Annotated in this window: 102 protein-coding genes and 1 pseudogene (1 of these 103 running past the window's edge); 43 read left to right on the top strand and 60 right to left on the bottom strand. The window is 57.3% G+C overall.

What is annotated here, in order from left to right; all coding sequences use genetic code 11:
* Both FJ145_08590 and FJ145_08585 read right to left on the bottom strand, forming a co-directional pair.
* Window positions 1-58 carry the start of a hypothetical protein gene (locus FJ145_08590; GenBank protein ID MBM4261475.1) on the bottom strand. It extends 1,064 nt beyond the left edge of the window, so 58 of the gene's 1,122 nt are visible here — the first part of the coding sequence; the start codon lies at window positions 56-58; its stop codon lies off the left edge, out of view.
* Window positions 59-70: 12 nt separating this feature from the next.
* The gene (locus FJ145_08585; GenBank protein MBM4261474.1) at window positions 71-250 is read right to left on the bottom strand and encodes a hypothetical protein; all 180 of its coding nucleotides are present in this window, start codon (window positions 248-250) and stop codon (window positions 71-73) included.
* 105 nt (window positions 251-355) lie between these two features.
* Here FJ145_08585 and FJ145_08580 point away from each other — a divergent pair, with 105 nt between their 5' ends.
* From FJ145_08580 to FJ145_08570, 3 genes are all read left to right on the top strand, one after another.
* The gene (locus FJ145_08580; protein ID MBM4261473.1) at window positions 356-1,258 is read left to right on the top strand and encodes a sigma-54 factor interaction domain-containing protein; all 903 of its coding nucleotides are present in this window, start codon (window positions 356-358) and stop codon (window positions 1,256-1,258) included.
* Window positions 1,080-1,574 (top strand): sigma-54-dependent Fis family transcriptional regulator, encoded by a 495-nt coding sequence (locus FJ145_08575; GenBank protein ID MBM4261472.1) that lies wholly within the window; start codon window positions 1,080-1,082, stop codon window positions 1,572-1,574. Before FJ145_08580 ends, FJ145_08575 begins: the two co-directional genes overlap by 179 nt.
* Window positions 1,575-1,676: 102 nt before the next feature.
* A complete protein-coding gene (locus FJ145_08570; protein ID MBM4261471.1) occupies window positions 1,677-2,831 on the top strand; it encodes a response regulator in 1,155 nt (384 codons plus the stop codon).
* Between the two features lie 71 nt (window positions 2,832-2,902).
* On the opposite strand, the gene FJ145_08565 is transcribed toward FJ145_08570, so the two are convergent.
* The 3 genes from FJ145_08565 to FJ145_08555 form a co-directional block, all read right to left on the bottom strand.
* A complete protein-coding gene (locus tag FJ145_08565; protein ID MBM4261470.1) occupies window positions 2,903-3,988 on the bottom strand; it encodes an ABC transporter ATP-binding protein in 1,086 nt (361 codons plus the stop codon).
* 1 nt (window position 3,989) lies between these two features.
* Window positions 3,990-5,627: an iron ABC transporter permease gene (locus FJ145_08560; GenBank protein MBM4261469.1), complete on the bottom strand. Its 1,638-nt coding sequence runs from the start codon at window positions 5,625-5,627 to the stop codon at window positions 3,990-3,992.
* A gap of 115 nt (window positions 5,628-5,742) precedes the next feature.
* Window positions 5,743-7,059, bottom strand: a complete 1,317-nt coding sequence (locus FJ145_08555; protein ID MBM4261468.1) for an extracellular solute-binding protein — start codon at window positions 7,057-7,059, stop codon at window positions 5,743-5,745.
* A 191-nt stretch (window positions 7,060-7,250) separates the two neighbouring features.
* Between FJ145_08555 and FJ145_08550 the strand changes: the two genes are divergently transcribed.
* The 7 genes from FJ145_08550 (at window position 7,251) to FJ145_08520 (ending at window position 14,481) form a co-directional block, all read left to right on the top strand.
* Window positions 7,251-8,195, top strand: coding sequence for an NAD(P)-dependent oxidoreductase (locus FJ145_08550; GenBank protein ID MBM4261467.1), 945 nt, complete (start codon window positions 7,251-7,253; stop codon window positions 8,193-8,195).
* Window positions 8,196-8,365: 170 nt separating this feature from the next.
* Complete coding sequence (locus tag FJ145_08545) at window positions 8,366-9,298, top strand: amidohydrolase (protein MBM4261466.1); 933 nt, start codon at window positions 8,366-8,368, stop codon at window positions 9,296-9,298.
* A 127-nt stretch (window positions 9,299-9,425) separates the two neighbouring features.
* Window positions 9,426-10,655, top strand: coding sequence for an L-2-hydroxyglutarate oxidase (gene lhgO, locus FJ145_08540; protein ID MBM4261465.1), 1,230 nt, complete (start codon window positions 9,426-9,428; stop codon window positions 10,653-10,655).
* A 484-nt stretch (window positions 10,656-11,139) separates the two neighbouring features.
* On the top strand, window positions 11,140-11,667 hold the full coding sequence (locus FJ145_08535) for a gamma carbonic anhydrase family protein (protein MBM4261464.1): 528 nt from the start codon (window positions 11,140-11,142) through the stop codon (window positions 11,665-11,667).
* Between the two features lie 45 nt (window positions 11,668-11,712).
* Window positions 11,713-12,627, top strand: a complete 915-nt coding sequence (locus FJ145_08530; protein MBM4261463.1) for a methionyl-tRNA formyltransferase — start codon at window positions 11,713-11,715, stop codon at window positions 12,625-12,627.
* 45 nt (window positions 12,628-12,672) lie between these two features.
* Window positions 12,673-13,677 (top strand): hypothetical protein, encoded by a 1,005-nt coding sequence (locus tag FJ145_08525; protein MBM4261462.1) that lies wholly within the window; start codon window positions 12,673-12,675, stop codon window positions 13,675-13,677.
* Between the two features lie 45 nt (window positions 13,678-13,722).
* A complete protein-coding gene (locus FJ145_08520; protein ID MBM4261461.1) occupies window positions 13,723-14,481 on the top strand; it encodes a rhomboid family intramembrane serine protease in 759 nt (252 codons plus the stop codon).
* 19 nt (window positions 14,482-14,500) lie between these two features.
* Here FJ145_08520 and cysN read toward each other — a convergent pair whose 3' ends face one another.
* Both cysN and cysD read right to left on the bottom strand, forming a co-directional pair.
* Window positions 14,501-16,324 (bottom strand): sulfate adenylyltransferase subunit CysN, encoded by a 1,824-nt coding sequence (gene cysN / locus FJ145_08515; GenBank protein MBM4261460.1) that lies wholly within the window; start codon window positions 16,322-16,324, stop codon window positions 14,501-14,503.
* Entirely contained in the window at window positions 16,324-17,226 is a 903-nt protein-coding gene (gene cysD / locus FJ145_08510; protein ID MBM4261459.1) for a sulfate adenylyltransferase subunit CysD, read from the bottom strand. Before cysD ends, cysN begins: the two co-directional genes overlap by 1 nt.
* A 272-nt stretch (window positions 17,227-17,498) precedes the next feature.
* Here cysD and FJ145_08505 point away from each other — a divergent pair, with 272 nt between their 5' ends.
* On the top strand, window positions 17,499-17,828 hold the full coding sequence (locus FJ145_08505; GenBank protein MBM4261458.1) for a hypothetical protein: 330 nt from the start codon (window positions 17,499-17,501) through the stop codon (window positions 17,826-17,828).
* Between the two features lie 218 nt (window positions 17,829-18,046).
* Window positions 18,047-20,113, top strand: coding sequence for a hypothetical protein (locus FJ145_08500; GenBank protein ID MBM4261457.1), 2,067 nt, complete (start codon window positions 18,047-18,049; stop codon window positions 20,111-20,113).
* Window positions 20,114-20,171: 58 nt separating this feature from the next.
* Here FJ145_08500 and FJ145_08495 read toward each other — a convergent pair whose 3' ends face one another.
* Window positions 20,172-20,900, bottom strand: a complete 729-nt coding sequence (locus FJ145_08495) for a hypothetical protein (protein MBM4261456.1) — start codon at window positions 20,898-20,900, stop codon at window positions 20,172-20,174.
* A gap of 170 nt (window positions 20,901-21,070) precedes the next feature.
* On the opposite strand from FJ145_08495, the gene FJ145_08490 reads away from it, so the two are divergent.
* A complete protein-coding gene (locus FJ145_08490; GenBank protein ID MBM4261455.1) occupies window positions 21,071-21,877 on the top strand; it encodes a 4Fe-4S dicluster domain-containing protein in 807 nt (268 codons plus the stop codon).
* Window positions 21,878-22,086: 209 nt separating this feature from the next.
* Here the strand turns inward: FJ145_08490 and FJ145_08485 are convergent, their stop codons facing one another.
* The gene (locus tag FJ145_08485) at window positions 22,087-22,419 is read right to left on the bottom strand and encodes a helix-turn-helix domain-containing protein (GenBank protein MBM4261454.1); all 333 of its coding nucleotides are present in this window, start codon (window positions 22,417-22,419) and stop codon (window positions 22,087-22,089) included.
* A 563-nt stretch (window positions 22,420-22,982) separates the two neighbouring features.
* Between FJ145_08485 and FJ145_08480 the strand changes: the two genes are divergently transcribed.
* The 3 genes from FJ145_08480 (at window position 22,983) to FJ145_08470 (ending at window position 26,033) form a co-directional block, all read left to right on the top strand.
* Window positions 22,983-24,173 (top strand): thiolase family protein, encoded by a 1,191-nt coding sequence (locus FJ145_08480; protein MBM4261453.1) that lies wholly within the window; start codon window positions 22,983-22,985, stop codon window positions 24,171-24,173.
* A gap of 57 nt (window positions 24,174-24,230) precedes the next feature.
* On the top strand, window positions 24,231-24,662 hold the full coding sequence (locus FJ145_08475; protein MBM4261452.1) for a Zn-ribbon domain-containing OB-fold protein: 432 nt from the start codon (window positions 24,231-24,233) through the stop codon (window positions 24,660-24,662).
* A 342-nt stretch (window positions 24,663-25,004) separates the two neighbouring features.
* On the top strand, window positions 25,005-26,033 hold the full coding sequence (locus tag FJ145_08470) for a hypothetical protein (protein MBM4261451.1): 1,029 nt from the start codon (window positions 25,005-25,007) through the stop codon (window positions 26,031-26,033).
* A 635-nt stretch (window positions 26,034-26,668) separates the two neighbouring features.
* Here FJ145_08470 and FJ145_08465 read toward each other — a convergent pair.
* The gene (locus FJ145_08465; GenBank protein ID MBM4261450.1) at window positions 26,669-27,769 is read right to left on the bottom strand and encodes an Ldh family oxidoreductase; all 1,101 of its coding nucleotides are present in this window, start codon (window positions 27,767-27,769) and stop codon (window positions 26,669-26,671) included.
* Window positions 27,770-27,787: 18 nt separating this feature from the next.
* Entirely contained in the window at window positions 27,788-28,780 is a 993-nt protein-coding gene (locus FJ145_08460) for a hypothetical protein (GenBank protein ID MBM4261449.1), read from the bottom strand.
* Window positions 28,781-28,954: 174 nt separating this feature from the next.
* On the opposite strand from FJ145_08460, the gene FJ145_08455 reads away from it, so the two are divergent.
* The 20 genes from FJ145_08455 to FJ145_08360 all read left to right on the top strand — a co-directional run bounded on the left by FJ145_08455 (window position 28,955) and on the right by FJ145_08360 (window position 49,041).
* Complete coding sequence (locus FJ145_08455; protein MBM4261448.1) at window positions 28,955-31,201, top strand: xanthine dehydrogenase family protein molybdopterin-binding subunit; 2,247 nt, start codon at window positions 28,955-28,957, stop codon at window positions 31,199-31,201.
* Between the two features lie 76 nt (window positions 31,202-31,277).
* Window positions 31,278-32,291: a hypothetical protein gene (locus tag FJ145_08450; GenBank protein MBM4261447.1), complete on the top strand. Its 1,014-nt coding sequence runs from the start codon at window positions 31,278-31,280 to the stop codon at window positions 32,289-32,291.
* A 209-nt stretch (window positions 32,292-32,500) separates the two neighbouring features.
* Window positions 32,501-32,998: a hypothetical protein gene (locus FJ145_08445; protein MBM4261446.1), complete on the top strand. Its 498-nt coding sequence runs from the start codon at window positions 32,501-32,503 to the stop codon at window positions 32,996-32,998.
* On the top strand, window positions 32,992-33,618 hold the full coding sequence (locus tag FJ145_08440) for a hypothetical protein (protein MBM4261445.1): 627 nt from the start codon (window positions 32,992-32,994) through the stop codon (window positions 33,616-33,618). The genes FJ145_08445 and FJ145_08440 overlap by 7 nt, the downstream gene beginning before the upstream one ends.
* Entirely contained in the window at window positions 33,455-34,585 is a 1,131-nt protein-coding gene (locus FJ145_08435) for an ABC transporter substrate-binding protein (GenBank protein ID MBM4261444.1), read from the top strand. Before FJ145_08440 ends, FJ145_08435 begins: the two co-directional genes overlap by 164 nt.
* 20 nt (window positions 34,586-34,605) lie before the next feature.
* Window positions 34,606-35,625, top strand: a complete 1,020-nt coding sequence (locus tag FJ145_08430; protein MBM4261443.1) for an ABC transporter substrate-binding protein — start codon at window positions 34,606-34,608, stop codon at window positions 35,623-35,625.
* Between the two features lie 11 nt (window positions 35,626-35,636).
* Complete coding sequence (locus FJ145_08425) at window positions 35,637-36,350, top strand: hypothetical protein (GenBank protein ID MBM4261442.1); 714 nt, start codon at window positions 35,637-35,639, stop codon at window positions 36,348-36,350.
* Between the two features lie 188 nt (window positions 36,351-36,538).
* Window positions 36,539-36,877 carry a VOC family protein gene (locus tag FJ145_08420; GenBank protein ID MBM4261441.1) on the top strand — a complete coding sequence of 113 codons (339 nt, stop codon included), beginning with the start codon at window positions 36,539-36,541 and terminating at the stop codon, window positions 36,875-36,877.
* 346 nt (window positions 36,878-37,223) lie between these two features.
* Complete coding sequence (locus FJ145_08415) at window positions 37,224-37,931, top strand: hypothetical protein (GenBank protein MBM4261440.1); 708 nt, start codon at window positions 37,224-37,226, stop codon at window positions 37,929-37,931.
* A 74-nt stretch (window positions 37,932-38,005) separates the two neighbouring features.
* Window positions 38,006-39,451, top strand: coding sequence for a UbiD family decarboxylase (locus FJ145_08410; protein MBM4261439.1), 1,446 nt, complete (start codon window positions 38,006-38,008; stop codon window positions 39,449-39,451).
* Complete coding sequence (locus FJ145_08405) at window positions 39,360-40,502, top strand: ABC transporter substrate-binding protein (GenBank protein ID MBM4261438.1); 1,143 nt, start codon at window positions 39,360-39,362, stop codon at window positions 40,500-40,502. Before FJ145_08410 ends, FJ145_08405 begins: the two co-directional genes overlap by 92 nt.
* 39 nt (window positions 40,503-40,541) lie before the next feature.
* On the top strand, window positions 40,542-41,249 hold the full coding sequence (locus tag FJ145_08400; protein MBM4261437.1) for a hypothetical protein: 708 nt from the start codon (window positions 40,542-40,544) through the stop codon (window positions 41,247-41,249).
* A gap of 114 nt (window positions 41,250-41,363) precedes the next feature.
* A complete protein-coding gene (locus FJ145_08395; GenBank protein MBM4261436.1) occupies window positions 41,364-42,401 on the top strand; it encodes an ABC transporter substrate-binding protein in 1,038 nt (345 codons plus the stop codon).
* Window positions 42,398-43,108, top strand: coding sequence for an iron-containing redox enzyme family protein (locus FJ145_08390; protein ID MBM4261435.1), 711 nt, complete (start codon window positions 42,398-42,400; stop codon window positions 43,106-43,108). Before FJ145_08395 ends, FJ145_08390 begins: the two co-directional genes overlap by 4 nt.
* A gap of 28 nt (window positions 43,109-43,136) precedes the next feature.
* Complete coding sequence (locus FJ145_08385) at window positions 43,137-43,835, top strand: hypothetical protein (GenBank protein MBM4261434.1); 699 nt, start codon at window positions 43,137-43,139, stop codon at window positions 43,833-43,835.
* 104 nt (window positions 43,836-43,939) lie between these two features.
* Entirely contained in the window at window positions 43,940-45,514 is a 1,575-nt protein-coding gene (gene ggt, locus FJ145_08380; GenBank protein ID MBM4261433.1) for a gamma-glutamyltransferase, read from the top strand.
* A 21-nt stretch (window positions 45,515-45,535) separates the two neighbouring features.
* Complete coding sequence (locus FJ145_08375) at window positions 45,536-46,042, top strand: hypothetical protein (protein ID MBM4261432.1); 507 nt, start codon at window positions 45,536-45,538, stop codon at window positions 46,040-46,042.
* Window positions 46,043-46,122: 80 nt separating this feature from the next.
* A complete protein-coding gene (locus FJ145_08370; GenBank protein ID MBM4261431.1) occupies window positions 46,123-47,088 on the top strand; it encodes an ABC transporter substrate-binding protein in 966 nt (321 codons plus the stop codon).
* Window positions 47,089-47,092: 4 nt separating this feature from the next.
* A complete protein-coding gene (locus FJ145_08365; protein MBM4261430.1) occupies window positions 47,093-47,692 on the top strand; it encodes a thiamine pyrophosphate-binding protein in 600 nt (199 codons plus the stop codon).
* Window positions 47,693-47,730: 38 nt separating this feature from the next.
* Window positions 47,731-49,041 (top strand): MFS transporter, encoded by a 1,311-nt coding sequence (locus FJ145_08360; protein MBM4261429.1) that lies wholly within the window; start codon window positions 47,731-47,733, stop codon window positions 49,039-49,041.
* Here FJ145_08360 and FJ145_08355 read toward each other — a convergent pair.
* From FJ145_08355 to FJ145_08155, 41 genes and pseudogenes are all read right to left on the bottom strand, one after another.
* A complete protein-coding gene (locus FJ145_08355; GenBank protein MBM4261428.1) occupies window positions 49,035-50,177 on the bottom strand; it encodes a hypothetical protein in 1,143 nt (380 codons plus the stop codon). The genes FJ145_08360 and FJ145_08355 overlap by 7 nt on opposite strands.
* A gap of 46 nt (window positions 50,178-50,223) precedes the next feature.
* Entirely contained in the window at window positions 50,224-53,868 is a 3,645-nt protein-coding gene (locus tag FJ145_08350) for a hypothetical protein (GenBank protein MBM4261427.1), read from the bottom strand.
* Between the two features lie 37 nt (window positions 53,869-53,905).
* The gene (locus FJ145_08345; GenBank protein ID MBM4261426.1) at window positions 53,906-55,480 is read right to left on the bottom strand and encodes an HAD-IIIC family phosphatase; all 1,575 of its coding nucleotides are present in this window, start codon (window positions 55,478-55,480) and stop codon (window positions 53,906-53,908) included.
* Window positions 55,481-55,767: 287 nt separating this feature from the next.
* Window positions 55,768-56,055: an acyl carrier protein gene (locus FJ145_08340; GenBank protein MBM4261425.1), complete on the bottom strand. Its 288-nt coding sequence runs from the start codon at window positions 56,053-56,055 to the stop codon at window positions 55,768-55,770.
* Window positions 56,015-57,403 carry an MBOAT family protein gene (locus FJ145_08335; protein MBM4261424.1) on the bottom strand — a complete coding sequence of 463 codons (1,389 nt, stop codon included), beginning with the start codon at window positions 57,401-57,403 and terminating at the stop codon, window positions 56,015-56,017. The genes FJ145_08340 and FJ145_08335 overlap by 41 nt, the downstream gene beginning before the upstream one ends.
* A gap of 184 nt (window positions 57,404-57,587) precedes the next feature.
* Entirely contained in the window at window positions 57,588-58,814 is a 1,227-nt protein-coding gene (locus tag FJ145_08330) for a Rieske 2Fe-2S domain-containing protein (GenBank protein ID MBM4261423.1), read from the bottom strand.
* A 132-nt stretch (window positions 58,815-58,946) separates the two neighbouring features.
* Window positions 58,947-60,110 carry an extracellular solute-binding protein gene (locus FJ145_08325; GenBank protein ID MBM4261422.1) on the bottom strand — a complete coding sequence of 388 codons (1,164 nt, stop codon included), beginning with the start codon at window positions 60,108-60,110 and terminating at the stop codon, window positions 58,947-58,949.
* Window positions 60,111-60,155: 45 nt separating this feature from the next.
* Window positions 60,156-61,298, bottom strand: coding sequence for an extracellular solute-binding protein (locus FJ145_08320; GenBank protein ID MBM4261421.1), 1,143 nt, complete (start codon window positions 61,296-61,298; stop codon window positions 60,156-60,158).
* A gap of 460 nt (window positions 61,299-61,758) precedes the next feature.
* Window positions 61,759-62,481: pseudogene (locus FJ145_08315) on the bottom strand (ABC transporter ATP-binding protein).
* Between the two features lie 27 nt (window positions 62,482-62,508).
* Window positions 62,509-64,242 carry an iron ABC transporter permease gene (locus FJ145_08310; protein MBM4261420.1) on the bottom strand — a complete coding sequence of 578 codons (1,734 nt, stop codon included), beginning with the start codon at window positions 64,240-64,242 and terminating at the stop codon, window positions 62,509-62,511.
* Between the two features lie 213 nt (window positions 64,243-64,455).
* Window positions 64,456-65,625, bottom strand: a complete 1,170-nt coding sequence (locus tag FJ145_08305) for a Gfo/Idh/MocA family oxidoreductase (GenBank protein ID MBM4261419.1) — start codon at window positions 65,623-65,625, stop codon at window positions 64,456-64,458.
* 18 nt (window positions 65,626-65,643) lie between these two features.
* A complete protein-coding gene (locus tag FJ145_08300) occupies window positions 65,644-66,879 on the bottom strand; it encodes an aromatic ring-hydroxylating dioxygenase subunit alpha (GenBank protein ID MBM4261418.1) in 1,236 nt (411 codons plus the stop codon).
* A 162-nt stretch (window positions 66,880-67,041) separates the two neighbouring features.
* The gene (locus tag FJ145_08295; protein ID MBM4261417.1) at window positions 67,042-68,202 is read right to left on the bottom strand and encodes an extracellular solute-binding protein; all 1,161 of its coding nucleotides are present in this window, start codon (window positions 68,200-68,202) and stop codon (window positions 67,042-67,044) included.
* Entirely contained in the window at window positions 68,180-69,052 is an 873-nt protein-coding gene (locus FJ145_08290; GenBank protein ID MBM4261416.1) for an NAD(P)-dependent oxidoreductase, read from the bottom strand. Before FJ145_08290 ends, FJ145_08295 begins: the two co-directional genes overlap by 23 nt.
* Window positions 69,049-70,260 carry a Rieske 2Fe-2S domain-containing protein gene (locus FJ145_08285; GenBank protein MBM4261415.1) on the bottom strand — a complete coding sequence of 404 codons (1,212 nt, stop codon included), beginning with the start codon at window positions 70,258-70,260 and terminating at the stop codon, window positions 69,049-69,051. Before FJ145_08285 ends, FJ145_08290 begins: the two co-directional genes overlap by 4 nt.
* A 170-nt stretch (window positions 70,261-70,430) precedes the next feature.
* Window positions 70,431-71,729, bottom strand: coding sequence for an extracellular solute-binding protein (locus FJ145_08280; GenBank protein ID MBM4261414.1), 1,299 nt, complete (start codon window positions 71,727-71,729; stop codon window positions 70,431-70,433).
* A gap of 21 nt (window positions 71,730-71,750) precedes the next feature.
* Window positions 71,751-72,764, bottom strand: a complete 1,014-nt coding sequence (locus tag FJ145_08275) for a hypothetical protein (GenBank protein ID MBM4261413.1) — start codon at window positions 72,762-72,764, stop codon at window positions 71,751-71,753.
* 118 nt (window positions 72,765-72,882) lie between these two features.
* Window positions 72,883-73,980: a cupin domain-containing protein gene (locus FJ145_08270; GenBank protein MBM4261412.1), complete on the bottom strand. Its 1,098-nt coding sequence runs from the start codon at window positions 73,978-73,980 to the stop codon at window positions 72,883-72,885.
* Between the two features lie 264 nt (window positions 73,981-74,244).
* Window positions 74,245-75,348 (bottom strand): cupin domain-containing protein, encoded by a 1,104-nt coding sequence (locus FJ145_08265; GenBank protein ID MBM4261411.1) that lies wholly within the window; start codon window positions 75,346-75,348, stop codon window positions 74,245-74,247.
* 202 nt (window positions 75,349-75,550) lie between these two features.
* Window positions 75,551-76,717 carry a Rieske 2Fe-2S domain-containing protein gene (locus FJ145_08260; protein MBM4261410.1) on the bottom strand — a complete coding sequence of 389 codons (1,167 nt, stop codon included), beginning with the start codon at window positions 76,715-76,717 and terminating at the stop codon, window positions 75,551-75,553.
* A gap of 158 nt (window positions 76,718-76,875) precedes the next feature.
* The gene (locus tag FJ145_08255; GenBank protein ID MBM4261409.1) at window positions 76,876-77,994 is read right to left on the bottom strand and encodes an extracellular solute-binding protein; all 1,119 of its coding nucleotides are present in this window, start codon (window positions 77,992-77,994) and stop codon (window positions 76,876-76,878) included.
* 93 nt (window positions 77,995-78,087) lie between these two features.
* Window positions 78,088-79,293 (bottom strand): extracellular solute-binding protein, encoded by a 1,206-nt coding sequence (locus tag FJ145_08250; protein MBM4261408.1) that lies wholly within the window; start codon window positions 79,291-79,293, stop codon window positions 78,088-78,090.
* Complete coding sequence (locus FJ145_08245) at window positions 79,290-80,231, bottom strand: ABC transporter substrate-binding protein (GenBank protein ID MBM4261407.1); 942 nt, start codon at window positions 80,229-80,231, stop codon at window positions 79,290-79,292. Before FJ145_08245 ends, FJ145_08250 begins: the two co-directional genes overlap by 4 nt.
* A 248-nt stretch (window positions 80,232-80,479) precedes the next feature.
* Window positions 80,480-81,574, bottom strand: coding sequence for an extracellular solute-binding protein (locus tag FJ145_08240; protein ID MBM4261406.1), 1,095 nt, complete (start codon window positions 81,572-81,574; stop codon window positions 80,480-80,482).
* A 17-nt stretch (window positions 81,575-81,591) separates the two neighbouring features.
* Window positions 81,592-82,758, bottom strand: coding sequence for an extracellular solute-binding protein (locus FJ145_08235; GenBank protein MBM4261405.1), 1,167 nt, complete (start codon window positions 82,756-82,758; stop codon window positions 81,592-81,594).
* Window positions 82,759-82,760: 2 nt separating this feature from the next.
* Entirely contained in the window at window positions 82,761-83,912 is a 1,152-nt protein-coding gene (locus FJ145_08230) for an extracellular solute-binding protein (GenBank protein MBM4261404.1), read from the bottom strand.
* Between the two features lie 15 nt (window positions 83,913-83,927).
* Window positions 83,928-85,367, bottom strand: coding sequence for a UbiD family decarboxylase (locus tag FJ145_08225; protein ID MBM4261403.1), 1,440 nt, complete (start codon window positions 85,365-85,367; stop codon window positions 83,928-83,930).
* 127 nt (window positions 85,368-85,494) lie between these two features.
* On the bottom strand, window positions 85,495-86,568 hold the full coding sequence (locus tag FJ145_08220; GenBank protein MBM4261402.1) for an amidohydrolase: 1,074 nt from the start codon (window positions 86,566-86,568) through the stop codon (window positions 85,495-85,497).
* A 5-nt stretch (window positions 86,569-86,573) separates the two neighbouring features.
* On the bottom strand, window positions 86,574-87,533 hold the full coding sequence (locus FJ145_08215) for an NAD(P)-dependent oxidoreductase (GenBank protein MBM4261401.1): 960 nt from the start codon (window positions 87,531-87,533) through the stop codon (window positions 86,574-86,576).
* A gap of 7 nt (window positions 87,534-87,540) precedes the next feature.
* Window positions 87,541-88,656, bottom strand: coding sequence for an extracellular solute-binding protein (locus tag FJ145_08210; protein ID MBM4261400.1), 1,116 nt, complete (start codon window positions 88,654-88,656; stop codon window positions 87,541-87,543).
* 113 nt (window positions 88,657-88,769) lie between these two features.
* Window positions 88,770-89,213, bottom strand: a complete 444-nt coding sequence (locus FJ145_08205) for a hypothetical protein (GenBank protein ID MBM4261399.1) — start codon at window positions 89,211-89,213, stop codon at window positions 88,770-88,772.
* A gap of 5 nt (window positions 89,214-89,218) precedes the next feature.
* Entirely contained in the window at window positions 89,219-89,884 is a 666-nt protein-coding gene (locus FJ145_08200; GenBank protein ID MBM4261398.1) for a hypothetical protein, read from the bottom strand.
* A gap of 135 nt (window positions 89,885-90,019) precedes the next feature.
* Window positions 90,020-91,147 (bottom strand): extracellular solute-binding protein, encoded by a 1,128-nt coding sequence (locus tag FJ145_08195; protein MBM4261397.1) that lies wholly within the window; start codon window positions 91,145-91,147, stop codon window positions 90,020-90,022.
* A gap of 167 nt (window positions 91,148-91,314) precedes the next feature.
* Entirely contained in the window at window positions 91,315-92,433 is a 1,119-nt protein-coding gene (locus FJ145_08190) for a cupin domain-containing protein (protein ID MBM4261396.1), read from the bottom strand.
* A gap of 203 nt (window positions 92,434-92,636) precedes the next feature.
* Complete coding sequence (locus FJ145_08185; GenBank protein MBM4261395.1) at window positions 92,637-93,842, bottom strand: extracellular solute-binding protein; 1,206 nt, start codon at window positions 93,840-93,842, stop codon at window positions 92,637-92,639.
* 32 nt (window positions 93,843-93,874) lie between these two features.
* The gene (locus FJ145_08180; protein ID MBM4261394.1) at window positions 93,875-94,831 is read right to left on the bottom strand and encodes an ABC transporter substrate-binding protein; all 957 of its coding nucleotides are present in this window, start codon (window positions 94,829-94,831) and stop codon (window positions 93,875-93,877) included.
* A 79-nt stretch (window positions 94,832-94,910) separates the two neighbouring features.
* Window positions 94,911-96,029 (bottom strand): extracellular solute-binding protein, encoded by a 1,119-nt coding sequence (locus FJ145_08175; GenBank protein MBM4261393.1) that lies wholly within the window; start codon window positions 96,027-96,029, stop codon window positions 94,911-94,913.
* A gap of 48 nt (window positions 96,030-96,077) precedes the next feature.
* Window positions 96,078-97,250 carry a Rieske 2Fe-2S domain-containing protein gene (locus FJ145_08170; GenBank protein ID MBM4261392.1) on the bottom strand — a complete coding sequence of 391 codons (1,173 nt, stop codon included), beginning with the start codon at window positions 97,248-97,250 and terminating at the stop codon, window positions 96,078-96,080.
* A 49-nt stretch (window positions 97,251-97,299) separates the two neighbouring features.
* Window positions 97,300-98,451, bottom strand: coding sequence for an extracellular solute-binding protein (locus tag FJ145_08165; protein ID MBM4261391.1), 1,152 nt, complete (start codon window positions 98,449-98,451; stop codon window positions 97,300-97,302).
* Entirely contained in the window at window positions 98,451-99,281 is an 831-nt protein-coding gene (locus tag FJ145_08160) for an alpha/beta hydrolase (GenBank protein MBM4261390.1), read from the bottom strand. The genes FJ145_08165 and FJ145_08160 overlap by 1 nt, the downstream gene beginning before the upstream one ends.
* Window positions 99,282-99,446: 165 nt before the next feature.
* The gene (locus FJ145_08155) at window positions 99,447-100,793 is read right to left on the bottom strand and encodes an ABC transporter substrate-binding protein (GenBank protein ID MBM4261389.1); all 1,347 of its coding nucleotides are present in this window, start codon (window positions 100,791-100,793) and stop codon (window positions 99,447-99,449) included.
* Between FJ145_08155 and FJ145_08150 the strand changes: the two genes are divergently transcribed.
* Both FJ145_08150 and FJ145_08145 read left to right on the top strand, forming a co-directional pair.
* Window positions 100,783-100,968 carry a hypothetical protein gene (locus FJ145_08150; protein ID MBM4261388.1) on the top strand — a complete coding sequence of 62 codons (186 nt, stop codon included), beginning with the start codon at window positions 100,783-100,785 and terminating at the stop codon, window positions 100,966-100,968. The genes FJ145_08155 and FJ145_08150 overlap by 11 nt on opposite strands.
* 3 nt (window positions 100,969-100,971) lie before the next feature.
* On the top strand, window positions 100,972-102,438 hold the full coding sequence (locus tag FJ145_08145) for a hypothetical protein (protein MBM4261387.1): 1,467 nt from the start codon (window positions 100,972-100,974) through the stop codon (window positions 102,436-102,438).
* Window positions 102,439-102,708: 270 nt separating this feature from the next.
* On the opposite strand, the gene FJ145_08140 is transcribed toward FJ145_08145, so the two are convergent.
* Both FJ145_08140 and FJ145_08135 read right to left on the bottom strand, forming a co-directional pair.
* Window positions 102,709-103,707 (bottom strand): hypothetical protein, encoded by a 999-nt coding sequence (locus FJ145_08140; protein MBM4261386.1) that lies wholly within the window; start codon window positions 103,705-103,707, stop codon window positions 102,709-102,711.
* A 101-nt stretch (window positions 103,708-103,808) separates the two neighbouring features.
* Window positions 103,809-104,789: an aldo/keto reductase gene (locus tag FJ145_08135; GenBank protein MBM4261385.1), complete on the bottom strand. Its 981-nt coding sequence runs from the start codon at window positions 104,787-104,789 to the stop codon at window positions 103,809-103,811.
* A gap of 242 nt (window positions 104,790-105,031) precedes the next feature.
* Here FJ145_08135 and FJ145_08130 point away from each other — a divergent pair, with 242 nt between their 5' ends.
* Window positions 105,032-105,325 (top strand): HigA family addiction module antidote protein, encoded by a 294-nt coding sequence (locus FJ145_08130; GenBank protein ID MBM4261384.1) that lies wholly within the window; start codon window positions 105,032-105,034, stop codon window positions 105,323-105,325.
* 18 nt (window positions 105,326-105,343) lie between these two features.
* Here FJ145_08130 and FJ145_08125 read toward each other — a convergent pair whose 3' ends face one another.
* Window positions 105,344-106,372, bottom strand: a complete 1,029-nt coding sequence (locus FJ145_08125; GenBank protein MBM4261383.1) for a hypothetical protein — start codon at window positions 106,370-106,372, stop codon at window positions 105,344-105,346.
* 146 nt (window positions 106,373-106,518) lie between these two features.
* Between FJ145_08125 and FJ145_08120 the strand changes: the two genes are divergently transcribed.
* From FJ145_08120 to FJ145_08105, 4 genes are all read left to right on the top strand, one after another.
* On the top strand, window positions 106,519-107,526 hold the full coding sequence (locus FJ145_08120) for an ABC transporter substrate-binding protein (protein ID MBM4261382.1): 1,008 nt from the start codon (window positions 106,519-106,521) through the stop codon (window positions 107,524-107,526).
* Window positions 107,527-107,713: 187 nt separating this feature from the next.
* On the top strand, window positions 107,714-108,697 hold the full coding sequence (locus FJ145_08115; GenBank protein ID MBM4261381.1) for an ABC transporter substrate-binding protein: 984 nt from the start codon (window positions 107,714-107,716) through the stop codon (window positions 108,695-108,697).
* Between the two features lie 66 nt (window positions 108,698-108,763).
* Window positions 108,764-109,825: an ornithine cyclodeaminase family protein gene (locus FJ145_08110; GenBank protein ID MBM4261380.1), complete on the top strand. Its 1,062-nt coding sequence runs from the start codon at window positions 108,764-108,766 to the stop codon at window positions 109,823-109,825.
* A 135-nt stretch (window positions 109,826-109,960) separates the two neighbouring features.
* Window positions 109,961-110,194 carry a hypothetical protein gene (locus FJ145_08105; GenBank protein MBM4261379.1) on the top strand — a complete coding sequence of 78 codons (234 nt, stop codon included), beginning with the start codon at window positions 109,961-109,963 and terminating at the stop codon, window positions 110,192-110,194.
* 8 nt (window positions 110,195-110,202) lie between these two features.
* On the opposite strand, the gene FJ145_08100 is transcribed toward FJ145_08105, so the two are convergent.
* The 5 genes from FJ145_08100 to FJ145_08080 form a co-directional block, all read right to left on the bottom strand.
* On the bottom strand, window positions 110,203-111,255 hold the full coding sequence (locus FJ145_08100; protein ID MBM4261378.1) for a hypothetical protein: 1,053 nt from the start codon (window positions 111,253-111,255) through the stop codon (window positions 110,203-110,205).
* 65 nt (window positions 111,256-111,320) lie between these two features.
* Window positions 111,321-112,508 (bottom strand): hypothetical protein, encoded by a 1,188-nt coding sequence (locus tag FJ145_08095; GenBank protein MBM4261377.1) that lies wholly within the window; start codon window positions 112,506-112,508, stop codon window positions 111,321-111,323.
* Complete coding sequence (locus FJ145_08090; protein MBM4261376.1) at window positions 112,409-113,524, bottom strand: ornithine cyclodeaminase family protein; 1,116 nt, start codon at window positions 113,522-113,524, stop codon at window positions 112,409-112,411. Before FJ145_08090 ends, FJ145_08095 begins: the two co-directional genes overlap by 100 nt.
* 25 nt (window positions 113,525-113,549) lie before the next feature.
* Window positions 113,550-114,545, bottom strand: a complete 996-nt coding sequence (locus FJ145_08085) for an aldo/keto reductase (GenBank protein MBM4261375.1) — start codon at window positions 114,543-114,545, stop codon at window positions 113,550-113,552.
* A 16-nt stretch (window positions 114,546-114,561) separates the two neighbouring features.
* Entirely contained in the window at window positions 114,562-115,173 is a 612-nt protein-coding gene (locus tag FJ145_08080) for a hypothetical protein (protein MBM4261374.1), read from the bottom strand.
* Window positions 115,174-115,343: the final 170 nt, after the last annotated feature.

The following is a 115,343-nucleotide window of genomic DNA, read 5'->3' as shown; positions in this document are numbered from 1 at the left end:
TAATGACATTAATATAGCTGCCATTGACGAGAATATTATTGCCGTCGACTTCGCCCAGCGCCGCCGGATTCTAGTAGACGGCAGAGGCGTCGCTGACGCCGGCGTTGATCGCGCTGCTCAAGGCCAGCGCGCGCGCCGACTGATGCGGCAGCATGAAACCGCCGGCAAGCACCGGCGAGGAATAGTAAAAAGAATACGCGCCGAGGACAAACGTCACTAGCGCGAGCAACCGGCGAAGCGCCAAGATCATAGTTTTCCTTCTGCTTGCGAACGGTGAGTGAAATTTTGAGTTGTCGCGGGCGCAGGTGAAAAATACTCGGCTGAAACTGCCACAGCACCGAGACAAAATCAAGAAATGTTCTCCTGTGTCGAGTTGTCATATTTTGGCCAAGATCGCTCGAAAAATTTCGTAAACTTTCTGAAACTGCCGGCAATTACATTGACATTCCTTGCGTCTAAGGTACAAAGCCACAGTAGTGGAGACGTCGAGGAGCTGCGCATCCGAGTCGATCACGCCTTGGAAAAGGTCCAGATGGCCCAGGAGCTCGAGCGGCTCAAGGAAGAAGTCGGGCGCAAGTACGGCGTCGACAACGTTGTCGGCAAATCAAAACAGATCATCGACGTCTTCAAAGCGGTCAGTATGGTGGCCGCAAAGAAAAGCCCTGTGTTGATCACCGGCGAAAGCGGCACCGGCAAAGAGCTGATCGCCCGGGCGATTCATTACAACAGCGACCGCCGGGCCAAACCGTTTATCGTCGTCAATTGCGCCGCCCTGCCCGATACATTGATTGAAAGTGAACTGTTCGGCTACGAAAAAGGCGCCTTCACCAATGCCAGCCAACGCAAGGCCGGCCGCTTCGAGCTGGCCAACACCGGCACGCTTTTCCTCGACGAGATCGGCGAGCTGAACCTCGGCACCCAAGCGAAGTTTCTCCGCGCCATCGAGCAAGAGACTTTTACCCGCCTGGGCGGCACCGAAGAGATCAAAGTTGACGTCCGGCTCATCGCCGCCAGCAACCGCGATCTCGAAACCATGGCCATGAACAAAGAATTCCGCCTCGACCTCTTTTACCGCTTGAATGGTCGTCGGCCTTTATCTGCCGCCGCTGCGCGAACGGCCCGAGGATATTGCGTTGCTGTTAGACCATTTCTTGCGACTCAAGGCCCAGGAACACAACATGGCACCGCGGATTCTGTCGCCCGAGGTGGTCGACTTTTTTACCGCCTATCATTGGCCGGGCAACATTCGCGAGCTTGAGAACCTGATTGAACGGCTCACCATCCTGACACCCCATGAGACCATCACCTTGCGTGACCTGCCGGTCAACATGCGCTCCGTGGATCATACCGCGACCCTGAAAGAAGACGTGCTCAATGGCACTCGGCCGCTGAGCGATGCCGTCGATGAGTTCGAGCGCGAATTGATCGTCAAAGCGCTGCAGCGCACCGGCTTCAATCAAACCAAGGCCGCCATGATGCTCGGCACCAGCCGGCGCATACTCAAGTACCGTATCGAGAAGCTGAATATCATTGACACCAATACTTCACCGGACGAGCCAAAATTATCCCCATAGTTCACAATTTTGTCTCCAGAGCGACCGCGCTACCGTTTCCTTGCTAAAACAATTTTAAACAAAATCAGCGGGTTAACGGGGCATGGGTGGCTGGCATGCACCTTGCTGAAAAAGCTTGGCAGCATGGGCAGTAAGCCGCATATCTTGGTTGTAGACGACGAGATGGGTCCGCGAGAATCTCTCAAGATGATTCTCAACCCCTACTACACCATTCACATCGCGGAGCGTGGCACCCAAGTCACCGAAATTCTCGATAAGTTCCCCATCGATTTAGTCACGCTGGACCTGAAGATGCCGGGTTTAAACGGCATCAATGTCCTTGAACTGGTCAAACAAAAAGACCCCGACATCGAAGCGATTATCATTACCGGCTATGGCTCCCTCGATACCGCCATCGAAGGCCTGCGCCTGGGCGCTTTCGACTATATTTCCAAACCTTTCGACGTAAATCACATTCTGTCGCTGGTCAAAAGGGGCCTGGAGCGGCGTCACGCCAAAGCCAAGTTACGCCAGGTGAAATCGGATTTTATTTCGAACATCTCCCACGAGCTGCGCACGCCGCTGAGCGTCGTCGTTGGTTTTGTCTACCTGTTGCTCAATCAGGTGATTGGCAAACTGTCCGACGACCAACAGAAAATTCTGGAGACGGTTTACCGCAACTCGGAAGAGCTGTTGGAACTGGTCGACAACGTCCTGTGGATGACCTCCCTCAACGCCGGCGACTCGAGCACCCTAGTCGACGAGTTTGAGGTGCGGCAACTGCTGCAAGAAACGCTGAAGCGCTATCAGAAACTCGCCCAAGACAAGGGGCTGAAGATCACCGTCGACGTGCCCGACTTTCGTCTGACGGTTTCCAACGATCGTAACAAAGTTGAGCGCATCATCCAAAATATTCTCAGCAACGCGGTAAAATTTACCCAGCAGGGCGAAATCTGCATCGGCCTCAGTCCCTGCGCCGACCGCGGCGGCGTGAATCTCGAAATCACCGACACCGGTGTCGGCATCCCGGCCAACAAGCTGGCTACCCTTTACGAACCGTTTCAGCACCTCGATAGCCTCGCCCACCGCGCCTCCGCCGGGCTCGATTTAGGTCTCGCCGTGGCGCGCCGCATGGCGGAGCTGGTCGGCGCCGAGATCGAGATTACCAGCGAGCCGAACCAGGGCACCCGCGTCCTGATGCACTTCCCATCGCAACCCTCGGCACCCCTTCCGGCGCAACAAACGCCGGTGCTCGAAGAGCAGCGCCGTTACGGCTAGCTCGGCTTACGAGCCCCTCAACGCCTCTAGATCCAAACCGCAGCTGCGAAACCGTTTTCGTCCGCTTAAATCTACTTCGGCACAATCACGACATCGCTGGCTTCGAACACCAGCGTGACGAGATCGCCGCGCGCGTAGAGGGGTTTGCCTTTCGGATTGGCCACACGCGCTTTGATCGTCTTGCCGTCGACCGTCAGCTCGTATTCAACCGTCGACCCTTGATAGGCGGCGGCGACAACTTCGGCGCGGATGCGATGGCCATCCGCAGCCGCCGTCGCATCGGTTTCGATGGCAAACGCCTCGGGGCGGATGCTGTAGGCCACCGCCTCGCCCGGCCGCGCTGGAAACGCCAATGCCGCTGCTTTGATAATGCTCCCCTGCACAGCTTCGATCTCGCATCCATCGGCGGAGCTGCGCAACACCGTTCCAGAAAACAAGTTGGATTGGCCGACGAAAGCCGCGACAAACTCGTGCGCCGGCTGTTCGTAGATTAAACGCGGCTCGCCTTCCTGAACCACCTGGCCGAGGTTCATCACCGCGATATGGGTCGACATCGCCAGCGCTTCTTCTTGATCGTGGGTCACGTAGATCGTCGTCAGGCCGAGATCCCGCTGCAGCTTGAGCAGCTCGATGCGCATTTCCACGCGCAGCTTGGCGTCGAGGTTGCTGAGCGGTTCGTCGAGCAGCAAAACCCGCGGCTGGATCACCAGAGTGCGCGCCAAGGCGACGCGCTGCTGCTGGCCGCCTGACAGCTGCGACGGCCGGCGCTTTTCTGTGCCGGCCAGACCAACCAGCTTGAGCGCGCTGTTCACTCGCTCGGCGATGTCGCCGCGCGCGACTTTGCGCTCGCGCAGACCAAAGGCGACATTTTCAAAAACAGTCAGGTGCGGCCACAGCGCATAGTTTTGAAACACCATGCCGACATCGCGTTGCCAGGGCGGCACCTGGTTGACCGGCCGGTCGTCGAGTGAGATCACGCCCTGATCGGGAAAAACGAAGCCCGCGATCATGCGCAGCAGCGTCGTCTTGCCGCAGCCGCTGGGCCCGAGAAAGGTGTAGAACTCGCCGCGCCGGATCTGCAGATTGACATCGCGCACGACCCATTGGTCGCCGTAGCGCTTGCCGACATTTTCCAGTTTAACCTCAGCCGCCTGCATATCACGCGCGAAAGGCATTGCCGGCGCGGCCGCCGAAAATCCGGTGCGTCAGATAGGTTCCGATCGAAACCAACAAGATCGCCACCACACCCAGCGCCGCCCCGGCACCGCGTCCCAAGGGACTCTGCATATAAAGATAAATGCCGTAGGAGATCGGTCCCAGCTCGATGCGCGGTACCAGCATGATCGTCGACGCCAGTTCGACGCAAGAAGTGATGAACGCGATCAAACCGCCGGCAACCAGGCCGCCGCCGATCAGCGGCAAGGTAATTCTAATAATTGTTCGCAGCCGATTAGCGCCGAGGTTTTGCGCCGACTCTTCCAAACTGATGTGCACCTGCTGCAACGCCGCATAGCAGGCCCGCACCGTGTAGGGCAGACGGCGCATGGTGTAGGCGACGACCAGAATGATCCAAGACGACGTCAGCGGCGCGCCGAGACCAGGGAACTCCCAGCCGTGAAACACGCGCAGATAGCCCACCGCCAACACCACACCGGGGATCGCCAGCGGCATGCTGGCGATGGCGTCGAGCAGGTTGCGCCCCGGCACCCGGCTGCGCAGCAGTAAAAACGCGATCGCCGCGCCGAGGACGATGTCGAGGCCGGCGGCGATCAATGTATAGAGCAGCGTGTTGAGCACAAAATGGGGCACGCGAAAAAGGATTTCATTGTAGTGCGCCAACGTGTAGCTGGTCGGCAGCAAGCTGAAGCTCCAGACCTTGGCAAAGGACAAGACGACAATGCCGATATGCGGCAAAAGACTCACGCCCAATGTGACAGCGATGATGAGCCAGACCAGCGCCAGCTTGGCGCCGCGTAGTTTCTCCATCGCCGCAGCCGGCCGCTGCACGGTGGCGTATTCGGCTAAGCCTAAATATTTGCGCGCCGCCAACAACGCCGCCAGCGATAGAACAACCAAGACCACACAGACGACGTAACCGTCGACGTCGTCCATGCCGATGGTCGTGATGCGCAAATAAGCCTGCGGCGCGAGCAGATTCTTGTAATTGAGCATCAGCGGCGTGCCAAGATCGTCGATGGCGCGAATAAACGTCAACAGCGAGCCGGCGATAAAGCCTGGCAGCATGAGCGGCAGCGTCACCCGGCGAAACAATCGCCAGCCGTGGCAGCCCAGGTTCTGCGCCATCTCTTCGAGCGACGCGTCGATGTTAGACAACGACACCAGTGTGTTGAGCATGATGAAGGGGAAAAAGTGCAGCGTCTGCACCAGCACCACGCCGGTCAACCCTTCCATGAAGGGAATCGAAAGATCGAACCATTCCATCAAGAGCAGATTCACCGCGCCGCTGCGGCCGAGGATCAATTGCAGCGCCACCGCGCCGACAAACGGCGGAATCACCAGCGGCAGCGTCGCCGCCGTTTGCAAGAGCAACTTGCCGCGAAACTCATAGCGCGCAACGATGTAAGCCAGCGGCACGCCGATCAACGCGCCGAAGAACACCACCAACAGACCGCTCCACAGCGTGTTCCACAGCGCTTCACGAAACAACGGCCGGCGAAAGAAGTTGGCGAAATGCACCAGCGTCAGATTGCCTTGGTCGTCCGACAGCGCAATCCACAGGACGCTCAAAACCGGATAGAGGATAAAAACGACGAGAACCGCCAGCAGCAACGCCATCACGCCGCCCTGCCAAAATCGACACGCTGGCGAACGCGGCTCCCGACTGACGCGATGGCTGGGATCATGTTTGGTGGCGACCTGATTAGACGTCAGGGCGATTCATGAATCGCCCCTACCGGACCATGGACAGCGCCTTTTCGGCCGATTCCTTCGCTTTTAGATAGTTGCCCTTGGCGAAGTTCTCCCACTCGGTTTCGATCTGCGCTTTCAGGCCCGACTTGGAACGGAAAGCGCCGGTCACTTCCTTATCGCCGGCGCGCTTGTCGTTGATCGGAATCTGTGTCGCCAGCTTTCTCGCCTCGGCGATCAAGTTTTTCGCTTGGGCGGCGTTGGCGCTCTTGCTTTTTGCCAACGCCTCCTCGGCCGTGTAGATGCTCTTCCATGCTTCGCGCAGCTCTTTGTGGCGAAAGGTGATGATGTGGTCGTAGAGCGAATTGACGACGTCGCGGCGGCCCGACGAAAGCTGATCGTTGAACTCTACGCCGCCCAATTTTTTCTTGAACGGATTGGGATAGTCCTTGGGCGCTTTAGCGTACAGATCCGGGATGACCGGCAGACGAGCGATCTCAGGCGAGAACAGCACGGTCTGCCCCGCTTCGCTCAGCAGATAGTTAACGAAAGCCCGCGCTTCCTGCGGATTGGGCCCGCCCTTGACGATACCGACGCTAGCCGGAACCACCGAAGTCAACGAAGGATAAGCGAACTCCACCGGCTGGCCGCTGGCGATGGCGGATAGACCAAAGAAATCGATCACCACACCGATGCCATATTGCCCGCTGATCACCGCTTCGGGCACACCGAAGCTGCGCTCGGTTATCGTGCCCATGTTGCCGCCGGAGTTAAGCAAAAGCGCCCAGCCCTTTTCCCAGCCGTAGGCTTGCAAGATGGTCTCGACGGTCAGGTGGGTGGTGCCGCTGCGCGACGGCGCGCTAATGGCGATGTGATTGTAGTAGCGCGAGTGCGCCAAGTCGGTCCACTCTTTCGGCGCCGGCATTTTGTGTGCGCGCAGATAATTTTTGTTCCACATCAGGCCGTAGCCGCTGATGGCAAAGCCAAAATACTTGCCCTCGGGATCGTGAATCGGAAAATTGCCGATCTTGGCCGGAATGCGCGCCAGGATCTCCTTCGGCGGCGCATATTTTTCCAGGAGCCCATCGGAATCCAAAGTCTGAAACGCGTCGGGCGCGCTGACCCAGAAAATGTCCGCCTCCGGCTTGGCGCGGGTCTCACGCAGGTAAGTCACACCCGCGTTGGTCTGCTTGCTATTAATGACGACGGTTGTGCCCGGATGCTTCGCTTCGAACGCTTTCTTGTAGGTTTCAAAAAGCTCTTTGGGAAACGACGTGACGATGACCACGTCGCGCGCCGCCGCAGAATCGGCCATAGAACAAAACGCTGCCAGCAGAAAAACTAAAAGAAGCCGCTTCATAAAACCTCCGATGTTCACAACAGTCACCACGCGCAAAGGTTCGTGTCAAGAGTGAAACGTGACGGTTCCGTGAAAATCTGGATCGCGGCCGCTTGCGTCAGCAAGCCAATAGCTCTGGCCCAGCGCCATTTGGATTGACACGCAAGGCCCACGCGCCTAATCTGAGTCCACTGATATCAGGAGGCTAGACAATGAACGTTCTCATCACAGGAGCCGGCTTGATCGGCGCCCACGCAGCGCAGCAACTGGTCGACGCTGGCAACATAACGCTGTTCGATTTGTCGCCCAACCGCGACTACATCGCCAAAGTCGTCGGCCAGGGTAAAGCCGAAGTCGTCGCCGCCAACATGCTCGATCTGCCGGCGCTGCTCACCGCTTTGGGAAAATACAACATCGACACGATGGTCCACACCGCCGGCTTGATCGGCGGGCGAGTGCAAGAAAATTCTTACACCGGCGCGACCAACAATATAAACGGCACGATCAACGTGCTCGAAGCGGCGCGTCTGCGCAAGCTGCGCCGGGTCGTCTACGTCAGCACCTTCGGCGTTTACGAGCGCGGCAAAATCAACGATAGTGTTGTCAAAGAAACTCATCCCATTGGCGGACACAATTTGTACGCGACCACTAAAGTCTGCTCGGAACATTTGGTCCACGCCTACGCCAGCATGTACAATCTGGACACCATTATTATTCGCCCGGGCGGAGTTTTTGGCCGCGGCTTTTATGTCGGTGGATCAACCGTTGGCATGGTCATGCGCGACCTTGCCGTCAACATGATCAAAGGCCAGTCCATCACGATTGAGGCCAAAACCTACGGACCCAATGAATACGTTTACGGCAAGGACGTTGGCCAAGTGCTGGCTCTGGCATGCAAAGCCGAAAACCCCAAGCAGCGCATCTATAACGCCGGCACTGGCGTGGTAACCAATCACGAACAGTTAGCGCAGGCCGTCCGAGAAGTGCTGCCGACGCTCGATGTAAAAACCACCGGTGCCGCGAGCACCGATAGGAGCCGCAGCATTCCCATGGACATCGGCGTCACCAAAGCCGAGCTGGGCTACACGCCGCGGTTTCACTTGGCTGACGCGCTGCGGGACTATATGACTGAGCTGCGCATCGATGGCGTCGCATAGCCCTTGATCGCGTTGACAAGTTGAACGAAACTACCCCTCGATACGGCCCTTTGGGCCTACTCGGGGAATCGGAACCAGAAAACTCCGATGTCCCGAGTAGCGCGAAGCGCGTATCGAGGGAGCAAACACGTCAAGTCTAAAGTTACGACATTCCGCTTAAGGAGGGAATTATGATCATCGATTGGCATGCCCACCACACCGCTCCTGAGATCACCGAAAAGATCAACCAGCTCACCGGCAAAAAGCCGAACATCGATCCCTACGACTCCCCGGATCTTGGCAAACGCGTCAAAGAGATGGACGAAGTCGGCATCGACTTGCAGCTCGTCTGCCAGGGCGCCGGCGTCTACGCCGATCAATTGCCCGCCGACCAAGCGATGGAAGTCGCACGCGCGTCCAACGACGTACTTGCGAGCCGAGTCGGTCCGCACAAAGATCGCTTGGGCGGCATCATCGCGCTGTCGCTGAAAAACATCCCTGCGTCGGTAAACGAAATCGACCGCATGGCCAAGCAAGGTTTTCGCGCCGTGCTCATGTATCCCCACGTCGACGGTGAGATGCTGGTCGACACACCGGCGATGGAACCGCTCTATTCTAAGATCAACGAACTGAAACTGCCGATCTTTCTGCACGGCGCCGGGACGGCGCAGAGCCCATCGCTGAAAAAACTCGAAGACGGCGGCGCCGGCGTCGCCTACGCCGTGCTCTCCGACGGCGAAGTGGCGGAGTGCTGCCTGCGCATGATTGCCAGCGGCGTCTTCGACCGCCATCCCAATTTGAAGATCATCATTCGCAGCTCCGGCGGCGGCATCCCGCTGCTCATGCACCGCTTTTATTGGAAGCACAAAGGCCCGCAAGGCGAGCAGAAAAAATATTCAGAAATCTTTCTCGAACATTTCTTGATCGATTGCGCCGGCTCGGAATCTGTCACCCTGCAGTTCCTGATTCACAAAATGGGCGAGAAAAATATCGTCTTCGGCTCCGACTATTGCGGCGGCCTCGGCCCGCTGGCGCGCGGCTTAAACGGCCTCTCGGGATTGGCCAATCCGGAGCATTTTAAAAAGTTTACTGAGCGTAACTCTCGGGAGTTGCTGCGTCTGTAGCTGTTCGCCCTCGATACAGCCCTGCGGTCTTACTCGGGGAATCGGTGTTTAAGAAAACACCGGTCATCCTGAGTAGCCGCAGCGCGTATCGAAGGAAAGGATGGAACAGCTCGAATTATTTCTAACGATGGCTTCCCAATACGATCTAACCATCCTCGGCGGCGGCATTCTCGGTCTCGCCACCGGCATGAAGATTCTCGCGCGCCAGCCGCGCACGCGGCTGCTAATTTTGGAAAAAGAAGCTGGAATAGCGCGCCATCAGACCGGCCACAATAGCGGCGTCATTCACTCGGGATTGTATTATCGGCCGGGGTCAGCGAAAGCGCGCAATTGCGTCAGCGGGCGCAAAGAGTTGATCGCATTCCTGGAAGAACACAACATTCCTTTTGAGATCTGCGGCAAGGTTGTTGTCGCCACCAGCCAAGCGGAAATCCCGCGTTTGGAAGAGCTCCATAAGCGCAGCGCCGCCAACGGTTTGCAGGGCGTCGAAGTCATCGGCCCGGAGCGGTTGCGCGAAATCGAGCCGCACGCCACCGGCATCAAAGCTCTTTGGGTGCCGGAGACCGGCATCGTCGACTACATCAAAGTCTCCGAAGCCTACGCGAACAAAGTACGCAATGCCGGCGGCGACATCCGTCTGTCACATAAAGTGATCGGATTTCTGTCGCGCGACGGTGAGACCGTCGTGCAAACTTCCCAAGGCGATTACCGCACAAAGAACCTGATCAACTGCTGCGGCCTACAATCCGATATCATCGCCAAATTGGCGGGTGCCGAACACACGCCCGGCGAAGAAGAGCATAAGATCATCCCCTTCCGCGGCGAGTACTATAAAATCGCGCCGGAGAAGGAGTCGCTGGTGCGCAACTTGATTTATCCAGTTCCCGATCCGACTTTCCCATTTCTCGGCGTCCATTTTACGCGCATGGCGCGCGGCGGTGTCGAAGCCGGCCCCAACGCCGTGTTCGCCTACGCCCGCGAAGGTTATCGCCACACCGATATCAATATCGCTGACGTCATGCGCACGGTGACGTTCAAAGGCTTCTGGGCCATGACCGGAAAATATTGGCAGACCGGCTTCGGCGAGCTCTACCGCTCGCTCAGCAAAGCAGCCTTCGTGCGCGCCTTGCAAAAGCTCCTGCCGGAAATCCAATCCAACGATCTCGCCCCCGGTGGCTCCGGCGTGCGCGCGCAAGCCGTCTCCGCCAGCGGCGGACTGGTGGACGACTTCGTCATCAAGGCCAGCAAAAACGCCATCCACATCCTTAACGCCCCATCCCCCGGCGCCACCGCGTCGCTAGCGATCGGCCAGCAGATCTGCGAAATGGCTGAGAAGAATTTCGGGCTGAGCGCTTAGTAGGACCTGGGAAAAGTCTCGCGCAGAGTCGCTGAGAGCGCAGAGGAAAAAATTTTCCGAACTTTGCGTCCTTTGCCGTTTTGCGCGAGAATTTGTTCTAATTCCCCGGCTTGAACACTTCCCGAAACGTCGCCACGTGTTTGTCGAATTCTTCGATCGCCTGCGGCTCGAAGGGAATCTGCTTGTAAGGCTTAAGATAAGGCGCCGTAACGTCAGGGCGGGTCGGAATACGCCGGCTGGCGCGGATGGTTTCCATGCCGGCGCGCGATAAGAGAAAATCGTAGAACAGCGCGGAGGTGTCAGGATTGCTGCCGGCGCTGGTGATCGCGGCGCCGACTTTGGAGATCCGTATCCCTCACCAAGCAACCCATCGGGTCAAAATTCTTTAGCGGCTTTGCCCATACGAGTCAATCAACGGGACGGAAACTTGATTTCCCGAGCACGCTCCCATATCGTGGCGGCACATTTTTGGAGGAAAGTTTTCATGCTCGTAGAATACCAAGGCAAACGACCGACCGTATCGCCTAAGGCCTTCATCGCGCCAACTGCAGTGTTGATCGGCGACGTGCGCGTCGGCGACGATTCCAGTGTCTGGTGGGGCGCGGTGCTGCGCGCCGATATGGGCGGCTATCCGATTCTCGTCGGCGCCCGCACCAGCATTCAGGATAACTGCGTTATCCATTCCGGCGAACAGACCACCATCGTCGGCGACGAGTGCACCATCGGCCATGGCGCGATTATGGAAGGCTGCGACATCAAACGCGGGGTCATTGTCGGCATGAACTGCACAATTTTAGAAGACACGGAAATTGGCGAAGGTTCGCTGATCGCCGCCGGCAGCGTAGTCGTGCCGCACACAAAAATCCCCGCCCATGTCCTGGCCGCCGGCAGCCCAGCGCAGGTAAAAAAAGAAATCGCCGGTGACGCGCGCAAATGGATCGACATGGCGCCGTCAGCCTATGTCGGCTTGACGCAAAGCTACCTCGGCGGCAACTATAAAGTTATCGGTTAAGATCATGCTTCGTGCTCGTGGCTCGTGATCGTAGGAGCATAAGAGATGAGAATCATTCTAATCGGCCAGGCGGCCTTTGCGGAAAAAACTTTGGAAAAAATTCTCAGCAAAGGCGATGAAGTCGTCGCGGTCTACTGCCCGCTCGATCCGCCCAGCGGCAAGTTCGATCCGGTCAAGCAAAAGGCTTTGTCGCTTGGCATTGCGGTGCGTCAACACAAAAATCTCAAAGGCCCGGAGGTGCGCGAGGAGTTTATCGGCTACAATGCCGACCTCGCTGTTCTCGCCTTCGTCACCCAAATCGTCCCCGAGCAAGTCTTTACCGTGCCCAAACTCGGCAGCATCTGTTTCCACCCGTCGATCTTACCCAAGTATCGCGGCGCCAGCGCGCTCAATTGGGCGATCATGAAAGGCGAAACGATCACCGGCCTCACCTACTTCTGGGTCGATCCCGGCATCGACACGGGTCCAATCCTTTTGCAAAAAACCGTCACCATCGAGCCCGACGACACCACCGGTTCGCTCTACTTCAACAAGATTTTCCCGCTCGGCGTCGAAGCCATCGGCGAGTGCCTCGACTTGATCAAATCCGGCAACCCGCCGCGCGTCGTGCAAGACGAATCGAAGGCCAACTACGATCCGATCTGTCGCGACGAGCACGCCAAGATCGATTGGTCCAAACCGGCGCAGGAAGTCTACAACATGATCCGCGGCTGCGATCCGCAGCCGGGCGCGCATGCGACGTTCAACGGCAAGATGGTGCGCCTGTTCGAGGCGCGTATGCAGCTTGGCAACAGCTCAACGCCTGCAGGACAAGTTACCAATATCGGCGCCGAAGAAATTGCCATCGCGCTCAACGGTGGGACGCTCACGGCAAAGAAGGCCCGAGGTGAAGCGGCCAAGGTTAGCGGTGCCGAGGTTGCCAAGCAGCTCAGTTTGAAAGTCGGCGACCGTTTGGGCTAAGCCCGACACAGCGATCGACGACAAATTTCTTCTGGAGGACTGCCCATGAGGCGTGCTTCTCTTCCAATTTTTGCTTATTGCATGACGCTGTTGTTAACCGCAGGTCACGCGTACGGCCAAGCGCCAACCAAGCTCAACGCCGGCTACGCCTCGATCAGCTCGGCGCACCTGCCGATCTGGGTGGCCAAGGACATGGGCCTGTTCGCCAAGAACGGCCTCGATCCGCAGATTGTCATGCTCACCGGCAACACGCCGATCATGGCGCTGGTGGCCGGCGACACACCGATCTCGCAGATTGCCGGCATCGGCATCATCAATAGCGCTCTCGGCGGTTCGGACACCGCGATGGTCGCCGGCGGCACGGTCACGCTCGATTGGTGGCTGATGAGCCGGCCCGACATCAAAACTGCCGCGCAGCTCAAAGGCGGCGCGGTGGCGATCAGCAGCTTCGGCACGGCGAGCGAATTCGTCGCGCGCTTTGCGCTGCAAAGTATCGGCTTGAACCCCGATAAAGATATTTCGTTTGTCCAGCTTGGCAACCCGACTACGCGCCAAGCCGGCTTGGAGACCAACCGCGTGCAAGCCACCGTGCACGTGCCGCCGAGCACCTTTGCGGCGCAGAAAAAAGGCTTTCATGTGTTGGCGGACGTTGCGGCTCTAGGCCTGCCTTACCAACACACCGGTGTGGCGACGACGAGAAAGTTTATTCGCGAGCGTCCCGAAGTCGTGCGCGCCTACATTCGCGCCCATGTCGAAGCGGTGCATCGCCTGAAAACCGACCGCGAAGGCGGCATCCGCGTGTTGGCCAAGTACATGGGTGGTTTGAAAGACCGAGAGGTCTTGGAGAAGACTTACGATCGCGCGGTGGCGGAAAATATTCTGCCGCGCAAGCAGTATCCGACCCTGGACGGCATCAAGATGATTCTCGATTCCATCGCCGACAAAGAACCCAAGGCGAAAACGGCCAAACCGCAGGACTTCGCCGAGATGCGTTTCATCAAAGAACTGGACGACAGCGGTTTTATCGATAAGCTCTACGCCTCTAAGTAAGCGTCTCCACCATCGCGCACCATCGACCCCAACGAAGGAGATCGCATGTTTCCCTACCGCGATGAAAACGAAACCCAACGCCCGGCGATCGTCACCGGCGCCATCATCGGCTTGAATGTCCTAAGCTGGCTGGCAGTCCAAGGCGCTGGCAGCGATTTGCCATTGGCGACGTCCATATGCAACCTCGGCCTCATTCCCGGCGAGCTCACCGGCGCGCTTCCCGCCGGCACGCGCATGCCACTCGGTCCCGGCTTGGTTTGCGAGACCGATCCCGGACGGCAGATGTCGCATTTGATCACTTCGATGTTTCTGCATGGCGGCTGGATGCATCTCCTCGGCAACATGTGGTTCCTCTGGATTTTTGGCAACAACGTGGAAGATTCCATGGGCCGGCTGCGCTTCGTGATTTTCTATTTGGTCACCGGCCTCGCCGCGGCGCTCGGCCAAGTCCTTACCAATCCCGCATCGGGCATTCCCATGGTCGGCGCGTCCGGCGCCATCAGCGGTGTCATGGGCGCCTATCTGATTCTCTACCCGCGTGTGAAAGTCTATGCCATCGTGCCGATTGTTATTTTTATCACGTCCATCGCCCTGCCCGCGTGGGTCATGCTGGGCTATTGGTTCCTAATCCAAACCGTCAGCGGATTTTTCTCTCAAGGTGAAGCGGGGGGCACCGCCTTTTGGGCCCATGTCGGCGGCTTCGTCGCCGGCGTCGTGTTGATCAAACTTTTTGCCCGCGAAGACTATGTCGAAGCGCATCGTTCGACGCACTGGCGGCCGCAGCGCGTGGTAGGTGAACGGTAGCGGCGATTGATGAATCGCCCTATAACAACGCGCGCAGCACCTGTTCGACACGAGCTTCGGGTCTAAGCTCGATTGTTGCGAGATGGATCTCCGCCGCCTCCGGAGCTTCGTAAGCGCTGTCAATGCCGGTGAAATTTTTTAGCTCGCCGCGCCGCGCTTTGGCATACAACCCTTTGACATCGCGCCGCTCGCACTCTTCGAGAGGCGTATCGACGAACACTTCGACAAACTCGCCCGCCTCGAAAAGATTGCGCGCCATTTGCCGCTCGGCACGAAACGGCGAGATGAACGCGACGATCACCAATAGCCCGGCATCCACCATCAACTTCGCAACTTCGGCCACTCGGCGAATGTTCTCGACTCGATCAGCTTCGGTAAATCCCAAATCACGATTGAGCCCATGGCGCACGTTGTCGCCGTCGAGAATGTAAGTATGCTTGCCTTCGGCGTGGAGCCGCTTCTCAAGTAAGTTGGCGATGGTCGATTTGCCGGAGCCGGAAAGCCCGGTGAACCATAGGCAGCGCGGCTGTTGATTTTTGAGCCCAGCGCGCGCGTTCTTGCTCAGTTCAATGGCTTGCCAATGCACGTTGACCGCGCGCCGCAAAGCGAAGTGAATCATGCCCGCACCGACGGTCTCGTTGGTCAGCTTATCGATGACGATAAAGGCGCCCAGCCGCCGGTTCTCGTTATAGGGTGCAAACGGCACGAGGCGATCGAAGCTGATGGTCACTCGGCCGATTTCATTCAAGCTCAAGCTCTTCGCGGCGAGATGGGCACCGCTATTGATGTCAACGCGATGCTTGATATGCGTCACCACCAGGCTCGCTGCTTTCGCGTGAATCAGCGCCGCATACGAGCGTCCCGGCAAGAGCGCGTGCTCGCTCATCCAGATTAGGTCGGCTTCGAACTGATTGGCCGCTTCGACAGGATGCGAATTGATGGCAATGACATCGCCGCGGCTGGCATCGACTTCATCCTCCAGCACCAAGGTTACCGCTGCGCCGGCATTTGCCTTCGCGATGGCACCGCCCCAAACCGAGATCTCTTTGATCCGGCTGGTGGCTCCCGATGGACTGATACGCACCACGTCGCCCGGCTTTACCGTGCCGCTGGCGACGCGACCGGCAAAGCCGCGGAAGTCGAGATTAGGCCGGTTAACCCATTGCACCGGCATGGCAAACGGTAGCCCCGCTTCGCGGTCTTGCACCGCGACCGATTCCAACCACTCAAGCAAACTCTGGCCGCGATACCACAAGATCGTATTTTGATCGCGCTCGACGACGTTATGACCTTCCAGGGCTGATATGGGAATGGTCGTGATGCTCTCGAAATTTAATTCCTCGGCAAATCGCAGGTACGCACGTTTGATGTCATCGAAACGCGTTTGCGACCAGCCCGCGAGGTCCATCTTGTTCACCGCCAGCACGACGTGGCGGATCCCCAACATAGAGACGATCCGACTGTGGCGTTTGGTTTGAACCAGCACCCCCTTGCGCGCGTCGATCAACAGCACCGCCGCCTGCGCCGTCGATGCGCCAGTGGCCATATTGCGGGTGTATTGCTCGTGGCCCGGTGTGTCGGCGACGATGAAGCGCCGTTCGGGTGTGGCAAAGAAACGGTAGGCGACGTCGATGGTAATCCCCTGCTCGCGCTCGGCCTGCAGGCCGTCAACCAGCAGCGCGAAATCCAACCGCTCGCCTTGGGTGCCAAACTTTTTCGAGTCTGCTTTGAGGGCCTCGAGCTGATCCTCGAAAATCAGTTTAGTCTCATAAAGCAAGCGGCCAATCAACGTCGATTTGCCATCATCGACACTGCCGCAAGTGATGAAGCGCAACGTATCCATCAGAAGTAACCTTCCTGCTTTTTGCGCTCCATCGATCCGGCACCGTCGTGATCGATGATCCGTCCTTGTCGCTCCGAAGTCGTCGCGCCCAGGGTTTCAGCAACGATTTCATCCAACGTCGTCGCGTTGCTCTCGACTGCCGCGGTCAGCGGATAACAACCCAAAGTGCGGAAACGCACGCTGATCATTTGCGGTTTTTCGCCTGGCTCCAGGGGCAAGCGCCGATCATCCACCATGATCAACTGGCCATAGCGCTGTACCACCGGCCGCTCCTTGGCAAAGTACAACGGAACGATGGGGATACTCTCTTGGCGGATGTAGGCCCAGATATCCGCCTCGGTCCAATTGGAAAGCGGAAAGACTCGAATGGTCTCGCCGGGGTTGATGCGCGTGTTGTAAAGATTCCACAGCTCAGGCCGCTGCGCTTTCGGCTCCCAGCGATGGCCTGGGGCACGGAAAGAGAATATTCGTTCCTTGGCGCGCGATTTCTCTTCGTCGCGCCGCGCGCCGCCGAACGCCACGTCGAAGCCGTGCATGTCGAGCGCCTGCTTCAACGCCTCGGTTTTCATGACGTCGGTGTGATAGGCCGAGCCATGTGTGATTGGGCCGATGCCCTCCGCGGCGCCGCGCGGGTTGGTGTGGGTCAACAGCGTAACGCCAACGCTCGCCGCCGTGCGGTCACGAAAGGCGATCATCTCGCGAAACTTCCAGCCCGTATCGATGTGCAGCAGCGGAAATGGAATCGGCCCCGGATAGAACGCCTTCTGCGCCAGGCGCAGCATGACCGAGGAGTCCTTGCCGATCGAATACAACATCACCGGCTTGGCCGCCGTCGCCGCCACTTCGCGGATAATCTCGATCGCTTCAGCTTCGATTTCGTTTAGGAATGCGTCTTCGCCCATTGGGATTATCTTCATGATCTGACCTTCAGATTTGTTTGAATTCTAATATCCCACTAGGCCTGATATGGCTAGCCGGCTATTTTAAAGATTGCGTAAACCAACTGGTGCTTCCGCCGTCTAACTGGACATTGGACACACAGAGTCCCTTAATGTACAAAAATTAGATAAATCGGGCCTTAAGGTGCAAGATAGGCTTGCAACTGCTCACTCGTGGCAATACCTACAGGTGAGGAAGGCGCCAAAAAAAGACCTCAAACAGAAGGAGCAATTTGATGGTTAAGAGAATTCTCGCAGTTGCCATTGTGGCAGCTTTTATCGGGCCAGGTTTAGCGCTGGCGGCCGAGTCGACCAAGCGCATCGACAAGCGCCAGGAAAATCAGGATAAGCGCATCGACAAAGGCGTCGAGACCGGCAAATTCACCGAGAAAGAAGCGCTCCGGTTAGAAAAAGGCCAGGAGCATGTACAGAACCTGGAAGACAAAGCAGTGGCCGACGGCAAAGTCACCAAGCGTGAGAAAGCCCGCATCGAGCACGCCCAGGACAAACAAAGCCGCAAGATCGCGCGTAAAAAACACAACCTCAAGGTCGACGCAACGAAGTAAACTTTGCCCCTCGTATTTTACGACCCGGCCGTCCTGCGCCTCAAAGATTCGTAGGGCGGCCGTTTCATTTCCGCCGCACTTTCCTATCTCCCGCAGAACTTCGTCGACCAGCGTCGTTCCGCGATGTTTGCCATCTCGAACTCGCCTTTGATGTCGCTCGATTCCTTTTCCAACGATCCGGCGCCGCCCGCTTCGGGTTGAATCCGCGCGTCGCGGCTATGTTCGGCTCTTTGGTCGCCAACGCGAAAAACCGCGCCACCGTGCTCGACGCCGCAGCGCGCACCGGCGGCTGGCGCATGGCCGCGCGCAGCGTCGACCCAGGGTTGATTTTGAAATCCAAAACGACCACAAAGGAAGCCATTGCCACTTGCTGCGATGTCCTTATGTCGACCCAACTATTCCCTGCTAAACGCACCACGCCGCTGCCGGGCGGCTACATGGGCAAGATCCTGCGCGTCGATCTCAGCAGCGGCAAGCTCACCGATGAGAACCTTCTGGAAGAACCGATTCTGAAAAAATTCATCGGCGGCCAGGCGCTGGCGCTCTATATCTTAATGAACGAGCTGCCGCTCAACGCCACACCGTTTGGGCCGGAGAACAAAGTCGTCATGATGACCGGCCCGCTTACCGGTAACGGCTTCACGCCCGGCGGCACGAAGATGACCGCCGTGTATCTAAGTCCATTGACGGAACGAACGCTGGGCCGCGGCGCCACCAGCGGCTACTGGGCGACCTATCTCAAAGCCGCTGGCTACGACGGCATCATCGTGGAGGGCGTGTCACCAAAGCCAGTCTATCTCTACATCAAAGACGGCAAAGCCGAGCTGCGCGATGGCGCCCAGGTCTGGGGCCTTGGCACGAGAGAAACAGAAGACCGCCTGCGCGAGATCGTCAGTAACCGCGACGCCCGCGTGCTCTGCATCGGCCCGGCGGGAGAGAATTTGAATCGCGGCGCCATGCTTGCCAACGACTACAACCATTTCGCCGCCCACAGCGGCGGCGCCATCCTGGGCTCGAAGAAACTCAAGGCGATCGTCGTCAGCGGCAGGCTGCGGCCGAGCCACCGAAACAAAGAAAAACTCGCCGACGCCGGTGCGCGCTGGCGCGGCGTCTTGCAACAACACGACGTCAAGAAAAAGAAAACCAAGTGCGGCCACGGCGACGCCTGGGGCGCGTTGAATAACTTGAACTGGCGCAGCACCGACATTCAACCGGCGCATATCGCCGGCTTCGGCGACAACGACGTCGTGCTGCGCCCCTGCTTTCAGTGCGCCCGCATGTGTCCGTGGGACGCCAAACTGGGCAGCGGCGAGTTCAAAGGCACCGTCGTGCACTTCAACGCCGGCGGTGAGTGGCTCGATACGTTTTTCAATCTCGGCATCAAAGGCAACGCGGTTCTTTACCTCGCCGAGAAAATTAATAATCTCGGCATCGAGTGCAGCCATTTCTCCTGCGGTGCCGGCGTCGCCTTCGAAGCCTGGGAGAAAGGCTTGCTCGGACCTGATCGCACCAATGGCTTGAAGCTCGAATGGGGCAACGTCGAAGCGGTCGATAAATTGCTCGACATGGCCGCGCGCCGCGAAGGTTGGCTCGGCAACCTGCTCGCCGAAGGTCCGAAACAACTCGCCGAAGCGCTCGGCGGCGACGCGCCCAAATGGGCGGTGCATACCAAAGGCGGCACGCCGGCGATGCACGAGTGGCGCCCTCTGCTTGGTCAAATGTTAAGGGAATTGGTCTCCAGCGGCGGCATGAAGCCGCAGGGCGGTGGCTCGAAAAATCCACCGCCCGATCTGCGCGAGAACGAAAAATGGGGACCGCTAGAAATGGACAACCCCGAAGGTTGGGTTTGGTCCCACGTGCTGTCGGAACAGTACCGCCAATTCACCGGCATCTTCGGCGGCTGCTGGTTTGCGCAGGAGGCGCACAGGAAAGACGGCCTGAACTCCATCGTCGATGCCTTTAACGCCATCACCGGCTGGAACTTCTCGATGGAGGAAGCCCTCGCCGCCGGCCACCGCAGCATGATCCTGCAAAGCCTCTTCGGCACCCAACGCGGCTGGATCGCTGACTTCGACTGGCAAGACGTCGGCCCAAGATTTCTGGAGCCGATTCAGGACGGCAAATACAAAGGTTTCACCATCGCCAAATGGCTGCCGGATATGATTTGGGATTACTACAAAATGTCGGGACGGCATGAGCGGACGGGAAGGCCGTTCAAGGAAACATTGGAAAGACTGGAACTGCAAGAATTTTTGCCGTGGAGCCAAGAGGCGGCGCAGCTCTAGTTGGGGAACCAAACCATGCTATTCAGGGCTCAATTTCCGGACTGAACCTCATTTGTTGTCACGGCAACGCCTCCAACAATCGGCTCTGCCCTTTCAATGGATTTTTGATCCGCAAGAGTTTCTGCACCATCCACAAGCGCGCTGCCACGGGATGTACCACCGGCACACCCAGATCGTTTTCCGCCGTCGTAATGTCTTTGATGCCCCACGCGCCAGAACCCAGCAAATAAATTCCCTGCGCCGTCGGGTGCTTGTTGAACGATGCCTTGAGATGCCGGTAGATCGTTTCGGTGGAGATCGCGTCGGCTTCATCCGGCGACGTGTCCATGCCTTCCATGCCGAGCACTTCAAAGCCGCAGTCGGTGAAATAGCGGGTAAAAACGTCGTTCATCTTCTGATCGCGATAGTACGTGCAGCCGACAAATTTCTTGATGCCTAACGCGCGCAACGCCTCGGCCTGTGACATACCGGAGGTGAAGATCGGCACTTTATATTTCTTCTCCCAAGCACCAACGATCTCACGCTCGGCTTTGTGGCCGCGCACCATGAACGGCGGTCCGCCCTCCGGATGCATGATATCGACGCCGATCCGCGCCAGCTCGGCAATTTTCGCGTGGTAGTTCTCCATCGACTCTAGATAACCGCGCTCCGAGTGCTCCTTGACGCCGGCATACATCGGAATGCAACCGACGCCCTCCGGCAGCAGCCGAATGAACTCCACCAGCGAGCCTGAACCATAGGTTGGCTTAACTACTCCAACGATGCCGCGCCATGTTCCTGAAGCCATAACCGTTCTCCTTCCGAATTCTCAAATCCGGGCAGATTCATGCTATTCAATATCGCCTAGAAAACACAAGCGCGGCAAACCAGAACCGGTCCGAAATTTTCAACTTTCCATTTTTAATTTTCAATTCACAGTGGTACATCCACGCTGAACGTAGATCGGAAAGGACCCGCATGGCGACCAAACCGACGGAAACTTTGACTCAAGAATACGGCAACCTCGTGCCCACCGGCCGTCTGCTCGACGGCAAACCGCGCAGCATTCTCTTCGACGCGACTAAATGCATCGGCTGCCGCCACTGCGTGCAGGCCTGCAAGGACTGGAACGAGCACGAGCGCACCAGTCTGTACGAATTGTCGAGCACCAACTGGATCACCATGGAGCCACCAGTGCTCGAAGGCATGGCGCCGATCTGGGCGAGAAATAGCTGCATGCACTGCAACTTCGCCGCCTGCGCCGCGGTCTGCCCGGTGGAAGCGATCACGAAATACGAAGAAGGCCCCGTGGTCATCAACAAGGATGTCTGCATCGGCTGCGAATACTGCATTCACGCCTGCCCCTGGGAAGTGATCGCCAAAAACGACATCACCGGCAAAGCCAGCAAGTGCACCATGTGCAGCGACCGCATCAGCGAAGATAAGCAGCCGTTTTGCGTGCAAGCCTGCCCTGCCGACGCCCTCGCTTTCGGCCTCACGGAAGAAATCGCCGACAAAGCTGCTAAACAAGCCCAAGCGGTGGGCGGCTATACCTACGGTGACAAGGAAGCCGGCGGCGGCAGCGTCATCTATGTGTTGAAAGAAGGCAAAGAAAAATACGGTGTGCGCAACATCGGCGCCGAGAAATTTCCCAAGCACAAAATCCCATTGGGTTTGATGCTGAAAGACCTATTCACGCCACGCTGTGGCATCGCCGGAAAGATGCGCGCGCTCTGGCTGGCGATCACCCATCCGGGGCGACTGGTGTACCGGTATTTTTCGTGAGCGGCTGCCCATTGAGCACCCCTTAACCGCCCGCAATCCGGATCGGCATTGCGCAGCTTCTTTCGTTTGCGCTTCTGGTTCTTTGGACTTGACGGAGTTGACTAACTCTGCGGAACTTTGGTTGTTTGATCAAAACGTTTCTTGACGCGAACGAATCCAGCAGGCAAGCGTAGCGCTTTAAGGAAACACAAGTGGCAGAGGGTAGAGCCTCACGCCGATTTCCGCCGTCGCTGCGCCGGCACAAAACGCATTTCAACGCGCTGCTTCAGCGCGGCCGCAATGCGGTTCAGCATCGCTAGCGAGTGCCCTTCATAATTTGCGTCTTCGAGGCGGCAGATCACCCATGCGCTGGTGCCGATCAGCTTTACCAGTTGACGTTGAGTCAAGCCATGGGCAATTCTTAGAGCTGTCAACTTGCGAGCGACCTGATCCTCCGCGCGTGCTTTTTCCAGATCGGCGAGACGGTGCGGTTTGCCCGCGTAATAGCGACGGTAAAGAATATCGACCGCGTCTATGGTTTCGTGTCTTTTTGCTTGTGCCATGACTTTTACTCCTTGAATGTATGTCGTTCGGGATTGCGTTCGAACTGCCCTTTTCTTTGGATCGCGAGCTCGATGTCGCGCTTTGGGACTTCGCTTTCCTTTACCAATCGTCTTGATAGAAAACGACAGGCGTTTCCGGCATAACCTTTGAACCTATGTGCGTATTATTGCGAACATGCGTCAACACGGCCTGCCATCCATTTCCCAGCCCCTTTCCTTCAATCCCTCTCGGCGCCGATGCTGCGGATGTGCGGGCTCTTGAGTCCGCGGCCACTCGCAGCAGGTGTCTCTCTCGGTGGTTCGCGATGGCTACGAGGACGAACGCAGGGCTATGAATCGCGACTCGTGCTGGTGCGAACAGATCAATATGTGGCGCGGTGCGGCTCGGCAAACCCTGCCGACTCCGCCGTGGCGATCGCGCGGGCGAGAGCGCACCCGTAGCAGCGTCTGCGACCACCTTATCGACCCTTTTTTCCCTTGACTACCGCGAACAGGCAATGAAAGAATGCCGACGCTGGCGCAAAGAGCCGGCAAATTATCTTCTTACGAGCTGAGGAGCGGATATGAGCGACAACATGCGCGGCGCGGCCGCGATCGTCGGAATTGGTGAGCTAAAGCCAGAGCGCACGCGGCCGGGCCGCGATGCGATGAGCTTGCTGGCCGAGGCGGCGTATCTGGCGATTCAAGATGCTGGGCTGATGAAAGCCGACATCGACGGGATGATCCTGGAAGAGGGCATGACGCCCACCGGCAGCGGCTACAACACAAAGATGGCCGAATACATGGGCATCTTCCCAACCTTCGCCACCGGCTGCGATGCCCAAGGCGCGGCGGGCGTCACGATGGCGCTGCAGGCGGCGGCCTACATCAACGCCGGCTTGTGTGACTATGTGCTCTGCGGCATGAGTGCGGCGATCGACGGCTCGCGGCCGCGACGCCCAGCCGGGCCAGGTGGCACCGACACGGCTACCTCTGAGTTCGCCGTACCCTTCGGCCCAACCGTGGGGGCCAATGGCTGGTACGCCATGATCGCCAAGCGCTACGAGAAGCTGTACGGCGCTACCGTCGAGAAGCGCGCCAAGATCAGCGTCGACCTGCGCTACAACGCCAACCACAATCCGATGGCCATCTGGCACGACACTCCGATCACCGTCGATGACGTGATTAAGTCGCGCATCGTCGCCGATCCGCTGCATCTCTTGGAATGCGTCATGCCCTGCGCCGGGGCGTGCGCGTTCGTCGTGACCCGGGCGGACATCGCGCGCGGTATGCGCCATAAGCCAGCCTACGTGCTCGGCGGCGCCAACGGCGTGTCGCGCGGCAACTTGACGCACGTCGGTGAGATCACCATTTCTCCAGTGGGCCGGGCCGCGCGCAGAGCGTTCGCCATGGCGGGCTACGGCCCGTCCGATGTCCAGGTCATGGAGATTTACGACTCATTCACCATCACCGTGATGTGTGAGCTGGAAGAGTCCGGCTTCTGCCCGAAGGGCACCGCTGCCGACTGGGTGCAGGAGCATGATTTGACCTTTAAAGGCGATAAGCCACTGAACACGCACGGCGGTCAGCTTTCCTATGGCCAGGCGTCAACCGCGGGGGGTTGTGCCCAAGTCACCGAGGCGGTGCGCCAGATCCGTCGCGACGCCGGCGCGCACCAGGTGCCGGGTCCCACCGATTTGATCTACGTGACCGGCTCCGGCGGCACCTTCTCCCAGCAGTCGGCGCTATTGCTCGCGAGCGACGCGGCACTGTAGTGCCCGCTGGCGAAGCGTCCGTAAACCTGAAAAGCCCCTAACCAAGGAGTCACCGAGATGGCCACTACGAGCGAATACAAAAAGCCTCTTCCTACACCATCCCATGTCAGCCAGCCATTCTGGAATGCCGCCAAGGAGCATCGCCTCACCTACCAACGCTGCAGCGCATGTGGGACGCGCGTGTTCTACCCGCGCGACATCTGCCCTGGGCCTGAGTGTTTCGGTGTCGGCACGCTGGAGTGGGTCGAGTCTACCGGGAAGGGTTGGATCTACGCTTGCTCGATCTCCTACCAGCCGGCCCACCCGTCGTTCGCCGGCGACGTGCCCTACGTGCTCGCCATCGTCGAGCTGGACGAGGGCGTGCGCATGCACACCAACGTGGTCGGCATCGATCCGAAAGAAGTCAAGATCGGCATGCGCGTTGAAGTCGCCTGGGACGACGTCACGCCCGAGATCAGCCTACCGAAGTTCCGCCCGATTCAGAAGTAATAGCCCGTGAGCAGCGTAAAAAAAGAAAGCCCCGGAATCCTGGGGCTTTCTTTTTTTGTACCGCGGAGTACATGCCAGGCTTTGCTTATTTGATATTCGTGTCGCCTCCTATCCAACAAGCAAACAATTAAAGCCTGGCGCCATTTCTGGCACAAGCGGTTCCAGTAGTTCCATCGCTACGCTCATTCCAATCGTTTCGGTGATGAGGAAATCCCGTGCGTGCATGATCTGGGAAAAAACCGTCGCTCGTTTTCGCGGGCAGAAGGCGTTCTGATCTCTTCGTGGAGTTTGACAAAGAGAAGGTTCGAAGAATAGAACTCAGCGCATCCTGCGGGAGGGCAAATGAAATTCAAAACCTGTCTGCTTGTGGGAGGCATTCTTCTGACTCTTTTGCTTGGCCGCGACGTCCGTGGCCAGGCACCTTTCTACCAAGGTAAAACGATCACTCTGATCCAAGGCGGGGAAGCTGGAGGAACGGGGGACATGCGCGTCAAGGCGGTAGTCCCCTTTTTGCGCAAGCACATTCCCGGCAACCCGAACATCTTGTTGGAGTACATGCCAGGGGCCGGCGGGCGCAAAGCGGGCAACTATCTTTTCGCTTCGGCCCGCCCGGACGGTCTCACCGTCGCCAACGTGGGAGGCATCGTCACTAGTGCCGTCCTGGGGCAGACTGGGGTGCAGTACGATCTCGACAAGTTCATCTACTTGGGCGCCTCCAACGCCTCAAGCCATTACGTTTTCGTGACCCGCGGCGAACTTGGCCTCAACTCAATAGAGAAACTGCGCGCCCACGCAGTAGGCCATTTCGTTTACATAACCGGTCGGTTCTTTGCCTGGCTCATCGGGCTCAAGGACCCACGATTCGTGACCGGCTGCTCCGGAGTAGAACTCGACGTGAATCTGCAGCGCGGAGAGATTGACTCGCGCGCTAACATCGCCGATACGGTGCTGCAGCGAAATGCCGAGCTACTGACCAAGGGCCAGGTTCACGTCCACGCCATTCTCGAAATTCCCAAGGGGGATAAGCACCCCCACCCCCGCTTCGCGTCGCTGCCAGAGGTCGAGAGATTTGCCCGGAGCGACAAGGAGAGCAAAGCACTGGCAATGTTTCGCGCCTTTCGCCTGGTAGGCACACCGTACATTCTCCCGCCGGGCACACCCCAGGAGAGGGCGGAGACTTTGCGGGAGGCGTTTCGCAAGACACTTCGAGATCCGGAGTTCCACAAGGAGTACAAGAAGCTAACGGGTGACGACGCTGCACCGCTTCTACCTGAGGGAATGGAAACGGCCATCAGGGAGTTGCCGCGGGAGCGCGAGATTGCGGAGCTGTTTCAAAAAATCGCCGGCCCGGACGCGCTTCCACCGCGGTAAGAGAGCTGGGTGAAGAGACGCTTGCGTGAGGCAGCTGAGATCCAGCCTTGTAATCTTGCTTAGACTACGGAAAAGGAGTCGCCTCTCCCGAGGGGAACCCCAACCGGGACGTACTTACGGAGTTGACTACGCGGAACGCTGGTTGTTGGTTACGGACTAGGGTCAGCGAAGGGTTAATTTTTTAAGTCCTGACTTTATAGTCTCAACCCGCCGCCGCGAGATTTTTCCGCCGTTGCACGAGAGGTTGTTGAACAACTTTTCGATGGCCCTTCCGAATTGTGCGGACGGTGTCCGCACTTTCTCCTCGACTGCGATCAATGCTGCCAGATGCGTAAACGCGAGGCGGGACACAAGCGTTTAGAATCCGCAGGCGATTTGCGATTACGTGATTTGACCGGGTCAAGGCGCACGGCGGGCTAGGAAATGTGGCAGTCAGTGACTGCCACATTCCAGGGTAGGTAAGATGCTGCCAAGTGAGCCTACTTGGAAACATTCGACCAAATCCTTGGCTGTGAAATTGTGCAACCGTGGTTGCACTTTTGAAGTCGAAATAACTTGTGCCGCAGACTGCGGCACAATTGCATCGGGAGAAACTTCGCCATCCGACGCCGGAGAAATTCTGATGAATACCTTTCTCACTTCATCTCCAACCGCACCCCGGTCTTCTTCGAAATATCCAGCAAATCATCCACCACCGGCTTCAAGAGTGGTATCCCTTCCTTGCTGCGGATCGCTTCGGCTTCTCGTTCCGGATCGCCGGGGATGAGCGGGCCGCTTGTTCCTGGCGCGGGCTTCGTCTTTCTAAAAACCTGAATCCAGTCATCGATCTGTCGTTTGAATTCGTCTTTATCGATGAAGCCGTCGATCTCCATCGCGCCGAAGAAGTGGCCGATGCCTTTGCCGACGCTGCGCTCGGGGATTTCTTGGCGCAGCGCAAACGGCGGCGCAAAGGGTCCCCAGTTGGCGCCGCTCAACACGCAGCAGAGGATGTCGACCATGGATGCCAGGCCGTAGCCTTTGTGGCCGCCCATTTCTCTTTCTGACCCCAGCGGCAGTTGCGCGCCGCCGTCGATCATGTGTTTTGGATCGGTCGTGTCGGCACCATGTTTGTCGACGATCCAACCTTTGGGCACCGGTTCATTTTTTCTCAGTGCGATTTCGATCTTGCCGTAGGCGACGGCGCTGGTGGCCATATCGATGACGATGGGCGGTTCCTTCAAACCGGGAAAGGCGATGGCAAGCGGATTTGTGCCGAGCATTCTCTCGGCGCCCCAGAGCGGCGCGACGAGTTTCGTTGTGTTGGTCATCGCCCAGCCGATTAAGTCGCGCTCCAAGGCTTTCAAAGGATAGTAGCCGGCGATGCCGAAATGGTTGGTATTCGACACGCTGACCCAGCCCGAGCCGTGCTGCTCGGCTTTGTCCATGGCAATCTCGTTCGCTTTCGGACCGACGACCAAGCCTAAGCCGTTGTCGCCGTCGACGCTGGCAACGCTGGCCTTTTCGCGGATGATTTTGATTTTCGGTTTGGGATTGATACGTCCCAATTCCAGCATTTCAAAATAGGTGTGCAGCCGCGCCACGCCGTGGGAGTCGATGCCGCGTAGATCGCTTCTGGCCAAGACGTCGGCAGCCAGCTCTGCGTCGGCACGCGGCACACCGAAATGCACGAAGACTTGGGTCGAGAAATCTCGTAGTGCGTCGGCGCTAAAAATAATTTCAGCAGCTTCTTGTTTCATGGGATTACCTGAAATCGACTATTGCTGGGGACCATGAGCATGGGTTTTCGGCAGGAGAAATTGATAGATCAGCGTGCGCTGCAGCGAATGGTAGTTGTCGTCCGAGACCATATAGACGGCGGTGCCGTCGTTTATTTCCTGCACAGCAACCCCCTCAAAATTATCCGCGAAGAGCGGCGATTCCAGCCTGAGTAGCTCAACACCTCTGAGTTTCGCTCCACCGCGCAACTGCTGCGCGGGCACCAGGGTCAGCCGCGCCCCCCAAAAGGTGATCAGCGTGAAGCGCCGTTCAAGGACGATCAGATCGCCATTGCGGAGCGCGGCGCAATCGGCGACGCGATACCCGCTCGCAGGGAAATAGGCCAGCCGCTCAAAGCGTCCGTTTTCCTGGACCCAGCCGGCAAAGCTGCCATCCGGATTCTTCAACTCTTCGGTAAGAGTCAACAAACGATCATCAGGCAACGCCGCGAGACATTCCATACCGCCGTTGATCGGCGCTTGAGAGATCGCCTCTGGCAACGAGATTGTCGTGGGTGCCGATGCGAACGCTTTGGCTGGCCCCGGATAGCGCCACAGCCGGTGCCTCTGCTCAAAGGCAACGATAAACGAACCGTCGGCCGTTCGAGTCAGCGCCTCGGCGTCGGTCCATGCATCCGTCACGGCTGCTCCTTGGGGAGACAATAAGGGCTCGATTTGCCAATCGACAAGATCGGCCAACTTTCCGGTGGAATTCAAAACCATCCGCGCCGAGAGCCAATAGCCCCGGTCGGAAACGGCGTATAGAAAGCCGTCCGCGCCGATGGACAGACCGGATAATCCGCCGAAGCGGCGATCCTTGGAGCGGAGCTCATAAGCGCTCAACAACCGCATTTTGCCAAAGTCGCGCCGCTCGCTGTCTGTGCCATCGACGTCGGTGGGCACCAACTCGACGAGCCGCTGCGGAACCGCTGCGCCCACCGGGGCCTGGCCAGCGCAGCCAATACATAACAGAAAAAAGATGAGCGTCAGCACGCGCGACCGAAGCCAACCCTTGCGCAAAATAGAAATAATCACTGAGCGATGATGGCACCGCAAATAGCAATGCTCAAGTACGCAGAAAATCTCCTTGACAGGTACCAATCACCAGCATAAGCAGGGAATGTCTTCGTCCTCACGGGCGATGGAATCGACCAAAAGGATTTCTCCATGACCACCACGTTCACGATCGTCGGCCAATCGGTGCCCCGTGTTGACGGTGTCGCGAAAGTCACCGGCGGCGCCAAATACGTCGCCGATCTCATTGTTCCCGGCGCGTTGGAAGGAAAATTTCTCCGCAGCCCCTACGCCCATGCGCGTATTCGCTCGATTGACACGCGCGAAGCAGAAGCGCTGCCCGGTGTCGTCGCCGTGCTGACTAGCAAAGATTTGGACGATATCGGCCACTATATGGGGCGCGGCAAAAACAAAGACCAGCCGATCATCGCCACCGGCCGCGTGATCTTCGCGGGGCAGCCCGTGGCGGCCGTCGCGGCAGCAGATCGAGCGACGGCCGCAGAGGCGTTGACCAAGATTCACGTCGACTATGAAGAGCTGCCGGCAGTCATCACGGTCGACGAAGCGATGGCCAACGGCGCGCCTCGGCTGCATGACTTCGCCGAGAAAAATATTTGCGCCCATCATCAATTGAACAAAGGCGACGTCGAAAAAGGTTTCGCCGAGTCGGATTTGATCGTCGAAGACGAATTTGAGTTCCCGATGATCTACCACTACTCGATGGAGCCGCACACTGCGATCGCCCAGTTCGACAGCGACGGCATCACGGTCTGGACCTCGACCGGCCATCCGTTTGGCGTGCGCGCCGACGTCGCCCAGGTCTTTCACATGCCGCTGTCAAGAATTCGCGTGCACACCAACTTCGTCGGCGGCGCCTACGGCAGCAAGTCGGGCGGCAAGATCGAGCCGCTGGTGGCGGCGCTGGCACGCAAAGCCAAGCGGCCGGTGCGCGTCGTGACTTCCGTCGCCGAGGCGATGGCCACCTGCCGGCGCCATGCGCTCAAGTGCCGCGTTAGAACCGGCGTGAAGAAGGACGGCACGCTGGTGGCAAAAGAGGCGGAGATGTATCTCAACACCGGCGCCTACGCCGAGACTGGGCCGACGGTGACCGGGCGCACACTGACGCGCATTCTTGGGCCCTATCGCTATCCCAATCTGAAACTTAATTCCTATTGCGTTTACACCAACACGGTTTCTGCCGCGTCGTTTCGCTCCATCGGCGGACCGCAGACTTCTTGGGCCACCGAGTCGCAAATGGACATCATCGCAAACAAGCTTGGCATCGACCCCGTCGAGCTGCGGCGCAAAAACCTCGTGAAGAAAGACGAAGAGCTGCGCCCGGGCTACAAGCCGCTCGACGCGGATCTCGCGAAGGGATTCAAATTGGTCACCGACAAGCTCGGCTGGGACGGCGCGCGCTCGAAAGAGGGCCACGGCCGCGGCTGCGGCTTTGGCACCACCGATCCGGGGGCGCCGCTGGCGTCCACTTCGACGGTGCATGTGCTGGCCGACGGCAGCGTGACCTTCATGTGCGGCACCGCAGAGCTGGGTCAGGGCGCCAAGACGATCATGAGCCAGATCATCGCCGAAGAATTGCGCGTGCCGCTCGATCGCGTGACCATCCGTCCCATCGATACCGCGTTCACGCCCTTCGATCGATCTACAGGTTCGAGCCGCTCGACGACCGTCATGGGGAAAGCGGTGGAACTGGCCGGCAGCGACGCACGCCGGCAGATTGTCGAACTAGCCATGGAACATTTCGAGTGCCCCGAAGACGCCATCACTTTGGAAAACGGCGAAGCCATCGCGGGCGGCAAGAAAGTGACCTACGGCGCGTTGATCAACAAACACTTCGCCGACCAGGGCGGCGAGCTGGTCGGCACCGGCTACGCCCACAGCGGCATGGCGCCGACGCCGGCCAATCCCCTCTTTTGGGAGATCGGCATCGGCGCCGTCGAAGTCAAAGTCGACGAAGAGACCGGCAAAGTCCACGTCGAGAAATATGTCACCGCCGCCGACGCCGGCAAGGCGATTCATCCATTACAATGCGAAGGACAAGACGAAGGCTCGGCGATGATGGGCATCGGCCACACGTTTTACGAAGCGTATCAATGGGACGGCGGGCAGATTATTAATTCGTCACTCGTCGACTACAAAGTGCCGACCTTCGACGACGTGCCAGATGAATTCGAATCGATTCTCATCGAAGACGCCAACGGGCCAGGGCCCTACGGCGCCAAAGGTTTGGGCGAAGGCGGGATTATTCCCGTGGCACCGGCCATTGCCAATGCGGTTTTTTGGAGCACCGGCGCACGCGTCAAGTCGCTCCCGCTGACGCCGGAAAAAGTTTGGCGAGCGATCAAGGAGGCTGCCAATGAGCGGCAGGATCAAAAGCGCTAGGAGCCTTCACCACGAAGGACACGCAGCACACGAAGTTCGGAAAAGAAGTTGTTTTTTTTCTTTTCTTTCCTTCGTGGTGAGCAGTCTCCTTTTTCCGGCCTTTGCGTTTCCCCAGGCGCCATTCTTCCAGGGGAAAACCATCACCATCATTCGCGGCAGCGCGCCTGGCGGCGTCGGCGAGGCGCGCACCCGATCGGTGGCGAACTATCTCAGGAAGTATGTGCCGGGCAATCCCACCGTGGTCATCGAGTTCATGCCCGGCGCCGGCGGCACCAAAGCCGCGAATCATCTGTTTCGCGGCGCGCGCGCCGATGGACTGGTGATCGGCAGCGTGCCGAGCGGCATGATCTCGTCGGCGATCCTGGGCGAAGCCGGGGTGCAATACGATCTCGACAAGTTTATCTATCTGGGCTCGCCAATCAGCGAGTCGCATTATGTGTTCTTCACCCACCGCAAGCTGGGTCTCGGCAACTTAGACAAACTGCGGGCGCACTCGGGTTTGCGCATCGGCGCGCAGACCGTCGGCCACCCGGTTTATTTAACCGGGCGGCTGTTCGCTTACATTCACGGTTTGAAGGAGCCCAAGTTCGTCGTCGGCTATTCGTCGCCCGAGTTGGACGTCGCCATATTGAATGGCGAGCTCGACGCCGGCGCCGGCGTGGCCAGCAGTCTCGTCAAGCAAAACCCGGAGTTTCTCGACAAAGGGTTAATGGACTTTCACAGCATCATCGAAATTCCCCGCGGCGACAAACATCCGCGCTTCGCCCAGCTGCCCGAGCTCGACAGCTTCGTGAAATCGGACCGGGAGCGCAAGCTCTTGGCGCTGCACCGCAACTTTCGGCTCGCCGGCTCGCCGTTCATTCTCCCTCCCGGCACGGCCAAAGACCGCGCCGATATCCTGCGCGAAGCGATGCGCAAAATTTACGCCGACCGCGAATTTCTCGCCGAGTATTTAAAGTTAACAGGCGAAGAAGCCACGCCGCTCTTGCCTGAAGCCAACGACAAGGCGATCAAAGAGCTGCCCCGCGATCCGGAAACCATCGATTTTTACAAATTGTTCGGCACGACCCAGCCACTGCCAGCGCGGTGAAATGCTCGGAGGAAATAACCGCAAAGCTTGCCCTGAGCGAAGCGAAGGAACTTGAGCCGCGCAAAGGACGCCAAGATCGCCGAGGAAATATTCACCACGAAGGCACGAAGGGCATGAAGACAAGAGAAGAAAATCAAAATAGTCTGCTCCGAACTTCGTGTACTTCGTGTCTTCGTGGTGAAAAATGACTTTCGCGTGAAGGAGGAAGGATGAAACCGGAGAAAGCCCAGCTGGTCATTCGCGGGCTCAAGGAGGCCGGCATCGATTTCGCTGCCGGTGTGCCCGACGCCCAGTTTATCGAAGTCTACAAGATGCTCGCCGAGGACCGCGATATTCACTATGTCGGCGCGGCCAACGAAGCCGAGGCGACCGGTATCGGTTTCGGTGCCTGGTTCGGCGGCAAGAAGCCGGCTTTGATCCTGGCGACTTCCGGGCTGCTGGTCGCGACCTATCATCTGGCGCGCATCAACCTGCTGCACGAGGTGCCCGTGCTCGTCGTAATCCCCTATCGCGGCGACATTGGCGACCCGCGCTGGCTTGGGCTCTACAAGAAGACCACCGAGCCTGGGCTCAAAGCGATGGATATTCCTTATCGCATCGTCAGCCGCTCAGAAGACATTGTTCGCACGATCAAGGATTGCAATGAGTCGGCGCGCGCGTGGCTCAAACCTGTCGCCGTCCTGCTCAACGAGGAGGCTTTATGGTAACTCGCTTTACTTTACTGAAAGAATTATCGTCCATCGTGCCTGACGATGTGCTGGTGTTGACTAGCATCGGCAACAACAGCGGCTTCTGGGGGCAACTAAAAGAACGTGAGGCCAATCTCTTTCATCTAACGATGGGGATGTGCAGTTCTACGGCGCTGGGACTCTCGCTGGCGCTGCCCAATCGTAAAATTGTCGCCGTCGATTCCGACGGCAATCTCACCTTGAACCTGGGCGTGCTCGGGACAATTGCCAACGAGGCGCCGAAGAATTTGACTATCGTGCTCATGGACAACCAGAATTATCTTGGCAGTCACAAAGACGAGCCGGGCATGCCGACGGCCACAGCGGGAAAAATGAATTTAGAAGCGGTCGCTAAAGGCTGCGGCATCGAGAGCGCCTGCACCATCGAAGATGTCGCGACGTTTCGGAGCAAACTCCAAGTAGCGCTATCGAGTAATGGACCGCATTTCATCCGGGCCCGCGTCGAGCCGCTCGACACCGACGGCCCGAAGAAATCCAAACGGGTACCCGACCCGCGCGAGAACAAATATCAGTTCGCCGGCTACATCCAAAAAACCGAGGGCGTGGAGATACTCGGCAGCGGCTTGGGCGGGGGGTGAGATGGGTCACGCAGCAATAGTTTTTCTGCTTTTCGTCATATCGATCGCGTGCAGCGCGCCGGTGGGCGCGCAGCCGATGAAACTAAAGATCGCCTATTCGTCGCTGTCGTCCATGGCGACGGGCGTGTGGATGGCCAAAGAGAGCGGCGCCTATCAGAAATATGGCATCGATGCCGATCTGATTTTCATCTCCTCGGGACCGGTGGTGGTGCAAGCGCTGATCGGCGGTGATCTCCATGGCGGCGTGGCAGCCACCAATGCGCTGGTCAACGCGATCTTGAGCGGCGCGCCGATCATCGGCGTCGGCGCCACAGCCGACCGGCCTTATCATCGCTTGTTCGTCCAGCCCGATATCAACCGAATGGAAGACCTGCGCGGCAAGACACTGGGCGTCACCCGCTTTGGTTCGATCACCGATAATCTCACCCGCATCGTCTTGCGTCGCTACGGGCTGGAGGGTGCGGTCCAGGTGCGCCAACTCGGGGGCACAACGGAAGTAGGCGCCGCCTATGCACAGAAGGTCATTGCCGGGGCGGTGACTTCGGATTTACGACCGACGGCTAGCGCGCCGGCTAAGATTCTGCTCAATCTGATCGATATGGGCATTCCTTATTCGATGAACAGTCTGCCAGTGTCGAAGGATTTTTACCGGCGTCATCCCGACAAAGTCGAAGGCATGGTGCGCGCCTACGCCGAGGGCGTGGCGGCAATGAACCTGCAAAAAGAGCGAACGCTAAAAGTGATTGCGAAATATTCTCGTCTCACCGATCCCAGACACATCGAGGATCATTATCAAGACTCGGCCAAATTCCTCGACCGCATGCCGCGCGCCGAGCCGGAGGCGATGGCGACGATTTTGGAATTCGCGGGCAAGAAGGGCGTCCCGTTCGAAACCTTTGCCGACGCGACGATTACCGATAAGATGGCGCGCGAAGGGTTTGTCGAGCGGTTGTACAAGAAGCCGTAGTCCAGACATCCCCCTTTGAAATGGCGATTTTCCAAAGGCGGAATCGGAACTCGACAATAAGTTCGCGGTTAGAATATTCGGCGCACGGGGAGACCATGAAGAAAACTACTGTCTTGGCCATTATTTGTTTGTGGCTGTCCGTCTCATCCTCACACGCTGCCGCGCCACAACTCCCGCGGGTGCGCATAGCCTACTCTTCGATCAGCTCGATCTTCGCCGGCCTGTGGGTCGCCAAAGAGACCGGCGCCTTCGAAAAATACGGCGTGCGCGGCGAGCTGCTTTACATTGGCTCCGGTAGCGTCGCCGTCCAGGCGATGGTAGGGGGAGAAGTCGAAGTGGTGGGCGGCGCCGGCAACGCGGTGATCGCGGCCACGCTTCAAGGCGCGCCACTCGTTTCCGTTGGCTCGGTAGCGAATCTCGCAGCGATGACATTGTGGGTACAGCCCGACATCAAGCGGCCCGAGCAGTTGCAAGGGAAAGTGCTCGGCATTTCGCGTCATGGCTCGACCACTCACTATCTAACACTCGTCGCTCTCGAAAGAATCGGCCTCAAGGACAAGGTCAAGTTGCAAGCCCTCGGCGGCGCGCCGGAAACCGATGCTTCGTTTCGCGCAGGGCTGATACAAGGCGCGGTGCGCTCGGTCAAGCCCGATCCCAAGGCGCATGCGTTGGCGGATCTTGCCGAGCTCAAGATTCCCTTTCCCATGGACTTGTTCGGTGTCAACCGCGACTATCTAAAGACTTCACCGAAAGTCGTAGAGGGCATGCTAAAGGCCTACAGCGACGGTGTCGCGACGATCATGCGGCGCAAAGAAGTCGCTGTAGAAATCATCCGAAAGTATTTACGCAAAACCGACGTCGAGGACTCCTACGAATACGCGGCACGCTACCTGGAACGGGTGCCACGGGTCGATCCAGCCGCCATCCAAACCGTGTTGGCATGGGAAGGCAAATCGGATATAGCTCCAGCCAGATTCTACGATAACGCGATCATCGATCGTCTCGTACAAGAAAAGTTTTTCGACAGCCTCTATAAATAAGGAGGACCTTTATGCAGGTACCCGAATGGCGCACAGCGATCGGCGAGATGGTGCGCGATCACATGCGCTCCCCCGAGGTGGAACATTATTTCTCGGTCAAGATGAACAAAGCGCGGGCGCAGCTTATGATCACGCAGTTGGGGCTCTACATCCGCCACCGGCGCGACTGCTGGGCCCATGTGTCGGCCAACTGCCCGGTGATGGGTGTCAAGCAGGCGATCTTGCAGCATGAGTATGGCGAGGTGATCAAAGATGATTTTTCCGATTTTGGCCATTTGTATCTGATCATCAAGCAGGCCGAAAAGCTTGGCTTGACAGGGCAGCAGGTCGTCGAAACTAAACCGCTTGCAACGACCACGGCAACGCTCTACGCCTGGGCCTGGTTGACCCACGCAAAGCACTGGATCGAAGGTTTGTCCGCTTTGACCGTGACCGAATGGACCAACGACGACCGTTTACTGAAGGACGTCGGCGGTGGCCACTCCACCCGCATGGGCAAACGCTGGACTGATGACATGGGCATCCCCTGGAAGGACATGCCCAACTTCGTGGTCCACTCGCAGGCAGACGAAGAGCACAGCGATATGTTCCTGCCGTTTCTGGAGAAGTATGCGACCGGTGAAAAAGAACAGATGGCGCTCGACGCAGTGAAGGAGTCGTTGGATTTATTCGGCGTGTATCGTGAAGGGGTGGCGCGGGAGATGGAGAAGATACCGCTCAATTGAGGGCTGGTTCGTTGGTAAAAAGTGTGTCATCCGGAGGAGCGCAGCGACGAGGAATCTCGTCCGTTCTCGAAACTTCGGTCGATTTCCTTCCCTCCGTTCAGGATGACACTGCCATATGCGACAACTTGTCTTATTAGAAGGTTTAACTGCTATTTAGAGTTCATCGTATCAGAAATTAGGGGGATCCCATGGAAAAACCTAGAATTAGACATATCGCCATCAATGTGGAAAAGCTTGACGAGACCGCTGAGTACTACGTGAAAGTGTTTGGCATGGAGATTAAGCACCGCCGTCCCGGCGGTACGATTTATCTTTCCGACGGTCACATGGACCTGGCGCTGATTCATACCGACAAATATCCTTGGGGCATTCATCACTTTGGTTTTAAGGTTGACAGCGTGGAGGAAATCGAAAAGATCGCCAACACCAAAGCCGAAGAAAACACCTACGGGGCGATCGCTGAGAGCTGGATCAAAGACGTCGAAGGCAACCGCGTCGACGTCTCGAAACACGGCTGGCCGATCTAGCTCGGAATATCTCGCGCAGAGGCGCAGGGGCGCAAAGTTCGGGAAAAAAGATGGCGCACAGCGTATCCGATCTTTGTAGGGGTGGGTCTCGGACCCGCCCTCCGAAGCCGCAACCGCAGAGAAGCATAGCCGCAAAAAACGCAGCGACAGATTTTTGTAGGGTGCGCCGTGTGCGCCAGGCGATGCGGCGAGGCTTCAATGGCGCAAACGAGTCGGCATTTGTAGGGGCGGGTCTAGGACCCGCCCTCCGCATTTTGGTGAGAATCTTACTTTGCGATCTTTGCGCCCCTTCGACCGTGCTCAGGACATGCTTTGCGCGAGGCCCATCCAGTAGACGAGTCTGCATATGAAGCAAACTGAGTGGCGCAAAGAGTTAGGCGAGCTGGTGCGCGATGCTATGCGCACGCCGGAGATGGAGCACTATTTCAAAGTCAAAATTACCAAGCCCGGGGCGCAGGCGTTAATCACACAGCTTGGTTTGTTCATTCACCACCGGCGCGACTGCTGGGCCCATGTGTCGGGCAACTGCCCGCACATGTCGGTGAAGCAGAAAATTCTCCAGCATGAATACGGCGAAGTGATCAAAGACAACTACACCGAACATGGTCACATGGAGTTGATCGTGCGCCAGGGGAAAGCCCTCGGTTTGTCGCCCGAGCAAGTGCTGAACGTGCCGCCGCTGCCGTCGACCATGGCTACTCTCTACGCCTGGGCGTGGATCACGCGCGAGAAGAGTTGGCTGGAAGGTTTGGCGTCACTGACGATCACCGAATGGGCCAACGACGACCGCTTGCTGCAGGACTTGGGCGGCGGGCTGTCCCGGCGTATGGCCAAGCGCTGGATGGACGATCTAGGCTTTGGCTGGGAGCAGATGCCCAATTTTGCCGTGCACGCAGAGGCAGATGAAGAGCATAGCGACATGTTCCTTGGCGATTTGGAAAATTTTGCCACCGGGGAGAAGGAAGCCCAGGCCTATCAGGCGGCGAAAGAGTCTATGCAATTGCTGGTGATGTTTCGTCACGGCATCGCCCGCGAGATGGAACGGTTGAGCTAGTTTAAGTCAGAACTGAAGCGGCTAAAGGAGGGAATGATCAAGTAACGGGGACTACCCATACATAGGGAGGAGCTATGCCGAAGAGTTTGCGAAGTTTCTTAGAGGACTGTCAAAGAGAAATTCCCAACGAAGTCGTGCGCATCACGAAGGAGGTCGATCCTGCTCATTACGATGTAACCGCGATCATCAAGCACCTCGGTGCGATGAAGAAATTTCCGATTTTGATCTTCGAAAATCCCTTGAACCTGCATGGCAAAGTCAACGGTCTCAAGATGGTGATGAATTGCGAGATCTCCCAGCGCAAGACCCAGATTGCCTTGGGACTGCCAAAGGAGATGAGTCGTACGGATATGGCCGAGGCTTGTCTGAAGATGGAGGAACGGCGCATTGCCCCGATCATTGTCGATAAAAAATCGGCGCCGGTTAAAGAAGTCGTCAAAGTCGGCGCGGATGTCGATCTCCTCGACCTGCCGGTGATGCGCCATCACGAGATGGACGGCGGGCCTTACATTGTCATGGTCACCGTCACCCGGGACCGCAAATCGGGGATTCACAATTGCTCCTATCACCGCATGGAGATCAAGTCGCGCAACACCACCGGTTGTTCGGCGTCGCCGCGCCACCTGTGGAAGATCTACCGCGACTACGAAGACAATAATCTCGAATGCCCGGTGGCGACGGTTCTCGGTCACCATCCTGCCTTCAACATGGGCGCCTGTTACACCGGCGCCTTCGAAGTCGACGAATATGAAGTGATCGGCGGTTATCTTGGCGAACCTTTGCGGCTCGTACCGTCGGAAACCTGGGGCGACGGCTTACTCGTGCCGGCGGATGCCGAGGTTGTGGTCGAAGGCGCGCTGCTCCCCGGTAAACGCATAGTCGAAGGACCCTTCGGAGAAGCGCCGGGTTATCTGGGGCCGCAGAGCTACATCCGGTCGCCGCACTACGAGGTGCGCGCGATCACGTACCGCAAGGGCGCGATGTGTCAGTCGGTTATCACTCCGGAAGGTGACAAGCCGTGGATGGATCTGCCTAGAGAAGGAGCTTATCTCAGGCGGGTTCGTGAAGCCGTTCCCGGAGTGACGGCGGTCTGTAAGGCTGGTCGCCATGCGCACTACAATGTTTTTATCTCGATGAAAAAGTTGTCGGAGGGAGACGCCGGCCGAGCTGCCGCGGCGGCCTTGACCATCGATCACACAAAAAACGTTTTTGTTTTTGATGAAGACATCGACGTGTTTAACCCAACGGATATTCTCTGGGCCTTGGCAACCCGGGTGCAGCCGCACCTGCAAATTTCGATTACCCAGCCGATTTTTCGCGGCAACACGCTGGACCCGTCGCTGGTCGACTACATCAAGACTTCCTGCATGATCGTCGACGCCACCCGGCCGCTGGACCGGCCGTTCTCACCGGTGTCGAAGTGTCCAGATGAGGCCATGCTGCGGATCAAGTTGGAAAATTACGTGCCCGGTGAAGTTTTGCAGCATATCCCTTTGGACCGGACAACTTATTGGGCATAGGGATGCGAAAGGAACAATTACCGCTCGTGCAGCGTCATGCCACAGAAGGAGGCCCCCCATGCCACGTCGCCGCAAGAATGTTTGGCTCGCTCGATTGTCAGGGTTTCTGGCCTGTTTTTTCGTTACCGATTTTGGCTCGAGCCCGGCACAGGCTGAACGAGTTGTCATCGCTTATCCGAGTCCGTCGACGAGTTTTTTGCCCCTGATTGTCGCGCAAAAAAGGGGCTTTCTTGAGGAGGAAAATTTTCAAGCAGATTTTGTGAGGACGAACATATCTGTGATTATTCACGCGCTCACGGCTGGTAGCGTCGACTATGTGACAACGTCGACCGCGAGCATTTCGGCGAGGATGCAAGGGCTGCCGGTGGTCGTTATCGGTTTTTATGCCGCCAAGCCGATGGATTTCCTGGTCGGCGCAAAGGGCATCAGCTCTGCACGCGAGCTCAAAGGTAAAGTAGTGGGGATCAGCGCCGTGGGAAGCGTGACTCATCTCTTGACTCTACGGCTTTTGGAGGGCATCGGACTGAACCCATCGACGGATGTGACGATCAGGCCCATCGGCGGAGAGGATTTAAGACTCCAGGCGCTGGAAAGCGGTATTGTGCAAGCGGCGCTGCTCGGTTCCCAGGGAGTCATTCAAGGTGAAAGGGCCGGCCTGAAAATGATTGTCGCTGGCGCCGATGTGGTAGAAAGCCTGGCGTTTTCCGGGCTTGCGACTACGGTCAAGAAAGTTAAGGAAAACCCGGAACAAGTTAGGCGCATATTGCGGGGATCGATGAAAGGTCTTCGTTACGTCTTGGAAAACAAGATCGGGACCGTAGACGTGATCGAGAATTGGCTCAAGCTTGACAAGAAAATTGCATCTCTGACCTATGACTTGGCGTTAAAATCTTATAGTCGAAATGGCGAAGTGGATGATCGCGGGGTTCTGCTGACCGCGGACATGATTAACGCCCGGGAGAAGATAGAAAAGAAGCCAAGCGTCAGCGACCTCGTGGATTATACACAACTGCGCGAGGCAAGAAAAAATCTCGCGTGGCCATGGCCGTGAGAGAAGTAGCTGATCCGGTTAGAGGAGGAGAACAACCAAATGGCCGCTAAAAGTTGGGCCGATACTTTCGGCGGCCTGGCGCGGGAAACAATGATTTCACCGGAGTTGGAGCGTTACTTCTCCATACCGATTACTATACCCCGAGCGCAAATAATTTTGCAGCAGCTCTCGCTCTACGTGCGCCACCGGCGCGATTGCTGGGCGTTTGTCTCAGGCAACACGCCGGTCTTGGCAATCAAGCAGAAGATTCTCGCTCATGAGTATGAAGAGATGATCCGCGATCAGCACTCCGAGCATGGCCACCTTGACCTGATCATCCGCCAAGGCAAATGTATCGGTCTCGGCGCTGACGACATTCTAAACGCCAAGCCGCTTCCCACGACCACGGCGACGCTCTACTCCTGGGGCTGGATCTGTAAAAAGAAACACTGGCTCGAAGGCTTGTCGGCGATATCGATGACCGAGTGGAATCAGGATGACAGGCTGCTTGGCGACATCGGCGGCGGCCACGCCTATCGCATGGGCCAGCGCTGGGTCGATCATTTGGGAATTACCTGGGACGATCTGCCCAATTGGAAAGCGCACCGCGAAGCGGACAAAGGACACGTCGATATGTTTTTGCCGGTGTGGGAAGAGCACGGCAAAAGTGAGAATGAGCAATTGATTTTGCAGGCGGCGAAGGAATCCGAGGAGTTGTACCGGGTGTATCAAGCGGGGTTGGCGGATGCGATGTTGGCGGTGGAGTGACGGTTGTCGGGGGTAGTTTGTTGAGCGGCTTGATGAAGCAGCAAAAGACAAATGCATTGCGAGCGGCGTCTTACTTCCTCTCCCTCTGGGAGAGCACTGAGGTAAGGGCACAAGGTGGCTGAGTCGTCGCGCTTCGAATCGCCCTCACCCTTACCCTCTCCCAGAGGGCTAGGGAACTACCGGAGTTTCTTTTCGAGTCGTAGCTGTCTGGTACTGATCACAGCGATCATTTACCCTTGTCTCGTTTACGCCGCCGAACCTCCCCGAGAAAAAATCGCCTTCGCCTACGCCGCCATCAGCCCGAGCATGTCCGGTGTCTGGATGGCGAAAGAAATTGGCGCGTTCGAGCGCCATGGCCTGAACGCCGAGCTGGTCTACATCAGCTCCGGCGCCACGGCGATTCAAGCCTTAGTCGGCGGCAGCGTGCAGGCGGCGCTGGGTGCGAGCAACGCGGTGGTCGCAGCGGCGCTCAAAGGCGCGCCGATGATCGCCGTCGGCAGCAACACCAGCCGGCCCGGCATGCAGCTCTGGGTGCAGCCGGAAATTCAGCGCGCCGACCAGTTGGCGGGCAAAACTTTGGCGATCACGCGCTTCGGTTCCACCAGCGATTTCGTGACGCGATTGATTTTGCGCAAGCTCAATCTCGAAGGCAAAACCGAACTGCGCCAGTTTGGCGGCGTGGTCGAGGCCGATTTAGGTTTTCGAGCGCGACAGGCGGAAGGGCGGGTGTCGTCACAGGCGCCCGGGCCGCAGGCAAAGATGCTCGTGGACGCGGCGGAGTTAGGAATTCCTTTTTCGATGAATTTGCTCACCGTCAGCAACGACTATCTAAAACGCTCGCCGAAATCGGTGGAAGCGATTGTCGCAGCGTATATTGAAGGCATCGCGGCGTTGAAAACTCGCAAGCCGCAGGCGCTCAAACTTCTCGAAAAATACATGGGTGCGCGTGGCGGCAGCGCCGAGGGCCACTACGAATTCGTCACAAGATATCTCGACGCCACACCGCGCGTCGATCCTGCGGCGGTGGACACGGTCTTGGAAATGGTTGGCTCCAAGGGCGCAGCAAAGAGCAATCTGTTCGATAACTCCATCGTCGATCGGCTAGCCCGCGACGGCTTCACCGATAAACTTTACAAGCGAGCAAAGTCATGACCGAAAAACAGTGGCGCGAGTGTCTCGGCGAGCTGGTGCGCGATTATATGCGTTCACCCGAGATGGATTTTTATTTTTCCATCAAGATGAACAAGCCCAGGGCCGCCGTGATGGTCAAACAGCAAAGCCTGTTCGTGCGCCATCGGCGCGAGTGTTGGGCCCATGTATCGGCGGCTTGTCCGGTGATGGGTGTGAAGCAACGCATTCTTGAGCATGAGTACGAAGAAATCATCCGCGACGACTACTCCGACTACGGCCATTTGCATCTGATTATTCGCCAAGGCAAATCGGTGGATTTGGAGCCGGACGATATTCTCAACGCGGAGCCGACGCCGGAAACCCGCGCGGCGCTCTACGCCTGGTCGTGGATGACCAGTGAAATGCCGTGGGTGGAGTCACTCACCGGCATGACGATCACAGAATGGTGCAACGACGATCGTTTGCTCGGCGACCTGGGCGGCGGCCAATCGACACGAATGGCAAAAAAATGGATGGAGGACATGGGCTTTAGCTGGAAGCAGATCCCCAACATGCAGGCGCATAGCCAGGCGGATGAGAAGCACAGCGATATGTTTTTGCCGTTTATCGCGGAACACGTAACCGGCGCCAAAGAAGCAGCGGTCATTCAGGCCGCTAAAGATTCGCTCGCGTTTAACGCCATGTACCGCAAGGGGATCGCCCTGGCGCAGGAAAAAATTCCGTTATAAAGATGGAACGATGATTCGGGAGGTACCAATGAGTCTTTGGCCCAAAGTTCGTGAAGAACTAAATACCATGGTGAACAAACATTTCGAGACGCCGGAGTACAAGCAACTCTTTAGCGTCAAGCTAACCCCGGCGCGCCAGGCGATCTGGGACATGCATTATCCGCACTATATCAAAAGCCGGCGCGATGGTTGGGCGACAGCCGCGTCGTTCGCGCCGCTCGACGTCAAGCGGGCGATCTGGGAGCATGAAAAAGACGAATTAATCTTCGACAAGCGCATGGGGTCGGCCCATCTTACCGACGAACAAATGGCCGTCGCCGCGGCGGAAGCCTCGTTGCTGCCGGGTGTGCGCGCAGCGTTAATGGCCTGGATGTATCTGGCGACCACTCGATCCTGGATCGAAGCGCTGACAGTCAATCACATCACTGAAAGAAAAAACAACCCGGCCATCGTCAAGGGCGGCGGTTTCACGGCGCGCTTCGCGCACAAACGCGTGGCAGACCAAGGCGGAACGATCGAAGGACTCGACATCAACACCAAAGTCCACATGGTCGCCGATGAAGATCACTCGGATATGTTCGAGCCAATTTATGACAAGTACATCGTCGATGAGATAACGGCTCAGGCAGTGATTCGCGCGGCGCAAGATAGTCTTGCCGTCGATCGCGCCTATCGCAGCGCGTTGGCGACGGCCATGGCGCGCATCGAGGAATCGGCGGCGGCGTAATGGAGCGCGCTGCTCGCCGTTCAATGTTCAAGGTTCTGGAACGGTAGGTTCTTCCGTTTGATTTTGTCGGGGCGTAATTCATTGCGCCCTTCTTTTTGATTTCTATGGCTGAAAATTTTTCGGTTATAGCCAAGAACGGCATGGTCGCTTCCAGCCAGCCGCTGGCGACTTTGGCCGGCGTAGACGTTCTAATGGGCGGTGGCAACGCCATCGACGCGGCGATCGCCACGGCGGCGGTGCTCGGTGTGGTCGAGCCTTCTTCGATTGGCATCGGCAGCGATGCGTTTTGTCTTTTCTATTCCGCCAGAGAAAAAAAGATCATAGCGCTCGACGCCAGCGGGCGCTCGCCCTATGCGGCGAACTTGGAGGTCTGCCGTAGAAGTGGCTTCAAGGAGATGCCGCAGCGCGGCATTTATTCCGTCACCGTCCCCGGTGCTGTCCATGGTTGGCAGGCCTTGTTGGATTCGCATGGGTCGATGAAATTGCGTGATGTGTTGCAGGCGGCGATTCGCCACGCGGAAGAAGGATTTCCAGTCGCCGAGTTGACCTCTGAGCAGTGGAAAGAATCGGAAGCGCGGCTGAAACCCGACGAAGGCGGCGCGACCAATTATTTGATCAATGGCCGCGCGCCGAAAGCGGGTGAGCTATTTCGCAACCCGCGCATGGCGGCAACGCTGAAGCGGATCGCCGCTGATGGCGCAGACTATTATTACAAGGGCGATGTCGCCAAGCGGATCGTGCGCCACTCGGAAAAGCTCGGTGGTTTGTTAACGCTTAAAGACTTTGCCGAGCATCGCTCCGACTGGGTCGAACCGATCGACGCCAACTATCGCGGCTTTGAAATCTACCAGATGCCACCCACGACGCAGGGGTTTGTTACGCTGGAGGTGCTCAAGATTCTCGAAGGCTTCGACTTAAGATCGATGGGACCGAACTCCGCGGATGCGCTGCACGCGATGATAGAGGCGAAAAAATTGGCGTTTGCCGATCGCGATCGCCATTTGGCAGACCGCGACTCTATGAAAGTGGCGGTCGCTGATCTATTCGCAAGCAAGCGCGCACAGAAGTTACGCTCGCTCATCGATATGAACAAAGCGGCCGCCGCGTATCCGAATGCGCCAAGTGGAACGGACACCGAGTACATGGCCGTGGCGGACAGCCAAGGTAATCTAGTGTCGTTCATTCAAAGCAACTTCATGGGTTTTGGTTCCTGCGTGGTCGAGCCTGAGACCGCAATCATCCTGCAGAACCGCGGCCATCTGTTTTCCCTCGATGAAAATCATCCCAACTGCATCGCGCCGCACAAGCGCTGCGTGCATACGCTGATGCCCGGACTCATGTTCAAGGACGGCAAGCCTTACGCTGCGCTAGGTCTAAAAGGCGGCCATGTGCAGCCGCAGGTGCAGACGCAGATCATTTCCAATCTCATCGATCACGGCATGACACCGCAACAGGCGATCTCTTCCGCGCGCTTTAACCACATCGAAGCAACGAAAGTCGGCTTGGAACCGGCAGTACCACAGCCCGTGAAAGACGAGCTAACCCGCCGCGGTCACCAGGTCGTCGGCGGCAATCCCGAAAGCTTCGGCGGCGCGCATATGATCATGATCCATCCCGAATCCGGCGCCTTCATCGGCGGTTCCGATCCGCGCAAGGGGGGTTGCGCATTGGGCTTTTAGTTCCTACCCTGCTCAACAACCATGAAGCCTGAATCTGCGGAGAAACTCGTCGCCGCGCTCAAAGCAGCGGCTATCGACTTTGTAACATACTTACCGGAGACACGTTTGAGTGAAATACTTTCTGTGCTCAAGAAGGACAATTCCTTTACACTCGTGCCGGTTGCCAGCGAGGCCGAAGCAGTCGGCATCGCCGCTGGTGCTTCCCTGGGCGGCAAGCAGCCGGCGGTGTACATGGAAGGAACCGGACTCTTCGTCTCATCGTACAACCTGCTCACGCTGGGTGAGCGCTACGGGGTGCCAATGCTGCTGCTGGTCAGCTACATCGGCAGCATGGAGGACCGGCGCAGCACCTTTCTTTATTCTCACTATGGCACGCACATGGTGCCGCAGCTGCAAGCGCTCGGCATCGAGCACGAGATTTTGAGGAATGACGACGAGATTGACACAAAGATCAAGAACGCCGTGCGCATGATGCATGGCTTGAAGCAGCCGGTGGCGCTGTTGTTTACTGGGGAATTCACGGTGTGAAGTATGAAACGCGGAGAACGGAAAGGGGAAATTCGGATACGCGGGAAATTTTTGAGCGAAGGAGCACTATCACTAGTTGCATGAAAACTATCAAACAAATCTGTCTGGCCCTCACCTTAGCCGGGATGCTGCCCGGCTTAGCTTCCGCGCAAAAGATTACCATCGCGGTGTCCAACCCCGACATGTCTTTTCTCAGCGGCGGGGTTGCCAAGTTCAAAGGTTTCTTTAAAGAAGAAGGTCTCGACGCCGAGCTGGTGCAGATTACCGCCAACGTTTCGATCGCGGCGTTGGCCGGCGGGAACATTGACTACAATCTCATTCTCCAATCGGTGGTGACGGCGAATTTGCGCGGCTTGCCGGTCAAAGTCGCTGGGATATTGATCGACCGCCCCAATCACGTGATCATGACCCATCCAAAGATCACCCGCTTTGCCGATCTGAAGGGCCGCAAGATCGCCATCAGTTCATTCGGCTCGGCCACCGACATCCTGGCGCGGCTCACTGTCGAGCATTTCAAGCTGAACCCGAGTAAAGACGTGCAGTTTGTCGCGGCCGGCAGCAGCTCAGGCCGCTTGACGCAACTGGAATCGGGTCTGGTCGATGCGGCGGTGGTTTCGCCGCCCGCCGACCTGCACGCGCAAGCGCGCGGCTTCAAGAGCCTGGTCCGCACCAGCGATGTTTTGCTGTTCCCGGTCAATGGCCTGGGGCTGCATGAGCAGCGGCTGAAAAACAACCGCGGCGAGGTCAAGCGCGTGCTGCGCGCCCTGCTCAAGGCCAACCGTTACATCATCGAAGACAAGAAGGGCGCCATTGATGTTTTGCAGAAGTGGAGCCGCACGTCGCAGAGTACTGCGGAGCAGAGCTACGCTTCCACCGTCGGCAACTTCGCGCGCAACCTGCTCGCGCCCAGAGACGCGCTGGAGAAAGTCATCGAGAGCACCAAGCTCAACATCGACTTGAAGCGCGATGTGCCGCTGAACGACGTCTTCGATCTGAGCCTGGTGCGCGAGATTCTCAAAGAGATGGGCGAGACGCCGAAAGACTAGCGCCATGAACCGCTACGAATGTTTAGAGCAGCTGGCGCCGTTGATCACCGATCAACTGGTCGTCACCTCGCTGAGCGGGCAACGCGTCGAATGGGGCCACCTGTCGAAGCACGACGGCAACCTGCTGCTCGGCTCCATGGGCAACGCCCTCTCGGTCGGACTTGGCCTCGCGCTGGCATTGCCAAAAAGGAAAGTGATCGTGCTCGAATCCGATGGCAGTTTGCTCCTGTCGCTGTTCAATCTGCCCACCGTGGCCAATATGAATCCCGCCAATCTCGCGGTGTTCGTTTTCGACAATCAAGCCTACAGCGGCACCAAGATCAGCGAGCCCACAGCCACCGCAGGTAGAACCGATCTAGCTGGCATGGCAAAGGGCGCAGGCATAGAGCACGCAGTGACAGTGCGCGACGTTGCCGCGTTTAAACATGAAGCCCATGGTGCCGTCCACGAACCAGGCCTGCGTCTTATCGTCGCCAAAGTCGAAGAGAGCCGCGGCCATCGGCAAATCCAGCGCACCAATGTTGATTTGCTTGAAAACAAGTATCAGTTCGTCCGCTACCTCGAACGCAGCGAAGGCAAGCCTATCTTCAAGGGCAGAGGTTAGCAACCTCGCAACGCCCAATCCACCCGCGCAGCGACCGCATGTCCGACGAACCCAACCACCAACCGCCAACCGGTGGACGCCTCGCGGCACTGCAATATCGCGACTTTCGCATCTTCTGGTCGGGCCAACTGATTTCCAACATCGGCACCTGGATGCAGATGACCGGCACGAGCTGGCTGCTCTACCAGCTCACCGGCTCACCGGTTTTGCTCGGTTTAAACGGCATCTTCCGCGCGGTGCCCGCCATCGGCCTCGGCTTAATTAGCGGCACGTTTGCCGATCGCTACGATCGCCGCCGTCTGATGCTTTTGACGCAAGTCCTATTGGGCTTGCTTTCGCTCAGCATCGGCCTGCTCGATCACATCGGCCGCATCCAACCCTGGCACATTTACACGTTCACGTTTCTAAGCGCCGCCGTCGGTTCATTCGATGGGCCGGCGCGTCAAGCCCTGTTCCCAGCACTCGTGCCGCGCTCGGCGCTGCCCAATGCCGTCGCCCTCAATTCACTTTTGTGGAAGGGCTCGGCGCTCATTGGCCCGTCGCTTGGCGGCGTCGCCATCAGCATGATGGGCACCGCCGGCGCCTTTTACGCCAACGCCGCGAGCTACTTGGTGGTCGTCGCAACGCTGCTAACGTTGCGCCTATCGGCCAAACCCAAAGAGTCGCGTCAGCGCGACTTTTTTGCCGAGACCAAAGAGGGCTTTGCGTACATCAAGTCGAAACCAATTATCCTCGGCATCACGGTCATGGAAGGATTCGCTTCAGTCTTCGGCCTGGACCACACGATGCTGACGATCTTTGCCAGCGATATTCTAAAAGTCGGCGCCCACGGCTTCGGCCTGCTGCAATCGGCGCGCGGACTGGGCGCGGTGGTCGGCTCTAGTCTTTATCTCGCCGTCGGCCAAAAGCCCTATCAAGGCAAGATTCTCTTGATCTCGGCAATTCTATACGGATTGTTCTTTGCCCTCTTTGGCGTATCGCCGTCATTTATGCTTTCGCTCATCTTGATGGCCTTTGTCGGCATGACCGACACGGTCTGGGGCGCATCGCGCGGCACGATCATGCAAATGATTACGCCGGACCAATATCGCGGCCGTGTGATGGGCGTGTTTCAACTGAGCAACCGCGGCCTGCACCCGCTCGGCCAGGTCGAATCGGGCTTGTTGATTCCATTGATCGGCGCGCGTGAAACCACCGTTTTTGGCGGCCTGTTTGTCACGCTGGTCACCGTGCTTTGCGCCTGGCGCGTGCCCGGCATCCCAAACTTTCGTTGGGATACGGCAGAGACAACCGTTAACCCTGCAGTCACCACTGCGAGCGCGAAACGCTCAGCCTCATCGCATCACTGAATCAGCTTGTGGCGGACGATTTCCTGCGCGGCGATCTCGATGCCCAAGGCGTTCCAGTGGACATCGTCATGCCAGTAGATGTAGGTATTGCGCGCGTAGAGCTCCCGGGCTTTTTGCTGCAGAAACCCCGTCAGGTTGATAACGGGGATATCGGCCTCCCTCAAAGCCGCTTCGACGCGGTCCAAGTAGTTTCCTTCAGTCCGTCCACGGTGATCGGCGTCCTTCAGTAGCGGCTCATAGACGGTGTATTTGTCCGGCGTCAGAACTGCTACCAAGCGAAGGCGGTGGCTGGCTAATCTCTCCGCTAGCTGCTTAACGCCGTGAACCTGCAAGTCACGGGGCCTGCGATAATCATTCAAATCCGGCGGGTAAAAAAGCATCCTTTCGCCGTTTGTCAAAGTTTTTTTCACAACGTTGTCTTTATAGCTATTGGGGAAAATGACGTCGTTATGGAGCCGTTTATGCGTATGTTGGGAGATAATTTCCAAGGGTGAGACCCTAACGAAGTCACTAAAGTAACTCAAAGCAACTCGCGGCCAAAGGCCGCAAGTATCTAAGGTATTGCCAGAAACATCTTGCTGGGTTGGCAACGGCACGCGCCCCAAATACTGAAACATCACAGTTCCTTCGGTTATTTTCAGTCGCCGCGCCAATGCCACGATGTGATTAGCTTGAACAAACGCAATATCTGGCGCGGCGGCATTGTAGGTGCCGACGTCGAGTTGCCGCTCCAATTGAGCGGTCAAGGTCTGGTGATCGCTGACCCCGCTCCCGACACCCATTGAGTCGCCAAGCAGCAAAATCCGATAAGGTCGATCGTGATTTTTGCTAACCTGATTTTGTCGATAGCCAAAGCTGTCGGTCGTAAATACTTCCCGGCGGTATTGTCTCGCCTCGGGCAGATTGGCCATCGCGGCAAGATCCCCGTAGGTGCTTTCGCGATCGTACGAAGTGTCGCTTCGGAATGGACCACAAAGGCCGCGAAAGCGCAGCATCGCTTCCCAAGCTCGGAAGGAAAAATGATCCAGCGGCAAAAAGCGCAGAGCGACGTCTAATATGAACGCGACCGCGATAATAGCCGGGACAATCCGGCCAATCCTCCAACAACTAGCAAGATTGCGGCCGCGATCCGTCATAAACTACCGGTCGGCACCGGGTCACCTGCGTCGACCGGTTCACTGACTAGGGGAAACTAACCGGCACCGACTTGCCGGTGACGTTCGCCAAGATCGCATCGTTGTCGTAGGCCTGCACTGAAAAGTAGTAAGTTCCCCCAGCGACATTGATAACTGTCGAAGTGGCGGCACCCACGTTAACAACGCTGGTAAGCGCCGCCGGGCTGGATCCATAAAACACTCTGAAGCCGGCAATCGTGGGTTCGAGCAGCCTAAGGTCATCCCAAGAGACTTGCACCTGACCGGTTCCCCCCGACTGCGCGACGACGTTCTCCGGCGCCATCAAAGAGGGTGCCCAGAGGCGGGCCATCTCGGCATGGCCGGCAGGATTGGGGTGCACCGGATTATTGACGTTCACCAAGCTCGGGTGGTTCAGATAAAAGGCATTGAAATCAGGGCCCGCTGTCAGGCCGTTGCCCGCGATGAGATTATTGATGTAAGGCTGCCAATTGGTCTTATTTTGCGGCACCGCCAGGACGATATCGGAACCAGTAGCCCCATAAGTATTCTTCAACACATTGATGATACTTTGCATGGTGTTCTGAAAGGTTGCCGAGCCACCGGGGTCGTTGCTGCCTAGATGGATGAGCCACTTGTTCGGCCGCAGCGCGTTCATGCGGTTTTGCCACTGCGCGCTCAACATGCGCGACAAGTAGTTGCCCGCGTTAATACCTGCCACACCTTCGTTGAGAATGAAGTTAGGAGAGTCAAAAAAAGCTTCGAGCCTATCGTTGAGGGCAATATGGTGGCTTGCTTCCTGCCAGTGATCTCGGTAGGCCCCGCTGGCTATGCCACATTGAGGATAATTGCGCTGATCGATCGAGGCAATCGGCGCCGCCAGCCAGCTCGTATACGGCGCAACGTTGTAGGCAACCCCATCGTACCCCTCGGTGATCGAGTCACCAATTGCAACGTAGATATCGCCAATGCCAAGTTGCGTCAGGAAATCGCGGTTCAAAGCACCCGCGACAACGTTCTGCGTTGAATCGACAATATAGGCATCGACTCGATATTCACCCTTGGCCAAACCGGCGAAAGTCGCGCGGTATGGTGACGCCATGGCAAACTGAACGACCTCTCCGGCGCTGTTTTCGTTCAGTACAAATTTTACTCCGCCGCCGTTCGGCAGCGTTCCCGAGATGGCAGTCACCGAAAGTGAATTGCTCGTTTGAATATAGGGAATTGAAAATGCCGTGTTGCATTCTTGTCGTGCGATGCTGAGTGTCGCCACGTTGGGAGCAGCTAGGACATTGCGTGCCGGAGCGACAATCACGATATTCGTCGCTTGTGGGGTGACCAGCATCTGGTTGCTAGTCGACAGGCGAGTGTAGCCACTGTTGGCGAACAAACGCCACCCATAAAGGCCGTTGGCTAGATTTCCGGGTAAGACGGCAACACAGGCGCCGGAAGGGATGGCGCTACTGCCGGCGTTCTGGCTACAGCTCACAAACATCCAGCTAAGATAATTCGCGTCCGGCGCTCCGACCGCATAAAGCCCCATCCAATCTCGGTGGCTCGGACTGACGATACCGCTCCAACTGACCATGACCGAGCTCCCGGAGGACGCGATGCCAGGGCTCACCGTAAGGCTCGGGGCCGGCGGCACGTCGTTGTCGACGATCGTCACAGCGGCGCTTCCCGGTGCACCCACGGTGTAGGCAGAACTAGACGTCAAGGTGATGATGACCGTCTCGTTGCCTTCGACGAGGTTATCTTCGCGAGGCACCACGGTAATTGGCACCGAGACCGCACCGATCGGAATAATGACGCTTCCCGATAGGCCGTCGTAGTCGCCGCCGTTGGTGGCGGTTCCGCCGATTGTATAACTCACGGTTAGTGCTGCTGCCGTGCTACCAGTGCGGCTCACCGTAAACACGCCGGTATCCGAAGGCGTTCCTTCGGTGGTGGTGCCGTCGCTCGCAGTGATCGAGACTACGGGCAACGCAATAACGTTGAACGCATTGCTGGTCGCGAGCAGCGTATTGCTGTTGTTGGCAAACAGCCGCAGTTGGTAGCTTCCGAGGGATGCCGAACTCGGCACCGTCATGGGACACGAGCCTGCTGCCATGGGGTTGCCGGCACTCTGGGTGCAGCTCACGTAAATCCATGCGAGATAACCGCCACCCGCGGTGGAATAGAGGCCAATCCAGTCGCGCGACGTCGGGCTAATAATGCCGCTCCAGGTCGCCGTCACAACGCCTCCCTGGCCCACACTGCCGGGGCTGGCAGCGATGCTCGGGCCCACAGGAACATCGTTGTCGACTATGGTGACGGTAGCCGCTGTTTGCACGCCGAGGGTATAGACGTTGGCCTTCGGGCTCAGCGTGATGGCGACGGTTTCATTGGGCTCCACCAAGTTGTCATCGATGGGTGTCACGGTGATCACCGCCGTGAGCGAAGTCGCTGGTATGGTAATACTCGTGTTCGCGCCGGTGCCAAGCGTATAATCGGTATCTTTGAACGCGGTTCCGGAGATCGCGAAATCGACGGTTAGGGGCTGCGCGGTGCTCCCCGTCCGCGTCACCGTAAAAGCCCCGGTGTCGGTAGCTGGCGTGCCTTCGGTCGCAATGGCGTCTGTCGCGGTTATCGTTACTACGGGCAAAGGCGGATCATCGTCGACGATGGTCACAGTGCCGGCGGCAGGCGTGCCTAAGGCATAGGACGCGTCGCTCGCCAAACTGATAACAACCGTTTCGTCGCCTTCGGAGCTGCTATCGTTGAGTGGTATGACCTCAATATCGGCGTAAGCCGATCCAGCGGGGATCGTGATACTGGTCGGCAGCGCCACGTAGTCGATGCCATTCGTAGCGCTGCCGCCGCGGCTGTAGAACACGGTCACGGCCGCTGTGGTTGAGCCAGTGCGATTGACCCTAATGACGCCCTTCACGCCGGGTGCAGCGTTTTCCGCGACACTCGGGGTCGGGACACCGATGCTCACCGTCGGCCCGGTGTTCGGACTCACCGTGAAGGAATTGCTGACTGCCAATCGCCCATAACTATTGCTGGCAAATAAGCGTAGTTCGTACGATCCGTTGGCGACGGAACTAGGGACGGTCACAGGACACGACCCGGAGCCAGCCGCGCTGCCGGCGCTGCGCGTGCAATTCACATAGAGCCAGTTTAAATAAGCGGTATCAGCCTCACCGACTGCGTACAACGCGATCCAATCGGCACCCGTCGGCGTTGCGATCCCATTCCAGGTCGCCATCACAGCGGCCCCGGGAGCGACCACTGCAGGGTTCGCGGTCAACGATGCCCCAGGGACTGTCATTGGGTTGCTGGTCGCTAGGCGATTATAACTGCCGGCGCCAAACAGCCGCAGCTCGTAGTTCCCCTGGGCCAACGGGCTCGGCAATGCAAAGGGGCAGAAACCGCTGGCGGCCGCACTACCCGCTGTGCGCGAGCAACTAACATAAACCCAATGCAAATAACTCGAGTCCGGAGCACCAAGCGTATGAAGTCCGATCCAATCAGTGCTGACGGGGGTCGCAATGGCGTTCCAGTTTGCGGTCACAGTAGCACCGCCTGTGACGGTCGTGGGACTAACCGTCAACGTAGCGGCTTCAGCGTGGGCTGCGCAGGCCACGAATGCAAGAATCACAGCTGCTAGTTTCAATGTAGATTTCGTTCGAACAATCATGCCAATCACCAACGGCGACACTCCTGTAGAAAGATTACCAAATCATAACTTACACAGCCACAGCCTTATTCGGAGCCTTTGCGATACTTACCCTTCCACTACTTTCTGTTTCCAAGGCAATATGGCTTGGCACACGCAAAGGCTTATTGGCGCTCAGGGTATATACGCCATTGACTTCGATAAAGCCATGGTCCGGATAATAGTTTTTCGCCATGCCATTCTTGGCGGTAGGAATAAAGCGGCCGCGCAGAATGTATTGGCCATGCTGGCGCGCCTGCGCCTGTAAAACCGCCAACAGCGCCGTTTCCACTCCCCTGCCGAGCACCCGGCAGCTCAACACTAAAGTATCGAACTCCCAGGCCTCGGCTCGCTCAACGCAGAAGACCACACCGGTGAGCCCGTATTCGCCGAAGCGGTCGGTTGCCGACAACGCGTAGAGATGCCAAGTCCGATCTTGCCAAAGCTTGCGCACATCGGCTTCACTGTAGCGTTTAGTCGTCATGTTGAATTGGTTGGTCTTGTTCACTAACTGGGTGACCCGACCAAGTTGTTCTTCACTCACCGGTGCCACCCGGACCCGCAGTCCGAGCCCAGCCAAATATTCCTCCATCGTCTTCACTTCAATGCGCAAGATTTCACGTTGCCGCTCCTGCGCATACATGTCGGCGCGCTGCAAATCTTCGCTTGTAAGGGTCAACTGATCGAAGGCGCCGGATGAGTCAAGAAGTTGCACGTAGTAGGCAGCGTCGCCATTCAAGTGCAGCGTCACCACTTCAGGAGCATTGGCGGCAACCTCGGCACACTCGGCGGCGCTGTCATCGATGAGCACAAAACTATCGGAGCCAAGATTTAAGTCCTGCGCGATCTGGCGCAGATTCTGCGACTTGGCTAGCCAGTTGATGCGCGCAGCCGAAATGTGTTCGCGCTTCAGGATCATTCCAGGATTGCGCTCGAACACTTCCCACACGTCGGCTTCATCGTTCTTGCTCACCAGCGCCAGCAGCACGCCCCGTTCACGCAGCTTGAGCGCGTAGCGCTGTAATTCGACGTAGGCATTGCCCGGGGCATCCTCACCCACCTGCACACCCAAAGGCCCATCCTCCCCCACCACGCCACCCCACAGCGTGTTATCGCAGTCCATCACCAACACTTTCTTCGCCGGCTGCTTGAGCGACTTAACGACCTGCGCAATCCGTTTGCCGACTTCCTGAGAAAATGGCTCGGTCCAGGGAATTTTCGCCAGCAGCCACATACGCGGGCTGGCAGCGCGTTGCGCGCCAAAATCGCGCTGCGCACCGTCGACATCGACCAGGTGCACGCGGCTCATATCGCCTAAAGCGCGGCGCCAATAAGCCACCACGTCGGCGTGCAGAGCCGCAATGCCGCCTTCGACACGAGCATCGAGCAAACCTAACGGACGGACATCGGGCCGCGGCGGGGTATTGACGATAACCGTGGCGTTGGAGTTTTGCAGGAAGACTTTGACAGCGCCGAGCAGCTGACCGATCTCCAGTTGGGCGGCTTCGCGCGCCCCGGCGGGGTCTTTGATCAGCAAATTCAGCGCTTCAGACAAGAGCTCCTCCATGCGCCACAGAATGACGACGACGTCAGGGGCGGGTTCCACGCGCAGAGTCGACGCAGGAGAAAGCAGTTCGGGATAAATCTAGTTGTAGGGCGAATGGCGCAGCGCCGCGGCGATGCCATGGCGCAACAGTTCGACACCGATATAGGGGTCTATCGGCTCGGTCGTGAAAGTAGCGCAGAGTGCAATCTTTACCGGCTTAGTGGTTTGGCTTGCAAGTTTGGTTCCCATTCGCCCCAGCACATGCGCGCCTCAAGCGGCGTTGCCGCCGCTTTGGCAGCTTCGATGATATTTGCCGACAGCTCAGCCATTGGAGTTCGCCATGAAGCCTAAACTTGTATGCCTTTTCGGCGCAGCACATCGCGCGCCATGCCAATCGTACGCATGCGCAATATCTCGGTGGTCGTCAGCTCAATGCCGAAGGTTTCCTCGATGGCGGTCACCAGGCGCACGGCATTCATGCTGTCCCAGCTCGGCGTGTTCTCGGGAGAGCTGTCATCGTTGAGCGACGCAGCTCCGACTTTCAACACGGTGGCGAAGGTTTGCAGCAGCTTATCCATGGCCTTTTCACCTATATCAAAATTGGAAGTAGAGAAAAGGCGAGCTTTTTGCCCCATAAATCAGGAACAGCGATAGCACAAACAACAAGCACAGACTCGCTGTCGCCAATGGCCGCCATTGATGCGGCATCTCAAATGTATTGGGGCCGAAATGAGCGATCGCTCCGGCCAAGATTAAAAAGACCACCAAAACTCCCGCACCGATCAAAGGCGCGCCGTCATACGGCAGCAAAAGCCGGGCGAAGATCGCCTTTGCCGTCGCGTAGTCCGGCGCGCGAAACAGCACTAGGCCGAAGAGCACAAGGAAGAACGTGACGGCGCGCTGCAGCCATGGCGCCCAGCCATCCCAGAACGCGGCGTATCGGGTATAGATCACCAGCAGTAAACCGTGATAGGCGCCCCAGAGCACGAAGGTGTAATTCGCCCCGTGCCACAAACCGCAGAGGGTCATCGTCACCAGCGTTACAAGATAGATACGGCGCTCGGCTGGCCGCCGTCCAATCATCGGCAAGTACACATAGTCGCGAAAACAGCGCGACAGCGTCATGTGCCAGCGCCGCCAAAAGTCCGCGGGATTGACCGCGCGATAAGGTGAGTTGAAATTCTGCGGAATATGCAGGCCGAACAATAGGCCCAAACCCACTGCCATATTGCTGTAGCCGGCAAAGTCGAAATAGATCTGGTAGGTGTAGCCGAGCATACACAACCACGCCGACGCGGTGGACAGCGACCAGACGTTCTGAAAGGCCGGATCGATGACCGCGGCAATGGAATCGGCAATGACCACTTTCTGAATCAACCCAATCGTGAAGAACGACCAGCCGCGATCGAGAAAGTCGCGCCGGCTCGTCAGATCGATGCGCTCAAGGTCTTTTTCCAGTTCGCGAAAGCGCACGATCGGCCCCGCCACAAGCTGAGAAAACAGCGAGACGTAGCAGGAAAATTCCAAAAAATTCCGCGTCGGCTTGATCACTTCAAGGTAGCAATCGACGATGTAGGTAATCGTGTGAAAAATGTAAAACGAAATGCCAATGGGCAGCAGAATCTGTGGCAAGGGGAGCGTCGCCAGCCCCTGCCAACTCAACAGGCCGTTGAGCATCTGGATGCTGAAATCCGTGTATTTGAAATAGCCCAGCAGTCCTAGTTCAATCGCGATCGGCACTATCAGTAATAACCGGCGTGCGCGCGGACTGTTTTGCCAGCGGAGAAAACCTAGACCGGTCAGGTAGCTCACCACCGTAGCGAACGCCATCAGATAGCAGTACCACCAGTTCCAGTAGCCGTAGAAAACATAGCTGGTGACGGTCAACCAGAGGTAGCGCTGGTTCTTGTTCGGCAGGGCCCAGAAGACGAGGTAGGTGACCGGTAGGAACAGGAACAGAAAAACCGTGCTGTTGAACAACATCGCTGCTTAATCTAGAAGCTCAAAGGGTCGATGGCAACGGGGCGGGCCACGCGGCCTGTCACACCGCTCCCTTAACCGCCATCAAAGCCAAACAATAACACAATCGCCCTAAATTTTAGCGACTTTTTGGCTCGTTCCATGCCGGCCCGCCCGGAGCTAAAAGCCAGGTCAAAGCCACCACGGCTCAAGGTAGCGGTTTTGCCGGATCCGCCAGCGGCTTAAACCGCTGCGAGTAGCGTGCGCGCGCGCCCAGCCTGCCGGTGAGAAATTTGTCGCGGCTTTCGGTCTCCAGCTCGATGCGCTGGTTTTTCGCCGGATCGCGAAACGTGTTGATCGGATCTTTGCCGGCAGCGATCAGTTTAATTTGATTGTCGATCAAATGCCTATACAACACCAGGCCATGGTCGGACTCGCCAAGCATTTCCTTAGTGCGGTCGTACACCGGGCCCTGCGAAATGAAGATCGCATTGTCCTGCGGGTCGACATCGTTGTCGAGGTATTGAAACTGCGGCTGGCCGTGCCAATCGAGCTCTGGCGATGGCATGTGATAGAGCGGCATCTCGTCGGCGGTCTGCGTCTCGCCTTTCTCTAGAGGATGAATCGAGTAATACCACTGCGCCGTGTGGGTTTCGTCCACCGGCACGCGGAAGCGCAGCATGTCCGGGCCCTTTTGCGTGCACGGGAAAATCAGCCAGTGGCCCTTTTTCCAATCATCGGACTCTTCATCTTCGCCTTCTAAGATGCGTCGCTTGATAATGCCGAACTCGCCCAGGTCGAAACCGACTTTGAGATGTTTAACCCGTTTGCGAATCCGATCCGTGCGGCCGGTGCGCTCGGCGGAATAGTTGCGAAACACGCCGTGCAGCCATTCGACGTGCACCGGATCGAGAATGTTTTCCGCCGCCTGCAGCCAGTTGCAGCGGGTCAAGGTGTAACCCACCTCGCGCCAGGAATTTTCTTCGACGAGCAAGTCCCAATGCGGCACCAGCGGCGCCGGCTGCGGCCCAATATAACCAAAGATCAAGCCGCCCAATTCTTCGGCGATGTAATGGGTAAGCTGAATTTTTTCTTTGAAACATTTGTTCAGCGTTTCTTCTAACGGCTGCTCGACGCACTGCCCCGCGCCATTGAATTTCCAACCATGATAGGAACAGCGTACGCCGCCTTCTTCGGGCATGCCGTAAACCAGGTTTGCGCGCCGGTGCGCGCAATACGCATCGATCAAGCCGAGTTTACCGTTGGGCTCCTTGAACAACACCAACTCTTCACCGAGCAATTTAACGAACTTGGTCGGATGGCGCGCCAACTCGGAAACCGCCGCAATCGGGTACCAATAGCGGCGCAGCAGGTCGCCCACCGGCGTGCCGGCTTTGATCTGCGTCAGTCGTTGGTTTTCTTCCTTGCTGATCATGATTCTCTCCGGCTTCAAATCTTCTCTTACAACAAGCAGTTGAATGGAGACAAGCGTTGGCGTTAAGGACCGCGCATCGACGCTGGAGCATCGAAGATAGCCATCCGAAGTTTCAATTTTAATTTTTAATTTTCAATTTTTTCGTGTGCTGCGCGCCAGCGCCTGATTGACCACACGCTGCATTGGCTCGGCGTCAATCCACTCTTCTTTCCAAGTGACCATATACTTCGCGCCATCTTTGCGCCGCGCCATGGGCCGCACGTCGGTCTTGGGGATGTCGATGCGCAGCGAATCGTTGACGCTGCCGTCTTTCTGCACGGCGATTTGACCTTCGCGCGATAGGAGCCAATTGATAAAAACTTTTGCGGCGTTGGGGTGCGGCGATTTGTCGGCCCAGGCCAGTGTAAAAGCCCCCGGCTCCAACATGCCGCCCTCCTTCCATACGCCAGTGTCGACGACGTTTACCGGCAACCCCTGCGCTCTCGCTTGCAGCACATCATCGCCGTTGCCAAATAGCATGATGGCAAACCTTTTTTGCGCCAACCAATCGATGGCCTGACGATAATCACGTGAAACCATCACCACCTGCTCAGTAAACAAGCGGCGGAGAAAGTCCGCGCCGAGCTGAGCATGGGAATAAGCCGCGCGCGCACCGCTGCGGCCATAGCCTGTCGCGCGCGGATCGATGACAACGATCTTGGCGCGCCACTTCTCCTGCAAAAGGTCCCAGAACGAATGCAACTCCGCCGGCACCACAGTCTCGGTGTTATAAGCCACCATGTTCACCGACACACTGCCCACCGGCACGAAAATATATTTGCCCTCGCTGTCGATATACTGATGCTTGCCCGACCACCATTTTGATTCGTCTTTCACTTCGGGAAGAATAAACGCGGTGGATATCGGCTGCAGAGCTTTGGCCTGGTAGAGCGCGTAAGGAGAAGTATTTCCGATGCGCGCCACGTCGGCGAGAAACTTACCGGCGCGCCGCTCGGCCATCATGCGCGCCAGCAGCTCATTGCCCTTGCCCTGGACGACGCGGACTCTAATGCGCGGAAATTTCTTTTCAAACTCCGAGACAAAACCGACTTCGCCGAGAGTGTAATAGGTCAGCTCGCCTTCCTGCTCGGCGGCTTTGAGTGCGCGATCCCACTCGGCTTGCCAGGGCTCGGCGGCGCCGAGCATCGGCTTCAAGCCTAGAAGGGATAGTATGAAGGCAAATAGGAAAACCAGCATGTTCTGCTTCACGCTAAAAAAGGGCGGATGGCAAACCCGCCCCTGCAATTCCAATTTCATTTGCGCCGTTTGCGCTTTTTTGCGGTTAAATCTTCTGGTCCGAGTCTATTTCTTAATAATCTCTTTCAGCAGCTTATTCACCGGCTCCTGGTTGCTGCGCTCGGCAGTATCCATAATGATATACTTGGTTCCCGCGACGCGACGCTGATGCGCCGGTATCATATCTTTCGCGATGTCCGTGCGCATCGATTCCACCAGCAAATCCGGCGAGTTCATGATTTTCTGAAACGACAGCTGCCCTTCGCGCGACAACAGCCAGTTGAGAAACACTTTTGCCGCAGCCGGATGGGGCGCTTGGTTCATCAGCGCTACAGTGCCGTTGCTGCCGGAATAGATCCCCGGGGTTTCCTTCCAGCGATAGACGTCGAACTCGCCCACCGGCAAACCCTGCGCTGTGGCCGCTTCGATATTGCCACACATGAGACAGAGCGCGTACTTCCCGACTGCCAGCCAGTCGAGCGCCTGGCGGTCGTCGCGGCTCAAAGCAACGTCCATTTCGGTGAATAGCCGAGTCAAAAATTTCTCACCCAGCTCGGGAATATTGTAGATAAACCGCCCGCCGACGCGCTGCCGCCCCGGCTGGCGCGGATCGAGTGAGACGATTTTGCCGCGCCATTTGGGGTTGAGCATGTCCCAGTAGGATTTGAATTCTTTCGGGTCAACAAGATTTTTGTTGTAAAAAAGATTGGGCATATCGACGCTGCCCAGGAAGACGAAAATGTAATTGCCCTCCGGGTCCATGTAGTGGTGTCTGCCTTCCCACCACTTTGATAGGTCGAGCACTTCGGGCAACAGCAAGCCCGGTTTGATCGGATCGAGGGCTTTGGCTGGATACAACACCGCAAACGGTGTGGTCGGGCCGCAAATGCAAATGTCCCAGAGAAACTTTCCGGCACGCCGTTCCGCCATCAAGCGCGGCCCGGTTTCTGCAGCCGGGGTCGCCGCCGTAACAACTTGGATCTCGGGATACTTCCTTTCGAAGGCTTTGACCGCTGCTTCGATGTTTTCCCGCTGATAGAGGAAGACGCTGACTTTGCCCTCCTTTTTGGCGGCTTCGAGCGTGCGTGCCCATTCGGCGTCGCTTTTCGCTTCTGCCGCCTCGGCCCAGGGGGTCACCAGAAACAATAGGAACGCAGCCGCTAAGGTGCTCAACGCACGGCGAAGGATTGGGCGACAAAACGGTAACATTAAAGCCGCTCGATGGAAGTTTTAGAGCGTTGCACTCTTTGAACGGTAACCCTTGAATGGCGCGACGCTACGCGTCGCGTGGCCAGAGGGTCATGCCCTCCGGCTTCAGATCGAGCAACACTTTATCGCCGGCCCTGAGCCCTTGAGAAACCGGCGAGAGTAGTACGCGCGACTCGGTGCCGAGTTTGACGGCGTATTCGTAACGGTCGCCGAGGAACTGCACTCCTTGCAGGGCGGCTTCCACCATGTTGGCGCGGCCCTCTTGACGATTCCCCGAGAGATCCACCTGCTCAGGGCGAATCGCCACCATGACGCCCTGGCCGACGGCGGGAAAACCGTTGGCCGAGCCGATCACATTGGCGCGCGGCACCGCCAGCGAAGCCGCGCCCACGCCTTGAACCTCGACGTTGACCTGTTTGTCGGAAAGGGCGCTGACTTTGCCCGGCAATAAAAATGTCTTGCCCAAGAAGTCGCGCACAAAGGGCGTCGCCGGCCGGAAGTAAACATCTTCAGGGGCGCCGACCTGCTCGAGCACGCCGAACCTCATGATCGCGATGCGGTCCGACAGACTTAGCGCTTCGATCTGATCGTGGGTAACAAAGATGACGGTGATGTGGACCCGCTGCTGCAGCGATTTTAACTCGCGGCGCATCTCTTCGCGCAGCTGCGCGTCGAGGTTGCTCAGCGGTTCGTCTAGCAACAGCACCTTGGGCGAGAACACCAACGCGCGCGCCAACGCGACGCGCTGCTGCTGGCCGCCAGAGAGCGCCGGCGCGGGGCGCTCTTCCAATCCGGAGAGTCCCACCAAACCCAAAACTTCAGAGACTTTCTTCGCCGCGTCAGCGCCTTTGATGCCGCGCAGCTTTAGCGGATAGGCAACGTTCTCGAAAACGGTCATATGCGGCCAAAGCGCATAGGATTGAAACACCATACCCATGTTGCGCTTTTCCGGTTTGATAAACAGGTTCTTGCCGGGCGCTGCCAAGCATTGGTCGCCGAGATGGATCTCGCCGCTGTCCGGCTTTTCCAAACCGCCGACCATGCGCAGCGTCGTCGTCTTGCCGCAACCGCTGGAACCCAGAAGTGTGAAGAATTCCCCCTCGGCAATATCGAGATTGATGCGGTTGACCGCAGCCACTTGGCCGAAGGTTTTATAGAGGTTTTGAATCCGTAGAAAACTCACTATGCAACTTCCTGTCTTGAACTTTGATCAATCGGCGCGGATGCCGACTTTGAGACCAAACGACCGGGCCACTAGCGCGACGCCAAGGGTGAGCAGCATGATGAAAATAACCGTAATGCTGGCGACTTCGCGATAGCCGGCGGCCACCTGGTCCAGCGCCAGCAGCGACAGCGTGCGCGTCTCGGAGGTGGCTAGCAAGATAATGCTCGACGTTTGCTGCGCCGCGAACATGAACTTCAGCACTGCGACTAACACCATCGTCTGCGCCATCAATGGGAAGACGACTTTGAAATAAGTGCGCCAGAATCCGGCGCCTGACATGCGTGAGGCCTCTTCGAGCTCGTTGCCCAATTGCACAAAGTTAGCCTTGAGTATTTGCGTCGACAGCGTGATGCCGCCCAACACCGAAGCAATGACGAGCAAAAACAGCGTCCCATAGAACGGCCGGAAGAACGGCGTGCCGAGAAACATCCACAGTAGACCCAGACCGGAAAGCACGCCGGGAATTGCCGAGGGCAGCCAGCAGATCGAATCGAGAATGCCGCGGCCCGGATATTTGGTGCGCACGAGAATATAGCCAACCAGCGAGAAGAAAAGCGCGCCGACAATGGCCGCGCTGAAAGCGATGATCAAAGTGTTCTGCAACCCCTGCAGGATGCGCGGATCAGACAGCGCCATTTTCCAATATTCGATCGTCCAAGTTTTCGGCAGATTAAAAAAGCCAAAGCGGGTCATGAAGCTGCCGCCAAAGACGCTCAAGATCGGCACGACATCGAGCAGGAAGACGATGAAACCGACCAAGATCGTCGCCGGCCAACGCCAGATGCCGAGCTCGATGATCTTGGGTTTGAACTGGCCGGTCACGGTCGTGAACTGGCGGCGCGCGATAAGCCTGCGCTGAATCGGAATGAAGGCGATCAAGAAAATCAGAATCACGCTGCCCAGCGCCGCCGCTTGATTGACCAGCGGCGGTTCCTGGCGCGCCAGATCGACAATCTTGGTGGCGTAAACGTAAAAGCCCCAGGGCACGCCGAGCAGGAGCTCAGTCTCGAAGCTGCTGAAGATACGAATGACGCTGAGCAGAAAGACCACGATAATAACTGGGGTCATGGCGGGGATGGTAATGCGCAACAGCGTGGTAAACGGACTCGCTCCCGACATCCGGCTCGCCTCTTCCATCGACGCGTCCATGCGCCGGAACGCCGGCGTCATCAGCATGACCTTGGTGGAAATCCCATTGGCCATCAGGTGGGCCCAGATGATGCCGGAAAAGGAGTAAATGTCGAAGTTGATTCCCAGCGGCCGCAGCCAGCTATTGACCAGCCCTGTGCTCGGATCGAGCAGCAGCATCCAGCCGAAGGTCGTCGCCAAATTGGGCAGAATAAACGATATCCAGAAACCGAACTCGAACAAGTTGGCGCCGTAAATATTGGTTCGCGCCAGCAACCAGGAGATGAAAATACCGGAGGGCAGCGCGATCAGCTGCAAAACAATGCCGATCTTGACGCTGTTCCAGAGCGAGCGCCAAATACCTGGCTCGGCGAACGCCTTGCGCCAGGCATCGAGGCCGTAGACTTCTGGCTCGGCGATGGTTGCCGTATTGAAACTATTGATAACGATCAGCGTCAAGGGGTAGAGGACATAAAACCCCATGAAGGCGATCAGCACAGTCATGATCGCCGTGCCACCATCGAGTGGCGGGAACCAGGAGCGGGGGGCGACCTCTATGTTCGCGGTCTCGGTCTTCGCCATGGTCTTCATTATTCCAATGCCAGCGAGTTTTTATCCTTTGTCGGCGGGGAGTGCAAGAGGAAAGCCCCAGGGCCGTCGCGTTCTAACAGCAGCCTCCAAAGATTAAGCGGTGAATGGTTCGACAGGTCTAACCGGAAACGGATTCTCTCCAACGATTTCAACTTCCGAACCGTCCGCCCTGAGCTTAGTCGAAGGGCTCCGATGAATTTTTTTGGCTGCCTGCTAGTACCGGCTCGCCACTTGCCACGCCAACTTATGTTCGCTGCCGTCGCGACTCGACCGCAAGATCGCCAGACAGACTTCCAGGGTCGCCTTACCCCAATGGCCGTCATGGGGCATGGGCTTGTCTTCTCTTACGGCTTTGTAGAAATCGCCCAGCTCAACCCGCAACGGCCCTTGCCATTCGCTGCAGAGCTCTTCGCTGCGGCCCTTTTCATCGTAGACAAACACCCCTTTTGACGACTGCCTGAGCGCGCCGCGCTCACAGCTGACCAGCGTGAGACCGAAAAACGGCTGGCGCGGCCGGCGCTCGGCCGGAGCGTCGCCGCGCTCGATATCGAACGCCACACCCGAGCGGCTGGTGTCCTTGTCGAGATTGCCTTCGGCGCGTGCTTTGCGGAGCCGCTGCCCGGCGGTGACGGCCTCGCGGCCGCCAAAAACATCGCCTTCGATTAACTCACGATCGTCAAAATAGCCGTAGCCATCGTAGATCAAGGTCGCGGCCACACCGCCGGCAAACTCGATCAATGCCGAATAATTCCCTTCCGTGGCATTCTCTGGCGACCATCGGCCGGCCATCGCGCGCACGCTCCGGGCCACGCCGCCGGCCAACAGGCGGGCAATGTCGACCTGGTGCGGCGCCTGGCGGTAGCACACACCGCCGCCCAGCGTAGTATCGATCTCCACCGGCTCGCGCGGCCGCAAGAGCCAGGGCGAATAGCGCAGCGTGTGCACTTGTGTCACGCGCCCCAACCGGCCGCTGCTGATGATCTCGCGCATCTTGCGAATCGGCTCGTTGAAGCTGCGCGTGTGGGCGACCATCAGCTTGACGCGATTTTTTTCCGCTGCAGCGATCATACGATCGCAGTCTTCCAGGGTTAGCGCCATCGGCTTTTCGACCATCACATGCTTGCCGCGCTCCATCGCGGCCATCGCGTGCGGCGCGTGAAACGGATTGGGTGTGGCGACATAGACCGCGTCCAAGTCTTTCATCGCGCACATCGCCTCGACGCTGTCGAAGGTTTGCACGCCGAACTCGGCGGCGTACTGCGCCCGCGCTTTCTCGCGCAGATCGGCGCCGGCGACGAAATCGAAGCCACTCGTCTTGCGAATCGCCAGCGGCAGCGAGCGCCCCCCGGTGCCAAGGCCCACTAGGCCGATTCTGATATTCATAGCCGGGGTACCGAGGGGTTACTCCTCCGAGTTAAGCACCGGACTATACTTCGTCGCCCCACCCTGTCGCGTCGGCCCACCGCCGCGAAAACTGCCCCTGTTGAGCTTGGCGTCTTCCAAGCGCAATTTGAGCAATTGATTCTTTGCCGGGTCGCGGAACACATTCATCGGATCTTGCCCGGCGCGAACTTTCTCCATCTGCTCTTTCAGCTGCTTGCGATATAGAATAATCCCCTTGTCCGACAGCCCAAGCGCCTCTTGCGTGCGGTCCGCCACGCCGCCCTGCGTCACCCAGGCGATGATGTCTTCGCCGCTGTTGTTGTCGAGCAGCGACCAGTCGGGCTCGCCGTTGGCGTCGACGCCCGGCACCGGCACTTGGTAGAAAGGAATCACGTCCTGCGGCTTGGCGTCGGGCCGCGCGTAGCAGGTGTACCAGAGATGCAGCGTGTGGGAATCATCCAAGGGCACACGAATTTGAAACGTCGGCCGCTGCGTGCTGCCGCTCAAAAGGATATTGGGAAACAAAACCGGATGGCCGACTTGCCAGTCTTCGCTCTCTTCGGTCTGGCCTTCGAGCATGCGGGTTTTGACGATGCCGTGTTCGAACTCACGAAAATTAATTTTCTTATGGCTCACCGGTTTGCCTTTGAATTCCGTGCGCCCCAGCCGTTCCTGCACGTAGTTGAAAAAATGCTGATGCAGCCACTCGACGTGCACCGGGTCGAGGGAGTTCTCCATGATCTGCAGCCAATTGCACGGGATCACCGCGGCGCCGATGTCGCGCAGCACGCCGTCACGCACGAATAGTTCCCAGCGCGGTATCAGCGGCGCCGGCTCGGGGCCGAGGTAGGCAAAGATCAGCCCGCCCAGTTCCTGCACGGGATAGGCCGGCATGCGAATGCGATCCTTGAACGTGCTGTTGGGGTCTTCCGCGGTTTCATAGGGCTGCTCCAAACACCTGCCGTCTTTGCCATAAAGCCAGCCGTGATAGGGGCAGCGCAAACCGTCGTTGTCGGGAATTCCCAAGAGCATCGACATGCGCCGATGCGCGCACTGCGGCCCGATCAAACCCGGCCGCCCCTGCTTGTCGCGGTAGAGCACCAAGTCTTCACCGAGCAAACGAATTTTTTTGGTCGGTTTGTCAATCAACTCCGACGCCGCGGCAATCGGCAGCCAATAGCGCCGCCACAACTCGCCCATCGGTGTGCCGCGGCTGACTTGTGTGAGCAGATTGTTTTCTTCTTGGCTGAGCATGATGTTCCTCTAGAATTCAATTTTCACCACGCAGATCGCGAAGGACACGAAGGTTCGGAAAAAAAATAGCTCTACTTTTTCTTTCCTTCGTGTCCTTCGTGGTAAGTAATCCCTTTCCGATCTTTGCGTCCTTTGCGCCTTTGCGCGAGACAACTCCGAATCCTATTTCTTCTCGGCCAGCGCTTCGCTGATCACTTTACTGATCGGTTTCATATCGAAATAATCCGGGTTCCACTGCGGCAGATATTTCACGCCCGGGTTCAACCGATTGCGCGGCGGAATATCATCCTTGGAAATATCTTGGCGCAGCGACGCTTCGGCGCCGGCGTCGATGAACTTCGCCGCGGTTTTCTGAAAATCGCTCTGTCCCTCGCGCGATAGAAACCAATTGAGAAAAACCTTCGCCGCGTTCGGATGCGGCGCTTGGTTCATCAGCACCAACGTTTTAGCCCGGCTCTCGATGCCGACCCCTTCTTTGAATTGCGTCGGCTCCATCAAATCCACCGGCAAGCCTTGGGCCTTGGCCTCGCTGATCGATTGATGGCGGCACAAGCAAAGCGAGTACTTTCCCGCCGCCAGCCAATCTTCGCCCTGCGGGTAGCGCGCGTATAACGTCAAGCTGGTCTCGCTAAACAAACGCCGCAAGAATTGCGGCCCCAATTCCGCGTTGTGATAGAAAAACCGATCCCGCGTCGCCGCGAAGCCGCCGGCCTTGGGATCGAAGGCAACGATCTTGCCCTTCCATTTGGGCTCGAGCAAATCCCAATACGACTTGAAGCTTTTCGGCTCGACAAGCTTGGTATTGTAACCGACCAAAAACAGCGGCGCGCCGACGTAAACGAGAATATATTTCCCGTCGGGATCGATGAACTGCTGCTTGCCCTGCCACCACTTCGATTCATCTTTGACCTCGGGAAGAATATAGGCCGATGCGATCGGGTCGAGGACTTTGCTTTGATAGAGCGTATGGGGCGACGTGTTGCCGAGGTTGCCGAGGTCGACGAGAAACTTGCCAGCGCGCCGCTCGGCCATGATGCGCGAAATATGCTCGCCGCCGCGCGCGCCGACGACGTTGATTTTGATTTTGGGGAATTTCTTGGCAAACCCCGAGTTGGCGATCGCCTCGCCGATCTCTGACAGGCTGTAGAGGTTCACCTGGCCTTCCTGCTCGGCAGCCTTGAGAACGCGGTTCCACTCGGCTTCCCAGCCCGCGCTTTCTGCTGCCGCAACTCGGCTCGGCGAGAACCCAAGCACCAGCGCCACCAACACAGCTATGAATCCGGCTAGGCGCATAGATCCCCTACTCCGGAACTTTGTCCTCATCGAAGTCAATCACTATCTCCCAGTTATGCCGTAAAAACACCTGATGCGCCGCTTCCGTGCCTGGCAGCTTGATGCCGAGCTGCTCGGCCATCTTGAGGGCATTGCCCGTGCGGCCAGGGCGCAGCCGAAACCGGTGTTTGCTTTCGCCGTGATTGAACACGCCGTCGACCAGCTCGTCCAAGCGCCAGGTCTGCGCGCAGCCGGCCGACGCCGCCCGCGCGAACATCTGCAGTGGCAGCCCCTTTTTCTGCGCCAGCAGCATGCCTTCGTAGATCGCCAGCTCGGACATCGCCTGCATCATCTGGTTGATTTTCTTGCCCACCTGGCCATTGCCGTTGGGGCCGAGGTAGGTCACCATCTGGCCGATCTGCTGCAAGACCGGCAGACAGCGTTGATACGCCGGATAGCTGCCGCCGACAAAGAGCGTCAGGTTGCCGTTGGTCGCGCCGATGTCGGCGCCGCTCACCGGCGCATCGAGCATCTCGATGCCGAGCTCGCGCAGCGCGCCGGAGACTTTGATCGCCAGCTCCTGCGACGTGCTGCTCAAGTCGACGAAACAAAAATCCGCCTGCCGCGCCGCCACCAGCCCGTTTCTGCCGCAGGCCACCTCTTCCACCGACTCCGGTTGCAGCGAAGCGATGACAATGGTCGAACGCTCGGCAACCTTCGCCGGGGTAGCCGCGCTGGCCGCGCCGGCTTTGATAAGCGGCGCCATCCTCGCATCTTCCAAATCGAGCACGGTCAACGGGTAACCAGCGCGCAGGAGCCGGAGCGCAATCGCGCCGCCCATATTGCCAAGCCCGATAAAACCTAAACGCTCCAACGCCGCCGCCGAATGCAACCGCGTCATATTTGCTCCGCCTGCTTCTGCAGTTCAGCGAGCAGCTCTTGGCGATCTACGGGAACGTTGTCGATCGGATACTGCTCGATGCCGATGTCGAGATCGACCAGCGACATATCTTCTCGCAACACGCCTTTGGGCATCTCGCCGTTGGCAACGGCAGCGATGCCATCGCGCAACATCTTACGCAGCACAAGAATCGCCCGGTCGCCGAAGCCGGGGTGTTCCAATGTCCGATCGACGATGGCGCCCTGGCTTTCGACCATCGCTTTGTCCTCCAAAGGCACGATGCCGCGGACCTCGCCATAAGCGCGCCGGTCGTAGGGTTTGCGTTCACGCTGCTTGGTTTTGTCGATGTACTCACCGTGGTAGCGCTTGTCCGGCGGTTTCTCGGGATACACCGTCATGCGCATCTCTTCGCAATGCGTATCGTCGATGGGAATCACCCAGATTGCCTGCTGCAGCGTCACCGGCATTTTGTTCGGATCGTTCTTATACAGCTCGCGCGATTTGCGATTGATCGTCGGCAGCACCGTGCAGCGCTTGCGGATCGCCACATGTCCCGGCCGCGCGCGCGGTTCGAGAATATAGAGTTTGACGCCGTACTCGCCTTCCACCGGCTTGAACGACGGGCAGTTTTTGTAAATACCGTGCAAATAGGTCAGGTGCGTCGTATCCGTAGTATTCTCGACGCCCTGCAGCCAATTGCAATTATACGCCTTGCCGCCATCCGGATCGCCGCGCTCACACACACGGTGACCATCTTGCACCAGCACATCGTAGCGCGGCAGCGGCGGCGGACTCTCTTTGTCTTTACCCAGATAGGCAAAAACAAAGCCGCCCAACTCGCGCGCCGGATACCAGGGATGGTGAATATTCGGCGCGGTCTTGATCGGCTCCGCCGGCCGATCGACAATCGCCCCGCGCCGGTCGTAGCACCAGCCGTGATAGGCGCAGCGAATGCCGTTTTCTTGAATGAGCCCGTACTCCAACGACGCGCGCCGATGCGCGCAATACACGCCAAGCAAATTGAGCTGGCCGCCCAGGTCGCGGAACAAAACCAGTTCCTCGCCAAGAATTTTCACCGGCACCGGAATGTCTTTGACTTCGTCCGCCAACGCCACCGGCCACCAAAACGCGCGCAAATAATTGCCGCCGAGGGTCCCCGGTCCGACCCGGACAACTTCATCCCATGTAAGATCGCTTGGTCTAATCATAGGCTTGTCTCCATCGAATAAGAATTACTCACCACGAAGATCATGACGAAGGACACGAAGTTCGGAAATTTTCTTCTTGGGCTTCCCTTCGTGATCTTCGTGTCCTTCGTGGTGAAATTTCTTTTCCGAACTTTGCGATCTCTGCGTACTCTGCGCGAGAAAATTCCGAATCACTTCGCCATCTCATTCACCAAATCCGTGATCGCCGTGCGATCCCACACCGCCGGGCCCCACAGACGAACGTAGTTCGTGCCCTTCTGCCGCTGCGCCCAGCTCGGCAAAAAATCCTTCGCAATGTCTTCGCGCAGCGAATTGTAGCCAGGCTCGTTGCCGCTCGGTCTCTGCACCGCCATTTGGCCTTCGCGCGACAAGAACCAATTTAGCAGCACCTTGGCGGCGTTCGGATGCGGCGCGTTGTTCGCCAACGCGACCATCGTGCCGCCCGCTTCCAAGCCGACGCCGTCTTTTTTCATTATATGGGCGTCGAGCACTTCCACCGGCAGTCCTTTGCTCTTGGCGCTCTCCAGTTGCTCTGGTTTGGCGGTGATCGCGATGGGATACTTTCCCGACGCCACCCAGTCCAGTTGCTGCCCTTCGTTGCGGATCAGCGTCAGCCCCGAGACAGTAAAAAGTTTTTTGATGAAGTCCGCTCCGAGCTGCGGATTGTAGTAGAGAAATAGCAGCGGACTGGCTCCGCCCGGATCGCGCGGATCTTTCAGTGTGATCTTGCCTTTCCACTTGGGGTCGAGCAGGTCGGCGTAGCCTTTCAGGCTATTCCCATCGACTATTTTTGGATTGTAACCGAGCAAATGCAGCGGAAAGGCCGCATAGATGAAAACGTATTGGTTCTCGATGTCGTTGTAATGATGCCGTCCCTCAAACCATTTGGTGGCATCTCTGACTTCCGGCAACAGCATGGCCGGGCCGATGGGATCGAGCGCCTTGGCTTTGAAGAGAGAAGTCGAGGTGCCGCCGCCGAGACGAATCACGTCGGGCAAATATTTGCCCGCGCGCCGCTCGGCCATAATACGCTGCAGGTGCTGCGCCGCCGTGGCATGGGTAATGTTTACTTTGATCTTGGGGTATTTTTTCTGAAATGCCTGCCACTCCGAGTCGCTGGCGATCTTGTAAACGTTGACCTGCCCTTCCTGCTCGGCGGCTTTGACCGTGCGCTCCCATTCGCTGTCCGATGTTGCCGCTGTTTCTGCGCCACGTGCTTGAGCCGCAACCAACATCGTCAGCAAAATCGCCAGCGGCGCAATGAAACAAGCAAATAAAATCCCCCTGTTGCCCCCCTTTTTCAAAGGGGGACGCGGAATATTCGTCATGAATATTTGAGATGCCACTGTTCCGCATGGTGATTCCCCTCTTTGGAAAAGAGGGGTTAGGGGAGGTTTGTTGGGCGCGGGCGGAGATGCGCACGATTTTTTCATGGCCCTAAGGTAAGGCAAGATTTTCTGGCGGATCATCACCGATCCTCCGTGAGAGACCTACAAATCCAACGTCGCCGGCGCAAACAACTCTTCAATCTTCGCCTTCTGCGGCGTCAGTCCCTGCTCGTGGGAATAATTGATAATTGTGTCCAGCATCGGCCGATTCGCCTTGATGCCGTAGGGATAGGGATCGTCGCCGAGAATCTCCCGGGTCTTGGCAACGTATTCTCGGCCGAAAAACAATCCCGACGGCAAGCTCTCAACGAAACGGTCGCGCCAAGCTTCCTTCGCCGCGAAAAACGCTTTGTAAAGATTGAACGCCAGCCAGGGATACTTGCGCGCGACGTCGCCACGGATCGCGTAGGCATGATTGGCCGGCGCAAAGCCGTGCTGTTTGACGAAGCGAGCGGCCTCGGCCATGCGGTCAGGGAATAGCGGCTTCACCTTGCTCCAGTCGCCGCCCTGCGCGCGAATGTGGGTCGAGCGGTCGATGATATTCGACTCGCGCGAAAACGCGCGCGTCACCGACGCGACGTCGATCTCGTTATTGACCAGCATCGACGCAATGCTCTTGTCCGGCGGAATCCGGTTAAACGAGATTCCCTTCGGCGGAGTAAATCCCGTCGCGCCTCCGTGACTCAGCTCTTCGGTCCGCTCCATCCACCAGTCGACTTTGTACTGCGATACGCCGAAGTCATGCTCCAAGGTCCCGCGCACCCAGAGCGACGCCGTCTGCTGGTACTCGCCAACGCCGATACGCCTGCCGGCAATGTCGCTCGCCTGCTTGATGCCCGAGTCGCCATGATAGGAAAGCTCCGCATGAAAGAAGCGCCGCGCCGGGAAGACCGGGATGGCGATAAAATCCATGCCGCGCGATCGCGCGATCAAATACGACGACAGCGACAACTCCGAGACATCAAACTCCTTGAACTTGAGCTGGCGCCAAAACGTCTCCGAAGGGTCAGAGTACGTCGGAATCAGCTCGACGCCCTCGGCCTGGATCGTGCCGTTCATCAACGGCTCAACGCGTTCGTTGTAGGCGGAAACGAAACTGAGAGTTAGTTTGGCCATAAAGGGTTCCTCTAGTCGCTGTTTCGAGTTCAAGGTTTCGGGTTTCGAGTCGGCGATGCGCAACCGAGTCCGGAGCTCGAAACCCGAAACTCGAAACCGAAATAGCCGCGCCGCGCGGTTATTTCTGCGTGCACCCCGGATGATACGGCATGTTGCAGCGCGCGCCGGCTTTGACCATCGCTTCTTCGAACTCTTTGTGGATGCGCGGATCCTCGTCTTCGAACTCGATCTGTCCGCCGCCCTGCTTGATGCTCGTGTAAGTACCGCCTTCGCCGTCCTGCATGCGCATAAATTTGAACTTCCAACTGCCCCAGCGCAGCGCTAAATAACGCGCCGGCGCGGCGCCGGAATTGAAATGCTGGTGGAACCACTGGTCCGGCGGCACCACCACACTGCCGGGTTTCCAATCGACGCGCTGCATCTCTTTCCCCTCAGGCCAAAGCACCGAATAACCCTGCCCCGTAAGAATGATCACATGCGCCCCCGGCCCATGCTTGTGACCTTTCTTGTAAGTGCCCACCGGGAATTCCGAAATATGCGCGCACATGGTTTGTCCGGCGAGATTGAACTTCATATTGGTGCTGCCCTTGCCGCGCTCGCTGTAGTCGGCCAAGCCGATGGTGTGGGTGTCCGGGACAAAATTGGTCGTCATAAAAAATCGCCCAGTGACTTCGCCGTTGCCGCTGAAATAGTCGTCCTGCGCCGGATCGAAGCGGTCGAGAAACGGATAATCGTTGTTAAAAACAAAATCGACGTTGTGAAACAGATTGATCATGAAGCAAGAATTGGTCACGGCGAAATAGCGCGCCGCCTCCGTGCCGCTCGCATTGAAGTGCTGGTAGTAAGCGTTGATCGGCACCGCAAACAAACTCCCCGGCCCCCACTCGAAGGTGTGCTTCTTGCCGTTTTTCTGCCAGACCGTCGTCGCGCCGTAGCCCTTGGTGACGTAGATCATCTCTTCGTAGAGATGTTTCTGCTCCTTGGTCTTGCTCTTGGGCGGAATCTCGCAGACGTAACCGTCGTTCACCCCTCCCGTGCCATCAAGCACCACGAATGAACAGGGCACACCTTTCAGATCCCAGTTTTCCACCGGGACCTTATTCAAATCCTCAACGAAGAATCCCGAGACAAGTGGAATTTTTTGTTTCTGCTGCCATTCTTTATAGGTATCAATGCGCTCGTACTTGATCGCCACGGGCGAAGTCGCTTCGGCCATAGAAAAATCTCCCTCAATGATTCGCTAAGCAGAGTCGTATCGCGAGTCGGGTCGTCTGGTCAAATGCACGATGGTATCGCTTCGCTCAACCCATTCTACTCTTGGTCGAAAACGTAGGATGGGTTGCGCCGCGCCGATACCCATCGGAATCGCGCGAGCGCGGGCAATCCTGTCCGCGCCAAAAAGAAAGGCCGGCTAGAAAGCCGGCCCGCCATTTTCAAACACGAAACCCGAACTCGAAACCGAAATAGCCGCGTCTCGCGGCTATTTCTGCGTACACCCCGGGTGATATGGCATGTTGCACTTTGCGCTGGCGAGCTTCATCGCCGTCTCGAAGTCTTTGTGGATCTGCGGATCTTCGTCTTCAAACTCGATCTGGTTGCCGCCGAGCTTGAGGCTCGTAAACGTCCCGCCTTCGCCGTCCTGCGAGCGCATGAAGCGGTAGCGCCAGTTATTCCAGCGCAGCGCCAGGTAGCGCGACGGCTGGGCGCCGGAGTTGAAATGTTGGTGGAACCACTGGTCCGGCGGCACGACCACGCTGCCGCGGCCCCAATCGACCCGCTGCATCCCTTCGCCTTCTTTCCACAGAACCGAATAACCTTGCCCGGAGAGAATGATGACGTGGGCACCGGGACCATGGCGATGGCCCTTCTTGTAAGTGCCAACTGGGAACTCCGAAATATGGGCGCCCATGGTGTTGCGCGCCAAGTCAAATTTCATATTGGTGCTACCCTTGCCGCGCTCGTCATAGTTGGTCAGCTTGAGCGTGTGCGTATCGGGCACGAAGTTGGTCGTCATGAAAAACCGCCCGGTGACCGTTCCCTCGCCGTTGAAGTAGCCCTCGGTGTGGGGATCGAAGCGATCATTGAAAACGTAGTCGCTGTTAAAAATGTAATCGACGTTGTGAAACAGATTCATCACGAAGCAGGAGTTGGTGACCGCGAAATAACGCGCCGATTCGCTGCCGCTCGCGTTGAAGTGCTGATAGTCGGCGTTGATCGGGATGGCGAACATGCTACCCGGCCCCCATTCGAAGGTGTGCTTCTTCTTGCCGTCGCGCTGCCAGACCGTGGTCGCGCCGTAGCCTTTGGACACGTAGACCATCTCTTCGTACATATGCTTCTGCGGTTTGGTCTTGCCGCCTGCAGGAATTTCACAGACGTAGCCGTCATTGATACCGCCGGTGCCGTCGAGTATGACGAAGGAGCAAGGCACACCTTTCAAATCCCAGTACTCCACGGGTAGTTCGTTGACGTCCTTGACGAAAAAGCCGCGCACACAGGGAATTTTTTGCTGCGCTTGCCAGACTTTGTAAGTATCGAGCCGCTCGGGTTTTAAGTCGCTTGCCGGTTGAGCCATTTCTGCCATTAGAATCTCCTTCTACAAATCTGCGAATGAAATTTCATAATGCATTGTCCTCCCGGGTTCTTACATCCTTCCCCTTGATGGGGAAGGACAGAGGTAGGGGTGCCAGTGAAAATCGCTATCGCGGGCAGCGCACGCCCTATCCTAGCCTTTCCCCGCAAGGGGGAGGGGAACCGGAACCGACTGCGAAGAATAGCGTGAAAGCCTACGCCACTTTCTGCGCTTTGCCGAACAGTCCGACGCGCTCGTTGATCACGTCGAACTCGATCAATTTGTTCTTGCTCGGATCGCGCACGATGCCCAGCGGCTCGCCGCCTCTTTTCACGATCTCGATCTGCTCGCGCAGAAGTTTTCGTAAGAGAATAATTCCTTCGTCACCAACCCCGAGGTGTTCCTGCGAACGGTCCGTCGGCGCCCCTTGGGTTTCCCACGCCATCGCATCTTGCACCAGCACATGCTCCAAGCGGTACTCGCCTTTTTCGTTGCGGATCGGAAAATATTCCCACGGTGTGTCGCCGTCCGCCGGCGATCTGTCGGTATCGTTCGGTGTAAAATAGACCACGAACACTTGGGTATGCGCATCGTCCACTGGCACGCGGATCTGCATGTTTTGCATCAAAAATCCGGTCGTCTTCAGGGCGCGAAAAACATGACGCAGTGTGATCGGGAAGACCAGCGGATGTTGATCGAGCTGCATGCCTTCGCCTGGCTTTCGACCCGGCGTGCGCCGCTGTTTGATGATGCCGAATTCGAAGGGAATGAAATTATGCTCTTCCTCGTATTTACCGACGACACCCACTAGGTGAGCGGTCTCACCGTGCAACCAAAAAAGATGCGACGGGTCGACCGAATTTTCCATCGGCTGCAGCCAATTGCAGTTGTACAGCTCATGCTTCTCAACCCAACGCCTGCCATGCTCCCAGGTAAGGACATCAAAGCGCGGCAACAGCGGCGCAGGCAGCGGTCCCATGTAGGTCCAGATCAATCCTCCAAGCCGCTCGGCCGGATAGGCCACATGTTTGATCCTGTCTTTGAAACCGCCGCTCTCCGGCTCCGCCGGTTGTTCGATGCACTTGCCGGTACAATCGAACTTCCAGCCGTGGTAGGGGCAGCGAATTCCCTCTTCGTCGACGCGGCCAAACGCCAACGACGCCTTGCGGTGCGGGCAAGATTCGCCGACCACACCGTAGTGACCTGTCTTGTCGCGGTAGACGACTAAGTCTTCGCCAAGAATACGCGCCGTTTTGATCGGCTTTGCTTCCGTCAATTCGCCGGCAGCGGCGATCGGCATCCAGTAGCGCCGCAAGAGCTCGCCGCACGGTGTGCCTTTGCCGACGCTGGTGAGCATTTCATTTTCTTCTTTGGTGAGCATGATGGTTGCTCCTTAATTGCTTGCAGAATGGCGCTACGTCCCAAATCCTAAATTCCTTCCTCGGGGGAGGACAAAGGTGGACGTAGCGTGAGAAGCTGCGATGGCCCGCATCCTAACCTTCCCCGAGGCGGGAAAAGAAACTGAAAGTGAGGCCCCAATTACTTACCCTTATCCACCGCAACCATAATATCCCTGGCCAGATCGAAAATCGGCTTCATGTCGCCGTATTCCGGCTTGACCACGTCAAAGTACTTTGCACCCGGCAGCAATCGATTATCCATCGGAATGTCGTCCTTGGGAATATCGATGCGCCGCGAGTTGGCCGGATCGTCAGGGTCGCCAAGTTTTTGCAATGCGATCTGCCCTTTGCGCGAGAGAAACCAATTGATGAAGATCTTGGCCGCATTCGGGTTGGGGGCCTGATTCATATAAGCCAGCGAGCCGCCGCCAGCCGAAAAGCTGGAGCCTTCTTTCCACCTATTGGTATCGAAATCCTCCACCGGCAAGCCTTGATTCTTTGCCCGCTGCGCATCTTTACAACCCATGCAGATGGCGAACTTTCCCTGCGCCAGCCAATCGGTCATCTGGCGAAAGTTCTTGGCGTAGGTAATCTCCATGCCGCCGAAAAATCTCTTCATGTACTCGGGACCGATCTCCGGGCTGTAGTACCAGAACTGCATGGTCGCGCCCAAGCCGGTGTCGCGCGGGTCGAGCGAGACGATTTTACCTTTCCACTTGGGGTTGAGCACGTCTTGGTAGGATTTGAACTCGCTGGGATTGACCAGCTTGGTGTTGTAGGCGAGCTGCGCATTGCTCGCCGATCCGATGAAAGCGAAGATATGCTTGTTTTCCGGATCCGCGTAGCGATGCTCATTGCCGAACCATTTCGAAGTGTCGGTCACCTCCGGCAGCACCAGCAGCGGCTTGATAGGGTCGAGCGCTTTGCCTTTATACAAGGTGTTATAAAGGCTATTGGTGCCGCCGCTGTAAACGTCGGCGATAAATTTACCCGCGCGCCGCTCCGCCATGATGCGATTGGTCATCTCATTGCCGCGCCCTGTCACCGCCACCACGTTGATGCCGGGGAACTCGCGTTTAAAATCGCGCAGCAGCCCCTCGTAGCGATAAATATAAACGTTGACCTGACCCTCTTTTTTAGCCGCTGCCAGCGTTTGCTCCCAGTCCTTTTTCCAATCGACTTGAGCGGCGTAGGCAGCCGGCGACAACAACAGGGCCGCAAAGATCCAAACCGCTTTGGCGAATCGATTTCTAATCATGCGCGAATTTGTTCACTCCGTTTCCGTGCAAAATGGCTAGCCGATGAATTTTTCCCCATGGGTCGCTCAATGTCAACCTGGGGGTTTCGCGACCTATTTCTTGGCTTCCACCGCCCCCATGATCTCCTTGGCAAGATCGTAGATCGGCTTTTGATCGGCGTACTCCGGTTTGACCACATCGAAATATTTGCCGTCGGGCGCCAAACGGTTGGACGGCAACACGTCGTCTTTAGGAATATCGATACGGCGTGAGTTGGGCGCGTCGTCGACGTCACCGAGTTTTTGCAGCGCCATCTGGCCGCGCCGCGACAGGAACCAGTTAACAAACACTTTGGCCGCGTTGGGATGCGGCGCCTGGTTTAACACACTCAGCGAACCGCCGCCCGACGAAAGACTGCCGCCTTCCTTCCACCGCGTCACGTCGAAGTCGTCCACCGGCAGCCCCTGATTTTTTGCCCGCATCGAATCCTTGCAGCCAAAGCAGAGCGCAAAGCGCCCCTGCGCCAGCCAGTCGGTCATCTGGCGAAAATTTCTCGAATACTGAACGTCCATCGTACCGAAAAATTTCTTGATAAACTCCGGACCAAGCTCCGGGCTGTAATAAAAAAATTGCATGGTGCCGCCGAGCCCGCCGTCGCGCAAATCGAGAGCCACGATCTTGCCGCGCCACTTGGGCTGGATAAAGTCCCAGTAAGATTTGAACTCTTTCGGGTTGACCATCGTCGTATTGTACGCCAACTGCGAATCGCTCGCGCTGGCAAGGTAGGCAAAGATGTATTTCCCATCGCCGTCGACGTAGCGATGCTCTTTGGCATACCACTTCGACTCGTCGACCACTTCCGGCAAAACCAACATCGGTTTGATCGGATCGAGCACTTTACCCTTGTAAAGAATGTTGTAATTACCGCCCGGTCCGGCGCTGTAAACGTCGGCGATGTATCTGCCGGCGCGGCGCTCCGCCAAAATCCGCGTGGCTAAATCGTTGCCGCGGCCGACCACTGAGACCACGTTAATGCCAGGATACTCGCGCTTAAAGTCGCGCAACAAACCATCGTAGCGATAGATGTAGACGTGGACCTGACCTTCTTTCTTGGCAGCGGTGAGGGTTTGTTCCCAGTCCTTCTTCCAGTCGAATTGGCCGGCGTGGGCACGGCCTGCCGATATCAAAGCAAGCACCAATGCGCCAAAAGCAAAGAGGGCGCGATGAATCGCGCCCCTACACCGGACTTTCTTTGCGTCCTTTGCGCCCCTTCGACTTTGCTCAGGACAGGCTTTGCGCGAGGCAATCCGACAACTCATTTATATAACCCATCGATAAATCCAGATTGATCCAGCGCGCGCAGGTAGTGAATATCCCACAGCGCCAACGGGCTTTGCTCTTCCGCTTCAGGATTCTTCATGCAGCATAGCTTGTACGCATTGGCCACCGCCTCATGCTCTGGATACGGCTTGGGCGCGAGCTTCGAAACGCTGCGATACTGCACGTTCTTGCACTCGGACTCACGCTTGCGCAGACCATCGAGGATCGCTTCGGTCTCGCCGCGTTTCGTCCGCGCGAAGTGAATCCCCATGACCTGTGCCTTGACGAGCCGCTCCGCCAAGCCGGGTTTGCTTTCCAAGGTCGTGATCGTCGAGGTCAGCGTTGGCCCATTGATCATCGGCAGCCGGTCTAGCGCCAACACGTGCATGCCCGCCGCTTTGAACTTGTCGGTATTGCCAGTGACGAAAATCGCGTCGACTTTGTTCGATTTCAGCACGTCCATCTGCATTTCTTTGAAGGCATTGTTCGATTCGGTCAGTTCCACCCATTCGACGTCGGTCAACTTCAAGCCGCCGCGCATAACAAAAAGCATATGATTGCCGCGCGGGTGGTGATACCCGCCGATGGAATCCACCAGCGTCGTGTCGCCGATGCGCTTGCCTTTGAGATCAGCCATCGAGCTGATCGGGAAATTAGTCACCAGCGTATCGCGCGTGTCGTTCGACGGCGAGGTCAAACAAACGATCGGCTTGCCGCGCTTGACGAGCAGATAGGGTGAGATGTGATTGCCCGAGACGAAATCGACGTCGCCGCCAAACAGAGCTTTCTCGGCAGCTTCCGAGCTGTCGCAAAACTCGAAGCTGACTTTCAAACCGTTCTGCTCCCAGATCCCCGCCTTGTCCATCACTTCCCAAATCGGCAGGTGGGAATAGGCGCGAAAGAAACCACGAATCGCCATCGTCTTTTGCTCGGCCATGTATACCTCCGTTCAATCGGAACGATCCTCGCGCAAAGGCGCAAAGGACGCCAAGTTTAGAATTTTATTTTTTTGCGTTCTCTGCGTTCCCTTCGACATTGCTCAGGACAGGCTTTGCGGTTAAATAATCCGAATCCGAGCGGCGCGATAAATCGCGCCCCTACCTCGGTCCTGGTTTCAACTATTGCCTATTGCCCAATGCTTCTTCCCAATTTTGCGTCTTTTGCGGCCATTCTTCTGTCCTATTTCTATTTCAAAATCTCACCCAACAGCTTCTGCACCGGCTCCGGATCGAGAAATCCAATCACTTCATACTGCCGCCCCGCCGCCCGCTTCCCCTCCGGCAGCACGTCGTCTTTTGGAATATCGACGCGCATGGAATCCGACGCCTCAATTTCTTTGACATTCATCACATGCTGCCAGACCATCTGCCCGGCGCGCGATAGGTACCAATTGATAAACAACTTCGCCGCATTGGGATGCGGCGCTTTGTTGATCAGCGCCAGCACGCTGCTGCCACCGCCGCCAATAGTCCCGCCTTCTTTCAATTTGTCCGGCGGCAAATCATCCACCGGCAACCCTTGCTGCTGCGCTTTGTCGATCTCACGGCACAAGTGACAGAGCGGAAATTTCCCGGTCGCCAGCCAATTGGTTCCCTGACGCCGGTCGCGGAACAACGTGATGTCGGTGTCCATATAAAACTTACGCAAGTAATCCGGCCCCAGCCCAGCTCGATGATAAAGGATCAGCACAGGAGTTAGCAAAGCCGCGCCGCGCGGGTCCTGCGCAAGAATCTTGCCCTTCCACTTGGGCTGCAACAGATCCCAGTAAGTCTTGATCTCATCGGGCTGGACCATCTTTGTGTTGTACGAGATTCCCGTCGTGACAATCGTCCCTTCGAACATGAAAATATATTTGTTCTCTGGGTCGGCGTACCAATGCTTCCCGCCGTACCACTTCGACGCATCGGTCACTTCGGGAAGAATAAACGTCGGCGTGATCGGATCGAGAATCTTGTTGAGATAGAGCACGCGCGGCCCATTAGGCCCGCTCGCGGTGATATCGGCGAGATACTTGTCCGCGCGCCGCTCAGCGACGATGCGAGTCAGCATATCCGCCGCCCGGCCACTGGCGGATGTTACTCTGATGAACGGAAACTCTTTGTTGAACGCGGCAATGATGTCGGGATGCGTAATCTCCTGCCCGCCGTAGAGCGAAAGCTGCCCTTCTTTCTTCGCCGCCTCAATGGTTTTCTGCCACTCAGCCTGCCACTTGGGTGCTTCGGCAGCGTGGCCCAGAGTGACCAATACAAAAACCAAAATCGTGGCAATGACCTCTTTCACCCCTTACTCCTTACGCCTCACCCCTTACGCTTTTCGAGAACTTCCTTAACAAACTTGCTGATCGGCTCCTGGTCCATCCACTCGGCGCGATCGACGAAGGGGGTTCGAAAATCGTCAACCTCTGGCCGGCGGTTGCCGCGCGGCACCTTGTCTTTGGGGATATCGATGCGCATAGAGTCGGGGCCGTCGTTGCCCTGGGTAAACAGGCGTTGATAAGCCATTTGTCCTTCGCGCGAGAGCAGCCAATTCAATCCAACCTTCGCCGCGGCGGGATGGGGCGCGTTCTTGATCAGCGCGACGCCGCCCGAGCCGCCGGTGATATAGGTTCCTTCTTTGAGGTGATCGGGTTTGAACCAATCCACCGGCAAACCTTGAACCTGCATCAAATCCAAATCCATGCGTGATACCGGCCCGAAGATCGAGATCGCATATTTGCCGCCGGCCAACCAGTCGCCCATCTGCCGCGTGTCGCGGCTGATCACGATATCGGTCTCGGTCAGAATGCGCCGGATAAACTCCGGCCCGAGGCTCTTGTGATGATAGAAAAAGCGCATGGCATCGCCCGAGCCGCCCTGCGTTGGATCGTAGCCGACGATCTTGCCCTTCCATTTGGGATTGAGCAGATCCCAATACGATTTGATCTCAGCGGGATTCACCAGCTTGGTGTTGAACGCCACCACCATGCGGTTCTCGCCATTGAAGTTGAGCAGATACTGGTTTTCTGGATCGATATATTGAAGCTTGCCACGCCACCACTTCGAGCCGTCGGTGACTTCAGGCAAAATTAATTGTGGCGGGATCGGATTGAGGACTTTCGCTTTGTAGAAAACGTTGTAGCCGGTCGTCATCCCGTTCAGATAAAGGTCGGCGAGAAATTTATCGGCGCGCCGCTCCGCCATCAAGCGCCGCGCCACGTCCGCGCCGCGATTGAACACGCCGGTGATTTTGATCTCCGGATATTTCTTGTGCAGCTCGCCAAATAAGCCTTCGAATTCGGGGCTGCCATAAATCGTCAGCTGCCCTTCCTTCTTCGCCGCCGCCAGTGTTTGCTCCCAATCAGCCTGCCACTTGCCCGCCTCGCCCGCATGTGTGACCGCCGCCAGCAAAACAATCGCGACTACCGCGGCAAATCCTATTAACCGATTGACGTCCGATCCGATCATTTTCAATTTTCCATTATTCATTTTCAATTTTTCTTTGCAGCCATCGCTTCTTTAATCACTTTGGTGACCGCCGCCATATCCAACCACTCCGGCCGCCCGGAGTAAATATAGCGCGCGCCTTTTTGGCGCCGCTGCGACGATGGGATCACGTCCATGGAAATATCTTCCCGCATGGATTGGCGAACATCGCCCACCGATGCATACACTTTCTGATAGGTGTCTTGCCCTTCGCGCGAGAGCAGCCAATTGATCGCGACTTTCGCGGCATTCGCATGGGGCGCGTTTTTGAACATGTTGATACCGCCCTGCGACGGGCCGACAAACGCGCCCTCTTTGAACTGCGTCGGCTCGAAGTCGCGAATCGGCAGGCCCTGCTTGGCCGCTGCCTCGACTTCAGTCACGAAAAAGGCGATGGCGTACTTGCCCGCACCGAGCCAATCGATCATTTGCCGCTCGTCGCGCGAGTAAGTGATATCCATTTCACCGAACAGGCGTTTCACATATTCGGCGCCGAGATCGGGATGGTTGAAAAGAAAACGCAGCGAATGCGCCACCGTGCTCACCCGGCTCGGATCGTAGGCGACGATCTTGCCCTTCCACTTGGGATCGAGAAAATCCCAATACGACTTGATCTCTTTACCGTTCACCAACTTGGTGTTGTAGGCGCTCTCGCTGCCGTGCACGTTGCCCTGAAAAACGAAAATATATTTGTTCTCCGGATCGGCGTAGTGATGTTTGCCGCCCCACCACTTCGACTCGTCGACCACCTCGGGAAGAATCAGCTGCGGCCGGATCGCCTCTAGAATGTTGGCCTTGTAGAAAACGGTGTTGGGCGTAACCACGCCGTTGATAAACAGATCGACGACAAACTGCCCAGCGCGCCGCTCGGTCATCACCGCCTGGCCATGCTCGCTGCCGCGCCGGCTCGTGTTCGAGCGAACTTTGATCTCGGGATACTTTTTTTGGAAGACTTCAAAAATCTTTTCGTAGCCTTCACTGCCATAGAAAGAAATTTCGCCTTCCTTCTTCGCGGCAGCAAGAGTTTTCTCCCATTCGAGACTCCAAGGTTCCGCAGCTAACGCAATGCCCTTCGCCAGCCAGCACATCGCTGCAAATGCACAAACAACCACCCAAGAGCCCCAATGTCGTTTCTTATTTTCCACCCAGTACGCCATTACGCCAACACTCCATCAATCTAACTTCAGCACGTCTTTCCACTTCGCCGCCGCCGCTCGCCGCGTCTCTTCCGGAAAGTAACAGGTCTTCGCGTACTGATCTTTCCAATGATACGGCTGGCAGGCGTTAATGATCGCGACGGAGTTCGTAAAATTCCGCGCCGCGCGCGCGTCGGGCGTGATGCGCGGATCGAGCGGCGTGCTCCAGGCTTCGGTGATCGTGTTGATCGCCGTGGCCGGATCGCAGCGGGTCGCCAGCGCCCACAGGACGTCATCGATGTTCGATGGATCGACGTCGTCGTCGACGATGATGACAAAGCGGCGATGGTAGCCGTAGGTTGAGCCCAGCATCGCCATCGCGGCTCGCTTGGCGTGACCGCCGTATTTCTGCTTGATCGAGATCGCGGTGATGTAGCGCGTCTGATATTCCCACACGCCCTGCACATCGGTCACGCCGGCTTTCTCTAAAGCGAGCCAAACATTGGCCGCGCTCAGTGGCACTGACTTGCCGGAGATACCCGGCGGCATGCCGAAGATGATCGGATCGTTGCGGTAGAAAACGTTCTTCACTTTGACCACCGGTTCATTGCGCGTGCCCGAGGCATAATAGCCAGTCCACTCGCCAAACGGTCCTTCGGCGCGGCTATCCTCCGCCGGCGGCACGATGAAGCCCTCGACGCATAGTTCCGAAGTCGCGGGGATCGGCAGTCCGGTTTCCTTGCCGCGCACATATTGCACCGGCTCGCCAAACAGCCAGCCGGCGATTTCTAGCTCCGACACACCCCAGGGCTCGTACCAACTCGCCACTTTCTGCAGCACCGGATCCTGGCCGAAGCTGATCGCCACCGGACAGCCTTTGCCCTGCGCCCAATACTTCTCGCGGATCAACCGGCCATGCTTGCCCGGCGAAATCCAAATACCCAACGTATTTTTATCATGCACGCACACACGGTAAGTGCCGACGTTCGTCCACTTGCCATCGGGGTCTTCCATGATCACCATACAGCCGGTGCCGATGTAGCGCCCGCCGTCTTCTTCATGCCAACGCGGCGTCGGGAACTTGAGCAGATCGATCTTGTCGCCGCGGTCGACATTCTCGGTGATGGGCCCGCTGGAGACTTCGGCCGGTGTGATCGGCGTCTGCTTGCCGAGCCGATCTTTCCACTGCCGAACGACGTCCAAACCAGCGAGCGTCGGATCAAGTCCAAACGCCAGCGCCGTCGTCGCCGTCGAGCAAACCGGATTAGTGACAACACGAAAGCCCTTCGGATACCCCTTGATCTCGTCGAACAAAACGACCTTAGGGTTATTGGCCCGCGCCGCCACTTCCGTGATCGCGCCCAGCTCCAAATCCCAATCCGCGCCGTTGACGTGACGTACTTCACCGAGCTTGTCGGCCGCAGCGAGATAGCCGCGCAGATCTTTGTAGACTAACGACGACGCAATCATTTCCATTTCAACATCCTTTTCTCGCTCTCAAAATCCGACCCTCTCGCCCATTCCGATGGGAGAGCCTGTCCTGAGCTTGCCGAAGGGGGCAGGGGTGAGGGCTCCGAAATTTTCAATTTTCCACTTTCCATTTTCAAGTCGCGAAGCCATAAAAGCGGGCCGCATTCTCCCCCAGGATCTTCCCCTGCGCGCTCGCGCTCACCCCCGGCACGTCGCGAATCATGCGCACGGTCTCCGGCCATTTGCTATCGCCATGCGGATAGTCCGAGCTGTAGAGCAAGCAGCCGTCGCCCAATTCGGCGATCACGTGCGGAATATGATATTCGCCCGGCTCGCAGCCAAAGAAGATTCGTCCATCACGCACCAGCTCCGAAGCCGGAGTGTGACCTGGCTTGCGATTTTTCAGATGCTCGTCAAGCCGATGCACCCAATACGGTGCCCAGCCGCAGCCCGATTCGAGAAAAGCGAAACGCAGCTTGGGATATTTGTCGAACATATCGCCGTCGAATAGCGCGGTGAGCGCGACCATGTAGGCCACCGGCATAGCGACCATATGGGCAGCAAAGGTGTTGTAGAACAAATCCTGCCAAGGCATGGAATAAACACCGGTGACGCCGTGGACCGCGATGGCGGCGTTCAGGTCATTGGCGCGCCGGAAGAAGGGCTCGAAGTCAGAATGGCTAAGCATGCGGTCACCGAAGAACGGCGCGATGACGGCGCCACAACAATCGAGCTGGGTCATGGCGCGCTCCAATTCCTCCGCCGCAGTTCTTCCGTCTTGCAGCGCGATCACCGCTACGCGCTTTAGGCGCGACGCGGCGCTCTTGCATTGCTCGGCGGCGTAGTCGTTAAACGCCCGCGCCATAGCGCTGGCAAGCTCGCGGTCTTGAATGTCGGGATCGACCAAGACGAGATCAGGATAGAGCACTGCGACCCGGATGTTTTCTTGGTCCATGTCTTCGAGCCGTCCCGGCACGTTGTCGAGATAGTGATCCTTGGGCGCGCCGCGCGGTGTAAACCCCCGCGGCGTCCCCGGTCCACGGCCGGAAGGCTTGGGCACCATGCGTCCTTCCACCAACCAGAAAAACTTATCGCCATCGACAACCAACCGTTTGGGCCGGCGATTCTGCAGCGATGCCGGGAAGCGCTCGGCAAACAAATTCTCCGGGATCGCTACATGGGCATCGGCATCGATAATCGTACTCATTGACACTACTCCTGAAAGCTTCCGACATAGATCACTTTGTTAGGCGAGCTTTCAATGGCCTTATTCCCGTGCTCAGCAACGCTCTGACTCATATCGACATGGGCAAGGGTCTCGTAGAGCGCCGCGAAAGCCGCCGATGGACGAACCCGATCGCCGGTGTGCTTCACCGCCATCTCAGCTAGTTGATCCGCTAGCGAGGTCATGAATAACGGCACTTCTTGTTCGCGCGCGACGGATAACGCCTGGCGCAAGTCTTTGCGGATGTTGCTGAGCGTGCCGCCGGTTCTTTCGTTGCGCCGAAAGAACTCTTCGACCCGCTGCGCTGAGTTCGATCCGGTCGTGCCGATCACTTCCCGGAACATACGCGGATCGATTTTTTGACCGAGCAGCCACCCGAGGATTTCCGCGGTGGCCGCCTCCTCGATCGCCGCAAACATGATGATCGCCAGCTTCATCGACTTGGGCATCCAGGGTTCGGGCACGCAGATGATTTTCTTGGCCAGATGGCCGAGCAATTCGAGACTGCCATCCAACGCCGGCTTCTTGCCGCCGATGACCAGAGAAATATTTCCCTGCGGAATCGTGATCACCGGCGCGCCCGCCGCATGGACCGTGCCGCCAACAAAGTAGCCGCCCTGCGCCGTGACTTTCTCATCCAACTCCCGGGCACAATCCGGGTCCGTACCGCTGATATCGATGAGAATATTTCCCGGCTTCATAACCGCGAGCACGCCGCGCCCACCGTAAATCGCAGCGCGCACCTCGTTTGCAGAAGGGAGCAGGACGATGGTGACCTCGCTCACCGCATCCGCGGCCGAGTTTGCCTTGACCGCGCCGGCCTGCACGGCTTCCGCCATTCGTTCAGTGCTCAAATCAAAAACTTTGAGCGTGCAGCCCGCCTGCAGGAGCCGCTTGGCCATCGGCCCGCCGGCGTTGCCGAGGCCAACAAGTCCGACAGTCTTCACGATGGCCTCACTTCCTCGCCGCCAACGCGTCGTCGACGACCCTATCCAACGCTTTGCCGAGCTCCGGGTCCTGATACTGATACGAGGTCGCCATGAAATATTTCACGCCGTCCTTGGGCACGAAAGCCGGATGGACGTCTGTCTTGGGAATATCGATGCGCAGCGAATTCGTCTTGGAAAGGCGCTGCCAGAGCGTCTGTCCTTCCCTGGACAAGAGCCAGTTGAGAAAGACTTTAGTCGCCTTCGGATGCGGCGCCCTGTTGATCAGAGCCACGCAGCAAACACCGCCAAGCCCCATGGTCTCGCCGTCCTTCATCGACTGCGGGAGGATATCCACCGGCAAGCCTTTTTCTTTTGCTTCGAGCGTAAACAGCGCGCTGCCGAGATAAAGCTCATACTTGCCCGAAGCCAGCCAGTCGAGCCCTTGGTGCAGGTCGCGGGTAAAAACGATCTCGGTCTCGCGCACCAGCCGCGAAACAAACTCTGGACCAAATTCCGGCGTAGCTTGAAAGAAGCGAAACGGATCACCGCCGCCACTGACGCGCGGATCGAAGCCAGCGATTTTCCCTTTCCATTTAGGATTGAGCAGATCTTTCCAGGCTTGAATCTCTTTGGGGTTTACCGATTTCGTGTTGTAGGCGATGGTGCTGGTCTTAGCCGATTCGGAAAAACTCAGAATCGTCTTTTGCTCCTTGTCGGTCAACCGCAGCTTCTTGCCAAACCACGCCGACTCGCGCGTCACTTCCGGCAGCAGCAGAACAGGGGGAATCGGATCGAGCGCGTTGGCTGGAAAACCATGAAGGACATTGCCACCGCCCATCACCAAATCGACTTTGTAGATGCCAGCGCGCCTTTCGGCCAACACACGCTTCAAATGGTCCGAGCCGCGCCCTGGCTCCGAGGTAATCTTGATTCCCGGATAAGCTTTCTGAAACTGCTCCCAAATCTTGCCGAAAAAAGGCAGGTGGGGTCCATACAAAACCACTTCGCCTTCTTTGGCCGCAGCCTGTTTGGCTTGCTCCCAGTCGGTCTGCCAGTCAGCGAGTGCAACGTTACTACAAGTGACAACTACGACGAGCAGTAGAGAAAAAACCAGGGTCATTTGTTTTGAAGGCGACGGCATCGCACACCTCCGACTGTAATTCGAACTACCTTTCTACTCCCTCGCCGATTCTGATGGGAGAGGGCAGGGGTGAGGGCTCCGATAATTTTCAATTCTCCATTATCCATTTTCAATTATTTTCTCAGCGCCTCATTTACCACGTCGAGTATCGGCTTCATCTCGATCCACTCCGGCTTGCCGGTGTCGAGATACTTGATGCCGTCCAAGCGCCGACCCTGTATTGGCACCTCATCTTTTGGAATATCGATGCGCAGCGAATCCGCCGGACTCTCGGCGGTGCTGGTGCGCTTCTGTAAAGCCATCTGGCCGGCGCGCGAGAGCAGCCAATTGATAAACACTTTGGCCGCATTGGGATGCGGCGCGCGGTTGACTAACGCTACGGTGCCAAACTGCTGCACCAAGCCGCCGCCCTCTTTGAAGGAACGCGGACCAAACGGCTCCACCGGCAGACCTTGCTGCTTCAGCGTGTCGGCGTCGCAAAAAAAACAAATCGAATACTTGCCGGTCGCCAACCAATCCGGCCCCTGGCGAAAATCGCGGAACAGCGTCACATCCATTTCGCTTAACAATCTTTTGATAAATGTAGGACCGAGATCCGCATGGTAATAAAAGAATCGCATGTTCCCGGCGCCCGGCCGGCTTCACGCATGTCGCGCATGGTGATCTTGCCCTTCCATTTGGGATTCAAAAGATCCCAGTAGGATTTAACCTCCTTCGCGTCGACGAGTTTTGTGTTGTAGTGAATCGCGCCGTAGGTCGCCGAACCGACGTAGTTGAAGACGTACTGATTTTCCGGATCGGAGTACTGGTGTTTTTTCAAATACCACTTCGATGGGTCGAGCACCTCCGGTAAGATCAGCGCCGGTTTGACCGGGTCGAGCGCCTTGGCGAGATAGAATTGCTGGTAGTTGGGATTAGTTCCTGTGCTAGACACGTCGGCAAGAAACTTCTCAGCGCGCCGCTCGGCCAATAAACGCGGCCCGAGCACATTGCCCCGCCCGGTGACGGCGTTTACTTTGATCTCAGGATATTCCTTCTCGAAGTCAGGGAGGATCGAATCATAGCCGCTGATGTAGATCGAAACTTGGCCTTCCTTCTTTGCAGCTTCGAGAGTCTTTTCCCAGTCCAGCTGCCAAGCTGGCTTCGCCTGCGCTGCAAAAGATTGAACCGCAAGACCAAGAAAGAGAATTACGAGACATGAACCTACTCTACCGGTCGTTCGTACCACGCGAGCGTCACCCCTATCCTAACCTTCCCCCGTCAAGGGGGAAGGAACAAATCCGCAGAGCAGACTCGAAGACAAACGGGCGAATGTGTTGTTCGTTCTTGAATCCAAACATTTTCAATTTTCCATTATCCATTTTCAATTTTTTCCGGCGGATTTGAGCGCCTCGTTCATGACTTCGAGGATCGGCTTCATGTCCTGCCACTCGGGCTTGCTCGTGTCCAGATATTTCACGCCTTCGACGCGCCGGCTGAGTGGATGGACGTCGTCCTTGGGAATATCGATGCGCAGCGAGTCGGCGGGATTCTCGGTGCCGTTCATGCTCTTTTGGAGCGCCATCTGCCCTTTGCGCGAAAGCAGCCAGTTAATGTAGACCTTGGCTGCGTTGGGATGGGGCGCGCGATTGACCAGGCCGAGCGTGCCGAACTGCTGCACCAAGCCGGCGCCCTCCTTGAATACACCTGGCCCGAAGGAGTCCACGGGCAACCCTTGCTGCTTTGAGACGTCGACCTCGCAGAAAAAGCAAATCGAAGCCTTGCCAACGGCAAGCCAGTCGGTCCCCTGGCGGTAGTCGCGAAATAGCGTCACGTCCATCTCGCCGTAAAGCTTCTTGATGAACGACGGCCCGACATCCGGCAAATGGTAAAACAGCCGCGCGTTGCCCGAGCCCGGTCCTGAGACGCGAATATCGCGCGAAATGATTTTGCCCTTCCATTTGGGATTGAGCAGATCCCAATAAGACTTGAAATCCTTCCCGTTGACCAGCTTAGTGTTGTAGCTCACTGAGCCGTAGGTGGCCGAAGCGACATAACTGAAAATGTATTGGTTCTCCGGATCGGCGTAGTGATGCTTGCCGAGGTACCATTTGGAAACGTCGTTGATCTCAGGCAGAAGCAGCGCCGGTTTGATCGGGTCGAAAACTCTCGCCGGAAAGAGCTGCTGGTAAGTCGTCACGCCGCCGGAGCTGACGATGTCCGCGAGAAATTTCTCCGCGCGCCGCTCGGCGATCAGCCGCTGGCCGATCTGCGAGCCGCGGCCGGTTATCGGATTGACCTTGATCTCCGGATATTCTTTCTGAAACTCCGGCAAGATCTCTTCGTAGCCGCTGATGTAGATCGATAGCTGCCCTTCTTTCTTTGCCGCTTCGAGAATCTTTTCCCACTCCACCTGCCAAGCGGGCTTCGCCTGGGCTGCAAGTGCATCATGAGTGACAAGCAGCAGCGCTGCCAATATTACAAACGTGATAATTTTCGTTTTCCCGTTCAACTTTCTCTCTCCTTCGCTTCTGTTCCGATTCCCTCGCCCTTTGGGAGAGGGTTAGGGTGAGGGCACACACGGTAGCAAGTTACTACCACAAAACGCCCTCACCTCAATCCTCTCCCAGAGGGAGAGGAGGCTCGGAGGACTCTCCGCTGTCATTAGCCTTTGTCAGCTCACTTTTGTGAATAGTTCCAAGCATAATCACGATCCCGATACGCTGCCTCCGGCATCACCGACTTCAACCCCTTTCGTGCCAGCTCCGCTTCGAACTTCTGCCGAATCATTGGGTCTTCGTCGGTGTATTCAATCTGGTCGCGCGCGCGATCTTCAATCTTTTCACTGATGCCATTTAATCCGCGCGGCGGATGGATCGCCAGATACCGCGCCGGCGCGTTGCCAAGATTGAAGTGCTGGTGAAACCACCGGTTTGGCGGCACGAAGAGACTTGCTTCATGCCAGGGAATAATAACTTTCTCGCCGCCCTCGGGCCACATGATCGAGTAGCCTTCACCGACCGGAATGATGATCAAATAACCGGGGCCATGGCGGTGGCCCTTTTTGTAGGTCTGCGCCGGAAACACCGACATGTGCGCCGAGAGCGGCGAGCTGGGAAAACCGACCCACACGACGTGGCCGCCGGCGCCGCGCCGCTCGAAGTGATCGAGCCTGTCCCACGCCGTCATATCGGCGAAGAAATTGCCAAACCATATGTTGCGCCCGTCGCGCGCGGTGCCCGGCTCGCTATGCCGAACTACCTTCGCTTCGGAGTAGACATCGCGCGCCCCTTCGCCGTAGAGCAGATCGTAGTCGACCAGCGGATTGTTGAAAAAGTATTCTGGGTCAGGCATCACCGACATCGCCAACGGCAAGTAGCTGCAATGGAGCAGCTTCACCGATTGGTCGCCCTGCATGTTGGACAATTGGCAATGATAGTTGCCCGGAATCAAAAACATCGCATGGCTTTGCCACTCGAAAATCTTCTTGTCACGGTTTCCCGCCCAGATGCTCGCGACGCCGCGCCCTTGGAGCACATAGACAACTTCATCAACGGCAACGCGAAAAGACGGCAGCGTTCTTCCAGGCGGAATCTCCGTCACATAGGCGCCGGTAACGCCTTCCTGGCCGACGAGCTGGATAAACGCCGCGTCGCACTCGCGCTCGGCCCAGTGGCCCAACTCCGCCGTGCGGCAATCCTCGATGTAGTAGCCGCGATGAATCGGCACACCGGTGGACTCGATCCAATGTTCATAGGGCGATTTTCTATCCCAGAAGTTTGCGGTTGCCCGGCCCATGATCGCCTCCGTCTCGACGAAAACAACGATAGCGGATCGATGATTGAGGATGGAGGTCTATCCTCTATCCTCTATCCTCTATCCTCTATCCTCTATCCTCCATCCTCGACCCAATCCAGCTGGTTGCGCCTTTGCGAGAGAAAATCTCTTTCCGAAATTCCCGCTTTCCGTTTTCCGCTTTCATCCTTCATCCCTCATCCTTCCTACTTCCTCTTCCCCGCCGTCGCTTTTTCGACGATGTCATAGATCGGCGCCATGTCGATGTATTCCGGCTTGTCCACCAGCAGATACTTCACGCCCTCGACGCGCCGTACCTCGCTGCGCACCATTTCTTTGGAGATATCGTTGCGCAGCGACTCCTCGGAATTGCTCGGCGTGTTGGCCGTGCGCATCAGCGCGGTTTGCCCCTCGCGCGACAGCAGCCAATTGGCGAATACCTTTGCCGCGTTCGGATGCGGCGGCTGGGGGAGGAGTGCGATCGACCCCATGTTGCCGGCAGAGATCACCCGGCTTTCCTTCCACTGCGCGGTGCGAAACTCATCGACGGGCAGCCCTTGAGCTTTGATTTTCAAGATCTCGGAGCAAAAAAAGCAGATGGCAAATTTCCCATGCGCCAGCCAATCGGTCGCCTGGCGGATTTCCTGAGTCAAAGTCACGTCCATCTCGCCGTAAAGACGGCGAATGAACTCGGCGCCCAACTCGGGCGTATGATAAAAGCCGCGCAGACCGATGCGTTGGCTCCCGGAGATTTTCGGATCGCGCGACAGAATTTTCCCTTTCCATTTAGGCTGAAGAAAATCCCAGTAGGAGCGAATCTCACCGGACTCCACCGACTTCGTGTTGTAGGAAACGTACTCGCCGACGTTGCCGAGATAGACAAAGATGTAGCGGCTCTCGGCGTCGATGTAGTGATGCTGTCCCAGCCACCACTTAGACTCGTCGATGACTTCGGGAAGGATCAGCGCGTCGCGCACGCTGTTTAGAATTTTCGCCCGGTAAAATACTTCATAGGCGGTGGTCGCGCCGGCCATGTAGGCGTCGACGAGATACTTCCCGGCGCGCCGCTCCGCCATAATTTTCGGCGCCAAGGTATTGCCGCGCCCAGGCGTGAGGGACACGTTGATCTCGGGATATTTTTTTTGAAACTGCTGCACCAGCGCGCCAAACTCGCCCTCGCCTTGGTACAGATAGAGCGACAGCGCGCCTTCTTTCTTCGCCGCTTCGACGGTCTTGTCCCACTCCTGCTGCCAGTTGGCTTTGGGTTGGGCAGCGAAGCCGATAGTGACTGGACAACAAAAGGTGACCGCCAGTAGCAATGTTAACAAAGAATTCATCACGCCGCCCCTTCTGTCATTCCGAAGCGAGGCCGAGGAATCTCTTCTTCGTCGCCGGCGAGATCCGTCGCTCATCGCTCGGGATGACACTATTTCACTTCCACAACTTATTTGTTCCCATACAGCCCATCAATAAACCCCGAGTGATCTAACTGGCGTAAATAGTGCAGATCCCACATCGACATCGGGCTTAACTCTTTTGCCTTGGGATCCTTCAGACAACACAAGCGATACGCATTCATCACCGCCTGAATGTCCGGGTAGGGTTTCATCGCCAATTTGGCAACGCCGTTGTACGACACGGTGCGCGCCTCCGGTTCGCGCTTCTTCAGCCCATCGAGCATCTTTTCAGTCTCGTCCTTGTGCGTGCGGCCGTAGTGGATACCCAGGACTTGCGCTAACACCAACCGCTCGCCGAAGCGATCATGTTTGTTGATCGCGGTCATCGTCGTCGTCAACGTCGGCCCATTGATCATCGGCAGCCGCGGCAACTGCAAAATATGAAAGCCCGCATCTTGATAGCGCTTGGTGTCCCCGGTCACCAGGGTCACGTCGCCCTCGCCCGCCTTCATCGCTTCATATTGTTGGACGCGAAACTCGCTCGACATCCGGTCGGTGATTTCGATCCATTTGACGTCGATCAATTCCAAACCTGCTTCGAGAATGTAAAGCATGTGATTGCCGCGGATGTGATTGTAGCCACCGCCGTTGTCGAGAATGGTTGTATCGACCACTCTTTTGCCGCGAATCTCCGCCAGCGATTTGATCGGCTCACGCGAAACCACGGTGTCATTCACGCCGTTGGTCGGCGAAGCCAGCGACACGATCGGTTTGCCCTTGGCAACCAGTGCATAAGGAGAAATATGATTGCCGGAGATCAGATCGATCTGGCCGCTGAATAGCGCCGTCTCCGCCTCCTCCGAGCTGTCGCAAAAGCGCCAATTGACTTTGATGCCCACTTGCTTCCAAAACCCCGCCTGCTCGATCACCTCCCAAAGGGGGAGATGGGTGTGGGAGCGGAAAAAGGCGTTGATCTCGATGGGTTCGTAGTTAGCTGTGGTCATGGGACCTCCAAATCCAATTCTTATGGGGTAAGGGAGTTTTTCCAGACGCCTCACGCTTCACCCCTTACGCCTCACGGTTTTACTTTTTTTTCGTTAATTCTCTGAATAGCTTCGTCGGCGCGTCGGGTTCGAGAAAACCCGTCACGCGATATTTCCTGCCCTCTTCACGCTTGGCCGGCGCCGAAACGTTGTCCTTGGAAATATCCACGCGCATTGAATCGGACGGCTCTTGAACTTTGCCGTTCATCGTCGCTTGCCACGCCGTCTGCCCGGCGCGAGAGAGAAACCAATTGATAAAAACTTTGGCGGCGTTGGGATGAGTCGCCTGATTGATCAGCGCAATGCCGCTGTTGCCGCTGGTGCTGACTTCGAAGCTGGCTTCTTTCAGTGCCGAATGCGGAAACTCGTCCACCGGCAAGCCCTGCTGCTTCGCTCGGTCCGTATCGCCGCAGTCGATGCAAATGGGATACTTTCCCGCCGCGAGCCAGTCGCTCGACTGGCGCCGGTCCTGCGACACGGTGACATCCATCTCAGTGAACAAGCGGCGGACAAACTCCGGCCCGAGCTGTGCATGATGGTAAAACCGAATCACGCTCGGCGAGCCGACGCCGGGCCGCTCGAAGAGGAGAATCTTGCCTTTCCACTTGGGATTGAGAAGATCCCAGTAGGATTTGAACTCTTTGATGTCGACAAGTCCCGTGTTCTGATGCAGCCCATTGCCGGCGACGCTGCCCTCGTACATGAACACGAACTGCTTGTCGCTGTCCGCATAATAATGCTCACCGTTTAACCACTTCGACGCGTCCGTGACCTCTGGCAACAAGAGAACCGGTTTCAAGGGATCAAGCACACCTGCTTTGTGAAAGTCATAGAATGACCGGCCGCCCAAACCGCCGCTATAAATGTCGGCAAGAAATTTTCCCGCGCGCCGCTCGGCGATGATGCGCGGCATCAAATCGCCAACTCGCCCGCTGACAGTGATTGCTTTTATGAAAGGATATTCTTTATTGAAGGCAGCAATAATGTCCGGATGGGTGATCTCCTGCTCACCCCACAACCGGACCTCACCTTCTCTCTTGGCCCCGTCGAGAATCTTCTCCCACTCGCGCTGCCAGGCGGGTTTCGACTCAGCGGCCATCGCGAGGGCAGCGAAACCCAGAACAGAAAACATCACAACTAAGAAAACTTTTCGTTTCACGTCTGTCCTCCGGTACCAACGACCTGAGCTTTCTCCGAACCCGAATTCTTACGACGCCTTCGGTGGCAAGATATGCGCGAAGCCTCCCGCTCTACCGACCTTCACCGACTCTTCCAAGTGAGTATCGATGATCGGCAAGTTCGGATCGCGAAAGACGTTTATCGGATCGAGCCCCTGCTGCACTTTCTTGATCTCGCGCGTGAGAATCTCGCGGTACAGGACGATGCCGCGGTCCGACCCAGTAAGTCGCTCGTTGGTACGGTCGTGAATCGGCCCTTGAGTTTCCCACGCCATGAAGTCCTGCGCATCAACTTCGTCCAGCCGATGGCGTGCAAACGGATGGCTTCGCTCCGGCGGGTTCTTAAACGGTTTACGGTAGTTCACCGGCACTTCGCCGTTGGCAGGAGGAGGCTCAGCGGAATTCGGGACAAAGTGCACGTAGACAACGTAGGTGTGCGTGTCGTCGATGGGCACACGGATCTGCGTGCGATTGGCTTGCCGCAGCCAAGTGGGAAACAACAGCGGATGTTCTTCAACCTTGCCGTCGCGAAAGACGCGCCGCTTGATGATGCCGTGCTCGAACTCGTCCATCTCATATTTCACTAAATTGTCGATGGTCCCCCGCGTTGTACTGGTGACTTTGAACCCGTCGGTCACCAATTCTTGATGGAGGATATGCAGATGCGCCGTGTCGACGGAGTTCTCCATCGCCTGCAGCCAGTTGCAGTCGAGCTGCGGCAGCGCGCGCAGCCAGTGCCAGCCGTCGGTGCGCGCCCAAACATCCCATTTGGGGATCTCCGGCGCCGGCAGCGGTCCCATATACGCCCAGTAGAGCCCACAGTGCTTTTTCACCGGATAGGCTTTTTGTTTTACGGTCAGGCAAAATTTGCTGTCCGCCGGCTCCGCGGGTGTCTCAAGACAGTTGCCCTGAGTATCGTAGAGCCATCCATGATAAGCGCAGGAGATGCCGCGTTCTTCGACACGGCCGTAGGAAAGCGATACACCGCGATGAGCGCAGCGGTCGTGCAGCAGCCCGGCCTCGCCCTTCGGTGTGACAAATAGAACTAGATCTTCACCAAGTATCCTTACAAACTTGCGCGGATTTTCCGGCGTCAAATCCGCCGCAATCGAAATGGGATGCCAGTAGCGGCGCAGCAACTCACCCGCGGGCGTGCCAGGCCCCACTCTAGTCATGAAATCATTTTCTTCAGCAGTTAGCATGGACACTCCCCTTAAAATCAGGGCAACCACATAGGGTTGCCTCTACACACTATGACGATTGCCTTTTTCCGCTAAGCACTCCATCGATCAACTTGACCGCCGGATTAATATCCTTGGTCTCAGGGTCATCGATGTCAAAATACTTCATGCCGTCGCGGCGCCGCTCCGTCGGCGTATTGTGGTCCTTGGGAACGTCGATGCGCCGCGAGTTTTTCGGATCGCCGGGCGCGCTCATCACTTTTTGTAATGTCATCTGGCCTTCGCGCGAAAGCAACCAATTGACGAAGACCTTAGCCGCGTTGGGATGCGGCGCGCGGTTCACCAATGCGACTTGGCCGTAGGAGGATGAAATATTCACGCCCTCTTTGAAATGGTAGGCCTCGAATTCGTCCACCGGCAAGCCCTGGGTTTTCGCCTTCGCGGTTGGCGAGCTTTGCATCGGCAGCAGCGCGGCGACTTTGCCATTGGCCAGCCAATCCATCGCCTGGCGGAAGTCGCCGCTCATCTGCACGTCCATCTCGCCATAGAATCGCCGGAAAAACTCCGGCCCGATATCAGGATGATAGTACATATACTGGATCGTCGGGCCAACCCCGCGAAGTCTGCGAATATCGATGGCACCAACCTTGCCTTTGAGTTTAGGATTGAGAAAGTCCCAGTAGGAGCGAAAGTCTTTCGGGTTGATGAGCTGTGTATTGTATGCCGGCGAACCGCCCGAGGAGACGTTGCCCTCGTAGACAAACATGTAGCTGGCTTCCTTGTCGACGTACTTGTGCCGGCCCTCCCACCACTTCGATGCGTCCGTAACTTCAGGAAGCATCAGCGCGGGGCGGAGCGGATCGAGCATCTTGCCCAAGTAAAGCACCTGATATAGCGACGTGCCACCGCCGCTGTAGACGTCGGCAAGAAACTTCTCCGCGCGCCGCTCAGCGACGATACGCGGCGCAAGCTGCGTGCCGATACCCGGAACCAGCGTAACTTTGATTTTGGGAAAGGCCTTTTGAAACACGCCCGCTTCGACGACCGCGGCGTAGCCTGCGATGTAAATCGTGAGCTGCCCTTCAGCCTCCGCGGCCTTGACAGTGCGCTCCCATTCGGCTTGCCAGCCGGGTTTGGACTCCGCCGCGCGACACGGGATCGCGGACAAGCACACGACAAAGCCTACTAAGAAATACGCTGCGCCTTTCACAGGCTTCCGCATCAGCCGCTGTGCCTTTTTACCCAATCGAGGATCACTTGATTGGTTTCCTCCGGTGCTTGCCAGAAAAATCCATGCGACTGGCCTTTGAGAACTTTCATCTCGGCGCCCTTGATCCGATCCATCAGAACTTTTGCCTGCGCGATGTGATTGCTGCCGACCGTGTCGGCCTCGCCGATGAGCACCAGCGTCGGCGCCTGCACGTCGCCTAGACGGTGCGTTCCTTCGAATGTATGGCGGGCGATGCAGAGCCAGATGAACGGATCGAGCTTGGCATGGGTCGCCCAGGCGACCTTGAAAAACTCTTCGACTTTATCGCGGTGCTTGTCGCGAAAGTCTTTGGTGAAAAACGTGTCCGACTCGACGATCTCGTCGTAGATAAACTTCTCAAAGCCCATCGCCACCATGTCGTAGACTAAACGATGCGGCAAACCCGGCACGCAGTCCGATCCGGCGCGCCCCGCCGTCCCCGAGCCGCTTGCCGCCATGATCAAGCTTTTCACCTTGCCCGGGAAATTCTGCGCCAGCGAGAGCGCGATGCGCCCGCCCATGGAGTGGCCGATAAAATGGGCCGACGGCATTTTCAAATGATCCATCAGCGCGACGATATCGAGCGCCATCTGCTCGATGGTATAAACTTCCTGCGTCGGCACCGAGCGTCCGCAGCCGCGCGGATCGTGAAAGACGAGCTGTATATCTTTGGCCAGCGGCATCTGCCACGGCTTCCAAACTTCGCCGGAGTACGCCGTCGACGGCACAAAAATCAGCGGCTCACCTTGGCCGTGGGTTTCGTAGTAGAGATCGCATCCGCTGGACAGTTTTACGTTAGGCATAGTGCGTTCCTCTCAAAAATATTGCACCACGAAGGCACGAAGTTCGGAATGGAAGGTTATAGACTTTGTTTCTCTTACCTTCGTGCTCTTCGTGTCTTCGTGGTGATAGTTTATTATCCGAACTCTGCGCCCTCCCCGCCCCTGCGCGAGACATTCCGCAGCTCTTCACTTCGCCGCTTTGTAAAACCCTTCCTTTTCCAACTGCGCGACGAAACGCGTATCGAGAAAGTCATCCGGCTTGGCCGTCTTCGCCTTCGGCTCCGTCGGTACCAATTCGGAAATAATCGTCTCCATCCCCTTGCGCGTGACGTACGGCACACTCTCGATATAAGCCCTTGCTTCGCCGTAGGTCGCTTCGAGAATTTCCGGCTCTTTAATGCGCGCGTATTTTTGGATCGCGCGAATCCCCGCCGCTTTGTTGGCTTTGAGCAGCTGCACGCCTTCACTATAGCCGCGCACCAAGCGGCGCGTCATCTCTTCGTTGGCTTTGATATGCGAGCGCGTCGAGCCGATGGCGACCGAGACATATTCCGGACCTTCTTTGGTGATATCCATCAACTCCGTCAGCCCGGCCTTGCGGGCACGAAAATTGGTCGGCGGCGAGAGCGCCCCGGCGTCCACCTGGCCGGCGACGATAGCGGTAAAAATATTCGGCACGTCGACTAGCTGCAGCATCTGATATTCTTCCGGCTTGAAGCCCATCTTGTTCATCACCCATAGCGTCACGCTGTGGGTCGACGAGCCCAGGCGGGTAATACCGATCTTTTTGCCGCGCATCTGCTCGAAGCTTTTGATCTCGGGCCGTGCCATGAAAGAGAACACCAGGCGATTGGCAACCCCCGCGATGATCGCGACGTCGGCGCCCTTCAGCGCCGCGGTCACCGAGTTGCGTCCGTCCATGTAGGAATATTGCAGCTCGCCGGCGAGCATGACCTGAATCGCCCGCGACGTCGACGGAATGTGCACCAACTCGACCTCGACGCCATTTTTTCTGAATAAACCTTCTTCCTGCGCCACCCAGGTACCGCTCATGTTGCTGGCAAATGACGTCCAGGCCACGCGGGCCTTCATCTGCGCAGTGACGGTCACTGGCAACAGAACCCCCGCTACCAGAACGGCTAGTGCGAAACCAAAGGGATTTGATGCCCTCTCCCTCCGGGAGAGGGTTAGGGTGAGGGCGCGTCGAAGCTTGACAAGATCATGCCACAACGTGCCCTCACCTCTATCCTCTCCCAGAGGGAGAGGAAGTGAAGACCCACGTGCGACACGCTCCGAATCGTGCTTCTGTTTGCACATGCTTCTTGAGTCAGTTCTTGACACCTTAATATTCCACCTCAACTGAATGGCTTGACGGTGTTTACCACGGAATCCAGGGAAGAATCGAGAGAGCCACGATTGTCTTGATTCCACCGAAACGCCTGTCATACACTCGCCGCCATCAAGCCTGCAGTGGAGGTTACCCATGCACAAAGGAATGTCCGACGACGAGTTGAAGGAAGCGATGAAAGTCATGGCCAAGTTTTCCGGCGTCAACCTGAGCGCTGAGCGAATCGAGCGCGATTTGCCGGCGTTCAAGGCCTATATGGGCGACTACGATACGATTCGCTCCGTGAAACTCGCCGTCGAAGACGAACCGGCAATGATCCTGCGGCTACAGAAAAAAGCAACGCCGAAAGGCAGGGTTTGATATATGGCGATTACCAGGCGGCATTTCCTACACAGCTCCGCGGCTGGCGTAGCCGCGCTGTCCATTGCACGAGGAATTATGGCTCAAAGTAAAAACCCAAACGGCAAAAGCGAATTGCATTATCTCACGCTGACCGAAGCGGCAAAGCTCATTCGCGCGCGCAAGCTCTCGCCGGTGGAGTACACCGAGGCGCTGTTGAAACGCATCGACGACGTCGAGCCGAAAGTTCATGCGTTCATCACCGTCACGAGAGAAGAAGCGCTGGCCGCTGCGAAAACGGCGGAAAAGGAAATCATGGGCGGCAAATACCGCGGCCCGCTGCACGGCATTCCCTTCGGCGTCAAAGACACGCACTATACTAAAGGCATCAAGACCACCGTCGCCACGCCAGTGCTCGCCAACTTTGTGCCCGACTTTGACGCCACCGTGGTCACCCGGCTAAAAAATGCCGGCGCGATCTTGCTCGGTAAGTTGAACCTGCCGGAGTTTTCCTTCGGCGGTGAAACGCCAGGCACCAATAACCCGTGGGACTTGAAACGCTCCCCCGCTGGATCGAGCGGCGGCTCCGGCGCCGCCCTAGCCGCTGGAGAGTTGCCAATGGCAACCGGCGGCGACACTTCGGGCTCCATCCGCGGCCCGGCCGTTGCCAACGGCGTGGTCGGCATGATGGCGACCTACGGCCGCGTCAGCCGCCGCGGCATCGCGGTGATCAGCTGGTCGCTCGACCGCGTCGGCCCGATGACCCGCACGGTGGAAGACAACGCGATCATGTTGAATGCCCTCGCCGGCTATGACCCAGCCGACGAGACATCATCGGACGCGCCGGTACCCGATTACACCCGCGCGCTCAAGCGCGGCGTCAAAGGTGCGCGCATCGGCATTCCCAAAGCCAACTGGTTCGAGGGCTACGATGCCAACGTCATGCGCGGCTATCGCGATGGCATCGAAGTTTTCAAAAAGCTCGGCGCGGTGGTCAACGAAGTCGATCTGCCGCCGACCATGGAAGTCATCGATCAAGCTCAGCGCATTATCCGCATCTCCGAGGCGGCGGCGTACCACGAACCCTTTCTGACCAACAACCAGGAGCAATATGGCAAGAGCAACGTGCGGCGCGACGTCGAAGCCGGTTCTTTAATCCCAGCGGTTCACTACCTGCGCGCCCAGCGCGTGCGCAAAGTTTTCATCCGTGAAATGGCCGAGCTGCACAACAGCGTCGATATTATTCTAACCCCAGGCCGCCCAGTACTGCCGGGCGGCCAAGACAAATCGAAACAGAATTTCAGCCGCCCCTGGAACGTCTGCGGTTATCCGGCGCTCGTCGTTCCGGCGGGTTTCTCCACCGAACCGGCGGGGTTGCCGGTAGCGCTGCAAATAGCGGGTCGGCCGTTTGAAGAAGAATTATTGTACGCCGCGGCATACGCCTACGAAGCGGAGACCAAGTGGTGGGAGAAGAAGAAGCCGCAAGTATGAAAGCCAAAACGCGGAAAGCGGAAACACGGAAAACGGAAACAAATGCACTCGGAAGCAACCTCCGGAATTTCCGTTTTCGGCGACATAAGGTTTTTGGACAGGATCGAAAAAAGCGAAATTTTGAAAGAGTTATATAAGTAAAGAATTGGCTCGCGCAGAGGCGCGGAGCGCGCAGAGCACGAAGGCACGAAGAGCACGAAGGTAAGAAAAGTGAATATTCTTCTCCGAACTTCGTGTCCGTCGTGTCTTCGTGGTGAGTATTATCCGAAGCTAATTCGGCAACCAGCACACCGCCGCAATTTCACTTAGCTCCCTTCTTAACTTCACCCACGACTTGCCGCCATCATCAGTGCGATACAGGTAACCATACCGGCTCGCCGTAAACATCACATGGGGGTCGTCTGAATTGGTGCCGAACAGCCACATGGACGAGTTGGGTTCCTGCGGCAGTGGCATCAGCTTCCAGCTCTTACAAAAATCGTCGCTCACGGCGATGGCACCCGAAGTGCCTGGCGTGAAGTCGCCGAAGCTAAGAAAAACTCTCTTCGGGTTGGCCGGGTCGACGGCGATGCCGCGCAGATAGTTTTCTTTCCTTGGATAGTCCCACGGCAGACACTTCTGCATATCGCGCGGCTCCCAACTCGTGCCATTGTCCGTGCTCGCGTAGATCTCGCGATTGGCCATGATAAACGCCGTGCGCGGCGGACCCGCGGTCACGGCGACGTTATGAATGTCGCGCCGCCCGGTTACTTCGACGATTTCCCAGGTATCGCCGGCGTCGCTGCTGTGGCGCGCGCCGTCGACTTCGAGACCGGCCCAAACTTGATTGGGCTCGGTCGGGTCGACAACGATCCCGGTAAAGCGCGGCGTGCCGACGGCCTCGCACTCCTTCGCCACTTCCACCGGCCGCTTCTCCCACGTGCGCCCGCCGTCCTTCGAGCGGAAGATCATCCCAGGCGTCGGCGTGCCGGTGCCGGCGAACATGTTGTTCGGATTGACCGGATCGAACGCGAGCACCCAGACATAGAGGCCGTTGAGCGCCGAGTCGACATATTGCCAATTGGCACCGCGATCCTCGCTACGGTAAATCCCTTTCTCCGTGGAAGCGAAAAGAATGTTGTGCTGCTTCGGATGCATCGCGATGCAGCGCACCGACGCTTCATAGGCAAACCCACGCCGCGGCCCAATGCGCGCCCAGGTCTGACCGTTGTCTTCACTGCGCATGATGCTCTGACCGATGGTACCGACAACTAGTGTTACCTCTCGCATGGAACCTCCGAATTGTTTTGCGTGTCTAGCGTCTAGCGTTTGGCGTCTAGCGTTTCCGGGTCTGGATTCAACGCCAGACCCTAGACCCTAAACGCTAAACACTAAACGTTTACCCTGTGCATATCCTTCGTCCGCGGCCCCGCCGCGGCGCCCTGGGGAAAAATATTATCGAGCCGCGCCAAGTCTTCCTGGCTCAGTTTAATTTCCGTCGCTTCGATGTTCTCTTCCAAATGCCCGCGCGACTTATTGCTGGGAATCGGAATGATGCCCGGGCCCTGCGCCATCAGCCATGCCAATGCCAACTGCGCCGGAGTGCATTTCTTTTCCCGCGCGATCTCCTCGAACCGCGCGAGCAGCGCCAGATTCTTAGCGAGATTCTCACCCTGAAAACGCGGGTGATTGATGCGCCCATCGCCGTCGCTCATGTCTTTGGCGTTGTGTACTAAGCCGCCGAAAAAGCCACGTCCCAGCGGCGAGTACGCCATGAAGCCCATATTGAACTCGCGGCAAGCTTGAATGTTGCCGCCCTCCGGATCGCGCGACCAGAGCGAATACTCCATCTGCAACGAGACGATCGGATGGACCTTGCGCGCGCGCCGAATCGAGTTGGCGCTCGCTTCCGACAACCCGATGTAGCGCGTCAGTCCACGCTCGACCAGTTTCGCCATGGCCCCCACCGATTCTTCGACGGGTATATCGGGATCAACGCGCGACATGCAGAAAACATCCAACGCGTCGACACCCAGCCGCTTCACGCTCTGCTCGCAATTCTGCGTCAAATATTCCGGCGTGCTGCCGCTCCGATTGCCCGTGGCGTCGGGCGTGCGCGGGCTGCCGGATTTCGAGTGAATCACGATGCGCTCGCGCCGTCCCACCAGCGCTTTTTTGATCAACTCGTGATTGTGCCCCTGCCCGTAGCTCGCCGAAGTGTCAATGAAGTTGATGCCAAGATCCCACGCCTTGTGCAGCGTCGCGATCGATTCGTTATCGTCCGCCGGCCCATAGGCGCCCGACATGCTCATGCAACCCAACGCCAGGCGTGAAACTTTGAATTCGGTGGAACCAAATTGAACGTACTCCATGCTCCCCTCCGTGACGCGCCCAGAGTTACCGCAGGTTAATGGAGCAAGTCAAACTTGTTTGGGTGTTGACAGAAAGATGCGGCCCACCCAAAATCAAAAACACCAGGAGGGATGGCTGTTTTCTCAGTTATCATGAAATCGCTGCGCGTTTTTGCTTCTCGCTACTCTTTTATCCCTTCCATTTTTTTGCTGCTGGTAGCGATCTACGGCTGTGACGATTGTATAACCAAAGCGGGATTGCCGTGAAGATCAAACCCATGCATCCAGGCTTGTATTTGAACGAGATACTTCGCGAATTGAGGTTCTCTCAATCTCGTTTGTCTCGGGACATTAATGTCAAGGCCATGTTAATTAGCCGCCTTGTCAATGGAGCGCGCCCCAAAACTGCGGAGCTTGCTTTACGACTTGGCCGCTATTTTAGCCAAGACCCTCGTTATTGGCTTAAATTGCAAAATCGTTACGACATAGATGTTGCCGAGGATAAACTTGGTAAACGCGTCATCCGAAAGATTCGCCCTCTTAAGAAAGTAGCGTAGCCGCGCCGTCACTCTCTTCTACTTCCCCAACAACTTCTTCATCCGGTCGATCAGCTCGGCGTCCTTGATGATCACTTCCTTGGCGAGTCTTTCCAGCTCTTCGCCGGGGGTATGCTCGATATCGATTTTGCGCCGCTTGGCTTCGGCGAGGAGCTCTGGGTCGCTGAGAGTTTTTGCCATCGCTTCGCGCATGATCTTGATGTATTCGACGGGCGTCGCCGGGGGCATGACGTAGGGCCGGCCAAAGAAGTTGGAGGCGGTGACCAGGTTGGCCAGTCGCTTCATCACGTCCGGCGCTTTGTATTCGTCGAGAATTTCAAAAAGCGTCGGCACATTGGCCAATCGCGAGTCGCGCTTGCGGCTGCTCTGCACCACCACGTGGGCGAAACCCTTGCTGCGCCAGCTCGCGTAGAGATCGCCGGCAAACCAGCCGGCAACGGTAAACGCCCGGCACTGTACCTCGTTGCGCTCCGCCGCCAAGTCCATCTCTGGGCCGCCAGGGTAGCCCGAGACAACGTTAAATTTCGTGCCGATGGCGTCGTTCAACAGCGTCGGCAGATAATGCCCCGTGGTGCCGGTGCCCGTAGCCGCACACTTGGGTCCCTCCGCGGCTTTTTTCACATCGTGGATGGTTTTGAACGGTGAGTCGCTGCGCATGCACATCAAATCTTCCGAGCGGTCCGGGCTGCCAATGTAGACGTATTTCGCCCAGTCAAATTGAATGTCTTTGCTGCCCGCCAGTTGGTTGAAATAAAGCGCCGGATTGATGGTCGCGAATGTCAGGCCGTCCGGCTTCGAAACCGCGTAGACATAGTTGGCGCCGATCAGATTGCCGCCGCCGGGCATGTTCTGCACCACGACTTCCGGCTTCCCAGGAATGTGTTTGCCGATGTAGCTCGCGACCAGGCGGCCATACATGTCGTAGTTGCTGCCCGCCGAGCTGCTCACGATGAGCCGCACCGTCTTGCCCTGATAATAAGGTGTCTGCGCCTGCAGCGGCACACCCAAGGTCAATAGCCATAGCATCACGATGCCCAGCAATCTCATAGAGTTCTCCTTCACAAAGCGTTGTGCTCTATAATCAACGAAAGCGATTTAGTCAATACGTTCGCTGACAAAATCGCCGCACGGATTGACAGCGCCACGCGCTCTCGAATAAATGGACCGGACAATCATTAGCGAAGGAGATCCGCATGGGCCATAGTTTAATGAAACTGGCGATCGCTCTCGTTTTCGTCTTTGTGTCGACGGCAACGCTTTCAGCGGCGGAGAAGCTCGACAAAGTTCGCTTCACCTACGCGCCGCTCTCCGCCAGCGGCTTTCTCTGGTTTATCGCCAAAGACGCCGGCTACTTTGAAAAAAACCGGCTCGACGTCGACATGTATTTCGAAGGCGCGTCGCCGATCATGGTGCAATCGATTCTCGCCGGTGAAAATCAACTGGCCGGCGGCTTGGGCCCGACGGCTGTTACCAACGTCCTGCAAGGCGGCGATGTCATCCCGGTCGCCTGCATCACCCACACGTTCACGACGCCCATGTATGTGCAACCGTCGATCACCAGCTTGCAGCAATTGCGCGGCAAAAAAGTCGGTGTCAGCCGCATCGGCGCGGTGTCGCACTTAACCGCAGATTCGATCTTGCGCCGGGCGCGGGTTGGCGACGTGACGATCATTCAAACTGGCGGGATCCCGGAATCCATGGCCGCGATCATGACCGGCAACGTCGAAGGCGCCATGGTTAATCCGCCCAATAACATCATCCTCAGGGAAAAAGGCTTTCGCGAAATCGTCGGCGCCAAGCAACTGAAAGAGTTGAACCTGCGCTTTCCCGAGAACGGCGTGATGGCCAAACGCACCTGGGCGGAGAAGAACCCAGACGTCGTCAAACGGTTCATCAGGTCCATCGCCGAGGGCTTGAAGCGCATGCACGACGACAAAGAATTCGCGCTCAAGACGTTGAGCAAATACACCAAAGTCACCGACGCCAAGTCGCTCGACGAGAGCTACCGCTGGGGCATCGATAGCTTTTTCAAAGACTTCAAAACACCGCCCGAGGCGATGCAGCTCATGGTCGATCAACTCGCGACATCGCGCATGATCGATGCCAATGTCGCGCAAAAGACCCCGCTGAAGGCGTTCTACGAGAATCGTTATGTTGAAGAATTAGAGCGCGAAGGATTTTTCAAAAAGCTCTGGCAATAGAAATTCCAGATTACAGATTCCACATTCCAGATTAGGGGGACTCCGAATCCGAAACAATTTGTAATCTGGAATTTGGAATCTGGAATCGCGAAAGAAGTGACAGATCACAAATTTCAAATCGGCGGAACTTCTGATCCTAAATAATCTGGAATTTGGAATCTGGAAAGCGCGCGCCGTGAGGTCAACAATGAAACAAAGACTATTAGCGCTGGTTATAGCCTTGGTCGCGCTCTGCGGCGGGCGCGCGCTCGCGCAGGACAAGCCCAAGATTTTCGTCGGCCCATCGAGCAAGACGCTCGGCTATAGCCCGCTCTGGGTCGGCTGGAAAAAGGGCTTTTTCGAACAGCAAGGGTTGGACGTGCAAGTCGTGGTTCTCCGCGGCATGCCGATGGTCGTCCAGGCTCTCGCTTCAGGATCGATTCATATCGGCTCCGGCGGGCCCGAGCCGTTCATGGAATCGAGCGACCGCGGCCTAGACTTCATCATCACCGGCGGCGTGATCAATGGTCTGACGGCAGCCATCATTGCCGGCAAAAAATACAAGACCTTCGAAGATTTGCGCGGCACAACCGTGGGCTCGTCGTCATTGACTGGCGGCACAGTCACTGCCTTCCGCGAAGCGATGCGGCAAAAAGGCTTGGAGTATCCGCGCGACTACAGGATACTCGTTGTCGCTGGCGGCTCGCCTGGGAATTTGGCAGCGATGCAATCCGGACAAATCTCGGCGACCACCGTGGCCGTGCCGCTCAACTTCGCCGCCGAAGAGCAAGGTTTCAACACCATTGGCCGGCTGCTCGACTTCGTGCCGCAGTTCCAATCCGCGGCGCTGGCCGTGCGCCGCTCCTGGGCCGAGAAGAACCGACCGCTTATGGTGCGCTTCATGAAAGGCATGGTGCAATCGCTACGCTGGATGCACAACAACCGCGACGCCACGGTCGAGTTCCTGTCGAAGGAAATCCAGCTCAAGCCCGCCCACGCGTTAAAAGGCTGGGAGTACTACACACAAAACCGCATCTGGCCCTACGACGGCGAGCCCACCATGGAAGGCATGAAGCACAACATCCGCACTTACTACGAACAGACCGGCAGCAAAACGCCGGTACCGGACGCGTCTAAGTTTGTCGATATGAGTTATTTGAACGAAGCGTTCAAGGAGTTGGGTAAGAAGTAAGCTGCCAAGGCTCGACATTAATTTCTGATCAAGCGCTATAATCATTGACCGGCGAAGGGAGAATCTGTGACGCTTATTCTCAGCAACGATGACGTCCAAAAGGGTCTCAACATCAAAGACTGCCTTGCGATCATGGAGGAATCCTATCGCGAGCAGGCTAACAGCCGCGCCGTCAACCGGCCGACCAGCCACTCCTATCTCGCCCACTCGTTGGCCAATGCAACCTACAGCTTCAAATCGGTCGATGGCGGCGTCGAAAAATACGGCGTGCTGGCATTGCGGGTGACTTCCGACGTCGTGCAAGAGCAGGAAAAGTTTGGCTCGGTGCGCTTGGAGAAATTGCCCCTCGCCGGCAAAGGATTGTTCGTCGGGCTCGTGCAATTATTTAGCTCCGAGACTGGTGAGCTGCTCGCGGTCATGCCAGACGGCTTGATCCAGCAAACCCGCGTTGGTGTCACCAGCGCCCTCGGCATGAAAGTCATGGCGCGCAAAAATTCACAGACGTTGGGGCTCATCGGCTCCGGCGGCCAAGCCAAAGCGCACTATCGTTTCATGACCGCCGTCATGCCGATCAAAAAAGTCAAAGTCTGGAGCCCGAACCCGGAGCATCGCAAGGCTTTCGTCGAAGAAATGGCCAAAGAAACCGGCGTCGCCGGCGAACCGGTCGCAAGCGCCGAAGAAGCCACGCGCGGTGTCGACGTTATTTGCAGCGCGACCAACTCATCGCGGCCCGTCGTCAAGCTCGAATGGCTCGAGCCGGGCATGCATTACAACTCGATCCGTGAGTTCGAAACCGATCTCGCCGTCTTGGACAGGTGCGATCCGATCGCAATCCACACCAACTTCGGCGGCATCCAGCACTATCAACCGCCCGGAATCAACGACGACATGCCCGGCGTGCGCCGGGAAAAACCGCGCGATTGGTCGAAGTATCCGGAAATTTGCGACTTCATCGCCGGCAAAGTGCCGAGCCGCGTCAACGATAAACAAATCAGTTTCTTTTTAAACAACGTCGGCACCGGCGTGCAGTTCGCCGCCATGGGCTGTTGTGCTTACCAAGCAGCTAAGGACAAAGGCTTGGGGCACGAGATACCGAGTGAGTGGTTTATGCAGGATATTAAACCGTGAGTTGAATCGATTGAATCGAGGGCTTACATTGTGAAGAGCTTAGAGTTCTATGAACTTCACGATCGTCGGTGATATCACTGACATTGAAGTTATCGCCACTGGGTTCGGCGTAAGGATACTACCGGTTTTGCCCGTATGGCAACAAAACCCAAGCGGAAGAAACAATTGGCAGTGTGCGTCCGCTCCGACGACGCGGACTTGCTGACACCGCGCAGGATTTACGAAGTTTTGCCCGATGAGCAAGCCGCTAAATCACGGTGCCTGCGTGTAATCGATAACGAAGGCGAAGACTATCTTTACCCGGCTTCTTATTTTGTTTTCGTCGACTTGCCACCAGCAGTTCGACAAGCCATTGCGAAAGCGTCTTAGCTCAACTATCACTTCCCCATCATTTTCTTAAGCTTCTCGATCACATCTTTCGGCTGCGACATCACGTCGGTCGCCAACGCTTGCACCTCTTCTCCCGTCGTCGGATCCATGTCCAAACGTTTCTTCTTGGTCTCGGCGAGGAAATCCGGATCTTTCATGGTCTTGGTGAAAGCATCGCGTAACGTCTTGACCACTTCCGGGCGCATCTTTGGCGGCGCCATGTAGGGCCGATGAAACTCGCCCGACGCCAACAACGCCGTGGCCAGCCGGCGGCCAGTTTCATTGGTTTTGTACTTGTCCATCAGCTCGTACACCGTCGGCACGCTGGCGAGCTTCTCCAGTCTGACTTTGCCGCCTTGAACCAGCTCGCGGGAAAAACCATTTTTGCGCCAGGTGTGAAATGGCTCGCGCGAGAAATAGGCTTCCGTGCTGAGCGAGCGGCAGACGATTTCGCCGCGCTCGACGCCGAGATCGATCTCATTGCCGCCTTGGTAGCCGGCGATCACGTTGAACTTGGCGCCGATGGTCTCTTCTAGAAGCTTGGGCACGAAGTAGCCCATGTTGCTCAAGCCGGTGGTGCCGCATTTGGGCGGCTCTTTGGCGTTGCGCACGTCTTCGATGATTTTGAATGGCGCGTCGGCGCGCATGTAGAGCACCTGCGGCGACTTGGTCGCGTTGCCAATCCAGTTGTATTTGGTCCAGTCAAACTTCACTTCGGATCGCCCGATCAACTGCTCGAAATAAAGCCCGGCGTTGATCGCACCCATGGTCAAACCGTCTGGCTTGGCGACGTTGTAGATATGATTGGCCGCGATCATGTGGCCGGCACCGGGCATGTTCTGCACGATGATGTTGGGATTGCCGGGCAGGTATCTGCCCATAAAAAGTGCGATCGCCCGCGCATAAAGATCGTAGAGATCGCCGGCCACTGTACCGACGACGATGGTCATCGTCTTGCCCTGGAAGTTGGGCGCTTGGGCAAAGGATTTGGCGGGGGACAAGGCTGCTACAAGCACCAGAAGTATGAAAGCGGAATTCTGAATTGTGAAATTTCGTTTCATCGATCGTTTCCCTCCAGGGCAGGACCCCAATTCATCTTTCCGCTTTCATCCCTCATATTTCGTCTTTACTCTGTCAAAACTTTTTTCGCCCGCTCGACAACTTCCTTGGGCTGATCCAAGAGCTCGTTTAGCAACTTTTGCAAATCTTCACCCGAGGATGGATCCATATCCATGCGCGACTTCTTTGCTTCGGCAACCAGCTCCGGGTCTTTGATCGCTTGCGCGTAGGCGGCGCGTAGCATCTTGATCCGATCGGGCGGTGTGCCCGGCGTTACGAGCATCCAGCGGCCGAACTCGGCGCCGTCGAGCAGCACGCGCGCGACTCGACGATTGGTCTCGGGAGTCTTGGCTTGGTCCATCAATTCGTAAATCGTCGGCGCCTCCGGCACCAGCGGATCACGCTTTTTGCCGGACTGCACCAGATGGCGGTCAAAACCCTTTTTGTGCCAACTGTCGAACGGCTCGCGGCCAAAGTGAGGATTGATCGTGTTGCCGCGGCAATGAATCTCGCCCTTTTCGACAGCGAGGTCGATCTCGTTGCCACCGGGGTAGCCCATGACCGTGCTGATCTTGGCATTGAGCGCGATTTCAAGCACTCGGTCGAGAACGTAGCCAGCGCTCGACACCCCAGAGCTGCCGCACTTGGGCGGCTCCTTGGCATTGACGATGTCGCTGATGGTCTTGTACGGCGCATCGGCGCGCATGTAGAGCAGCATGAAATTCTTTTCCTGCGAGCCGATGATCGCCATCTTGCGCAGATCGAAGCGCACCTCTTTGTGGCCGGAGAGCTGTTCTAAATAAGTATTGCTGTTCGGCATCAAAAGCGTCAGCCCATCGGGCTTGGCAATACCGTAAACATAATTCGTCGCAACCAGTGACCCCGCGCCCGGCATGGTCTGGACAATCATCGACGGATTACCGGGCAGATATCTTGGAATAAAGCGTGCCAACAGTCGCGCCCAGCGATCGTAAAACCCGCCGGCGGACGCGCCGACGATAATGCGCACGTTCTTGCCTTTGTAAAACGGCTCACCCTGGGCCTGGACAGACCGCGCAATACCCATCACGATGAGCAGCGCCGCTGCAGTCACACCCGCCAACATAGTTTTCTCAGTCCGCTTCATAATTCCGCTTTCATCCTTCATACTTGTTTTCACCACGTCTCCGCCCTTCCCCCTTGCACCCACCAGTTCAGGCGTGGCTCGATTTTCATCTCGTAACCCTTGCCGTGCTGTTTCGCCAGTTCGTAGCATTTCTTCGCCAGCGCGATATCGATAATTCCCTGACCGCCCTGATTTTTGTAGAGAATGATCTGTTTGTCGTTGGTCCTGCTTTGAACCTTGCCAGCGAGCACGTCGGAAATTTCGACGACCTTGTCCCAGGTAATGACGCCGTCTTGCACCGGCCAGTAGATATCGCCTTGCTGCGAGTCGATGGCCTGCGCCTTCGACAACGCAACGACAAAATCGCAGCGCCTGAGCGTCGCATCGTCGACCTCGCGGCGCGGCTTGTCCAAGTTGCCGCTTTTGACCAGCTCGATGTTGCTGCCGATGACTGAGATAATGTACTGGCCTTCTTCCAACCACGCGCCATCGATCACCGGCACGTTGGTGTTGGTCATGCAGAGAATGATGTCGACGTCTTTTGCGGCCAATTCCGGCTTGTCGACTGGCTTCACGGTCACGCCGGTGGCAAGGCTGATTTTTTTGGCGAAGCCTTCGCGGTGTGCCGGCGTCGGGCTGAACACTTTCGCGCTTTCGATTTTGCGCATCTCACAGAGGCCGGCAAACGTCGCCCACGCCTGTTGGCCGGAACCATAGATGCCCACACGCCGAGCATCCTTACGTGCAAACAAATCCAAACCCGCCAAGCTGGTCGCCGGCGTGCGCAGGTCAGCCTTGCCGCTACGATCACGCGGCCGGTGTGCCATGACACCGAGCAGCGAGCCATTGTCCGAATCGTAGATCAACGCTAGTTCGGTCTGATCGGGATTGAAGGGCGGCCGCTGCTGCGTCGTCCCCGAGATCGCTTTGCGGTGCAGCGCCACCTGCGCGCCGACCGCGCCAAAGTTGGCCGAGCCGCCGGCATAAATATTCAGCACCGTATCGAAGGTGCCCTCGGCCACCTTGCGGTGTAGGTTCAAGCGCTTGCGCGGCGCGCACACGCCGTTGGGCGAAATCATATCGCGCAGCGCGCTCTCGGTGATTGCGACCGCTTCGCCGGTCGGAATCAGCTGATCGACGTCGTCGGAGTGAAAAAACAAAGCCATGGCGTCATCCTTCTACCTGAATGAATCAGTTGCCGAAATCTGTATCCCACAGCTGGCGCATCTTCGCCATCTGCTCAGCCGACAGGGCTGGCGTATCTGGACAAGCCACCGCTTCGTCCACGTGAGTAGGATTGGAAAAACCGACGAGCACGCTGGACATCTTCGCATTCATCAGGCCAAAGCGGATCGCTGCTTGCGTGAGCTCTTTGCCGGCCACACCCAAAGCCGCCTTCACTTTTTCAGTTCGCTGCAATTCCAGGGGATAGTCCGACCCTGGCGACAAGGGCTCCGGGCTGCTGCCGCCGCCCGCGCTGGGATCGGATGTAAGCGCACCGGCCGCAAGAATGCGAATGGCAAATGCGCCCATGCCTTTCGCCGCAGCGCGGTCGAGGATCAACGTATAGTCCTGCGCCGTGAAATTCGCCGGCACGCCATGGCCGGCGCTCGGGTTAAGTAGATTGTAGTAACATTGAAAGCCATGAAACTCGCCGCTGTCGACCAGCTCGTGCAGCGCCTTGGTTTCGCCCAAACCGCTAAAGCCAAAGAAACCGACTTTGCCGCGATCGCGCATGGCCTTGAGCCCGTCGATCACGCCGCCTCTGCCGAGCACGTCCATCGGCGCCAGGCTGAACCGCTTGCCCAGGCCACGCTGCTTGGTCACGCGCGTGTGCAACTGGACAAAATCGACCCGCTCCCGGCCAAGGCGCTCCAGCCCCGCTTCGACGGCGCGGATAGTCGCCGCTTTGACGTCGCCGACGCAGTCCGCTTCGAGGCGAATCTTGGTCGAGATCACCGGATTGACGCCGACGTCTTTGAGCACGCGGCCGAGGTTCTCTTCCGATTTGCCCAAGCCGTAAGCAAAAGCCGTATCGAAAAAATTGATCCCCGCCGCGACGGCGCGGCGCACCACTTTCACCTGTTCTTCATAGGGCGCTTTGACCATCAAGACCGCGTTGTTGCCGCAGCCAAAGCCGATTTCAGAAATCTTGATGCCGGTTTTACCGATCTCGCGATAGTTCATTGCACCCCCTCTTGGGCTAAATAGACTGTAAAATATCGATCACTTCGTCCGTGTCGGTCAGATCCGCCAGGCAGGCGTCCGGGTTGGCGTATTGCAGCTCTTCGACGGGATAGCGTCCCGTGCCGACCAACAAGCACTTCATGCCATTGGCTCGCGCCGCGGCTAAATCCTTTATTGTATCGCCGACGATGACGCACTGGCTGGGGTCGATCGAGCGCGTGGCGAATGCCTGCCAGCGCTCGCGTGCGATCCTTGGCAAGTCCGGACGATATGCTGAATCGCTCGCATAGGCGCCAAAGCTGAAATAGCCATCGAGTCCCGCCGCCCGCAATTTGATGGCCGCCCCAGTCTGGAGATTGCCAGTCACGACACCTTGGCTAAAAGAAGCCGATTGGGCAAGCAGAGCGAGTAGGTTTCCCACTCCCGGCAAGGCGCGCACGCTGATTGTTCCCGCGCTTAAAGCCGCCGTATAGGCATCTTTCAAATGGCCTCCGAAGCGCTGCCAATGTTCATCGGTAAAAGCCATGTGAATGTCGCGCCGCGCGAAGATTTCCTCAACGATCATTGGATCCGTATTGCCGTCGGGCCTCACCGTGCGAATGTCGCCGTCGATGCCGAAGGTTTTCAAAATCGCTTGATTGAACGGTACATAGCCGTTTTGCGTCCGCGTTGAGCTATGATCAAAGCGTGTGGAAATAGGAAATAGGTAGGCGTACCCTTTCGCGAATCTAAAAACGAAAGGCTGCCTGTTGGCGCAGGCAGGAAAGGATACGCCGATGAGAGAAAAGCACACTGAGG

The organism is Deltaproteobacteria bacterium, from assembly GCA_016874755.1.
GTDB lineage: Bacteria > Desulfobacterota > Binatia > UBA9968 > UBA9968 > DP-20.
This window is presented reverse-complemented; position numbering and strand designations above follow the sequence as displayed.

Coding starts and splice junctions, on each gene's coding strand:
- FJ145_08365 (MBM4261430.1), top strand. CDS start 47,093: ATGAACCGCTACGAATGTTTAGAGCAGCTGGCGCCGTTGATCACCGAT.
- FJ145_08520 (MBM4261461.1), top strand. CDS start 13,723: ATGTTTCCCTACCGCGATGAAAACGAAACCCAACGCCCGGCGATCGTC.
- FJ145_08190 (MBM4261396.1), bottom strand. CDS start 92,433: ATGGGCCGGGCAACCGCAAACTTCTGGGATAGAAAATCGCCCTATGAA.
- FJ145_08440 (MBM4261445.1), top strand. CDS start 32,992: ATGGTAACTCGCTTTACTTTACTGAAAGAATTATCGTCCATCGTGCCT.
- FJ145_08205 (MBM4261399.1), bottom strand. CDS start 89,213: ATGGATGTGACGCTGTTCCGCGATTTTCGCCAGGGGCCGGATTGGTTG.
- FJ145_08295 (MBM4261417.1), bottom strand. CDS start 68,202: ATGAGGACAAAGTTCCGGAGTAGGGGATCTATGCGCCTAGCCGGATTC.
- FJ145_08300 (MBM4261418.1), bottom strand. CDS start 66,879: ATGCTCAGCCAAGAAGAAAACAATCTGCTCACACAAGTCAGCCGCGGC.
- FJ145_08420 (MBM4261441.1), top strand. CDS start 36,539: ATGGAAAAACCTAGAATTAGACATATCGCCATCAATGTGGAAAAGCTT.
- FJ145_08210 (MBM4261400.1), bottom strand. CDS start 88,656: ATGCCGTCGCCTTCAAAACAAATGACCCTGGTTTTTTCTCTACTGCTC.
- FJ145_08150 (MBM4261388.1), top strand. CDS start 100,783: ATGAAAGTCATGGCCAAGTTTTCCGGCGTCAACCTGAGCGCTGAGCGA.
- FJ145_08155 (MBM4261389.1), bottom strand. CDS start 100,793: ATGACTTTCATCGCTTCCTTCAACTCGTCGTCGGACATTCCTTTGTGC.
- FJ145_08470 (MBM4261451.1), top strand. CDS start 25,005: ATGAAATTCAAAACCTGTCTGCTTGTGGGAGGCATTCTTCTGACTCTT.
- FJ145_08255 (MBM4261409.1), bottom strand. CDS start 77,994: ATGATTAGAAATCGATTCGCCAAAGCGGTTTGGATCTTTGCGGCCCTG.
- FJ145_08290 (MBM4261416.1), bottom strand. CDS start 69,052: ATGACGCGGTTGCATTCGGCGGCGGCGTTGGAGCGTTTAGGTTTTATC.
- FJ145_08430 (MBM4261443.1), top strand. CDS start 34,606: ATGGCGATTTTCCAAAGGCGGAATCGGAACTCGACAATAAGTTCGCGG.
- FJ145_08285 (MBM4261415.1), bottom strand. CDS start 70,260: ATGATTAGACCAAGCGATCTTACATGGGATGAAGTTGTCCGGGTCGGA.
- FJ145_08415 (MBM4261440.1), top strand. CDS start 37,224: ATGAAGCAAACTGAGTGGCGCAAAGAGTTAGGCGAGCTGGTGCGCGAT.
- FJ145_08340 (MBM4261425.1), bottom strand. CDS start 56,055: ATGGGGCAAAAAGCTCGCCTTTTCTCTACTTCCAATTTTGATATAGGT.
- FJ145_08575 (MBM4261472.1), top strand. CDS start 1,080: ATGGTCGTCGGCCTTTATCTGCCGCCGCTGCGCGAACGGCCCGAGGAT.
- FJ145_08310 (MBM4261420.1), bottom strand. CDS start 64,242: ATGAAGACCATGGCGAAGACCGAGACCGCGAACATAGAGGTCGCCCCC.
- FJ145_08165 (MBM4261391.1), bottom strand. CDS start 98,451: ATGCGGAAGCCTGTGAAAGGCGCAGCGTATTTCTTAGTAGGCTTTGTC.
- FJ145_08275 (MBM4261413.1), bottom strand. CDS start 72,764: ATGGCCAAACTAACTCTCAGTTTCGTTTCCGCCTACAACGAACGCGTT.
- FJ145_08280 (MBM4261414.1), bottom strand. CDS start 71,729: ATGATCCGCCAGAAAATCTTGCCTTACCTTAGGGCCATGAAAAAATCG.
- FJ145_08385 (MBM4261434.1), top strand. CDS start 43,137: ATGAGTCTTTGGCCCAAAGTTCGTGAAGAACTAAATACCATGGTGAAC.
- FJ145_08120 (MBM4261382.1), top strand. CDS start 106,519: ATGGGCCATAGTTTAATGAAACTGGCGATCGCTCTCGTTTTCGTCTTT.
- FJ145_08400 (MBM4261437.1), top strand. CDS start 40,542: ATGGCCGCTAAAAGTTGGGCCGATACTTTCGGCGGCCTGGCGCGGGAA.
- FJ145_08390 (MBM4261435.1), top strand. CDS start 42,398: ATGACCGAAAAACAGTGGCGCGAGTGTCTCGGCGAGCTGGTGCGCGAT.
- FJ145_08585 (MBM4261474.1), bottom strand. CDS start 250: ATGATCTTGGCGCTTCGCCGGTTGCTCGCGCTAGTGACGTTTGTCCTC.
- FJ145_08225 (MBM4261403.1), bottom strand. CDS start 85,367: ATGGAAATGATTGCGTCGTCGTTAGTCTACAAAGATCTGCGCGGCTAT.
- FJ145_08270 (MBM4261412.1), bottom strand. CDS start 73,980: ATGGCCGAAGCGACTTCGCCCGTGGCGATCAAGTACGAGCGCATTGAT.
- FJ145_08100 (MBM4261378.1), bottom strand. CDS start 111,255: ATGAAACGAAATTTCACAATTCAGAATTCCGCTTTCATACTTCTGGTG.
- FJ145_08485 (MBM4261454.1), bottom strand. CDS start 22,419: ATGGCACAAGCAAAAAGACACGAAACCATAGACGCGGTCGATATTCTT.
- FJ145_08170 (MBM4261392.1), bottom strand. CDS start 97,250: ATGCTAACTGCTGAAGAAAATGATTTCATGACTAGAGTGGGGCCTGGC.
- FJ145_08185 (MBM4261395.1), bottom strand. CDS start 93,842: ATGAGCGACGGATCTCGCCGGCGACGAAGAAGAGATTCCTCGGCCTCG.
- FJ145_08245 (MBM4261407.1), bottom strand. CDS start 80,231: ATGGCCGAGCAAAAGACGATGGCGATTCGTGGTTTCTTTCGCGCCTAT.
- FJ145_08115 (MBM4261381.1), top strand. CDS start 107,714: ATGAAACAAAGACTATTAGCGCTGGTTATAGCCTTGGTCGCGCTCTGC.
- FJ145_08545 (MBM4261466.1), top strand. CDS start 8,366: ATGATCATCGATTGGCATGCCCACCACACCGCTCCTGAGATCACCGAA.
- FJ145_08490 (MBM4261455.1), top strand. CDS start 21,071: ATGGCGACCAAACCGACGGAAACTTTGACTCAAGAATACGGCAACCTC.
- FJ145_08360 (MBM4261429.1), top strand. CDS start 47,731: ATGTCCGACGAACCCAACCACCAACCGCCAACCGGTGGACGCCTCGCG.
- FJ145_08425 (MBM4261442.1), top strand. CDS start 35,637: ATGCAGGTACCCGAATGGCGCACAGCGATCGGCGAGATGGTGCGCGAT.
- FJ145_08135 (MBM4261385.1), bottom strand. CDS start 104,789: ATGGAGTACGTTCAATTTGGTTCCACCGAATTCAAAGTTTCACGCCTG.
- FJ145_08435 (MBM4261444.1), top strand. CDS start 33,455: ATGGACCGCATTTCATCCGGGCCCGCGTCGAGCCGCTCGACACCGACG.
- FJ145_08085 (MBM4261375.1), bottom strand. CDS start 114,545: ATGAACTATCGCGAGATCGGTAAAACCGGCATCAAGATTTCTGAAATC.
- FJ145_08250 (MBM4261408.1), bottom strand. CDS start 79,293: ATGAGTTGTCGGATTGCCTCGCGCAAAGCCTGTCCTGAGCAAAGTCGA.
- FJ145_08090 (MBM4261376.1), bottom strand. CDS start 113,524: ATGGCTTTGTTTTTTCACTCCGACGACGTCGATCAGCTGATTCCGACC.
- ggt (MBM4261433.1), top strand. CDS start 43,940: ATGGCTGAAAATTTTTCGGTTATAGCCAAGAACGGCATGGTCGCTTCC.
- FJ145_08320 (MBM4261421.1), bottom strand. CDS start 61,298: ATGTTACCGTTTTGTCGCCCAATCCTTCGCCGTGCGTTGAGCACCTTA.
- FJ145_08160 (MBM4261390.1), bottom strand. CDS start 99,281: ATGCCTAACGTAAAACTGTCCAGCGGATGCGATCTCTACTACGAAACC.
- FJ145_08375 (MBM4261432.1), top strand. CDS start 45,536: ATGAAGCCTGAATCTGCGGAGAAACTCGTCGCCGCGCTCAAAGCAGCG.
- FJ145_08505 (MBM4261458.1), top strand. CDS start 17,499: ATGGTTAAGAGAATTCTCGCAGTTGCCATTGTGGCAGCTTTTATCGGG.
- FJ145_08580 (MBM4261473.1), top strand. CDS start 356: ATGTTCTCCTGTGTCGAGTTGTCATATTTTGGCCAAGATCGCTCGAAA.
- FJ145_08145 (MBM4261387.1), top strand. CDS start 100,972: ATGGCGATTACCAGGCGGCATTTCCTACACAGCTCCGCGGCTGGCGTA.
- FJ145_08525 (MBM4261462.1), top strand. CDS start 12,673: ATGAGGCGTGCTTCTCTTCCAATTTTTGCTTATTGCATGACGCTGTTG.
- FJ145_08480 (MBM4261453.1), top strand. CDS start 22,983: ATGAGCGACAACATGCGCGGCGCGGCCGCGATCGTCGGAATTGGTGAG.
- FJ145_08530 (MBM4261463.1), top strand. CDS start 11,713: ATGAGAATCATTCTAATCGGCCAGGCGGCCTTTGCGGAAAAAACTTTG.
- cysN (MBM4261460.1), bottom strand. CDS start 16,324: ATGGATACGTTGCGCTTCATCACTTGCGGCAGTGTCGATGATGGCAAA.
- FJ145_08105 (MBM4261379.1), top strand. CDS start 109,961: ATGGCAACAAAACCCAAGCGGAAGAAACAATTGGCAGTGTGCGTCCGC.
- FJ145_08095 (MBM4261377.1), bottom strand. CDS start 112,508: ATGCTACGAACTGGCGAAACAGCACGGCAAGGGTTACGAGATGAAAAT.
- FJ145_08475 (MBM4261452.1), top strand. CDS start 24,231: ATGGCCACTACGAGCGAATACAAAAAGCCTCTTCCTACACCATCCCAT.
- FJ145_08445 (MBM4261446.1), top strand. CDS start 32,501: ATGAAACCGGAGAAAGCCCAGCTGGTCATTCGCGGGCTCAAGGAGGCC.
- FJ145_08410 (MBM4261439.1), top strand. CDS start 38,006: ATGCCGAAGAGTTTGCGAAGTTTCTTAGAGGACTGTCAAAGAGAAATT.
- FJ145_08265 (MBM4261411.1), bottom strand. CDS start 75,348: ATGGCAGAAATGGCTCAACCGGCAAGCGACTTAAAACCCGAGCGGCTC.
- FJ145_08220 (MBM4261402.1), bottom strand. CDS start 86,568: ATGAGTACGATTATCGATGCCGATGCCCATGTAGCGATCCCGGAGAAT.
- FJ145_08500 (MBM4261457.1), top strand. CDS start 18,047: ATGTTCGGCTCTTTGGTCGCCAACGCGAAAAACCGCGCCACCGTGCTC.
- FJ145_08565 (MBM4261470.1), bottom strand. CDS start 3,988: ATGCAGGCGGCTGAGGTTAAACTGGAAAATGTCGGCAAGCGCTACGGC.
- FJ145_08355 (MBM4261428.1), bottom strand. CDS start 50,177: ATGACGGATCGCGGCCGCAATCTTGCTAGTTGTTGGAGGATTGGCCGG.
- lhgO (MBM4261465.1), top strand. CDS start 9,426: ATGGCTTCCCAATACGATCTAACCATCCTCGGCGGCGGCATTCTCGGT.
- FJ145_08535 (MBM4261464.1), top strand. CDS start 11,140: ATGCTCGTAGAATACCAAGGCAAACGACCGACCGTATCGCCTAAGGCC.
- FJ145_08335 (MBM4261424.1), bottom strand. CDS start 57,403: ATGTTGTTCAACAGCACGGTTTTTCTGTTCCTGTTCCTACCGGTCACC.
- FJ145_08405 (MBM4261438.1), top strand. CDS start 39,360: ATGAGGCCATGCTGCGGATCAAGTTGGAAAATTACGTGCCCGGTGAAG.
- FJ145_08455 (MBM4261448.1), top strand. CDS start 28,955: ATGACCACCACGTTCACGATCGTCGGCCAATCGGTGCCCCGTGTTGAC.
- FJ145_08495 (MBM4261456.1), bottom strand. CDS start 20,900: ATGGCTTCAGGAACATGGCGCGGCATCGTTGGAGTAGTTAAGCCAACC.
- FJ145_08555 (MBM4261468.1), bottom strand. CDS start 7,059: ATGAAGCGGCTTCTTTTAGTTTTTCTGCTGGCAGCGTTTTGTTCTATG.
- FJ145_08550 (MBM4261467.1), top strand. CDS start 7,251: ATGAACGTTCTCATCACAGGAGCCGGCTTGATCGGCGCCCACGCAGCG.
- FJ145_08140 (MBM4261386.1), bottom strand. CDS start 103,707: ATGCGAGAGGTAACACTAGTTGTCGGTACCATCGGTCAGAGCATCATG.
- FJ145_08230 (MBM4261404.1), bottom strand. CDS start 83,912: ATGGCGTACTGGGTGGAAAATAAGAAACGACATTGGGGCTCTTGGGTG.
- FJ145_08180 (MBM4261394.1), bottom strand. CDS start 94,831: ATGACCACAGCTAACTACGAACCCATCGAGATCAACGCCTTTTTCCGC.
- cysD (MBM4261459.1), bottom strand. CDS start 17,226: ATGGGCGAAGACGCATTCCTAAACGAAATCGAAGCTGAAGCGATCGAG.
- FJ145_08560 (MBM4261469.1), bottom strand. CDS start 5,627: ATGGCGTTGCTGCTGGCGGTTCTCGTCGTTTTTATCCTCTATCCGGTT.
- FJ145_08125 (MBM4261383.1), bottom strand. CDS start 106,372: ATGAGATTGCTGGGCATCGTGATGCTATGGCTATTGACCTTGGGTGTG.
- FJ145_08325 (MBM4261422.1), bottom strand. CDS start 60,110: ATGAAATTGGAATTGCAGGGGCGGGTTTGCCATCCGCCCTTTTTTAGC.
- FJ145_08330 (MBM4261423.1), bottom strand. CDS start 58,814: ATGATCAGCAAGGAAGAAAACCAACGACTGACGCAGATCAAAGCCGGC.
- FJ145_08370 (MBM4261431.1), top strand. CDS start 46,123: ATGAAAACTATCAAACAAATCTGTCTGGCCCTCACCTTAGCCGGGATG.
- FJ145_08465 (MBM4261450.1), bottom strand. CDS start 27,769: ATGAAACAAGAAGCTGCTGAAATTATTTTTAGCGCCGACGCACTACGA.
- FJ145_08235 (MBM4261405.1), bottom strand. CDS start 82,758: ATGAATAATGGAAAATTGAAAATGATCGGATCGGACGTCAATCGGTTA.
- FJ145_08305 (MBM4261419.1), bottom strand. CDS start 65,625: ATGAATATCAGAATCGGCCTAGTGGGCCTTGGCACCGGGGGGCGCTCG.
- FJ145_08260 (MBM4261410.1), bottom strand. CDS start 76,717: ATGCTCACCAAAGAAGAAAATGAAATGCTCACCAGCGTCGGCAAAGGC.